Consider the following 85,405-nt stretch of genomic DNA (forward strand, 5'->3'; position numbering starts at 1 on the left):
AGATGCTCGTCATCCTCAACGCCCGCAAACGGGACGCCGAAGTGGCCCTGACAGGCATCTGACAAGACAGTTGCTACGGGGCGCTGGGCAGATTGTTTTTCCCCTCCACGCCTGGCGTGGATCTACGCGGCACGATGGTGATGTGGCCGTTTATCTCCAGCAGCGCCATCGCCACCTCGCTCACGTCCAGGCAGCCCTGCTGGCGCAGTGCCGCGGCGAAGTCGGCCTGGGTGACCAGTTCGCGTTTGAGCACCGAATCGAGCAGCCTGCCGTCGCGGGCGATCAGCACCGGCTCGCCTTCGACCAGGGCTTCGATGCGGCGGCTGCGCGTGGTCAGCCAGCCCACGCCGTAGTTGATGCAGATCAGCGTGGCCGCCAGCAGCAGCCCGCCGCCCAGGGAGGTGTCCTGGCCCAGCAGGGCGTTCTGCACCGCGTTGCCGAGCAGCACGATCAGCAGCACGTCGAATGCGGTGATCTGGCCCAGCGCGCGCTTGCCCGACAGCCGCACCATGCCCAGCACCACCGCATACACCACCACCGCGCGCAGGATGAATTCCCACCACGGCATGGCCAGCGTAAACAGGTCGCTCATCACGTCCTCCCCGGTTCAGCCCACAGCATGCGGGGCGGTGGAGGTGGCGGCAACATCCGGGATGATGCGGACCGAGCTATGGCGGCCTTTGTGGCCGCCCAAATAAAAAGCCCCGCCGACCAGGGGGAGGTCAGCGGGGCCGGGGAACGGGCGCTTGGGGAGGAGCCCCCGTTCCGAGATCTGCTCCAGGGGATGGGAGAGATCCACAACAGGCATTGCGCCTGTCGAGGTCTATAAAAGCACCCCGAACATTGATAGTTCGTGAAGGGGCCCAATTAAGCCTGCCTTACCACGGGAAACATTCATCCAACAGTCAGTTTTTGCGGACAGAGTGAACGAATTCAGCAGTTTCACCGTGATTGACGTCTCAGTGAGCCTCGTCCCAGTTATCGCCGACGCCGGCATCCACCACCAACGGCACACGCATCTGGGCTGAAGACGACATCAGCTCCACCACCTTCAAACGCAAGGTCTCCAGGAACGAACTTTCGGTTTCGAAGACCAGTTCATCGTGTACCTGCATGATCATCCGGGCCTGGCCGTTCTGGCCCTGCAGCCAGTCGTCCACCTTGACCATGGCCCGCTTGATGATGTCCGCCGCGGTGCCCTGCATCGGGGCATTGATCGCGGCGCGCTCGGCACCGGCACGCAGGCCCTGGTTGCGGGCGTTGATGTCGTTCAGGTACAGCCGGCGGCCTTCCAGGGTTTCCACATAGCCGTGGTCGCGGGCCTGCTGGCGCATGCGCTCCATGAAATCGCGCACGCCCGGGTAACGGCTGAAGTACAGCGCCACGTAATCCTGGGCCTGGCCACGGTCGATGCCCAGGTTGCGGGCCAGCCCGAACGCGCTCATGCCGTACATCAGGCCGAAGTTGATCGCCTTGGCCGCGCGGCGCTCGTTGGGGGTGACCTGGTCCAGCGCGCGCCCGAACACCTCGGCGGCGGTGGCGCGGTGCACGTCCACGCCGAGCTCGAAGGCGCGCACCAGGCCCGGGTCTTCGGACAGGTGGGCCATGATCCGCAGTTCGATCTGCGAGTAGTCGCAGGCCAGGATCTTGCAGCCCGGCGGGGCCACGAAGGCGCGGCGGATGCGGCGGCCGTCCTCGGTGCGGATCGGGATGTTCTGCAGGTTGGGGTCCGACGAAGACAGCCGGCCGGTGGCGGCACCGGACTGGTGGTAGCTGGTATGGACCCGGCCGGTGGCCGGGTTGACCATCTCCGGCAGCTTGTCGGTGTAGGTGCTGCGCAGCTTGGCCAGGCCGCGGTATTCCAGGATCACCCGCGGCAGCTCGTGCTGTTCGGCGATCGCCTCCAGCGCCTCTTCATTGGTGCTGGGCTGGCCCTTTGGGGTCTTGATCAGCGCCGGCAGCTTCAGTTCGTCGAACAGCACCGCCTGCAGCTGCTTGGGCGAATCCAGGTTGAAGGTACGCCCGGCCAGTTCGGTGGCCTTCTGCTGGGCAGCCAGCATGCGCACGCCCAGGTCCTGGCTCTGCCGGCGCAGCTCGGTCATGTCGATGTGCACGCCATTGGCCTCGATCCGCGCCAGCACCGGCACCAGCGGCATCTCGATATCGCGGTAGACCCGCTCCAGCGCCGGGATGTCCTGCAGCTGCGGCTGCAGCACGCGGTGCAGGCGCAGGGTGATGTCGGCGTCTTCGGCGGCGTAGCGGCCGGCTTCATCCAGGCCCACCTGCGAGAACGAAATCTGCTTGGCGCCCTTGCCGGCCACATCCTCGAACTTGATCGTGTTGTAGCCCAGGTAGCGCATCGCCAGCGAATCCATGTCGTGGCGGGTGGCGGTGGAATTGAGCACGAAGCTCTCCAGCATGGTGTCGTCGTGGTAGCCCTGCACGTCCACCCCGTGCCGGCGCAGCACGTGCAGGTCGTACTTGCCGTGCTGGCCGAGCTTCTTCTTGGCCGGGTCCTGCAGGATCGGGCGCAGTGCGTCCAGCACCTGCTGCAGCGGCAGCTGCGCCGGCGCGCCGGGATAGTTGTGGCCGACCGGGATATAGGCGGCGCGGCCGGGCTCGACCGCCAGGCTGATGCCGACCAGGTTGGCGCGCATCGCATCGAGCGCGTCGGTCTCGGTATCCAGGGCGATCAGCTCGGCGGCGGCGGCGCGCTGCACCCAGGCATCGAGCTGCTCGGTGGTCAGCACGGTCTCGTACTCACCGGCGGCCGACAGCGCCGCATCGACCGGGGCGGCCGCTTCGTCCGGCGTAGCGCGCGCGTAGCCGGCGGCGGTGCCGCGCAGGCTCACCGGCGCATCGCTGGCGTCGGCCGGCGCAGGCACCGGGCCACCCAGTTCCTTCAGCGCCTGGGTGAAGCCGTAGCGCAGGTACAGCTCGCTCAGGGTGGGCACGTCCGGGTCGCGCAGGCCCAGCGTGCGCGGGCTGGCCTCCAGCGGCACGTCGGTGCGGATGGTGACCAGGTCGCGGTTCAACGGCAGGCGCTCCAGCGCCGCGCGCAGGTTTTCGCCGATCTTGCCCTTCATCGCCGGTGCCGCGGCCATCACCCCATCCAGGCTCTGGTATTCGGCCAGCCACTTGGCCGCCGTCTTGGGGCCGCACTTGTCCACGCCGGGCACGTTGTCCACGGCATCGCCCATCAATGCCAGCAGGTCGACGATCTGGTCGGCGCGTACACCGAACTTGTCCATCACCGCCGCGTCCGAATCCAGGCGGCTGCCGGTCATGGTGTTGACCAGTTCGATGCCCGGCCGGACCAGCTGGGCAAAGTCCTTGTCGCCGGTGGAAATGGTCACCTGCAGGCCGTCGCGCTGGCCCTGCAGGGCCAATGTGCCGATCACATCGTCGGCTTCCACGCCGGGGATGCGCAGGATGGTCAGGCCCAGGGCTTCGACGATGCGGCACATCGGTTCAACCTGCGGGCGCAGGTCGTCGGGCATGGGCGGGCGGTTGGCCTTGTAATCGGCGTACAGGTCGTCGCGGAAGGTCTTGCCGGGCGCGTCGACCACGAACGCGATGAACGCCGGGCGTTCCTTCAGCGTGGCGCGCAGCATGTTGACCACGCCAAACAGCGCGCCGGTGGGCTCGCCCTGGGCATTGGTCAGCGGCGGAAGCGCGTGGAACGCGCGGTACAGGTAACTGGACCCGTCAATCAGGACTAATCGGCTCATGCGACGATTCTACGCGCCCGATGCCGGCCGCCGAAGGCGCGCGGCTCACGGCGGGTGGGGCATAATCGGAACTCCCCCGTCCAAGGACCCTCGGCCCATGAAGACCCTGTTGCTGGTTGGCCTGCTTGCATTGGCCGGTTGCGCCACCACCGGAGGCGCAGGCGCCCCGCCCGTGGACGTCAGCGGTGCCGATGTGGTGCGCAAGACCCTGGGCAATGGCGATACCCTCGAGGAATACCGGGTGGGCGGCCAGCTGCGCATGGTCAAGGTGACCCCGGCGCGCGGCGCGCCGTTCTACATGTACGACCGCAACGGCGATGGCCAGATGGACAACGACAAGGACGGCGTGTCGCCGGTGTACTGGAAGTTGTACAGCTGGTGAGCCCGGCCTGCCCGCCCTGGCGGCGGGCCATCCTGGAATGCCGCTTGCATCGATGCCTGCACTCGACCGTCCGCTTGTTTGCACCGACATGAATACGCCCGAACGCCGCCAGCCCCACGATGACGCCCGCCTGCGCGCCGGTCTCACCGCCGAGCAGCGGCAGGCCCTGGAGACGCTGGAGCATTTCGGCTGGCAACTGCGCTTCGTGCGCCGCCCGCTGTTCCGCGACCCGATACCGGTGCTGTTCGACCGCAGCGGCGAGCGCTACGTGGTGCTGCAGCCCGACGGCAGCCTGGACGAGTCGCAGACGCTGAAACTGCGCGACTGACGCCGAACCCGCAATCCGGTAGTGCCGGCCGCTGGCCGGCTCCTCGCATCACCAATTGCAAGCGGAGCGGCCAACGGCCGGCACCAGCTCGTCAGCGGATGACCAGCACCGGCACCGTGCTGCGCGCCAGGACCTCGGCGGTCTGGCTGCCCAGCAGCACCCGGGTAACCCCGCGACGGCCGTGCGAGGTCATCACGATCAGGTCGCTGCTGCGCTCGGTGGCGGTGTCGATGATGCCGTCGGCGGCATAGCGGTCCAGCACGTGCACGACGTTGGCGCGCAGCCCCTGCGCCTGGGCGACGGCCTGGGCCGGGGCCAGCACCTTCTGCGCGGTTTCTTCGCGGTCGGCCTTGTACTCGGGGCTGTTCATATAGCCCACGCTCCAGCCCATGGCGTCGTACATGCCCACCGCCCACGGCTCGGACACGGTCACGATATCGACCTCGGCGTCCAGGTCCTTGGCCAGTTCCAGGCCTTTGCGCAGGCCCTTCTCGGCCAGTTCCGAACCATCGGTGGCAATCAGGATGCGCTTGTACATGGCGGGCTCCTCAGCGGTGAAGAAGGAAGGGCCACCATTGCACACCCGGCGTGCACGGCGTGCCTTGAGCCAGATCAAACTTCCGGTGGCTGGCGTGCGCGAACCACCCGCGCCGGGTTGCCCACTACCGTGGCCCCGGCCGCAACATCGCCGGTGACCACGCTGCCGGCCCCCACCACGGCGCCGTCGCCGATCTCCACCCCGGGCAGCACGATCGCGCCGCCACCGATCCACACATTGCGTCCGATCCGCACCGGCCGCGCCGATTCCAGCCCGGTCGCCCGCGCCTGCGCATCACGCGGGTGGTCGGCGGCATAGATCTGCACCGCCGGCCCGATCTGGCTGCCCGCGCCAATGCGGACCTCGGCCACGTCGAGGATGACGCAGTTGTAGTTGAGGAACACGCCCTCGCCCAGGTGGATGTGGCTGCCGTAGTCGCAATGGAACGGCGGGCGGATCACCGCGCCTTCGCCCACCGCGCCCAGCCGCTCGCGCAGCAGCGCGTGGCGGACGGTGGGCGACTCGGCCAGGGCGGCGTTGTAGCGCACCATCCAGGCCTTGGCTGCGGCCATCTCGGCCTGCAGCTGCGGGTCGCCCGGCCGGTACGGCTGGCCGGACAGCATCTTTTCCTTTTCGCTCAGCGCCATGCAGGTTCCTCGTTGCGGCCCCCGATGATGCCTTGGCCGCCACCTCCGGCGTAAGCGGTACCCGACCGGACGCTCAGGCCACGCTCACCCGCCGGCGCCGCAGCGGCAGGCGTACCGCCAGGACCACCACCAGCGCGGTGGCGGCCGCGGTCATCCAGAACGGCCAGGCCGCGAGCAGCGCGCACAGGCCGGTGGGCCGGGGCTCGCAGCGCAGGCGCAACAGGTCCAGGCCGCCGCCGGCCTCCAGGCAGGCATAGGCGCGGTGGAACAGGGCCAGCACCGGCGCCATCCAGCCCGCCGACACGGTCAGCGTGGACAGGGCGGCCAGCAGGTACGGAATTCCCTTGTTCATGTATGCGCTCCCAGCAGACAGCGCCAGACTCTGGGCGCCGCGCCGGGGTGCCACAAGCGCCACGCGACGAAGCCGCCGAAATCCGGGATGAGTGCCGGGCCGGTGCGGATGAGTGGGGGGCGTTTGGGCGCCGGGTGGACAGCCAGCGCCGGCACTGCGTGCCAACTGACTGCCTGCAGTCAATGGCCCGGCGCTGGCCGGCCCTGCTGTCAGGCGATGCGCACCACGCGCGCGCCCTGGCACAGCGGATAGGTCGCAACCAGTTCGGCGATGCGTTCGTGCAGGGTGTCGAACGACACACCGTACAGGTACAGCGCGGTTTCGGTCGGCCCCTGCCACCAGCTGCAGATCTCGCCCACGCCTTCGATGCGTTCGACGATCTGCTCGAACACGTAGTTCGAATCGCACTGCTCGTAGACCTCATCGGGCAGGTCTGTACCGTTCAAGTACAGCGCCAGGCCTTCGGTGACACCGAACGGCTGGTCCGGCGCACCTGCACGCTGGATCAGCGAGCCCTTCGGCGCGCCCAGCTGTTCCAGCAGTTCGATCACGCCCGGCAGCGAGGCGGGATCGTTCAGCGCGATCTCGATATCGCCATAGTCCACTTCGCCGCCTTCGGTCAGCGCGGTACCGCCGCCGGTAAGCTGGCCCAGCTCGGCGCTTTCCAACAGCGCCTCGAGCGGATCCTCGAACAACTCATGGCGATGCTCGGGTTGCAGCTTGGCATTCAATTTGACGGTGACGTGCAGCGGGGAATCGGTCATGGAGGTGGCCTGTGCCAACGGGATAGCACCATTGTAGTGCCGGCCGCTGGCCGGCTCCCGATGGCAACCGAGCGAAGAGCCACCGGCCAGTGGCCGGCAGGCCTTCACCGCAGGAACGGCGCAACCTTGCGCTCCAGCAGTTCCACCAGCGCAGGCGCCATGAAATCGTAATCGTCGGGAATATCCAGGCAGACGATGCGCTTGCTGCCCAGCCATGGCCGGAACCGGCTGGACAGGCGACTGCGGTGGGCGCGCTCCATCACGAAGACCAGGTCTGCCCAACGCAGCAGTTCCGGGCTGACCGGCACGTCGGCATCGGGCTTGAGCCCGGCCGAGGCGGTTTCGATGCCGGGCCAGTCGGCGAACACCTGCTCGGCGGTGGGGCTACGCAGGCGGTTCTGGCTGCAGATGAACAGGACGTGGCGCGTCATCCCCGGCGCGCCCGACCTTACAGCACCGTCAGGTTGGCATAGGCCATCACCAGCCACTTGCTGCCGGCTTCGGCAAACTCCACCTGCACGCGCGCATGTGCGCCGCTGCCTTCGTAATCGGTAACCATGCCTTCGCCGAAGCGGGCGTGGCTGACCATGGCGCCCAGCTTCAACGGCGGCGCCTCCAGGGCGGCATGGCCCATCACCCGGTTGGCGCCGAGCGAGGCGGTGCGCGACACCTGCACCTTGGGCCGCACTTCGTTGAGCAGTTCGCGCGGAATCTCGCGCAGGAAGCGCGAGGGCACGTTGTAGTTTTCCTGGCCGTGGATGCGCCGCGATTCGGCGTAGCTCAGCACCAGCTTCTGGCGGGCGCGGGTGATGCCTACGTAGGCCAGGCGGCGCTCTTCCTCCAGCCGGCCGCTTTCTTCCAGCGAGCGCGCGCTCGGGAACAGGCCATCTTCCATGCCGGCCAGGAACACGATCGGGAACTCCAGGCCCTTGGCCGAGTGCAGCGTCATCAGCTGCACGCCTTCCTCGCCGGCCTGGGCCTGGCCTTCGCCGGCCTCCAGCGAGGCGTAGGACAGGAACGCGACCAGTTCGCTCATGGTCTCGCCGGTCTCTTCGATGTCGTCCTCGCGGCGGACGAAGCGCGAGGCTACCGATACCAGTTCGTCCAGGTTGTCCGCGCGCGATTCCGAATCCAGCGCGTTGCGGCTTTCCTTGGACCAGTGCTCGCGCAGGCCCGAGCGCACCAGCACGTGGTCGATGCGTTCGGCCAGGGTCATCTCGCCGGCTTCGGCATGCAACTGGTTGACCAGGACAAGGAACCCGGCCAGCGCATTGCGCGCGCGCGCGGCCAGTTCGTTGCCCTGGGTGGTGAGCATGGTGGCTTCCCACAGCGAGATGGCGTGGCTGCGCGCCAACCGGCGCACTTCGTCCAGGGTGCGGTCGCCGATGCCACGGGTGGGCGTGTTGACCGCGCGCTCGAAGGCGGCGTCGTCGTTACGGTTGGTCATCAGCCGCAGGTAGGCCAGCGCGTCCTTGATTTCGGCGCGCTCGAAGAAGCGCATGCCGCCGTACACGCGGTAGGGCACCTGTTCGGACAGCAGGGCTTCTTCGAACGCACGCGACTGTGCGTTGCTGCGGTAAAGCACCGCGGCATCGCCGTAGCTCCCGCCGTCGCGCACCCACTGGCGGGCCCGTTCGACCACGTAACGGGCCTCGTCCATTTCGTTGTAGGCCGCGTACAGGTCGATAGGCTCGCCATCGCCGCTGTCAGTCCACAGCTCCTTGCCGATCCGGTCCGGGTTGTGCGCGATCACCGCGTTGGCGGCGCCGAGGATGTTGGCGCTGGAGCGGTAGTTCTGCTCCAGTCGCACAGTCTGCGCACCGGGGAAATCCTTGAGGAAGCGCTGCACGTTCTCGACCTTGGCGCCGCGCCAGCCATAGATGGCCTGGTCGTCGTCGCCGACCACGAACACGTGGCCGCTGTCGCCGGCCAGCACGCGCACGAAGGCGTACTGGATGGCGTTGGTGTCCTGGAACTCGTCCACCAGGATCTCGCGGAAACGCGAGCGGTAGTGGGCCAGCAACGCCGGGTTGTCGCGCAGCAGTTCATGCGCGCGCAGCAGCAGCTCGGCGAAATCGACCAGGCCGGCGCGGTCGCAGCGTTCCTGGTAGGCGGCATAAGCCTGGCGCATGGTTTCCAGCCACGCATCGTGCGGCTCGGGCTGGATGTGCTGCGGCCGGCGGCCCTCGTCCTTCTGCTCGTTGATCCACCAGGCGATCTGCTTGGGCGGGTGCTTGCCGTCGTCGATCTCCAGCTGCTGCACCACGCGCTTGACCAGCCGCAGCTGGTCGTCCGAATCGAGCACCTGGAAACTGTCGGGCAGCCTGGCGTCCTGGTAATGCAGGCGCAGCAGGCGGTGGGCCAGCCCATGGAAGGTGCCGATCCACGCGCCGCGGCTGCCCTGCGGCAGCTGCAGGTCGATGCGGTGGCGCATTTCGCCGGCGGCCTTGTTGGTGAAGGTCACCGCGAAAATGCCATGGGTAGGCACGCCGCAGACTTCATTCAGCCAGGCGATGCGGTGGATAAGCACGCGGGTCTTGCCGGAACCGGCACCGGCAAGCACCAGATGGTGGCCGGGCGGGGCGGACACAGCTTCGCGCTGGGCGGGGTTGAGCCCGTCGAGCAAGTGGGAGACATCCATCGGGCTATTTTACGCCCTCCGCGCCTTCCCTGCGTCAGGGCTTACGGCCAGCCGCCTCCTCCTTCAGGCGGGCGTCCAGCTGGGCGCGCCCGTTCTGCGCGTAACGCCGGCAGGCCCCCGCATCGACCAGCGGCGCTGCCCTATCGCCTGCCAGGCGGGCGAACAGATCGCTGCCCAGGGGATGCGGCGTCAGCTGCACATCGCAGGGCAGCGTGGCCAGGGTGTCCAGGCCACGCCGGAAGGCGGCCACCATCTGCGGATGATCCAGGTAGCGGTACTGCGCGTCGGAGATGGCGCTGACGCTGTCGGTGTAGGCGATGTCCAGGCAACGCGTGCCCTCGCAGGAACGCCATGTCCAGCTGGTGCCACCGGGAGTGTGGCCCGGCGTGGCATGCGCGGTCAGCGCCAACGGACCAACACGGACCACCTCGCCGTCGCCGATCACCGCGGCGTCGGCCACCGGCGGGAAGGTCCCACCGGGCTCGAGGTACTGCGGATCGCTGCGGTCGCTCCTGCCGTTGCGCAGCGTGGCCAGCGCAGGCGCGCGCGCCAGCAGCGGGGCGCCGGTGGCCGCCTGCAGGTGGGCCAGGCCGGCGGCATGGTCGGAATGTTCGTGCGAGTTCAACAGGTATTTCACCGCGTGCGGATCCAAGCCCAGCGCACGGATATTGGCCTCGATCAGCGGACCGGCCGCCACGGTGCCGCCGTCGATCAGCACATGGCCCTGGTCGGAGGTGACCAGCACCGCCGACAGCCCGCAGGTGCCCACGTACCACGTGTTGCCGAAGATACGCCGTGGCGGGGCGCGATCGTTCCAGCCCTCCATGACGCCGGCACCCGCCGGGCAGGCCGGAATGTCATCGACTGCGCTGGCCACGGGCGTCGCGGCGCTGGCCGGCGCACCGGGTGCGGGGGCATCGGCCCTGTCCGCCGGCCGACAGGCGGCCAGCAGCATGCCCATACCCAGTACGGCGAACACGCGGCGCATCACGGCCGAGGCAGCGGGGGCGCGCAGGGCGGTCGGGGCGGAGGTGGGCGTCATGCGCATTCCCGGTCTGAAAGACAGCAGCCTAGAGCGGTAGGCGCGCCGTCACCAATGCGAAGATTGAGACAGAGGCATTAGCCCTTTCTATACCTCGCTTCAACCGTACTGCGTGTTGTCGCAGTTGGCCTACCCCCGCAAGGCGTCAGCCCAGCGCGCGCCCTGCGGCCTGTTGCGCCTGCACCCGCAATTCCGGAATGGCCAGGCTTTCCCACAGCGTGCCGATGCGCAGGCTGCCAACCACCTGGATGCCGGGCTGTGGCTGCCCACCCGCATCGAGCAGGTGGCCCTGCTGCACCGACGTATCCAACCCCAGCCCATGCGGGCCCGGGCGCGCATGGCCGTCGGCCAGCAACTGCTGGACCAGCGGATTGCGCATCGCGGTGGCGCGGGTTTCCACCCCGGTGGCATTGATCAGCGCACCCACCTGCAGTGGCGGCAGGCCGCCGTCGGCGCCGTGCGCATGCACCTGCAGAGTGCCATCGAGCACCAGCACGGTATCCAGCCGCGCGCGATGCCGTTGCAATTGGCCGCTGCGCTCCAGCGCGGTGACCTGCGCATGCACCTGCCTGGCGATGCGATGGCGGTGCACGTCCCAGTACCGCACCACGTGGCGCAGGAAACGGCGCTGGTCGGCGGCATCCAGCCCCCACCACAGTGCCTGGCCGAGCGGGCGGATGCGATCCATCACGCTCTGCCACGGCAGGCCCTGCGCGACGGCGTCACGGGCATGCCCGCGCAGCGCGCGCAGCGCCTGCCGCAGTGGCAGGCCCGGCAGCGGTTGCGGATCGAAGCTGGCCGCGCCGCCGTGCGCGTGCGGCAACGGCAGCAGCGCGTGGCGCGACAGTACGTGGATACGGCCGCGATGCCCGGCGTTGGCCAGGGCCACCACGCTGTCGGCCATGCTCAGGCCCGAGCCGATGATGGCCAGGTCGCCGTCGCCGGCCAGCATGCGCACGCCGTCGTAGTCCCAGGCATCGACGACCTTGCCCGGCGGCAGCGCGTCGGCGCCGGCGACCGGCAGCGGACGCATGCTGTTGCCGCAGGCCAGCACCACCTGGCGCGCCTGCCAGCTGTCGCCGCCGGCCAGGGTCAGGCGCTGCGTGGCGGTGCCGGGCTGCAACGCGGTCACCGCGTCATGCACCACGCTGAACTGCGCGGGGCTGCCGGCCTGCGCCTGCTCCAGCCGTGCCTGCAGGTAGGCCGCATAGCAGCGGCGCGGCGCGTACTCGGCGGCCAGCGCGTCGCGCGGCATGCCGGGGAACGCGTCGACCTGCAACAGGTAGTCGAGGAAATCATCGGGGGCATCGGGCAGCCCGCTCATCCTGCCGACCGGCACGTTGAGCAGGTGCTCCGGCCACGGGGTGGCGTAGGCGATGCCCTGGGCCAGCACCGAGGCCGGCTCGAACAAGGCGACATGTAACGCAGTGGTTGCAGTGCGCAGCGCATGCAGCGCCACCAGTACGCCCGCCGCGCCGCCGCCGACAATGGCCAGATCACACTGGCGAAGGGATTGGGTTGCCGTCATGCCCCGATTGTAGGCGATGCACGCGATGGCCCCGTACCGGCCATCGCCGCGGCGCTACATCAGCGCATCGGCCAGCCGCGCGATGCCTTCGCGGCTGCGCCGCCACGCCGCGCGCTGGCGCCAGCTGCGCAGGTCGAGCTGGCGCGATTGGCCCAGGTAGTCGTTTTCGATCTGCAGCAGCTGGGCGACGATGCCGCGGTCGTAGCAGAGCATGCCGATTTCGGCATTGAGCGCGAACGAGCGGATATCCAGGTTGATCGAACCGACCAGGGCGATGTCCTCGTCCACGGTCAGGTGCTTGGCATGCAGGAAACAGGGCTGGTACAGCGCGATGCGCACCCCGCAGCGCAGCAGTTCATCGTAGTAGGCCTCCTGCGCCCACGCGGTGAGCCGCTGGTTGCTGCTGGCCGACAGGATCAGCTGCACCTGCACCCCCGACAGCGCGGCAATGCGCAGTGCGCTGAGGGTGGCCTCGTCGGGCACGAAATACGGGGTGACCAGCACGATGCGGCGGCGCGCCAGGTGGATCAGCGCATTGACCGCATCGCGTGCATTGCTGAACGGGTAGGCCGGGCCACTGGGCAGCAGCTGGGTGGCCACGTCGGCCGAGCACACCGGTACGGCGGTCAGCACGTCCAAGCGCTGGCCGGTTTCCATGTACCAGTCGCTGGCGAACACCGCCTCCAGGTGCGCCACGCCCGGGCCGCGCACGCGCGCGACCAGTTCCTTGTTGGGGAAGCCGGGCACGAACTGCGCCTGCGCCAGGTTCTGCGAGCCGATGTAGCCGACCCGGTTGTCGATCACCGCGATCTTGCGGTGGTTGCGCAGGTCCATGCGCCCGCTGCGCCGCCAGCGCAGGCCGCCGGGCAGCATCGCCCGGACGTCCACGCCGAGCGCCTGCAACCGGCGCCGGTAATGGCGCAGGCCGCGCTTGGCCCCCACCGCATCCAGCAACAGCCGGCAGTGCACGCCGCGCGCGGCGGCGCGCTGCAGGGCCTGCACGATGGCCTCGCCAACCGCATCGTCGAACATCAGGTAGTACAACAGGTGGACGCGCTCGCGGGCCTGGTCGATGTCGGCGACCAGCGCCTGCAGCGAAGCGTCGTAGTCGTTCAGCAGTTCCACCGCGTTGCCGTGGATGGGCATGAAATCGCCCTGGCGCTCGATCAGCGGCACGATCTCGGCGGTGGCGGTATCGGCTACCGGCGTCCAGCGCAGTGGCGGCTGCAGTGCCTGTTCCTCGCGAATCACCTGTGAGGCCTCGGCCTGGCGCTGCACGCGCTGGCGCGACAGCCATGGGTGGCCGAACAGCAGGTACAGCGGCAGGCCCAGCAGCGGCACGAAGCCGACCAGCAGCAGCCAGCTGCGCGCCGCACCCGGGGTGGTGCGGGTGGGAATCCAGAACAGCGCGGCCAGCCGGATCAGCCAGTCCAGCAGCAATAACCAGGAACCCAGCAGCCACTCGAACAGCATCGCATCGCCCGTCGGGGGTGTGCAGGCATTCTGCCATGGGTGGTGTACACGGCCGTGTTGCCGTGGTGGGCCTGGCCGCCAACGGGCGTGGCCACCAAAGGGCGTGACCACCAACGGTGGCCACCTACCGGACGCGGCCAACAAAAAACCCGCCACGAGGGCGGGTTCTTCAGGGGAAGCTCAAGCATCCTTGCGGATTACTTGATCTTGCCTTCCTTGTACAGGACGTGCTTGCGCACGACCGGATCGTACTTCAGGAATTCCATCTTCCCGGGGGTGTTCTTCTTGTTCTTGTCCGTCGTGTAGAAGTGGCCAGTGTTGGCCGTCGAAATCAGACGGATCTTGTCGCGCTTGCCTGCCATGATCGTTTACTCCTCAGACCTTTTCGCCGCGCGCACGCAGCTCAGCCAGAACGGAATCGATGCCGTTCTTGTCGATGGTGCGCAGGGCATGCGCGGAAACACGAAGCTTGACCCAGCGGTTTTCGCTGGCCACCCAGAAGCGGCGCTCGTGCAGGTTGGGCAGGAAACGACGACGGGTCTTGTTGTTGGCGTGCGAGACGTTGTTACCCGTCTGCACTCGCTTGCCGGAAACTTGGCATACGCGGGACATTGCGCACCTCGATGAAAGTAGTTGTCAGCCCATAGCCCGGGCGACGGCGGCCTCGGCGGTTTCCCGCCACACGTCATGAGAATCAAAGGGTTACGCTGTCGAGGGCAGGCCGGATGACGTGTTCCCGGCCACCGATCCGGAACAATCCGGACACAGCGAGCCGCGCATTATGCCGCAGCCGGGGCGGCGCTGCAAGTTGTCCACAGGACGGGGCAGCAGGCCCTCAGCGCAGGTGCGGGATCACCTGGGCCAGCAGGTGGGCATCCTTCAGGGCGCCGTGCAGGCCCCGGCTGTGGACAATGCCCAGCCGCTGCAGCAGGTCGTCGAGCTTGTTGGGCATGCCCGGCCAGCGGCGCCGGGCCAGTTGCAGGCTGCAGGTGACCCGGCAGTGCCGGCCCAGGCCACCGGGGATGCCGGCCAACCGCAGCTCGTTGTCCAGGAAGCCGACATCGAAGCTGGCGTTGTGGGCGACCATCTCGCTGCCGCCGAGGAAGTCCAGCAGTTCGGTGGCCTTGCTGGCGAACAGCGGCTTGCCCACCAGCATGGCATCGCTGATGCCGTGCACGCGCTGCGCGCGCCAGTCCACGCTGCGCTGCGGCTGCAGGTAGGTGTGGAACTGGCGGCCACTGATCCGGCCATCAATCACCTCCACCGCCCCGATTTCGATGACCCGGTCGCCCAGCCGATGCGAGATGCCGGTGGTTTCGGTGTCCAAGCTGATCACGCGTTGCATGCGGTTCCTTGCGCTTGCCTGCGGCCCGGTCTGCCCGGGGCGCCTGTCGACGCATTTTCGCACGCCGCCCCGGCTGGGGCGGCGCGCGCCGTCACATCTCCTTGCGGTGCAACCAGCGGTACAGCACCGGCAGCAGCAGCAAGGTCAGCAGCGTGGACGACACGATCCCGCCGATCACCACGGTGGCCAATGGCCGCTGTACTTCCGAGCCGGCGCCGACGTTGAAGGCCATCGGCACAAAGCCCAGCGAGGCCACCAGCGCGGTCATCAGCACCGGCCGCAGCCGGCCCAGCGCACCTTCGCGCACCGCGTCGGCCAGCGGCAGGCCACCGTCGCGCAGGCTGCGCATGAAGCTGATCATCACCAGGCCATTGAGCACCGCCACGCCGGACAGCGCGATGAACCCCACCCCGGCCGAGATCGACAGCGGAATGCCGCGCGCGGCCAGGGCGAGCACGCCGCCGGTCAACGCCAGCGGCACGCCGCTGAACACGATCGCCGCGTCCTTGACCGAGCCGAAGGCCCAGAACAGCAGCGCGAAGATGATGATCAGGGTAACCGGCACCACCACCGCCAGGCGTTGGCTGGCCGAGATCAGTTGTTCGAAGCTGCCGCCATACTCGATCCAGTAACCGTTGGGCACCTGCACATCGCGGCCGATCGCCTGCTGCAGCGCGGTGACGAAACTGCCCAGGTCGCGGTCGCGCACGTTGGCGGTGACCACGATACGACGCTTGCCATTCTCGCGGTTGATCTGGTTCGGCCCTTCGCTGTTGGCCAGCGTGGCCAGCTCGCGCAACGGCACGGTGCGGGCGCTGCCGCTGGTGCCGCTGCCGGCGCGGCTGGATTCATCGGCGCCGTCGGCCAGTGCGGTCTCCAGCGATACCGGCAGGTCGGCCAGCGCGGCCGGGTCCTGGCGCAGGGCTTCGGGCAGGCGCACCACGATGTCGAAACGGCGGTCGCCCTCGAACAGCTGCCCTGCCACCTGCCCGCCCACCGCCGTGGCCACGGTGGACTGCACCAAGCCGGGGTTGAGCCCGTAGCCGGCCAGCGCGGTGCGGTTGGGGGTGACGGTCAGCAGCGGCAGGCCGCTGGTTTCCTCCACGCGTACGTCGGCCGCACCGGGCACCGTGCCGGCCACCGCGGCGATCCGCTTGCCCACCGACAGCAGCGTGTCCAGGTCATCGCCGAACAGCATCACCGCCACGTCGGCGCGCACCCCGGAAATCAACTCGTTGGTGCGCATCTGGATCGGCTGGGTGAACTCGTAGTTGTTGCCCGGCAGCTGCTCCACCGCCGTTTCCAGCTCGCCCAGCAGCGCGGCGCGCGGTTTGCGCGGGTCCGGCCAGTCCTTGCGCGGTTTCATCATGATGAAGGTGTCGGCCACCGAGGGCGGCATCGGGTCGGAGGCGACCTCGGGCGTGCCGATCTTGGAAAACACCTTGAGCACTTCCGGGAACTGCACCAGCCGGTTCTCGATCTGCACCTGCATCTGGATCGACTGGGTCAGGCTGGTCCCGGGGATGCGCATGGCGTGCATGGCCACATCGCCTTCGTCCAGGTTGGGCACGAACTCGCTGCCCAGCCGCGTGGCCAGCAGCCCACAGCCGACCACCAGCACCAGCGCGCCGGCCACCATCCAGCGCCCGCGCCGCAGGGCCAGCGCCAGCAGCGGTTCGTAGCGCCGGCGTACCCAGGCCATCAACCGGTTTTCCTTCTCCTGCACGCGGCCGCCGAGGAACAGTGCGATCGCCGCCGGGACGAAGGTCAGCGCCAGCACCATCGCCCCGCTCAGGGCCAGTACCACGGTGATCGCCATCGGGTGGAACATTTTTCCTTCCACCCCGGACAGCGCGAAGATCGGCAGGTACACCGCGGTGATGATGCCCAGGCCGAACAGGCTGGGACGGATCACTTCGGCGGTGGCGCTGGCGGTTTCGGCAAAGCGTTCGGCGCCGGTCATGTCGCGGCCCAGCGCGTGCTGGCGCTGGCCGAAACGGCGCAGGCAGTTTTCGATGATGATCACCGCACCGTCGACGATCAGGCCGAAGTCCAGCGCGCCCAGGCTCATCAGGTTGGCCGACACGCCGCCACGGGCCATGCCGGTGAGGGTGAACAGCATCGCCAGCGGAATCACCGCGGCGGTGATCAGCGCCGCGCGGAAATTGCCGAGCAGCGCGAACAACACCACGATCACCAGCAGCGCGCCCTCGACCAGGTTCTTGGCCACGGTGTCGATGGTGCGGTCCACCAGTGCGGTGCGGTCGTAGCTGGCGGTCACGGTGACGCCTTCGGGCAGGCTGGCCTGCGCCTGCCGCAACCGCGCCGCCGCGGCCTGGGCCACGTCGCGGCTGTTGGCCCCGATCAGCATCACTACCGTGCCCATCACCACTTCATGGCCGTTCTGGGTGGCCGCGCCGCTGCGCAGCTCCGGGCCGTCCTTGACCTCGGCCACGTCGTGCACGTGGATCGGCACGCCTTCGCGGCGGGCCAGCACGATGTTGCCGATCTCCTCCAGGTTGGCGACCTGGCCGGGAATGCGCACCAGGAACTGCTGGCCGTTGCGTTCGATATAGCCGGCACCGACGTTCTGGTTGTTGGCTTCCACCGCCTGCGCCACGTCTTCCAGCGTGAAGCCCAGCGCGCGCAGCCGCGCCGGGTCCGGGGTGATGTGCACCTGGCGCTGGAAACCGCCGATGGTGTTGACCTCGGTCACCCCGGGTACGTTGCGCAGCTGCGGACGGATCACCCAGTCCTGCAGGGTGCGCAGGTCGGTGGCGGTGTAGGCACTGCCATCGGGCTTGCGCGCCTTGGGATCGGCGTCGATGGTGTACATGAAGATCTCGCCCAGGCCGGTGGAGATCGGGCCCAGTTGCGGGTCCAGGCCGGCGGGGATCTGCGATTTGACCTGCTGCAGGCGTTCGGCCACCTGCTGGCGGGCGAAGTAGATGTCGGTGCCGTCCTCGAACACCACGGTGACCTGCGACAGGCCGTAGCGCGACAGCGAACGCGCCTGCTCCATGCGCGGCAGGCCGGCCATCACCGTTTCCACCGGGTAGGTGATGCGCTGTTCGGTTTCCAGCGGCGAATAGCCCGGCGCGGCGGTGTTGATCTGCACCTGGACATTGGTGATGTCCGGGGTGGCGTCGATCGGCAGCTTGGTGAAGCTCCAGATGCCCACCGCGACCAACGCCACGGTCAGGGACATCATCAGCCAGCGGTGGGCGACGGAGGCGGCAATGATGCGCTCAAGCATGACCGTGCCCTCCGCGATGCCAGGGCTGCAGCGCGCGCTCAATGTTCATGCGATGCCCCCGCCTTGCCGATGTCGGCCTTGACCACGTAGCTTTGCTCGACCACCACTTCCTCGCCCAGGGCCAGCCCGGACTGCACTTCGACCTTGCCGGCATCGCGCGCACCCAGCGTGACCGGGCGCGCGGTGTAGGTGTCGCCGCGGCGCACGAACACCACGTCCTTGCCGTCCAAGCTCTGCAGCGCGCTCAGCGGTACCACCTGCGCGGCCGGGGTGGAGGCGACCACGATGCGCGCCTTGACCGCCGCGCCCGGCCGCCACAGGCCATCGTCGTTGCGCAACGTGGCCCGCGCCACGGTGCTCTGGCTGGCGGTGGCGGTGCCGGGCAGCACGCGTTCGAGCGTGGTGGCCTGGCTGACCCCATCGGTCATCCGCGACACCGTGACCGGCACGCCGGCGGTGATGTGCTGGGTATCGTTGCCGAAGATATGCAGGTCCACCCACAGCGAAGACAGGTCGCCGATCTCGAACAACGGCGTGCCCTCGCCCGCCACCCCGCCGACCTGGGCCTGGCGCGCCAGCACCACGCCGGAAATCGGCGCACTGACGCTGTAGGTGGTCAGGCTGAGGTTGCTTTCGATGCTGGCCAGTACCTGGCCGGCACGCACCCGGTCGCCGACGTTGGCACGCAGTGAGCGGATCGGCCCGGGGAAGCGCGCCATTACCTGCGCCACGCGGCCATCGACCGGGGTCAGCAGGCCCTGTACATCGTGTTCGTCGGCGATGGTGCCGGCCGCCACGGGAGCCACGCGGATACCGGCCTGTTCGGCCATCGCCGCGGCGATGGTGGTGCTCTGTGGGGCGTCGTGGTCGTCCTGTTCGCCCTCGGCATGCCCGGCCTCAGCGTGGCCGGCATCGGCGGCGGTGTCGGCCGCTGCCACGGCGGGGGTGTCCCTGTTGCAGCCGCCCAGGGCCGACAGGGCAAGCAGCAGGCTGGCGGTGAGCGCCGTGCGGGATGCGGAAGTGGTCATCGGCGGTCCTCCGTGGACACGTGGCTGGGGGTGGGGGTATCGCCGGCGGCGAGCATGCCCTGCCCGGTGAGGCGCTGGATTTCGATCAGGGCGGTCTGCGCGGCGATCGCCGCCTCGCGCTGGCGCTGGCGCGCGTCGATGCGCATCGCCTGCAGCTGCGCCCATTCCATGTAGCTGATCGCACCGGCACGCCAGGCCTTTTCAGCGGCGTTTTCGGCGCGCTTGAGCTGCGGCAGCACATCGCTGGCCATGCGCGCCACTTCCAGCCGCGAGGTCAGGTAGCGGCCATGCGCTTCGGCCAGGGTGGCGTACAGTTGCAGCGCGCGCGCGTCGCGCTCCACGCTGTTGAGCGCCAGTTCGGCTTCGGCGGCGCGGATCTCGGGCGCGGCGCGCGCCACGCTGCCCAGCGGCAGGCTGAATCCGGCAACGAACGCGCTGTCGCGGCTGTCGCGGCTGTTGCGCACCCCCACCTGCCAGTTGAAGTCCGGGCGCGCGGCGGTACGCGCCAGTTGCACCTGCGCCTGGCGGATGCGGCGTTCGCCGGCCAGCACGGCCAGTTCCGGGGTGCGTTGCAGTTCGTCGGCGAGCGCGGCGAAATCCTGCAGTGCCGGCAGCTGCATCGGGTCGCCGGTGACCAGGTCGAAGCCGGGGTCGCGCTGCTTCCACAGCGCCGACAGCGCCATGCGCGCGGACTGGTCCATCTGCCGGGCGCGGTCGCGGTCCAGTTCGGCCTGGGCCAGCATCGCCTGGGCGGTGAACAGTACCGATTCGGGCGAGGCGCCGGCCTGCAGGCGCAGGCGTGCGGCGGCCACGGCGCGGCGGCGCTGTTCGATGTCGGTCTGCGCGATGGACAGTTGCTGGCGCGCATCGGTGACGGCCAGGTAGCGGCGCGCCACTTCGGCCATCAGGTCCAGCCGCGCGGTCTCGCGCTGCGGGGCCAGGCTGTCGATGTTGGCCTGGGCCACGGCACGGCGCGCATCCAGCTTGCCGCCCCGTTCGAGCACGCCGGCCAGGGTGACGGTGAGTTCGGTGGCCTTGAAGCCGCGGTTGCCACCGGTGCCCAGCGCGTTCTCCAGGTCCACGCCCAGGGTCAAGGGCGGGCGCAGCCCGGCTGCGTCGCGGCGTGCTTCCCAGACCGGGCGCTGGGCATCGACCAGGCGCAGCTCGGGGTGGTATTGGGCAACGCGCGCAAGCGCGTCATCAAGGGTGAGGGCAACAGGGGGCGACGTTGCCGCCGGCGCCGTGCCCTGCGCATGGGCGCCGGGCACGAACGCAAAGGCAGCCAAGGCTGCCAGACGCATCCACATGGGAAATCTCCAGATAACGGTTCAGATGGGCAAGCGCGGCACAGGGCCGCGTGGCATCAGGACGCTATCGGGGGGCGCAACACGCTCTCGGGCGGCTGGGTGCGCAGCTGCGTGGTCAACCCTGCCGGCAGGCTGTGCGCCGGCGCGGCCGGCAGCGCCCACGGCAGTGACGCCATCGGCAACACGCCGCCATGGCCGTGGCAATGCCCGCAATGGACCAGGACATGCAGCAGATCGCCATCGTCCTGCTCGGCATCGGTACCGTCCGGCGTGGCTGCATCGGCCGGCGCGGCATCGCTGTGCAGGCTGATGTGGATGTCGGCCAGGGCCGAGGCGGTGGCCGTGCCGAACACGCCCAGGCCCACGGCGACCAGCATCAGCAGGCGCAGCAGCAGGGACGGACGCGGGCGGGCATGGCGGTACATGCCGGCAGGGTAGCGGGCCGCTTGCGCGTTACACAATCGCAGCGGCCCGCATTGGTTCACATTGCCGGGCCGGCCACGCAGGGCCCGGCGGCTTGCCGGTTCAGCCGGCGGCCTTGCGTTCGGCGATATAGGCCTGGATCTGCGACTCCAGCACCGGCAGCGGTACCGAGCCCTGCTTGAGTACCGCGTCGTGGAACCCCTTGATGTCGAAACGCTCGCCCAGTTCCTGCTCGGCCTGCGCGCGCAGGCGCACGATGGCGATTTCGCCCAGCTTGTAACTCAGGGCCTGGCCCGGCCAGGAGATGTAGCGGTCCACTTCGGTGGTCACTTCATGCTCGCTCAGGGCGGTGTGGTCGCGCAGATAGGCGATCGCCTGTTCGCGGGTCCAGCCCTTGTGGTGCACGCCGGTATCGATCACCAGGCGCGCGGCGCGCCACATTTCGTAGGTCAGGCGGCCGAAATCCTCGTACGGGGTTTCGTAGATGCCCATCTCCACGCCGAGCTTCTCGCAGTACAGGCCCCAACCTTCGCCATAGGCGGAGATATAGGCATTGCGGCGGAACTCGGGCAACTGGCCCTGTTCGGCGGCCAGCGCACCCTGCAGTGCATGGCCCGGGTCGGATTCGTGCAGGGTCAGCGCCGGCAGGTTGTACAGCGGGCGCGCCGGCAGGTTGTAGGTATTGAGCCAATAGGTGCCCATGCCACCGCGGCCGGCGGTCCAGAACGGGGCGATGTCCGGCGGCACCGGCACGATGGTGAAGCGCGCGCGCGGCAGGGTCATGTACTTGCCGATCACCCCGTCCACGCGCTTGGAGATCCATGCGGCGCGATGCAGCAGTTCGCCGGGGGTCTTGGCGTAGAACTGCGGGTCGGTGCGCAGGAACGCCAGGAACTGCGCGAAGCTGCCCTTGAACTGTACCTGCTTGATGATGCCGTTCATTTCCTGCTGGATGCGCGCCACTTCCTTCAGGCCGATCTCGTGGATCTGCTGCGGGGTGAGGTCCAGCGTGGTGTATTGGTGGATCTGCTGCTTGTAGTAGGCCTTGCCATCGGGCATGGCTTCAGCGGCCAGGGTGGTACGTGCCTGCGGGACGTACTCCTCGACGAAGAAGGTACGCAGCTTGCCGAAGGCCGGCACCACGCTGCCGCTGATGGCCTGGCGGGCCTGGTCCTGCAGCTGTGCCTGCTCGGCGACCGGGATGCTGGACGGCAGCTTCCTGAAAGGCGCATAGAGCGGGGAGGCGGTCGGATCCTTCAGTTCGGACACGGTGGCGATCGAGACTTCGCGGCCATCGAGCACCGCGCGCGGCACGCTGAAACCGCGCTTGAGCCCGGCGCGCATGTTGTCGGTCTGCTGGTCGAAGTAGCGCGGCACGTCGTTGAGGCGCGCGATGTAGTTGCGGAAGTCCTGCGCGGTCTTCATCTCGCGGCGGGCCATGAACGAGAGGTTGGACCAGAACGAGGAATCGGCGTTGAACGGCATTTCATAGCCGCGCAGGCGCACCTCGGCGGCCAGGTTGAACACCTGGTCGCGGTAGATGGCGTAGTTGATCCGGTTGTCCGGCGACAGAGCCTGGACGTCGACCTTGTCCAGCTGGGCCAGTACCTGGTCCCAGACCTTCAGCCGGCCCTGCTGGGCGGCCGCGCCCACATCGGGCATACGGGTGGCATTGGCCGGGCCGTCGCCATCTTCGCTGGCCTCGCCACCGCCAGCCTGCCGCCATTTCCATTCGGTCTCGTAGATCGCCTTGAACTGCGCATCGGCGGCGCTTTCGGTGGCCAGGCTGGGCGGGGCCGCGGCCAGGGGGGCGGCCGGGGCGGGGGCGGCGCCGGCAGGCAGGGCCAAGGCGAACAGCAACGCAGCAACGAGCGGTGATTTCACGATCAGGGATTCCCGTGGGACGGCAAACCCCGATCATGGCACCAAGCCCGCGCCCGGGCATGGATCAAAGGTCCTGCCGCGCCCCATGACCTTCGGGCGCCATTGTGTGTGAACGCGTCGCCACGCGTGGGAACAGGGCCGCGCGCCCGATCACGCTTTTTGCGGGCAGGACCCGGGACCGGCCGCAGGCCGGGACCGCAGCGCCGAAGGCGTAGGTAAGCACCGACCCGTGGTCGGTGATCCCATCGCGTGCAGGACCCGGGACCAGCCGCAGGCCGAGACCGCAGCGCCAACGGCGCGGGTAGCCACCGACCGTTGGTCGGTGGTCGCGTTGCGCGCAGCCCACATTTCCGAAGCCGGCCACATCCGTGCCGACCAACCGTCGGCACCTACCGATAAGGCATCAATGCGCCGCCTTTTCCCGCCTCCAGCCACGGTGCTGGATATCCAGCTTCAGGCTGTACAGGGCGGTGAACGCCGGGAACAGGTTCTGCAGCACGCCCACCGAATCCTGCTTGGCCGAGAACAGGAAATAGCTCAGCGTCATCAGGCTGCCGACCACGCTCATGTACCAGAACAGGCGCGGGATCACCGGTTTGCCGGCGCGCCGGGAGGCCACGAACTGCACCAGCCAGCGGCCGCCGAACATCAGCGCGCCGGTGTACCCGATCAGCTTCCAGCCGGTCACGTGCAGGCCGGTCCAGTACAGCCAGGTCAGGGGTTGATCGAGCCAGTGCAATTCCATCAGCATTCTTCCACGGCGGTACGCCTGCTGCGCGCGATCAGCCAGGCCACCCCGCGCAGGTCGCGGATGCCGACCAGCGCGCGGCCCAGGTTGTTGTACTTGGATACCCCGGCGGTGCGGTGGCGGTGGTTGACCGGCACGCTGAGCGTGCTCCAGCCGGCGCGCTGCATCAGTGCCGGCAGATAGCGGTGCATGTGGTCGAAGTACGGCAGGTCCAGGAACGCGGCGCGCTCGAACAGCTTGATGCCGCAGCCGGTATCGGGGGTGTCATCGCGCAGCATGCGCGCGCGGATCGCATTGGCCCACTTGCTGGCCCAGCGCTTGCTGCCGCTGTCCTGGCGGTTGACCCGCCAGCCGGCAAACAGCTTGACCTGCGGCGGCGCGGCGGCGCGGGCGGCCAGCAGCCTGGGAATGTCGGCCGGATCGTTCTGGCCGTCGCCGTCGAGGGTGGCGATCCACGGCGCGCGGGCCTGCTTGACCCCGTTGCGCACCGCGGTGCTCTGCCCGCTCTGGCTGGCATGGTGCAGCACCCGCAGTTCCGGGGTGCCGGCCTTGAGCGCCTGCAGTACCGCCAGGGTGTCATCGCGCGAGTGGTCGTCGATGTAGACGATTTCGAAATCGAGCTGGCCACGCAGGGCCGCGGTGATCTCGCCGATCAGGGGGGTGACGTTGTCGCGTTCATTGAAGACCGGGACGACGACCGACAGTTGGGGGTGGCTCATGGTCGGGCTCTGCGAATGGCCAGGAACGAAAGAGCGCGCATTTTCCGCCGCGAAGGTTATCCGAAGATGAATCGGTGCGTGTGTGTCAGGCGTGATCGCCGAAATAATCCCGGCACCAGGCCACCACCGGCGGCAGGCCCTGGGCGATCGGCGTGGCCGGATCAAAGCCGAATGCGTCACGCGCACGGCTGGTATCGGCCATGGTGCGGACCATGTCGCCAGGCTGCATCGGCTTGTAGACCTTGTGCGCCGGCCGACCGGCCGCCGCCTCGATGATGCCGATGAACTGTTCCAGTTCGATCGGGGTGTGGTTGCCCAGGTTGAAGACACGGTGCGGCACGTCCTCGCCGGACGGATGCGCCAGCGCGCCGAGGATACCGGCCACGATGTCGGAGACATGTGTGAAATCGCGCTGCATCTTGCCGTCGTTGAACACCTCGATCGGGCGCCCGGCCAGCACCGCGCGCGAAAACAGCAGCGGCGCCATGTCCGGCCGGCCCCACGGGCCATACACGGTGAAGAAGCGCAGGCCGGTGGCAGGCAGGCCGTACAGCTGGGCGTAGGTGTAGGCCATCAGCTCGTTGGCGGCCTTGGTGGCCGCATACAGCGAGCGCGGCTTGTCGATGCGCTGGTCTTCGGAGAACGGCGGGGTGGCCGAGTCGCCGTACACCGAGCTGCTGGACGCATACACCAGGTGGGCCACGCCGCGGTGGCGGCACAGTTCGAGCATGTTGACGAAGCCGACCAGGTTGCTGTCGACATAGGCGTGCGGGTTTTCCAGCGAATAGCGCACGCCGGCCTGGGCGGCCAGGTGGATCACCCGGGTCGGCCCGACCTGGTCGAACAGCGCGGCCAGGCCGTCGCGGTCGGTCAGGTCCAGCACGCGGATGTCCGCGTCCGGGCACAGCGCCGCGACCCGGTCGCGCTTGATCTGCGGGTCGTAGTAGTCGTTGTAGTTGTCCAGGCCGACCACCGCCTCACCGGCATCGAGCAGGGCACGGACGGTGTTGGCACCGATGAAGCCGGCGGCACCGGTAACGAGGAGGGTCATGGGCGGCGTCCTGGGGATCTCAGGCGCATATTGTGCAACGGGTAGGCCGATCCGGCATGTCCGGCGGTCCATCGCGGGCACCGGCACCGATTCACCACAGGGTGAGCGGGGCGTCCTTGGCCAGGGTGGCCTTGCGTTCCTTGCTGAAGTCCCACCACGGCCGCGGGGCCTCGCCCTGCATGAACCGCACGATCGACAGGAACACGTCGATCACGCAGGGGTCGTGCATCACCCCGGTGCGCAGGCACAGCTGGGCGTACATGTCATAGGCGTCGCGGCCGCGCAGATGGGCGGGCACGCGGATGCCGATCAAACGAAGATCCTTCTCACAGGCCGGCCCGACATTCGGCAGGTCGGTCAGACGCAACAGATGGTTGCGGTCGACCTTGGTGGGGTTCATTGCTGGGGGGGAATCCTCTGGCGCGGGCGGGGACTCAGCCCTTCTGTGCGCGAAGTCGTTCGAGCACGCCGTCCAGCGTGTCCAGGTCGGTGTAATGGATGATCAGCTTGCCCTTGCCGCCACGGCCGTGGTTGATCGCCACGCGCGCGCCCAGCGATTCGGACAGCTCGGTCTCCAGCGAGGCGATGTCGGCCTGCGGGGCGCTGGCGGCCGGCTTCTTGCGCAGCGCGCCGGGCACCTTGCCGGCGGAAAACTGCTGCGCACGGTGTTCCACTTCGCGCACCGACCAGCCCTGATCGGCCGCTTCCTGGGCCAGCTTGCTGGCCAGCTCCGGCGCCAGCGTGAGCAGCGCGCGGGCATGGCCCATTTCCAGCCGGCGGGTTTCCAGCAGCAGGCGGATCGCGATCGGCAACTCGAGCAGGCGCAGCAGGTTGGACACCGCCGCGCGCGAGCGGCCGACGGCCTGCGCGGCCTCGGCGTGGGTCAGCGCGAATTCGCTGATCAAGCGCTGCAGCGCTTCGGCTTCTTCGAGCGGGTTAAGGTCTTCGCGCTGGATGTTCTCGATCAGCGCCATCGCGATGACGGTGCGGTCTTCCAGCTCGCGCACCACCACCGGCACTTCGTCCAGGCCGGCCAGCTGCGAGGCGCGCCAGCGGCGTTCGCCGGCGACGATCTCGAAGCTGTCGGGGCCGAGCTGGCGGACCAGGATCGGCTGGATCACGCCCTGCGCCTTGATCGATTCGGCCAGCTCGGCGAGCTTGGTTTCATCCATGTCGCGGCGCGGCTGGTACCGGCCCGGCTGCAGGTGGCCGACCGGCAGCCTGCGCAGCACTTCACCGGGCAGCGGTTCGACCACGGCGGCGGCCTGCACCTGGGTCACGGCGCCCTTGGGCCCCAGCAGCGCATCGAGGCCGCGGCCGAGGCCGCGTTTCTTGCCGAGGGCGGGCTTGGTGCTCATCAGGCGGTCTCCATGGCCTTGTCGGCCTTGTTGCGTTGTTGGTGGCGGCGGATGATTTCCCCGGCCAGGCCGAGGTAGGCAACGCCACCGCGCGAGGCACGGTCATAGCCGACGATGCTCTGCCCATGGCTGGGCGCTTCGGCCAGGCGCACGTTGCGCGGCACGATGGTGCGGAACACGCGGTCGCCGAAGTGGTCGGTCAGTTCGGCCGACACCGCGTTGGCCAGGTTGTTGCGCACATCGAACATGGTGCGCAGCACGCCCTCGATCTCCAGGGTGGGATTGAGGTTGGCGCGCAGCGCCTCGATGGTTTCCACCAGCGCGCTCAGGCCCTCCAGCGCGTAGTACTCGCACTGCATCGGCACGATCACCGAGTCGGCCGCGGCCAACGCGTTGAGGGTCAGCAGCGACAGCGCCGGCGGGCAATCGATCAGGATGTAGTCGTATTCGTCGCGGATCGGCGCCAGCGCGCGCTTGAGGCGCTGCTCGCGTTCGCCCTGGTCCATCAGCTGGATCTCGGCGGCGGTCAGGTCGATGTTGCCCGGCAGCAGGTCGAAGCCTTCCGGGGTGGTGACCCGGACTTCGGCCGCCGTGGCCTCGCCCAGCAGCAGGTCGCAGGTGGACGCGGCGACCTCACGCTTGTCCACCCCGCTGCCCATGGTGGCATTGCCCTGGGAATCGAGATCGACCAGGAGCACGCGCTTGGGTGCAGCAGCCAGGGAGGCGGCCAGATTGACGGCAGTCGTGGTCTTGCCGACGCCACCTTTCTGGTTGGCGATGGCGATGATGCGGGCCATGCGGGTGAGCCTCATCGGCAGGGAGTGGGACTGGTCATTATGCGTATATGGGGCGTGTCATGCACTGTGAGATGCGCGCCGGCCAACCCCCGCCCGGGCGCCTGCCGGCCAGGAGTGCGCCCGGTGGACACCGCAGCGGCTGCTGCGACAGGCGCTGACGCCGATATCCGGCAGCCCTTCGGCGGTGTCGCCGGCAACCCCACCGGGACGGTCAAGGACCGGCCACCACCACCAGATGGCGTTCGCCGGTCAATCCCGGAACATGCAGCGGCAGCACCTGCTCGACCCGCCAGCCAGCCGGCAGCTGGGCGATTTCCTCATGCGGATGGACGCCCTTCATCGCCAGCAGGCGCCCGCCCGGGCGCAGCAGGTGGCCGCCGACCTGGATGATCCCGGCCAGGGTGTCCATCGCGCGCGCGGTCAGGTGGTCGTAGGCGCCCGGCTCGGCCAGGGCCTCGGCGCGCGACTCGGCCACGCGCGCATTGGCCAGGCCCAGCTGGCGCACGGCCTCGCGCATGAAGCGGGCCTTCTTGCCATTGCTTTCGACCAGGGTCACCTGCAACTGCGGGCGGGCGATCGCCAGCGGGATGCCCGGCAACCCGGGGCCGGTGCCCAGGTCGGCCAGGCTGCCGCTCTCCAGGTAGGGCTGCATCGCCAGCGAGTCGAGCAGGTGGCGGGTGACCATCTCCAGCGGGTCGCGGATCGCGGTGAGGTTGTAGGTGCGGTTCCAGCGGTCGAGCAGGGCCAAGTAGGTCAGCAGCGGCGGCGCCAGCGCGGCGTCCAGGTCCATCGCGGCCAGGCCACGCGCGAGCGCCTCGGCCACGCCGGCCGGAAGTGTGTGTTCGGTCATGGACGCATTATCGCAGGTCGGCTGTCATCCCGGCGTCCGCCCAGCGGCCGTGCGGGACGGCAATCAGAGCGCGTGGAAGGCCAACGCGGCGCGGAAATCGTCGGCCGCCTGCCATTCGTGCAGCTGCCAGCGCGCCGCCGCGCCCAGTTCCGGGTCGCACCAGGCCAGCTGCAGCGCACCGGCCGGGTCCGGGGCCAACCGCAGGCGGTGCAGGCCGAACGAGATGCCCTGCCCCTGCGCCTTGAGGATGGCTTCCTTGGCGCACCAGACCCGGAAGAACCAGGGATTGCGGGCAACCTCGTCCAGGCCCAGCAGCCAGTCCTGCTCGGCCGGGTGGAAGAAGCGTTCGATGATCTCGGCCATGCGCGGCCGCGGCCGCAGCGGCTCCAGGTCCACGCCCAGCCGCACGCCCTCGCCCAGCGCCACCAGCAGCCGGCCATGGCTGTGGCTCCAGCCGGTGCCCAGGTGCGCCAGCGGGCCATGCAGTTCCGGCCGGCCGCGGGCATCGCGCTGCAGCGGCAGGCTGCCCGGCGCGGCGCCAAGCTGTTGCGCCAGCAGTACCCGGGCCTGCGGTTCGCCGCGGGTGCCGTTGACGTGCGGCAGGCACCAGACCGTGACCGGGCCGAACCGCCACGGGCCGCCCAGGATTGCCGGCAGGGTCATGCCCACCCCCGGCGCACGGGACTGCACGGCGACTTCACGGGGGTTGCCGTCAACTGGCGCGGTCGTACACGCAAACCGGGAGTCAAGGCTATGGGCATCATCATCTGGTTGATCGTCGGCGGCATCGTGGGCTGGCTGGCCAGCATCATCATGAAGCGCGACGCGCAGCAAGGCATCATCCTCAACATCGTGGTGGGCATTATCGGTGCACTGCTGGCCGGCTGGCTGTTCGGCGGCGGCATCAACGAAGCGATCACCATTCGTACGTTCCTATTCTCGTTGATCGGCGCGGTGATCCTGCTGGCGATCGTGAACCTGTTTACGCGCAAGAGCGTGCGCTGACCGGATCGCTGTGGATGCGGACACAAGGCCCGGCATTGCCGGGCCTTGTTGTATCGGTCAGCCCAGCTGCACCCATGCCGGCGCATGGTCGCTGGGGCGCTCCCAGGTGCGTGGCTCGCGGTCGATACCCGAGGCAGTCGCGCGCGCCTTGAGCGCGTCGGACACCAGGATCAGGTCGATGCGCAGGCCCAGGTTGCGGCGGAAGCCGGCGGCGCGGTAATCCCACCAGCTGAACACCCCTTCCTCCTCGCTGTGCAGGCGGAACGCATCGTGCAGGCCCAGCTGCAGCAGTTTGTTGAGCGCGCCGCGCTCGGCGGTGGAGGTCAGGATGTGGTTTTCGTTCCACACCAGCGGGTCGTGCACGTCGCGCGCGTCCGGGGCGATGTTGAAATCGCCCATCACCACCAGTTCGGGGTACTGCTGCAGTTCGGCCGCCACCCAGGCCTGCACGGCCTCCAGCCAGCGCAGCTTGTAGGCGTACTTGTCGGTACCGACGTCCTGGCCGTTGACCACGTACAGGTTGATGATGCGTACCCCGCCCACGGTGCCGGCGATCACGCGCTTCTGCTCGTCCTCGAACCCGGGAATGCCGATCTGCACGTCCTGCGCCGGTTCGCGCGACAGCAGCGCGACGCCGTTGTAGGTCTTCTGCCCGGCAAACACGCTGCGGTAGCCCAGCCCGGCCAGCACCGCATCGGGGAACTTGTGGTCCTCCATCTTGGTTTCCTGGATACCGACCACATCCGGCGCGAACGCGGTGAGCCACTGTTCCAGGTGCGGCAGGCGCACGTTGAGCGAATTGACGTTCCAGGAGGCGATTTTCATGGGGATCATTCTACCTGCGGGGCACCGGCGCGGTGGGTACCCCGCGCGCTGCGGCCATGTACCGACCAACGGTCGGTACCTACCCGGCGCGGTAAACCAACGGTCGGTACATGGCCGGTGCGGTAGCCACCGACCGTTGGTCGGTGGGCCGGGATCGGTGGGCCGGGATCACCGCAACAGCACCTTCAACATGCCGGCAATCTTCGAATACGGCGGCTTGAGCAGGTCGCTGGCCGCCCAGCGCGACTGCCACAGCACCGGCAGCCGCTTGCTCAGCCCGTCGAAGCCGGCACGGCCGTGGTAGGCGCCCATGCCGCTGGGGCCGACGCCACCGAACGGCAGGCCGTTGATGGCGAAGTGCAGCAAGGTGTCGTTGACGGTGACGCCGCCGGCCACGATCCGGCCCAGCACGCGCTCGACCACCTCACGCTGCTGGCTGAACACATACAGCGCCAGCGGCCGGTCGCGCGCCTCCACCCCGGCCAGCGCGGCGTCCAGGTCCGGATAGGCGCAGACCGGCAGGATCGGGCCGAAGATCTCTTCCTGCATCAGGTCCAGGTCGGCCGGCGGGTCGAGCACGATGGTCGGCACCATCAGACGTTCGCGCGCGGCCCGTTCCGGATCGACCGTGGCCAGCTCGATCACCGGCACCCCGCGTGCGCGGGCCTGGTCCAGGTAGCCGCGCAGGCGCCGGTACTGGCCCTCGTGGATGATCCGGGTGTAATCGGCGGCATCGCTGAAATCGCCGTAACGCGCGCGTACCTGGGTCTGCAACTGCTGCACCAGTTCGCGCTGGCGGGCGCCGTCGATCAGCACGTAATCCGGCGCGATGCAGGTCTGCCCGGCGTTGAACCATTTGCCGGTGGCCAGGCGCGCTGCCGCCCTGTCCAGCGGATAGTCGCTGCACACGATCGCCGGGGACTTGCCGCCCAGTTCCAGGGTCAGCGGGGTCAGGTGCGCGGCGGCGGCGGCCATGACCTTGCGCCCGACCGCGGTGGAGCCAGTGAATACCAGGTGGTCCAGCGGCGCGCTGGCCAGCGCGCTGGCCAGCGCTGCATCGCCCTGCACCACCGCTACCCGGGCGGGCGGGAACACCTCGGCCAGCAGCGCCTGCAGGAACGCGCTGGTGCGCGGGGTGTGTTCGGAGGGTTTGAGGATGACGTGGTTGCCCGCCGCGATCGCGGTGGCCAGGGGGATCAGCGCCAGGTTGACCGGGTAGTTCCACGGCGCGATCACCCCGACCACGCCCAGCGGTACCGGCCGGAGCTGCGCGCGCGCCGGCCAGAACCGCCAGCCGACGCCAACCCGGCGCGGCCGCGCCCAGCGCCGCAGGTGCGCGCGCAGGTGGTCGATCTCGCCAAGCACGGTCATCCCATCGGCGATCAGGGATTCGCGGGTGGAGCGGTGGCCGAAATCGGCCGCGATCGCCTCGGCCATCTGCGGCAGGCGCGCCTTGAAGGCCATGCGCAGGCGCAGCAGATCATCGTCGCGCTGCGCCAGCGACGGACGGTTGGCCTGCCAGGCGGCACGCAAGGCATGCAGGATCGCGGGAAGCGCGAGGGGATCGGTAGGGGCATCGCTCATGGGCCGACTATAGCGGCAGCACCTGTGATGGCAGGATCGGGGCGCGTCTCCGAAAGTGCATGGGGAGCCGGCCAGCGGCCGGCACTACCCGAAACGCGAAAAGGGCCGCGATTGGCATCGCGGCCCTTTGTTCGTGTGGTGCGAACCAACGTTACAGCGTGATATCCACCCCGCGCGTCTCGCGCAGGAACAACCCGCCGACCACGACCGTCATCAACGCGATGATGATCGGGTACCACAGGCCGTAGTACAGGTTGCCGGTGCCGGCCACCAGCGCGAAGGAAATCGCCGGCAGGAAGCCGCCGAACCAGCCGTTGCCGATGTGGTACGGCAGCGACATCGAGGTGTAGCGGATGCGGGTCGGGAACAGCTCGACCAGGTAGGCGGCGATCGGGCCGTAGACCATGGTCACGTACAGCACCAGCAGCCACAGCATGAAGATGGTGCCGGGGATGTTGATGCGCGCGTTGTCGGCCTTGGCCGGGTAGCCGGCCGCGGTGAGCGCGCCCTTCAGCTCGCCACCGAAGGCATCGGCCTTGGCCTTGAGTTCGTCCTTGGTCAGGCCGGCCGCCTCGAACGAACCGACCTTGCTGCTGCCCACCTGGACCTGGGCCAGCGAACCGGCCGGTGCCGGCTGTACTTCATAGGGCACACCGGCCTTGGTCAGGGCCGCAGTGGCCACGTCGCAGGAGCTGGTGAACTTGCGCATGCCGACCGGATCGAACTGGAACGAGCAGGTGCTCGGGTCGGCCACGACCAGGGCCGGCGAGTTGGTGCGCGCTTCTTCGATGGCCGGGTTGGCGAAGTGGGTCAGGCCCTTGAAGATCGGGATGTAGGTGACGGCGGCCAGCAGGCAGCCGGCCAGGATGATCTTCTTGCGGCCGATACGGTCCGACAGCCAGCCGAAGAAGATGAAGAACGGCACACCCAGCGCCAGCGCGGCGGCGATCAGCAGGTAGGAGGTAGTGGCGTCGACCTTGAGCATGCTGCTCAGGAAGAACAGCGCGTAGAACTGACCGCCGTACCAGACCACCGCCTGGCCGGCGGCAGCACCCAGCAGCACCAGCAGCATCAGCTTGAGGTTGCCGCCCTTGAGGCTGTCACGGAACGGGGTCTTGGAGCCCTTGCCTTCGGCCTTCATCTGCTGGAACAACGGCGATTCGCTCAGCTGCAGGCGGATCCACACCGACACGCCCAGCAGCACGATCGAGACCAGGAACGGAATGCGCCAGCCCCAGGCTTCGAACGCCTCGTTGCCGAGGAAGTAGCGGCAGGCCAGGATGATCAGCAGCGACATGAACAGGCCCAGCGTGGCGGTGCACTGGATGAAGCTGGTGTACAGGCCGCGCTTGTCGGCCGGTGCATGTTCGGCCACGTAGGTGGCCGCGCCACCGTACTCGCCGCCCATCGCCAGGCCCTGGGCCAGGCGCAGGATGATCAGGATCACCGGGGCGGCAAAGCCGATCGAGGCGTAGTTGGGCAGCACGCCGACCAGGAAGGTCGAGATGCCCATGATCAGGATGGTGACCAGGAAGGTGTACTTGCGGCCGATGCGGTCGCCGAGGCTGCCGAAGAAGGCCGCGCCGAACGGGCGCACGAAGAAGCCGGCCGCGAACGCCAGCAGCGCGAAGATCATGCCGGTGGTTTCGTTGACGCCGCTGAAGAACTGCTTGGCGATGATCGCCGCCAGCGAGCCGTACAGGAAGAAGTCGTACCACTCGAAGACGGTGCCCAGGCTGGACGCGAAGATGACCTTCTTGTGTCCCTGGGTAAGTGTTGCGGGTGCAGGTGTTGTTGACATGGGAAGCATCCCCTCGGTAGTGCCGACCGTAGGTCGGCAATCGCAGTGTTGGTCGGGTGGTTTCTAATTCTGTAGGTGCCGACCGTTGGTCGGCACACATTTTCTAGAAGCTGTATTTCGTGGTGAACTGCAGGCGGTTGATGTCGCCCTTGCGTCCATCCTCGATCTCACGCACGCCATACATGTACTCGGCACCGATATCGACCTTGGGCATCGGGGTGTAGAACACGTTGCCGCGGATGCTCTGCACGCTCTTGGTGACCAGCGGGCCCAGGCTGCCGTCGTTGTCGTAGTCGCTGCGCGCATAGATCAGGTTGGTGCGCAGCTTGGGGGTGAAGGCGTGGCGCCAGCCGACGTAGCCGGCCAGTACCCCGGTCGGGTTGAGTTCGTCGCGGGCCACGTCGTAGGCGGTGTCGGCGGTGATACCCAGGCCGACGTAGCGGGCGATGCCTTCGCCGCCGCTGAGCTGGTAATGCAGGGTATCGCTGCCGCCCATCACCCACTTGCCGCCCAGGGTCAGGCCGCCGCCGATCTTGTCGACGTTGACGCCGGTGGTCTGGTTGTCGATCTTCAGCTGCCGCACCACGCCGCCGACGCCGAAGGTGCCCCAGTCGCCCTTCCAGCCATAGCGCAGGGTCAGGTCCGGCAGCGAACCGCGGTCGGAGTTGCTGGACGCATTGGTCCAGGCCCCGGTCACCAGGTTGCGGGCGCCGGTGAGCACGGTGGTCTCCGGGTTTTCCAGGGCCACGCTGAAACCGCCCTGGGTGTAGCGGATCTGTGCCTGGCGCACGAACAGCACGCCGTCGGTGGGGCCGACGAAATCGGCCGCTTCCGGCAGCGAGGCGGCATCCATGAAGTTGGACCAGGTCTGGCCGGCCAGCCAGTTGTTCCAGTACATGTAGGCGTGGCGCAGGGTCACCCCATAGGTGTTGGTGGCGGTCTGGTTGCCCAGCGAGTTGCCGAAGAAGTCCATCTCGAAGAACGCACCGGCCTTGTTGCCGGCATCGCTGACGTTGTCGATGCCCAGGTTGAAGCGCGAGAACTTGGCGTGGGCGTTGTAATCCACGTCCGAGCGCTCGCCGCTGCCGCCGGCGCCGGCCACCGGGGTCTGCCCCGGCAGGTACAGCGCACGGCCGGTAGCATCGTCGGCAAGCTGGCCGTCGCCGGTCTGGGTGGCCATGAAGTCGGCCTTGATGAAGCCGCCGATCTTGACCGTGGTGCCCGGCGCGGCGCCCGGGGTGATGGTGGTGACCTGGATCGGCTGCTTGCCGGCCGGCACCTGCGCGGCCAGCGGCTGCTGGGCCTGCACCGTCTTCACCGCGGTGACGTCGGTCTGCGCCTGGCTGATCTGGGTCTGTTGCTGCTGGCTGGTGGATACCAGCATCTGCACCTGGCGCTCCAGCTCGGCGATGCGTGCTTCCAGCGCCTTCTCTTTGGCGGTGTCGGCCCACGCCACGCCTGGCGCGATCAATGCAACGAACAGGGCGGCCGCCAATGGCCGGCGTGTCGTCTTAAGTAAACGGTGGCTCATGTTGCCCTCTCTCCCGGGTGGCAATGCGAACGCCGCGCTGGGCACGGTCGAGCCGACAGTGCGGCCGATTGACGCATCCCGCTATTGGCCATTGGTCGTACGACCCGGGCGCCGCAGGCAGCTGGGTAGGACCGACCCATGGTCGGGCTGCCCCGGCTCGTGCCCATGGCCCGGATGCCCTGAGTCGCGCCCCATAGGTCGGGATGCCTCGGGGTCGGGATGCCCCGGTCCGTGACCAACCGCCCTCCCGGCTACGACCATGGTCTATGCCCCCAGGCAACGCGAAGGCGGGCGGATGCGGCAAACTGAGGGGGATGGATCGCGGGTTATGCTGCGATCGCACAACCCAAGTCCTAGTGCAAGTGAGGGTGCCATGGCCGATCTTTACCCCGTCAAGGCGGATTTTTCCGCCAGGGCGCGCATTGACAAGAACACCTACGACACGCTCTACCGCGAGTCGGTAGAGAACCCGGATGCATTCTGGGGCAAGGCCGCGCAGCGCCTGCAGTGGTTCAAGCAGCCGACCACGATCAAGAACGTCAGCTACGACCTCGATGACTTCCGGATCAAATGGTTCGAGGACGGCGAGCTCAACGCCAGCGTGAACTGCCTGGACCGCCACCTGCAGCAGCGCGGCGACAAGGTGGCGTTGCTGTTCGAGCCGGACAGCCCGGACGCGCCCTCCAGGGGCGTGACCTACCGTGAGCTGCATGAGCGCGTCTGCCGGCTGGGCAATGCGCTGCGCAACCTCGGCGTGGTCAAGGGCGACCGGGTCACCATCTACCTGCCGATGATCGTCGATGCGGCCGTGGCCATGCTCGCCTGCGCGCGCATCGGGGCAGTGCACTCGGTGGTGTTTGGCGGGTTTGCGCCGAACTCGATCGCCGACCGGGTGATCGACTGCGGCAGCAAGCTGATCATCACCGCCGACGAAGGCCTGCGCGGTGGCAAGAAGATCCCGCTCAAGGCCAACGTCGATGCCGCACTGAAGCTGCCCGGCACCACCACCGTGGAAACGGTGCTGGTGGTGCGCCACACCGGCGGTGCGGTGGACATGCAGGCCCCGCGCGACCGCTGGTTCCACGATGTGGTCGATCCGCAGCCGGCGCAGTGCGAGCCGGAGCGGATGAACGCCGAAGATCCGTTGTTCATCCTCTACACCTCCGGTTCCACCGGCAAGCCCAAGGGCGTGCTGCATACCACCGGCGGTTACCTGCTGTATGCGGCCTACACCCACGAGGCGGTGTTCGACCTGCGCGAAGACGACATCTACTGGTGCACCGCCGACGTCGGCTGGGTCACCGGCCACAGCTACATCGTGTACGGGCCGCTGGCCAACGGCGCCACCTCGCTGATGTTCGAGGGCGTGCCGAACTTCCCCAGCACCTCGCGCTTCTGGGAGGTGATCGACAAGCACCAGGTCAGCATCTTCTACACCGCACCGACGGCGATCCGCGCGTTGATGCGCGAAGGCGATGCGCCGGTCAAGCGCACTTCGCGCGCGTCGCTACGCCTGCTCGGCAGCGTCGGCGAGCCGATCAACCCGGAAGCCTGGCGCTGGTATTACGAGGTCATCGGCGACAGCCGCTGCCCGATCGTGGATACCTGGTGGCAGACCGAAACCGGCGGCATCCTGATCTCGCCACTGCCGGGCGCGGTGGACCTCAAGCCGGGCTCGGCCACCCTGCCGTTCTTCGGCGTGCAGCCGGCGCTGGTCAATGCCGATGGCGAAATCAAGGACGGCGCCACCGAAGGCAACCTGATCATCCGCGATTCGTGGCCGGGCCAGATGCGCAGCGTCTACGGCGACCACCAGCGTTTCATCGACACCTATTTCCGCACCTACCCGGGCAGCTACTTCACCGGCGACGGGTGCCGCCGCGATGACGACGGCTACTACTGGATCACCGGCCGCGTCGACGATGTGATCAATGTCTCCGGCCACCGTATCGGTACCGCCGAGGTGGAAAGCGCGCTGGTTTCGCACCCGAAGGTGGCAGAAGCGGCCGTGGTCGGCTTCCCGCACGACATCAAGGGCCAGGGCATCTATGCCTATGTCACCCTGATCGCGGACGAAACGCCGAGCGAGGAGCTGCACAGGGAACTGGTGGCCTGGGTGCGCAAGGAGATCGGCCCGATCGCCGCACCCGACCACCTGCAATGGGCGCCGGGCCTGCCCAAGACCCGCTCTGGCAAGATCATGCGCCGCATCCTGCGCAAGATCGCCGAGAACGCGCCGGACCAGCTCGGCGACACCTCGACCCTGGCCGACCCGTCGGTAGTGGCCTCGCTGGTGGAAGAACGAAAAGTGAAATAACCCTTCACCGTGGCGGCCCAGGATGGGGCCCGTGGTGATCCGCGTGGAGGGACGCGGGTCACCATTGGAACGCAATCCTGCACACGGTCACGGTGCCTGCCGGCTCCATCTGGTTAGCTATCCCCATGACAACCCTCCTGATTGCCGATGACCACCCGCTGTTCCGCGAAGCCCTTCGCGGCGCGGTGCAACGGGTCATTCCCGGTGTGCAGCTGTATGAAGCCGACAGCGTGGAAGCGCTGTACCAGCTGGCCGACCAGCACACCGACGCCGACCTGGTGCTGATGGACCTCAACATGCCCGGCGCGCAGGGCTTCAACGCACTGGTGCACATGCGTGCGCTGCACCCGCAGCTGCCGGTGGTGGTGGTCTCCGCGCGCGAAGAGCCGACCGTGATGCGTCGCGCGCTGGACCATGGCGCGTTCGGCTTCATCCCCAAATCCGCCGATTCGGACACCATCGGCCATGCGCTGGGCACCATTCTGGATGGCGAGACCTGGGCGCCGCCGGAGGCGCACACCGTGCCGCCGACCGGGCGCGAGGAACGCGAGATCGGCCAGCGCCTGCGCGAACTGACCCCGCAGCAGTTCCGCGTGCTGCAGATGCTCGGCGTCGGCCGCCTCAACAAGCAGATCGCCTACGACCTCAACGTCTCCGAAGCGACCATCAAGGCCCATGTCACCGCGATCCTGCGCAAGCTCGGCGTCACCAACCGTACCCAGGCGGTGCTGATGGCCGGCAAGCTGGCCATCGACGACGAGCAGATCGTGTTGCCGCCCGAAGAGGAGTAGATCCACGCCATGCGTGGATGGCGCGATGCCGGAATGCCGGCGGCATTGTTCAAAGGTCATGCCCTGCCGAACGTTGCGGCGCCATCGGCAGTCGGCTGGGGCGCGACCCTACCGGCACTGCCTTATAGCCAGAGCTATGAATTCCAGAGTTACCTGCGCAATTCGCCGTAGCCGCTGCAATCCGCGCACCCGGTGCTAAGCTTCGCGTCCCCTTGGGGAGTAGCCGGATTCCTGCTGAAGGAATCGCCCGCATCAACATGCTCGGCCAGTGCGCCGTGGTGCGGGCAACCATCTTGGTTGGCGAGACCAGCGGTCCGCGTGCGCAACGACAGGTTGGGCGCGTCCGCGGTCCGTTGCCCGCCATCGCCCGACCTGCCGCGTACCCCGATGTCTCCTGTTTCGATCCTGCTGATCGGCTTTGCCATGTCCACCGATGCCTTCGCCGCGGCGATCGGCAAGGGCGCGGCCATGCGCAAGCCCCGCTTCTCCGATGCGCTGCGCGCCGGCCTTATTTTCGGCGTCATCGAAGGCATCACGCCGGTGATCGGCTGGCTGCTCGGCCGCGCCGCCCTGCAGTACGTGGAGGCCTTCGATCACTGGATCGCCTTCGGCCTGCTCGGTGCGCTGGGCGTGCACATGATCATCAACGGCCTCCGCTCCGAGCACGAAGCCGACGAGGAAGACAGCAGCAGGCACCACGGTTTCTGGCGGCTGGCGGTGACCGGCCTGGCCACCAGCATCGATGCGATGGCGGTGGGTATCGGCCTGGCCTTCCTCGATGTGAACATCGGCGTGGTGGCCCTGGTGATCGGCCTGTGCACGCTGACCATGGTCACCTGCGGGATCATGCTCGGCCGGGTACTGGGCAACATGGCCGGCAGGCGCGCGGAGATCGTCGGCGGCGTGATCCTGATCATCATCGGCGCCACCATCCTGTACGAACACCTCAACGGCGCGATGGGCTGACCGCGCGCCGCCATGCCGGCGCGGCTACATGTCGCCGCGGGTGTCGTGGAAGGCGGCCAGGAACGCACGCAGCGATGCCGGCTTGATCGGCTTGGTCAGCAGCCGGTAGCCGCGCTCGCGCGCCATCCGCTTGAGTTCATCGCGGCCGTCGGCGGTCAGCAGCGCGCCCGGGATGGCGCGCCCGGCCTTGTCGCGCAGGGCCACCAGCGTATCCAGGCCATCCAGGCGGTCGTGCAGGTGGTAATCCACCAGCATCACGTCCGGGCGTTCGTCCACCTTCTGCAATGCCTGGTCCACGGTGCTGGCGGTGATCACCTCGACCTGCCAGCGCCCCAGCAGCGCGCGCATGCCATCGAGGATCTCCTGGTCGTTGTCCACGCACAGCACGCGCATGCCGGCCAGCGAATCGGTGCGCGACACCGGCGGCGGTGTCGGCGGCGAGCTTGCCGGATCGGGCAACAGGGGGGCCTCCACCCGCGGCAGCATGATCGAGAACATGCTGCCGGTACCGACCCGGCTGCGCGCATTGAGCCGGTGGTCGAGCAGGCGCGAGATGCGCTGGCAGATCGACAGGCCCAGGCCCAGGCCCTGCTCGCCCCAGTCGAACGGCTGCTGGTAGCGATGGAACTCATCGAAGATCTGCTGCATGTGGTGCGCGGGAATGCCCGGGCCGGTATCCCACACCTGCAGTTCCACCTGGTCGCCGCGGTGGCGCACCGCCAGCACGATGCGGCCTTGCCGGGTGTAGCGCAGCGCGTTGGCCAGGAAATTCTGCAGTACCCGGCGCAACAGGCGGCGGTCGCTGCGCACCCAGGCCGGGCGCGCCGACAGGTCCATGCGCAGGCCGCGCCCGGCGGCCACGGGCGAATACTGCGCGGCCAGTTCGCGCATCAGCAGGCTTACGTCGAAATCGCCGATCACCGGGTGCAGCCCGCCGGCGTCCAGCCGCGATACGTCCAGCAGGCCGTCCAGCAGTTCTTCGGCGGCACGCAGCGAAGCATCCACGCGTTCGGCCAGGTGCCGCTGTTCTTCGTTGTTGTGGTGGCTGTCGCGCAGCGCCGAGGCGAACAGCCGCGCGGCATTCAGCGGCTGCAGCACGTCATGGCTGATCGCGGCCAGGAACCGCGTCTTGGACTGCTGTGCGGCCTCGGCCGCATGCGAGCGTTCGGCCACGCGCTGTTCCAGGGTTTCATTGGCTTCCAGCAGGGCCTTCTCGGCGTGCTTGTAGTCGGTGATGTCGTTGTAGCTGGTGACATAGCCGCCACCGGGCAGCGCCTGGCCGCGCATCTCGATCACCTTGCCGTCGCTGCGGGTGCGCTCGAAGATATGCGGCGAACCGGCGCGCATATAGCCGATGCGGCGGTTGATCTGCACCTCGATCTCGCCCTCGCCCAGTTCGCCGCGCTCGGCGTTGTAGCGGATCAGGTCGGCCACCGGGCGGCCCACGTAGAGCATGCCATCGGGGTAGCCGAACATCTGCTGGTAGCGGCGGTTCCAGGCGGTCAGGCGCATGTCCGGATCGACCACGCTGACCCCGGCGCTGATGTTCTCCAGCGTGGTGGAGAGGATTTCGCGGTTGAAGCGCAGTTCCTGGCCGGCCTCGTCGAGCACCGCCACCACTTCGCCCAGGTCCATGCCCGAGCCGCGCAGCAGGCTGGTCAGCAGCAACCGCGCCGAGGCCGCGCCGATCGAGGCGGCCAGCAGGCGTTCGGTGAACTGCACCCAGGCGCGGTCGGCCGGGGCCGAGGCCTGCAGCTCGCGCCCCATCGACTGGGCCTGTTCGAGGAACGAACGCCGCGCATGGCGGTCGCCGACCACCCGCGAGGCCAGCGCCAACAGGTCTTCGACATGCACATGGCCGGGCCAGGCACCGACCACCGACGGCCGCTGCGCATACGGGTCCAGGAACGGCGCGGCGCGCAGCCGCTCGTCCACGCCCGGGCGCCAGCGCACCGACACCAGCACCATCGCGGCCACGTTGACCAGCAATGACCAGAACGTACCGTGGGTGAGCGGGTCCCAGCCGCTCATCCCGAACAGGTGCTGCGGCTGCAGCCAGGCGATGCCGAACGGGCCCTGCAGCCATGCCGGGTCCATCCAGCCGGCATGGGTCAGCGCGGGCAACAACAAGGTATAGGCCCAGGTGGCGAAGCCGAGCAGCATGCCGACCTCCACGCCCTTGCGGCTGGCCCCGCGCCAGTACAGGCCGCCGATCAGCCCGGGCGCGAACTGCGCCACCGCGGCGAATGCCATCAACCCGTAGGAAGCCAGCGTGCTGTCGTTGCTGCTGCCGCGGTAGTAGCTGTAGGCCAGCAGCGCCAGCAGCAGGATCGCCGTGCGCCGGATCCACAGCACCCGCGAGGCGACATCGGCCGCTTCCTGGTGGTCGCCGCTGCGGCGCAGCAGCACCGGCATCACCAGGTCGTTGCTGACCATGGTGGCCAGTGCGATGGAGGCCACGATGACCATGCCGGTGGCCGCCGAGAAGCCGCCCACGTAGGCCACCAGCGCCAGGAACTTGCGCCCTTCGGCCAGCGGCAGGGCCAGCACCATGCTGTCGTCGGCGACGCTGCCACCGGTGCCGAACAGGGTCACCCCGGCGGTGGCGATGGGGATCACCATCGCCGAGATGATCACCAGGTAGGCGCCGAACATCCAGCGCGCGCGGCGCACATCGCGTACGTCGCCGCATTCCACCACCGCCACGTGGAACTGGCGCGGCAGGCAGATGATGGCCAGGAAACTGAGCAGCGTCTGCGAGATGAAGCCCACCGGCGGCAACCCGGCAAACAGCGTATGCGCCGATTGCAGCACCCGGTCGGTACGGTCGTTGAGCCACAGGTAGGCGAACAGGCCCAGCGCCACCATCGCGATCAGCTTGATCAGCGACTCCAGCGCGATCGCCAGCATCATGCCGTGGTGGTGTTCGGTGGCATCCACCTGGCGGGTGCCGAACAGCGTGGCGAACAACGCCATCAGCAGCGCCACGTACAACGCCGGGTCGGTGAAGAAACCGGTGGGGCCGACATTGCCGGTCAGCACCTGCAGGCTCATCGCCACCGCTTTGTACTGCAGCGCCAGGTACGGCACGATGCCGATCAGCGCGATCACCGCCACCAGCGCGGCCAACCGGCGCGAGCGGCCGAACCTCGAGGAAATGAAGTCGGCGATGGACACCACGTTCTGGCTGCGTGCGATCAGCGCCAGGCGTTCGATGATGCGCCAGCCGAACAACCACAGCAGCAGCGGGCCCAGGTAGATCGGCAGGTAGCCGATGCCATGCCGTACCGCGGTGCCGACCGCCCCGTAGAAGGTCCACGACGAGCAGTACACCGCCAGGGCCAGGCTGTAGACCACCGGGCGCAGCCAGGGCCGGTCGGGGTACATCGGCCGTCGGTCTCCCCACCATGCCACGCCGAACAACAGCGCGGCATAGGCCACCGATACCAACAGCAGGATCCAGCTGGAGACCACGTGGCGTGTTTCCCTGAAAGCAGCAGGCAGGGTAGGTCACCACCGTTGCCGGTGACAATGGCCGGTGTGGCCGCTGCCGCCTACTCCAGCGCCAGGGCCGGCAAACGGATCTCGACACAGGTGCCGTGGCCGCTGCGACTCTCCACCTGGATCCGGCCACTGGCCGCGGCCACCAGGCTGGCGCTTACCGCCAGGCCCAGGCCGGTGCCCTGCCCGACCGGCTTGGTGGTGAAGAACGGCTCCAGGCAGCGCGCGCGCACTTCCTCGCTCATGCCCTGCCCGGTGTCGCGGGCGCGGATGGCCAGCTCGCCCCCCTCCGCCACCAGCGCCAGTTCCAGGTCGAAACTGCCGCCGTCGGGCATGGCCTGGCTGGCGTTGACGGCCAGGCTGAGCAGGATCAACTCCAGCTGTGCCGGGTCGAAATGGATGCGGCAACGCACCTGGCCGGTATCGACCCGGCACGCGATGCCCAGATCGAACACCTGGCGCAGCATCGGCGCCATCGCCTCGATGGCATCGGCGGCATCCAGCAGTTGCGGCCGGCCGGCCTCCAGCCGGCTGAAATCCAGCAGGCGGCGGCTGACCGCGCTGGCGCGGCGGGCCGCCGAGTCCACTCCCTGCAGCGCTTCGGCCACGGCAGGCAGATCCTGGCTGCGGCGGGCCTTGGCCACATAGCCGTGGATCAGCCCCAGCAGGTGGTTGAAATCGTGCGCGATGCCGCTGGCCAGGCGGCCCACGTTCTCCATCTTCATCGCGTGCACCAACTGGTCGCGCGAACGTTCCTTCTCCTGCATCTCCAGTTGCAGCTGGTCGCGCTTGCGCGCCAGGTCGGCGCCATGCTGCTCGGCCAGCTGCAGGCTTTCACGCAGTGCGGTGACGCTGTGGTGCAGCAGCCAGGCCACCAGCGCGCTGCCGAACACGCACGCACCCAGCTGGACCACCACCTGCGGCACCCGCTCGCTGCGGAACAGGTTGCCGGCCAGGTCGACCCAGGCCCCGGCCACCATCACAGCGCACAGCCACAGCGTTGCCCAACGCAACGGCCGCGCGCCCAGCAGCGCGGCCACCAGCAGGATCGGCACCACCTGCAGCAACTGTTGCCGCACCTGTGCGGCCAGGCCCCAGTAGCCATAGGCCACCGACAGCAGCAGCAACTGCCCGAGCACGAAGGCACCGGCCGCCGCCACGCCCTGGCCCCGCCGCTGCACGACCAGGCAGCCAACGCACAGCAGCAGCTGCAATCCGGCCAGCACCGGCACCATGCTGTCCACGCCCACGCTTGGCCCCTGCAACAGCCAGAAGGCCATCAGTGGATGGAAGCCGGCCAGCAGCAGCCACAGGCCGCACAGCATGGCATCGGTGCGCGCGCCCAGGCCGCGCGGCAGCATGGCCCGATCCGGCAGGGAGACAGCGGGGGTAACGGGTTCAGGCATGCGCGGCCACTCCAGACGGGTCGAATACGTCAAGTTGTGTCGATAACGGCGTTATATTAGCCGTCCACGATCCGGCTGCCGCCGGCTGCAGCGCCACTGCAGCCGCCCTGGGCCAGGCCTGATCGCCGCCAGGACGCCGTTGACCATGCCCAGCTTGCCGCTCGCCCGTCGCAGTCTGTCTGCGCTGCTATGCCTTGCCGCCTGTCTCGCCCTGCCGGCACGGGCGCAACCCGTCGACAATGCGCCGCTGATGGACCAGGTGCAGCAGTGCCACGCACTGTTGACCAGCACGCCGCAGACTTCGCTGCAGATCGCCCGCGCCCTGCTGGCCCGCCCGGCGTTGCCGACGCCGGTGGAGATCGGCGCGACCGGCTGCCTGGGCATCGCGCTGCGCGCGCAGGGCCAGCTGCAACAGACCACCGCCCTGCCGGCACGGCTGCTGGCCGCCGCCGAGCGCGCCGATGCCAGCAGCGAAGACCGGCTGCGGGCCAAATCGATGGCCGCGCACCTGCTGTTGTGGCAGGGAGAACACGCGCGGGCGCTGGCGCTGACCAGCGACGCCCTCGACGAAGCGGTGCGCGCCCGCGATGTGCATGCCCAGATCAGTGCATTGATGCAGATCGCGATGATCCGTGGCGATGCCATGGGCGACGCGCAGGGCGCATTGACCTACCTGCAGAAAGCCGCCGCGCTCAGCCAGCACCTGCGCCGCCCGCCCAACCCGGGCGACCTGCTGATCCACTACAACGTGGGCTACGCGCTGCTGCAGATGCAGCGCCATGAGGAAGCCCTGAGCGCGTTCGCGCGCGCCGAGGCGATCGGTGCGCGGCTCAACGGCCAGGACGTGCTGCTGTACCGGATCGCCAGCCACCGTGCCGAGATCCAGCGCGCGCAGGGCCAGTATGCCGCCGCCGATGCAGGGCTGCGGCGGGCCCTGGCCTGGCAGGAGAAACAGGACCAGCAGGGCCGGATCGTCACCCTGCAGCGGCTGGCCCGGCTGGCATTGGACCGCAACCAGGACATGCAGGCGCTGGCACTGGCCGAACAGGCCCAGGCACTGGCCGAGGCTGGCCGGTTCAGCGATGAGGTCCGCCACGGGCTGGACCTGCTCGGCGATGCGCACACCGTGCTTGGCCACCGCCAACAGGCCCTGCGGGCGGCGCGCCAGGCGCGCGAGATGGACCAGGCGCGCAGCAAGGGCGACACCCTCAACCAGCTGGCCAAACTGCAGGCCACCGCCGAACGCAGCATCGATCCGGCCCAGGTCAACGCCGAGCAGGACCTGGGCCGCGTGCGGGTGCTGCGCAACAGCGCCGTGGTGGCATTGCTGGCGGTGCTGGTGATCGCCACCACGCTGGTGCTGCGGCTGCGCCGCCAGCGCCATGAGCTGTCGGCGCTGAACCGCACCGATGCGCTGACCGGCCTGCCCAACCGCAGCGAGGCCGAGCATCGGCTGGCCGACGCCGCCGAACATGCCGGCCCGAAGCGCAGCGCGCTGGTCCTGCTGGAAATCGATGATTTCAAGGCCTTCAACGAACGCCACGGCCAGGCCGCCGGCGATGGCCTGCTGCGCGCGGTAGCGCGCTGCCTGGTGCAGGCGGTGGACCGCCGCGACCTGGTCGCCCGCTGGGGCGGTGCCAGCTTCCTGGTCGCCCGCCACGACACCACTGCCGCTGCCGCGCAGGCGCTGGCCAATCACCTGCGCATCAGTATTGAGCGGCTGCTGGTGGAAGCCCAGCCCGGCCAGGCCATCACCCTCAGCGCCAGCCTGGGCGTGGCCCCGTTGCCGTTGTTCGCCGGCCGTGCGGCGCAGCTGGACGACAGCCTGCGCGCGGCCGACCGCGCCCTGCAGAGCGCACGCCGCAGCGGCCACAACGCCTGGGCCAGTCTCTGGGGCGAAACCGCCGGCGCCGACGTGGATCTGTACAGCCTGCTGCACGACCCGGAACAGGCGATGGCGCTGGGTTGGGTGACCCTGGCCGGCAGCCGGCCGATGCCCTGGGCACCACCGCGCGCCGAGCCGCAGCGGCAGGCCCCGGCCGGGACGGCGGCCGGCACCGTCAACAAACACCGGTACTAGGCGGCACCGCTCAGCGCGCCACCTCGAAGCGCACTTCCACCCGGCGATTGGGCAACAGGCATTCCAGCAGCGCCGCACGCGGCCGCACGCCGTCGCACTGCTGCACCTGCTGGGTATCGCCACGGTACTCGTAGCGGATCAGTGCCGGGTCGATGCCGCGCCCGACCAGCAGTTCACGCACGGTGCGCGCGCGCCGCTCGGACAATGCCTGGTTGGCATCGAAGCCACGCCCCTGCATGCGGTCGGCATGCCCGACCAGGGCAATGCCCTGCAGCGGCAACGACTCGGCGGCGATGCTGGCCAGCGCGCGGTCGACGCTTTCCAGCGAATAGGTGCGGATGTCGCGGTAGCCGTCGCGGTCGAACTCGAACAGCACGTTGGCCACCAGCGTGGCCGCCGCGACCGGCGCGGCTGCGCCGACATCGCACTGGCGTGCGGCGGCTTCGGCGTCGTTGACCAGCTCTTCGGCGATCTGGATGTAGGGCTTGGAATGCCGCCACTGCTGCTGGTTGAACTCGTTGCCGGCATGCACCAGTTCGACCTCGCCACAGGCCACCTGCTGCTGCGCGCAGCTGAACCCGGGGGCCTGGTGCAGCACGCGCAGGCGCTGCCACAGGTCATCGCGCAGGTACTTGGCGTTGTTCACCAGCGGGGTGTCGGTGGGCAGCGGCTGGACGCCCTGCTCCATGCCCACGATCAGCTTCTCCGATTCGCCCAGTGCCTGCTGCGGGAAGTCGCTGCGGTCGTTGCGGCTGTATTCGTGGAAGGACACATCCAGCCAGCATTGCGCCTTGGCCAAGTGGTAGTCGCGGATCGGGCGGCCGCCATCGTTGAGCGCCTGGATGCGGCCCTGGGTGGCCTCGTAGGCGCCCAGGTCGGCATGGATGGCCTGGTCGCTGATGCGCTGCTGCGGCGGATGCAGCAGGGTCTGCTGGGCCGAGGCGGTGCTGGCGAGCAGCAGCGCGGCGGCCAGCAGCGAGGGAGCGAGGCGGGAGATCGGGTGGAAAGTGGTCATCGGGGCATCCTCAGCGTGCCGGGTCGCGGTAGCGGACGGGGTCCGGCCGGAAAAGGTCTTCGTCGAACTTGAAGCGCAGGCGCAGGAACACGCCCTGCTGGGTGTATTCATAGCCATTGAGGTCGCGGTCGCCGCTGAAGCCGGTCCAGTTGTAGCCGGCCGACAACCACAGGTTCTGGCGCAGCAACCGGCCTACTTCCACGCCCCAGGCGTACTGGTTGGCCTTGGACTGGCCGCGGAAGGTGGAGCCGAGCACGCCGATGTCCCAGTTTTCGGTGATGTCATACACCACCCGGCCGGACAGCAGCACGGCGTGGAAGCGGCTGTTGACCCGCGACCCGTCGCCGTAGGCGAACTGGTCCTGCTGCCACTTGCCGGCGATGCGCCCGGTCAGCCACCACGGCCGCGATGGATGCCAGTCGGCGTGGGTGGACACGATATGCGCACGCGTGCGCACGTCCTGGCTGCTGCCATCCACGGGCCGGCCGTCGGACAGGGTCAGCCCGCTTTCGTCGCGTTCCAGCTTGTACTCATAGCGGGCCAGCGCGTTGACCCGGTTGCGGTCGGTTTCGCGGTAGGCCACGCCCAGCTGGAAGCGGTCCTGCAGCACGTCCCCGCGCGCGTCGTAGCGGGTGCTGAGCAGGTAGTTGCGGGCCAGCAGGGTCCAGTCGCGGCTGAGCTTGCGGGCCAGCATGGCCTGCACCAGGGTGGTGTTGAACGCCTCGTTGCTGTCGGTATCGGGCACGTCGTCCGAGATCCGGTGTTCGACCCGGACCGCGCCGCGCCACAGCGGGTTGGCGCTGTAGTCCAGCGCCAGCGCCAGGCCGGTGCTGTCGCCGGCGCTGCCGTCGATCACCTTGACGTGCTCGGCCGAACTGCCCAGGCGCAGGCCTTCGGCGATGTCCCAGGTATTGCGGATGCCCGAGGCGGCCTGCACGTCGCGGCCGCTGATCGAATCGCGCAGCCGGTACTCGCTGAAGGTCTGGGTATCGCGCAGGTAGGTGCTGTCGACACCGAATACCAGCGCATCGGCTTCGCGGTCGGTGGTGGTGATGCCGTAGGCACTGGTCAGGCCGGTCTGCTTTTCGTAACGCCCATACACCCGGCTGCGCTCGAACACCTGGTAGTCCAGCCCGGCAGCCAGGCGCTTGCGGTCTTCGCCGCTGACGCTGCGCTCCACTTCGGCACCGGCGCTGAGCCGGTCGCTGAGGCGGTAACCCAGGCCGATGCGGGCGCTGTCCGATTCCAGTTCGGTGCCCACCGGCAGGTCGCTGGTGAGCGGGCTGCCACTGCTGCTGCCGTTGATCACCATCAGCCCGGTCAGCGGGTCCAGCGCCTGCTGGCCGTAGCCCAGCGCGCCGCCGCCGCTGCCACTGGCGAAGCCGCCGGTCAGCCCGCCGGCGTTGCCGAACGGTGCGCCCGACGACCACGGCGAGGTTACCCCGATGGTTTCGCGGATGCTGCGCACGCCCAGGTCCACGGTCAACCGCTCGCTGGCGTTGACCCGTACACCGGCGCCGCCGGCATCGCGCTTGCCGCCATCGGGATTGCGGTCTTCGCTGCGCAGGCCTTCGACATACAGCTCCAGGCGCGGGCCAACCCGCCAGCCCAGCCGCGCGTTGTACTCGCCACGGCCGCCATACAGCGGCGCGGCCGGGTTGTTGAAGGCCGGGTCGGTGCGCGCGGCGAACAGGCGCGCGTCGAGCCTGGCGCCGTCGTGGGCGAATTCCAGCCGCCAGGCGTCGCCTTCCACCTCGCCACTGACATCCTTCAGGCCCTGCGAGGTGACCTGGTTGATGGTGTTGGTGTTGACCTCGCTGCGGGTCCGGGCGAACTCGGCCACCAGCAGCGTGTTGTCGCCGAAGCGATAGCTGGCATTGGCGCTGCCCATCTTGAATTCGGCATAGGGGTTGCGGTCTTCGACCGCGGCCGCACCGACTTCAAACCGATCGGTCAGCTTGACCTGCGCATCGGCACCGACCACCCAGAACTTTTCGGTGTCCTGGTCCAGTTCATAGGTGATGCGCAGCGAGACCGTGTTGAGGTCGCTGTCGAAAGCCGGCAGGAACTGGTTGAGCAGGATGCGCCCGGAGAACGGCTCGAAGCTGTAGTCGACCAGCCGCGCCAGTGAGCGCACCGAGACGATCCGGGTCGGCTGGTTGCGGTCGCGCACCACCACCTCGACCCGCTCGCTGCCTTCCAGCACCGCGTTGTTGCGCAGCGCGTACGGGCCGCTGCCCTGGCTGCGGAACTCCTCGATCACCTGGCGCAGCGAATCCTGGATGGCGAACACATTGCTGCGTACCCGCTCGCTCTCGAAATGCCAGCCCAGCCCGGTGGCGGTGCGGTTGTAGCTGCCCAGGCTGCGCTGCGGCAGGGCGCCACTGCCACCGATGCCGGTGGCGGTGGCCAGGCCGTCGCCGGTCTGGAAATCGCCATACAGCAGGTAGCTGCGCTGGTTGTCGATGCGCACGTACAGGCGCTCGGCCGAGCGCGCATCGAAGCCGCGCAGCGACGAATCGCCGTAGACCGGATAGAACTCCTCCGGCTGGATGTCGCGCAGCAGCCGGCCGCGGGTGTCCTTGTCCGAATCGTAGGCAGCGGTCAGCAGGTACTCGCCCTTGATCCGGCCCTTGACGAAGAACGCGGTGCGCGCGGCGGCGTTGGCCTTGCCGCTGTTGAACTGGCGTTCCCAGCGGCGGATGTCGCGGTCGAAGGCGTCGTTGCGTTCCACCGGCGAGATCAGCCCGCCATTGTTACGACGGCCGAAGTTCACTACCCCTTCGATCAGACCGGTGGCCAGCAGTTCGCGCATCTCCGGCAGGAAGGCGATGCTGCCCTGCGCGGTTTCAGCACCGGCGGTGACCCGCAGCAACACGTCCTGCGGGTCGTGCGGGGCGAGCAGGTCGAATTCGGCCACGCCGTCGACCACCTGCAGCTGCACGCCGGGGATGAGCTTGTCGGCATCCAGCGCGCCGGGACCCAGTTCGTCGGTGCGCGAGCCCGGCAGGCGGATGCGCCCGCCGCTGTTCTCGATGGTGACCACGTCGCTGCCGGGCAGCGCACGGCCCTGCCCGTCGAGCAACTGCACGCGCACATGCACCGCGCTCTGGCCATCGGCCGGCACGCCATCGCGGTCCAGTTCGACCACGATCCGGTCCAGCGTGCCCGGCTGCGCGCTGTCCAGCGCGCGTGGCGCCGCCTCGGTACTGGCGGCGCTGCGCGGGTACAGGTTGCTGGCCTGGCCCAGCACCGGGGTGAAGCGACCGGGGCTGCCCACGGTCTGCGCCATCGCCGGCACGGCGGCCAGCGCGCAGGCCAGTAGACTCAGACGGGGCAGGCGGTACAGCGGCAGGGCGCGGCTCATGGCTGGCCCTCGCTGGCAGCGCCTGCAGCAGGCGGGGTGGCTCTGGGTTGCACGATCGGTCTCTGGTTGGCCGAGTCGGTCGCCTGTTGCGGCGCCCGCGCGGGCTTGCTGTCAAAGCGCAGCGGCGCCTGGCCGGCTTCGGTTTCCGGCGCGCGCACCTCGCCCTGGGTGCGGCGGGCCTTGACCTGCTCCAGCACCGGGTTGGCGCAACTGCCTTCGATGAAATCGGCGCGGTGCAGTTCGCCGTTCTTGAGATCCAGCAACAGGCTGTCGGCGTCGCCAAGGTTGCGGTTGCTGCTGGTGGTCAGCCGCGCGCCCAGCGGCAGCGTGCCGGCATCGACCTTCAGCGTGTGGCTCTGCGGCGGCAGGCCGCAGTAGCTGTACTTGCCTTCCGAATCGCTGATCACCCAGGTGCCGTCGGAGAAGTACAGGCGCACCCCGGGGATGCCCAGTTCCTCGCGGTCCTGCAGGTGGTTGTTGTTGCAGTCCACGAACACCTTGCCAAGCACGCAGGCCTGGTCGGTGAACACGCCACCGGTGACCCGCACGCGGTATTCGGCACGGTTGGACGGCAGCGCGCCGGGCAGCGGGGTGAGGCTGGCGGTGCTGATGCAGCCGCCGTCGAAGCCGCAGCCGAAGGCCTGGGCGCGGTTGATGCCATCGCCCTGCTGCGCGCCCACGCCAACCCGCACGCGGTAGGTCAGCACGATCTGGCCGCCGACGCTGATCGGGCCCAGGCTGAAGCCCAGCAGCGGGCCCGGCCTGCCATGCGGGTCGGCCAGCGCGCGGCCGTCGGCGCGGGCGGTGCCGTCGATGTAGGTGAAGCCGCGCGGCAACCGGTCGATCACGTTGAGCGCGCGCAACGCACTGCCGGCGGTCTGGCGCACCGTGATGGTGTACTGCACGGTGTCGCCGATCTCGGCGGTCTGGCGGTCGCCGCTCTTGCTGATCGCCAGCCCCGTCGCCACCGCAGTATCCAGCGGCAGGTGGTTGTGCACGATCGACGCGGTCGCCGAACCGGCGAACAGGCCCAGGTAGTACTGCGTGGCCGGACCGACCGCGCCGGTCGGCGCACGGGTGTTGGGCTGCACCGCATGGTTGGCGCCGCCATTGCCCACCGGCGACAGCGCACCGGTCTGCGGCGGAATCAGGCTGGACACGAACTGGTAGCCGCCCGGCGGGGTCACGCTGAGCTGGAACTCGCAACGCGGCGGCGCGGCAGCGCCGAAGGCGAACTGGTAGAAGCCCTCGCTGCCCACCGTCATCGAGATCGTGTTGCCTTCGATGCGGTAACCGCCGCTGCCGGCGTTGAGCACGGCGGTGCGTGGGTCGTAGCCGGCGCAGACGCCGACCGGTGCCAGGGTCACGATCGACCCGGGCACTGGATCGCGCGAAACCGCGTCATAGACCACCCCGGACGGATCCACCGGCAGGCTCTGCTGCGGCAGATGCTGGCCCGGCTGCAGCACCACTTCCAGCAGGCTGCTGCCGTTGTCGTTGCGCTGGCAGGCACTGCTGCCGGCCCTTGCGATCGCCCCGTCGGCGTCACAGCTGGCCTGGACGCCGGCGATGGTTTCGCGGGTGACCGGGTGCGGCCAGACGATGTTCGAGCGCGGGTCGCGGAAGCGGATGTTCCACTTCACCCCCGGCAGCACGTCGTTGAAACGGTAGCTGCCGTCGGCAGCGGTGGGCATGCTGGCCACGACGTCGCCAGTAGCCGGGTCGACCAGTTCGACGGTCCATGCCGGCAGGCGCTGGTCGCCGCCATCGAGCAGCTGGTCATCGCTGCCCACGTCGTACCACACGGTACCGCCGACCGAGGCGCTGAGCTGCACGCGGTTGGGCACCCGGCACGCGTTCTGGGTGATCGCCGGGTCGCACTCGGGCAGCGTGGTGACATCGCCGTCGAAGGCCGCGCGTTCGGTCGGGCTGGGCGCATGCGGGCCATCTTCGCCGCCGCCTTCGACCAGCACCGCGTTGTGCACGGTGCTGCCATTGGCCGCGCCGGCACCGACCAGCACCTTGACCGTGATCGCGTCGGGCAGGGTCGCACCGGCACCGATCACGGTGCTGGCACGGCAGACGAAGCGGTCTGCACCCACCGCGCCCTGGCACTGCCAGCCGTTGCCGGCCGGGGTGTCCAGCAGGGTCAGGCCGGCCGGCAGGCGATCGTGCACCTCATAGCCGGCCAGGGTCTGGCGCGGGCCGATGTTGCGCACCTGGATCTGGTATTCGGCCGGGTGGTTGACCGTGAATACCACCGTGGTGGCACGCTTGCTGACCACCAGGTCGGGGGTATCGGCCACTTCGCCGAAGTTGTTGTGGATGGACTGCATGCCGGTGCCGAGCACGATCTGGCTGATCGCCGAAGGCACCGTGCTGCGGTCGGTGGCCACGCCCACGGCACTGCCCTGGACGGTGCCCGGGCTGGTGATGCCGTTGGTGGTATAGGCCGGCTGGTCCGGCTCGGTGACCACGTAGCTGCCCGGGCGCAGGTTGGGGAAGCTGTACTGGCCCTGCGCATCGGTGCGGGTGGTGAGGCTGACCGCCTGGCCGGCGTGGTCGGTGCCGGTCAGCACGACCGGCACATCGGCGATACCGGTTTCGTCGGCGTCGATGCTGCCGTTGTCGTTGTTGTCGTAGTAAACCCGGCCGCTGATCGAGGCGATCGGGATTTCGCCGAAGTTGTAGGCGCTGGCCAGTTCGTTGTTGCCCAGCACGATCGCGCTGATCGCCGAGGGCACGGTCTCCACGCCGGTGGCGGTGCCGCCCTTGTCGCCAGGCACGGTGGTGCCGTTGAGGGTATCGGCCGGCTGGGTCGGTTCGGTCACCACATAGGTGCCCGGCAGCAGCCCGACGAAGGCATAGCTGCCATCGGCGGCGGTGGTGGTAGTCAGGCGCACCGGCTGGCCGTTGCGGTCGGTGCCGGTGAGCACGATCTCCACCGCGTCCAGGCCGGTTTCGCTCGGGTCGATCAGGCCGTCGTTGTCCAGGTCCAGCCAGACCCGGCCGGCGATCGAGCTGCCGTTGGGGTTTTCGCCGAAGTTGAAGTCCACCGCATCCAGCCCGGTGCCCAGATCGATCCGCGACAGGCGGTCGGTGCTGGCCGCATCCGGGCCACCCGGTGCCGCCACAGCGGTGCCGGCCACGCAGTCGCCGGCCGCACAGGCGGCGCCACCGATGGTGCCGGCGGTCACCGCGCCGGGGCGGTTGGTATACGGGCCGGTGGGCAGCGGTTCGCGCACGCTGTACAGCACGTGCGGGTCCAGGTCGCTGAAGCGGTACTGGCCGTTGCTGTCGGTGGTGGTGGTGAACAGCACCGCGCCGCTGTTGGCGTCCAGCAGTTCAACCGTGGCGCCGGCGATCGCGCTGTCGGTGCCAATCGTGCGCACGTTGTTGAAGTCCAGGTCCACATACACATGGCCGGACAGGCTGGGGCGGCGCACTTCGGGGAAGTTGTAGCGCAGCGCGACCGCACCTTCGCTGCCGATGGTGCCGCCGGGCACGGCGACGGCCGCGCCGAGCAGGGCCACGTACTGGCTGTCCGGGTTGCCGGCGCGGTAGCTGTCGGGATCGAAGCTGGCTGCGGCACTGCCGCTGGCCGGCGGGTCGAAGCCACCGTTGGCGTAGCCGCTCGGCTGGACTTCCAGCACGGTGTAGCCGCTGGCATCGGACGGGGCCAGGTTGTCGAAGCGGTAGTCGCCGTTGGCATCGGTGGTGACGGTGCGGTTGACCGGCTGGCCATACGCATCGGTACCGCTGAGGCGGATCGACACGCCGGCGATGCCGGCTTCGCCCGGCTGCGGGATGCCGCCATTGCCGGCGCTCTGGTCGCTGTCGACGAAGACCTTGCCCGACAGCGACAGGTTGACCACGTCCAGCGGCACGGTGACGGTGTTGTTGGTGGGCGTCTCGTCGACCTGTTCGGTGGTGACCGCGGCCTGGTTGTTCGAGGTACCGCGCGGTGCGGTGCTGCCGGCCGGCAGCTGCGGCCACATCGCCGGCACCAGGATGCGGACCTGGCCGGGCGTGCCGTTGGCATAGGTGGTATCGCCCACCTCGCAGGTGATCACGCGGTCGAGCACGGCGCAGGTGCCGGTGCCGTCGGGCGTGGCGCCGGCGTAGGCCGGGCCCTGCTTCTGCCAGGTGACCGCGCCGGTGACCTGCACGCCGGCCGGCAGCGTATCGACCACCACGGTGCCGGTGCCACGCGCCTGCGAGGCCGCGCTGCGGTCCTTGGACAGGCTCTGGCCCGGACCATTGTTGATGCCGGTGATGACATACCAGAACGGCTGCTGCACGGTCACGCTGGCCACGCTGGCCGGCAATGCCGCGCTCGGCGCCGACGGCGGCAGCACGCTGACCATGGTCTTGCTCACCGCCACGTCCGAACGCATGAACACGCTGGTGGTTTCGGTGGTGCTGTTGTCGGCGCCGTTGGCATCGCCTGCGGTCAGGTCGCTGCCCTGGCGGGTTTCGGCCGAATGCACCAGCGCGGTATTGCGCAGGGTGTCGCCGCCGCCGCCGGGGGCGGTGTCGTAGCGATAACGCAGGAACAGCTCGCTGTTGGCGCCGGCGGCAACCGTGCCCGGCTCGTCGCTGCCATTGAAACCGGCCCCGGGCATCAGGCAGTTCAGCACCAGCGCGCTGCTGCCATCGCCGGTGAACGGATTGGTGCCGCTGTCCACGCTGCAGCCGGCGCTGCTGAAGGTGCCGGTCGCCGTCGCCGAGACGCCGATGAAGGTCACCGTGCGCCCGGCCGGCGGCACCATGCTGTCGCGGATGCGGGCGTCGCTGGCCAGCGACGGGCCCTGGTTGGTCACCTGCACGCGGTAGGTGAGGTAGTTCCTGCTCGGGTCCTGCGGATCGAAGCCGAGCGGATCCACGCCACCGGCGAAGCCCTGGTCGTTCTTCTGCACCAGCAGGTCGACCCGGCCTTCGCCGAAGGTCAGCCGCGCGCTCTTGGTGTCGTCGGCGGCGGTGGCCACCAGGTTGTAGTTCCAGTCGCCGTCGGCATCGCTGCCGGTGGCGCCAGCGGGGAAGCTGAAAGCGGCGACGTTGTCGAACACGCGCCCGGTGTTGCTGGCATTGACGTTGGGGCGGATGCTCAGGTTGACCGTATTGACCGCACCGTTGGCCAATGCGACTGCCGGGCAGGTCAGGGTCAGGTTGCGCGGGTTGGCTGCATCGGTGTTGCGGTAGGAGATGCCGCCGGCGGTGTTGCTGGCGGTGATGCCCGGATCCATCGCGCTGATCGTGCAGGCCTGGTTGTTGGACGCCAGCCGCGCGCTGACCAGCACAAAGCCGCTGTCGCCGGCCGGCAGGGTGAAGGTATCGGTGAAGACCACCTGCGGGATCGCCGACGGGCCCTGGTTGCGGTACTGGATGCGGTAGTCGGCGACCACGCCGGCACGGCCGCTGTTGTCGCCGCTGGTGATCACCTTCTGCTCGGTCTGCAGATTGGCCACGCGGTCCACGCGCAGCCAGTCGGTGGCGTAGTTGTCCGCCCAGTCGGCCTCACCGACCGAACCATTGATCCGGCCGTCCACGCCGACGCCGGCCTGGTTGCAATGGAAATGCCCGCTGCCCGGCACCGTGCCGTTGGCCGCGCAGGCGCTGTTGGCGGTATTGCCGGCGGTCTTGCCGACGCTGTCGAACAGGAACCCGGGGCTGTTGTCGGCGTTGTGCAGGCGCAGCCGGATCACCGCGCTGGCATTCTGCGCCAGCACCACCGCGCCCGATTCGCAGATCAGGCTGCCGGCATTGATCCGGCACTGGCCGGCCGGCCAGCCGGCCGGTGCGACCACATCGACCTTGGTGCGGTCGTTGTCCAGGTAACCGGGCAGCGGGTCGTTGACCACCACGCCGGCGGTGGCGGCGCCGCTGTTGCGCACGGTCAGCAGGTATTCGGCCCAGGTCTCGGTGACACCGACGACCTTGCCGCCACCGCTCTGGGTACTGGCCAGCTTGGTGATCGACAGGTTGGCCGCATCGTCGGTGGCGCGGATGCCGATGCCGGCGCAGTCGTTGCTGGAAATCTTGTCCAGGTTGATGCCGCTGTCGGTGGTCGGCTCGGCCGACGCCGGGCCGCCGGCCGGGGTCGAGCCCCCGGTGCAGGCGTTGTTGGTCAGCACGCCCGGCGCGCGTGCGCGGGTGGTCATGCTCAGGGTGGCGAACGCATTGGCATCGTTGCTGCCGGCGGCGACCGCTACCGGGTAGGTGCCCACGTAATCGCAGGTCACCACCTGCCGGGTGCCCGGGGTGTAGGCAGCCGGCAGCACCGAACAGCTGAACGGCCCGCTGGCGCCGATGAATTCCTCACCGTCGGCCAGCACGTCCACGATCTGCGCATTGGCGGTGATCCGCGCCGGCCCGTTGTTCCACAGCCGCAGCGTGGAGGTCATGTTGCTGGCGGCGGTGGTGCCGACCGGCACCACCTCGGTGTTGTTGTTGCTGCCGCGCTTGGTCTTGGACAGGCGCAGGTCGGCACCGTCGGCGAGCACGGTCAGCGCGGTGGTGGCGACGTTGTTGTTGGTGCCGTTGCTGGCGTCGTTCGGGTCGGGGGTGGCCGCCGACTGGATCTGCGCGGTGGCCTGGAAGCTGCCCGGGGTGGGCGGCGCGTTGGCCAGGATGCGCAGGATTTCCTTGGCACCGCTGGGCATCGCGCCGCTGCGGGTGCAGGTGAAGGTGGTGGCGCTGGCGTTGTTGCAGGTCCAGCCGTTGGGCAGGCTGGCCGTGCCGGTGAAGCTGAAGCCGGCCGGCAGTACGCCGCTGACGCTGACCCCGCTGGACGGCTCCGGGCCGAGGTTGTCGGCGGTCAGGGTGAAGGTCACCGGGGCGTCGGTGGCCGCCGGTGCCGGCGTGGCGACCATGCTCACGGTGACATCGGCGCCGGTGGTGATCAGCGTATCGGCTGTGTCCACGTCGTTGTCCGGGCGCGGGTCCGGGGTGCCGCCGGCGACCACGCGCGCGGCGTTGGTGACCGAACCGCTGGCCACGTTGGCCTTGGCGCGGAAACTGAAGGTGGCGGTCTGGCCGTTGGTCAGCGCGCCGCTGTGGGTGGCGGTGGTGGTGCCGGCATTGAACGTCCAGCCGCTGCCGCTGAAGCTGCCCGGCACTACGCTGAAGCCGGCCGGCAGGGTGTCGATGACGCGGAAATTGGTCGAGGTGCTCGGCCCCAGGTTGCGCACCGCCAGGGTATAGGTGACTTCGCCGCCGGCGATCACCGTGGCCGGGCTGGCGCTCTTGGTCAGGGCCAGGTCGGCCGCCGCGGTCAGGGTGGTGTTCTGCTCCAGCCGGTTGTTGGACGGGTTGCTGTCGCCGGCGAAGAACGCATCGCTGCTGTCCAGGCTGGTGACCGGGGTGGTGGTGGCCGGCAGCGCGGACTGGATGCCGATCGCCGCCGCTACCTGGGTGGTGCCCGGGGTCACGCCCTGGGTATCGACCATCAGCTTGAAGGTGCGGCTGCCGTTGCCGGGGAAACTGGCATAGCGGCAGACGATGCGGGTGGCGGTCTCGGCGGTACAGTCGCTGGGCAGCTGGTAGCTGCGTGTGCCGGCCGGCAGGTCGAACACCGCCGCGACGCTGCTGGCCGCGCTGCTGTCGCTGTTGGACAGGGTGACGTCGTAGACCACGATCGCACCGACCGGTGCCGGATCGCTGCCGGCGTTGCCCGATGCCGAGCCATCGCCAAGCAACCAGCCGCTGGTGGAATCGGACAGCTGCGACACGCTGAGGTTGGCGGCCAGTGCCGCCGGCGCCAACAGGCAGTTGGCCAGCAACAGCCAGGCGCAGGCGCGCCACGACCGACCCCACGACGATGCGATGCCTGCGACGGCATCCGTCCGAACCTGCTGCTTGTGCACGACTGTTCCCCTGCTGGCGACAAGGCCGGGGCAACGGCCAATGGTCAGGCACGCATTCCCCGGCGTTCTGGCGTCCATCGACGACGGACGCGCGGCCTCGGCCGGATGGCCGGAGGCGGCGGGAATTCTGCGCAGCGGACGACACAAAGGCAGTGCCAGCTGCTCTCGCTGGCTCTCACTTGCTCACGCCAGGCGCCGCCGGCTCAGTCGGCGGTCGTGGCCCACAGGTAGCCGGCACCGCGCAGCGCGCGTACCGGCAAGGTCAGGCCGATGCCACCGCGTACCCGCGCGCGCAGCCGGTGTACCAGCACCTCGAGCCGATGCGGATCGAAGTCCCAGGGCTGGTCGGTGACCGCGGCGATCAGCGCCTCGCGTTCGACCGGGACGCTGGGCGTGGCCAGCAATGCGCGCAGGAAGCCGCGCTCGGCGCTGGTCAGGGCCAGCACCGCGCCATTGGGTGCGCACAGGTTCCAGCCATCGGCCTGCAGTTGCCACTGCGCCGCCACCGGTGCCGGCGCGGCGTGGGCGATCGGCAGCGCCGGCCGCAGCCGCCGGCGCAGACTGGCCAGGGCGGCGGCCAGCAGGTTGCCATCCAGCGGTTTGACCAGGTACACATCGGCCCCCAGCGACAGGCCGTGCGCCATCTCGTGGGTACTGCCGCGGCCGGTGAGCATCACGATGCCGATATCGGCGATCCGGCGCAGGTGCCGGGCCACGCTGTAGCCATCCTCGCCGGGCAGGCCGACGTCGAGCACCACGATGTCGCACTGGCCGACCGCCAGCGCGCGATACAGGGCTTCGGCGCTGTCCAGGCCGAGTACCTCGGCCCCCCGCCAGCGCAGGTCGTCCACCCCCAGTGCAAGCAGCTCCGGGTCGTCTTCCACCACCCAGACCCGTAATCCCTGCAGTTCCCCACCTGCCGCCGCCGGCATTGCGCCGCGGTCGTCGTTCTGTGTTGCCACCACGTCTGTCCCGCTCCCCCAGAGCCAGGGCGCAGTCTAGCCGCAGCCTGCCGGTGGACCAAATGCCGATCCACCGACGCGCTGCCGCGCGCCGGCAGGCCACGGCTAGGGGCCGTGGCCGCGATGGTCATTCAGCCGGAACGCCCATTTCCTGCAGCAGCGCCGGTGCCGGGTAGACCTTGGCCAGCAGCCAGCGCAGGTAGCGCATATCCACGTGCACGGCGCGCTTGTAACGCGGGTCGAACCACCAGCTGGCGCTGACCGACTCCCAGTTGCTGTCGAAGTTCAGCCCGATCAGTTCGCCCTTGGCGTTGAGCACCGGCGAACCGGAATTGCCGCCGGTGGTGTCCAGGTTGGTCAGGAAGTTGACCGTCTGGGTGTTCAGCACCGGGTCGGCGGTGGAACCGAAATCGCCCTTGGCGATCGCCGCCAACAGCGGCTTGGGCGCATCGAACGGGTAGGCATTGGTGTTCTTCCCGACGATCCCGGCCACGGTGGTGACCGGGTCGAAATGCACCGCATCGCGCGGCGACAACGCTTCCACCTTGCCGTAGCTGATGCGCAGGGTGCGGTTGGCATCGGGGTATACCGCGCGGCCCTGTTCGGCGCGCCAGGCGAACAGCGCCTGCATGTAGGCCGGGCGCAGGCGCAGCTGTTCGCCCTCGCGGGTCTTGCGCTCGTCGTCCAGGCGCAGCTGCGCGGCCACCAGCGGGCCGGCCAGATCGACCAGCGGGTCGCGCGCCAGCGCCTTGCCCTGTTTTGCCGCGGCAAAACGCGACAGGCGCTCGGCTTCGTCGCCCAGCCGGGTGCCGGCGTACAGCGTGTCCAGAGTCTTGGCCAGCGCGGCCGGGGTGCGGCCGAAGGCGGCATCGAACTCGGGCACGCGCTGCGCGTCGGGCAGTTGCTGGTAACGGGTCAGCAGGGTGGTCAGCAGGGCTTTTTCCACCGCCGGCGAATAACGGCGCTGGACCTGCTTCAAGGTGCCTTCGATCAAGGCCAGGTCGCGCTGCTGGTAGCCGCTGTCGCGCTCGGCATCGGGCTTGGCCGATTCGATGCGCAGCCGCTCCAGGGTGAGCGCCGAGCGCAGCAGCTGGCTCTGCGCCGACAGCAGGTCCAGCAGCAGGTCGCGCTCGCCCACCGCAGCGCCCTGCGACAGCGAGCCGAACAGGGCCTGGATGTCGCCCTGGTAGCGGCGGTCGGTGGCCTTGAGCATCGCCGCTTCGTCGGCCGCGCGTTGGGCCTTGGCATCGCTGCGCAGCAGGCCTTCGAGCTCGCCGGCGGCGCGCTTGCGGTTGTTCTTCAACGACTGCAGCTGCGCGGCGTAGCGGGTGCGCGCCTGCGCATCGCTGGCGCTGGCCGCCTCGATGGTGTCGATCATCTGCTGGAACACCGCCACCCGGCGCGGCAGCACTGCATCGATCTGGCCGGCGAATTCGGCCGCGGTGCGGTGCCGGTAGGTGATGCCCGGGTAGCCGGCCAGCATCGCGTAGTCGCCGGTCCTGGGCCCGTCGATGGCCATCTTCAGGTGCGCCGGCGGCTGGTAGGGCACGTTATCCGCGCTGTACGGCGCCGGCTTGCCGTCCTTGCCGACGTAGGCGCGCAGCAGGGTGAAGTCGCCGGTATGGCGCGGCCACATGAAATTGTCGATCTCATCGCCGTAGTTGCCGATCGCGCGCGGCGGCGCGTAGACCAGCCGCACATCGCTCAGTTCCAGCTGGCGGATGCGGTAGAAATCGGTGCCGTAATACATGTCGGCCACGCTGCAGCGCACGTTGCCTTCCTTCTCGCAATCGGCCACCAGCTGCTTGCTGGCGCGGTCGACCGCCTCGAAGTAGGCACGGCCGGTCTTGCCGCGCGCGTCGCGCAGCACCTCATCGGTGACCTTGTCGAAACCGGTGGTGACCAGCACGCGGAAATCCGGGTTGGCCGCGCGCTCGTCGCTGCGGCCCTGGGCGATGAAGCCGTTGTCGATCAGGTTGTGCTCGGGCGAACTGTTGTACTGGATCACGCCCATCGCGACATGGTGGTTGGTCAGCAGCAGGCCATCGGCCGACACGAACGAACCGGTGCCGCCACCAGCCCGCACCACCGCACTCAACGGCGGCGCGGTGACGTTGGCCAGGTCGGCCGGGTCGCCCTTGAAGCCGGCGGCCTTGAGCGGCTTGGCCAGTTCCGGCAGCTGGGTCGGCATCCACATGCCTTCATCGGCGTGGGCGCCGGCAGCGAGGGTCAGGCCGAGGGCCAGCGCGGCAGGAAGGGTTTTGCGACACAGCATGAGAACACCCGAAAACGTCGGAACAACCGTGAAAAATAGCTTCCGAGCCTGCGGAGGGCAACCGCCATAGGTCAGGGTCATGAACCCGCTCCTAGAATCGAAGATCCTCTAGAACCGCGCTGAAGCCATGATTGTCGGCATCGACCTAGGCACTACCCATTCGTTGATTGGCGTTCACTCAGCCGAAGGTCCACGGCTTTTCCCCAACCCGCACGGTGACCTGCTCACCCCGTCGGTCGTCAGCCTGGATGGGAAACAGGTCCTGGTCGGGCAACCGGCAAGGGACCGCCTGGTCAGCCATCCCGACCATACCGTTGCCACCTTCAAACGTTGGATGGGCACCGATCGGGAGACCCGGCTGGGCGATGGCCTGTATCGCCCCGAAGAACTGTCGGCATTGGTCCTGCGCTCGTTGCTGGCCGATGCCGAAGCTGCCTTGGGGCAGCCGGTGCGCGAAGCCGTCATCAGTGTTCCGGCCTACTTTTCCGATGCACAGCGAAAGGCCACTCGCACCGCCGGCATGCTGGCCGGCATCCGTGTCGAGCGGCTGATCAACGAGCCCACCGCCGCCGCGCTGGCCTATGGACTGCAACGCCGCGGCGAGGATGGCAAGGTCATGGTGTTGGATCTGGGTGGCGGAACGTTCGATGTATCGCTGCTGGAATTGTTCGAAGGCATCGTGGAGGTTCACGCCAGTGCGGGCGACAATTATCTTGGTGGCGAGGATTTTCTGCAGGTACTCGAGCAAGCATTCCATAGTCATCAGGGCATCGACCGATCTGCTCTACCTGCCCGGGAATTGGCGCAACTGGGCCGCCACCTGGAAGCCATGAAGCGGGAACTGAGCGGCGGCGGGCAAGCCCGCATGCAGATCCAGCTGGATGGCAACGAACATCAATGGGCGATCGACGAGTCTGCGTTCTCCCTGCTTTGCGAGCCCCTGTTGCAGCGAATGCGCGCACCGGTTGAGCGGGCCATGCGCGATGCGAAGCTCAAGCCGGACGATCTTGACGAAATCATTCTGGTGGGCGGCGCTGTACGCATGCCGATGATCAGCCGCATGGTTACACGCATGTTTGGCCGCCTGCCGCTGCGGCACGTACACCCCGACCACGCGATCGCGCTGGGTACCGCCATCGCGGGGGGGCTCAAGGCACGCGACGAGAGCCTGGAAGAGGTCGTCATGACCGATGTCTGCCCCTACACCCTCGGCACCCAGGTGGCACGGGCGAATGCGGAGGGCGAGCATGTTGCTGGTTTTTTCCATCCGATCATCCCGCGCAACAGCGTGGTGCCGGTCAGCCGTGAAGACCATTTCTACGCGGCGTCGGAGACGCAGGATGCGGTGTGCATCGATGTGTTCCAGGGTGAGAGCCCCATGGTGGCCAACAACATCAAGCTGGGTGAGGTTCGCGTGCCGCTGAGCCCGCGCAAGAGCGGTGATGCTGCCTGCGTCAAGGTGCGTTTCACCTATGACGTGGATGGACTGTTGCACGTCGAGGCCATCGAGCAATCATCTGGAAAGCGCCACGAGTTGGTGCTGCAGCAGGGCCAGATGCAGATGGATGACGCGCGGATCGCCGAAAGGATCGCCGCGCTCGCCAGCCTGAAGATTCACCCCCGCGAGGAACAGCAGAACCTTGCCCTGGTGGCGCGGATGGAGCGACTTTACGAGGAGCGGCTTGATCTTCGATCCCGCCTGCAGGATTGCCTTGCTGGGTTCCGCGATAGCATTGACAGCCAGGATCGGCAACGGGTCGACGCGCATCGGTCACGCCTGAGCCTCACCCTCGATGAGTTGGAATCGCAGAGGTGAGCTGGGCGCTGGAATGGCTGGAACTGCCTGCCGATGCCGATGAACGGGCGATCAAACGCGCCTACGCGGCACGGCTCCGGGCAACGCGACCTGACACCGATCCGGAAGGATTCCAGCACCTGCACGAGGCCTACCGGGCTGCGCTTGACGGCCGGCGGGACGCGCAGCGGGACGATGCGGATGACGCCGACGATGCTCCTGCGTGGGCAGTGATGGCCGCACTGGAAGAGCATGCAACGTGGTCCGCCGAAGATATGGAGCCTTGGCAGGGTGCGCACGCTGCGGTCGAATCAGAATGGCGTGACACCCTCGATCCGACACGGTCGGTGGGTGTCCTGCATGCAACGCACGACATCGCCCTCCCCGATCAACCCCAAACGCTTGCGCCGGAGCCACCTTCGCAGCCGTCATCGTGCGCGACCGATGTCGCGCCTCAGCAACCACCGCCGCTGCCGGAGCTTGCACGCGGCGCGACGGCTGATGATGACGTGTGCTCACTCGAGCAGATTGTGGATCAGGCCCGAAGGCTGCCACCCGGAAATCTCGCAGATTGGCTCAATGCCGCGCAGATGCTCTGGTCGCTGACATCAAAGGCTGCGCTGTCAAATCAGCTGCATGCGCGCCTGATGGAACAGGATGAGCCCATCCGCAGCGAAAACACCCAGGTACTGATCGACTTCTTCCAGTGGGACGACATCAACGCGCCGATCGATCCCGAATGTCTGCTACGTAGACAGCGCCGGATGCAGGTCATGTGGGCATTGCAGGCAGACCGTCCTCAGCAACTGCGTGCGCATCTGGCGAGTTGCGACATTGACGATGCCGAACTGGCGCTGCTAAGGATCGCGCGACTGCGTCAGGGTATGTCGCCCGGGCGGCGGCTGTTGGCTGGTGTACGGCCGTTGGCGGCACGGCGGATGCGCGGGCTCCTCGATGCCTTCGACTTCAGCCCCGCCTGCCCCGCCCTCCCCCAGCTCGATCAACAAACGGCCGCGTTCTGGCACCACGCCGGCGATCACCGACGTATCTCCCTGGCCTGGCTACAGATCAGCGCGTTGCGTTGGGGCCTGGCCTGGCTGGTGTCGTTCGCGTGCATGCTGCTGGTCTCCACCAGCCCTGGCCGGATCGGCCGTTTCAGCGTGGGCCTGCTGCTCGCCTGGTTGGCGTGGGTCACGCTGGTCGCATTGTCACGCTGGTTGAACGCAATGAGCTTTCAATACCCTTGGCGGCTGTGCATCCCGCCGGCATTGGCCCTCATCTCGGTGTTGGTCATTCATCTCGGCGATGCACGCATTGCTGGTACCGTCATCGCAGGGCTGACCCTGTTGCTGACAGCAAGATGTCTATGGTTGCTCGTCAATGAGCGCCGCCGGCTCAGTCGCTGGCGATTGTTGATACTGGTGCCAGGCGTCAAAGGACTTGCGCTGATCATGATCATTGGCGAGCTGGCTGCCGTGATGACGATTGTGCTGTGGCTCACCGTGGTTGCGATGGTGCATAAAACGCTGGAATCGATCAAAACCGGGTAGTGCCGGCGGCTGGCCGGCAACCGCATGCAACGTATGTCGAGCATGGTTCGGCTCTACCCCGCCACCTGCGCTATTTCTCCCGGCGCCAGTTGATCGAACCGCGGTTTTCCACCGTGCTCGATTCCACTTCCACGTCGAAGCCGCGGCTCAGCAGGTACTTCAGGGTCAGCACCGAACCGCTGCCGACCAGCGACACGCCATAGCCGACATACAGCTTGGGCGAGATGTACTTGCCCACGCCGATCACCGAACCGCCCAGCGCGCGCGACTGGCTCACCCCGGCGTCGTCCAGGCCGAGCTTGGCGCCCAGCTGCGCGGCCAGCAGGCCGCTGCCGGCCGACAACGCCGCCGAGGCCGCGTTGACCTGCTGGGCCTGGTCGCTGCTGGCGCCGGTCAGGCTGCGCCCCAGCACCAGGTAGGCCAGGGCTTCGGACTGCGACATCGCCGGGTTGGACCACACATCCACGCGCGGCGACTGCGCACGGCCGGTGACGTCGATGCCGGCGGTGACATCGCCGACCCTGCGTTCGGCGCGGATGTTGATGCGCGGGTCGGAAACCGCGTTGTAGTTCCAGCTGAGGTTGCCGCGGGTGATGGTCAGGTCCTGGCCGTAGGCCTTGTAACGGCCGCTGACTTCCAGCCCGCCGTTGGCGGTCATCTCGCGCCCCGGCCGCGACCACACCTGCATCTTGCCGCCCAGCGCGCCCTTCAGGCCGAACCCGCTCATCTTGACCTTGTCGCCCAGGCTGACGGTCAGGTCCATGTCCAGCGGCGAGGTCGGGGTTTCTTCGGGGTCGACCGGATCGAGCACCACCACGTCTTCGGACACCGAGGTGCCACGGTCCAGTCGTTCCAGGTCCAGGTCGGCCTCGGGCACATGCACGCTGCCGCGCAGCTGCATGGTCTTGCCGGCCAGGCTGAAGTCCAGGTTGGGATTGGCGATCACGCGCAGTTCGCTGGTATTGGCCAGCAGCACGTTTTCGCCATGGATGTGCAGCTGCAGCGGCTGCGCGTCGCCGAACCACGACAGCCCGCCGTCGACATACAGCGTGCCCTTGCCGGAATTGGCCTGCGCGGTGATCTTGGCCGAGCCGTCCGGCTGCGCGGTGAAGCTGCCCTTGCCTTCATCGAAACTCAGGCCCAGGGCCGGGAACTCGCCCTTGAACCGGCTCAAGGTGGCCTCGCCGCCCAGCGACGGCGTGCCGCGGGTACCGCGCAGGCTGACGTGGCCCTCGATCAGGCCGGTCGGGCGCACGATGTCCGGCGAGAACAGCTCCAGCCAGTACAACCGCGCGATGTTCATGTACAGCTCGCCGGTGAGCGGCGCACCGGCATCCCAGCCTGTCTGCACCTTGGCGTCGACGAAGCCGTCGCCCTGGAAGCCGACGCCGAGCTTGCCGTTGATCTGCGACTGGGTCATCTGCACGTCCACCGAGAACTGGTCGTAACGCACCAGTTCGCCGCGGGCGTTGTCGCCCAGGCGGATACCGCCTTCCAGCGAGGCGATCTTGACGCTGCCTTCCCAGGCGTTGCCGCGCGGGCGGATGCGGCCATCCAGGGTCAGCTCGCCGCGCAGGTACATGCGCCGGCCCGACTGCGGCGGCAGCCAGGGCTGCACCAGGGCCAGCGGCAGCGCATCGCCCCGCACCAGCAGGCCCTCGCGCGGCCAGTTCGCGCTGGCGCACAATTCGCCGCCGGTGGCCGCGCCCAGGCAGGCATCGCCGAGGGTGAAACTGCTGCCCTGCACGCTGAAGGCGGCCGGTGCGCGCAGGCTCCAGGCATCGCCCTTGACCGGTGCGATCCGCAGCGCGCCCAGCTCGCCGCGCCAGGCCTGGCCCTGCTGGCGCACCGCGCCGCTGAGCGCGACCGCGCCCAGTTCGTTCCTGGTCTGCGCATCCAGGCGCAGGTTGGAGACGCTGCCGCGCGCATCCACGTTGAGCGTATCCAGCAGCATGCCCACCTGCACCTTGCTGCCCTGCACCGCCAGCGCGCCGCTGTCGCCCTGCCACGGCAGGCGGCCCTTGATGCTGATCGCCTCGGCGCTCCAGTCGTTCCAGCGCAGGCCGCTGCCGGCCAGGTCGGCGCTGATGTCCGGTGCGTTGCGCGGGCCCTTGATCTGCACCTGGCCGCGCAGGCTGCCAGTGCTGCCGGGCAGCAGGTCGTCCAGCTGCACCGGTTCGAGCTGGGCCTCGATATCGAGCCGGTCGCCGACCGAACCCTTGGCGGTCAGGCGGCTGTTGCCCACCGCCAGCTTCACGTTGCCCTCGCCCTGTTGGCCGCGCAGCGCGAACCGGCCCTGCGCGTCCACCGCGCGCTTGCGCAGCGTGCCCTTGATGCCGGGCACGTCGACGGTGGCCTCATAGCTGCCGGCGGTACCGGCCGGGCTGCCCGCCGCTGGCGGCAACTGGCGGCCCTTGGAGGCCAGCGCACCGGACAGCTTGCCATCCCAGCCCGGGGCGAAATAGCCCGGATCGAAACCGGCCAGCTTGGCCGCCACGTCCCAGTCCAGCTGCGGTGCCCAGGCCACCTGGCCGGTGACATCCAGCGCGCCGCCCGGCGTGCTGGCCTGCAGCTGCCGGATCTGTGCGCTCTGGTCGTTGCCGCGCACATCGAACTTCAGGTCGGCGGTCTGCTTTTCGCGCTCCACCGCGGCCTCGCCCACCGCCGCCCACGCCTTCAGCGTGCCGGCCAGGCCCAGGCGGGCTTCCTTCAGGGTCACCGGCACCGGCGCGGCGGCGCCGGGCGTGGTGGTATCGGCCGCCGGCACGAAGGTCAGGTCATTGGCGATGATGGAAAAACGCAGGCTGGCGTTCTCCCTGTCGGTGAAATCGGCCTTGCCCTGCAACCGCGCCTGGCCACCGAAGGCCTTGACCTGCAGCGGCGCCACGGTCAGCACCTGGTCGGCCAGGCCAAGCTTGGACGGGGCCAGTTCCACCGCGATGTCGCCCTGTTTGAAGCGGCCCTGCAGGTTGGCCTGGCCACCCTTGCCATCGGCCTGGAACGCCAGCGCCATCGGCGTGCCGGCACTGGCCTCCATGCCCGGCACCAGCAGCGCCAGGTCAAGTTCCCTGGTGCGTGCGCTGGCCTTCCACACCGGATCGGTGCGTCCATCGAACACCAGGCTGGCCTGCAGCGGCGCCGGCGCATTGCCGGCCACCGCCACTTCCATATGGCCCAGGTCGCCACGCGCCACCAGCCCCAGCCGCGCCGGGGTGCGCCCGCGCGGGGCCGGCATCAGCGCGCCGACGGTGATGTCGGTGTCGTAGTCGCTGCGCGGCAGGTAGCGGCCATCCACGCGGAAGTCGCCGTAGCTGCTGTCCACCCTGAGCTGGCTTGCGCGGAACTCGCCATTGGCGATTTCCACCCCGCCACGCACCTTGGCGATGTCGATCAGCGGCTGGCCGGCCTGGGTGATGTTGAAGCCGTCGATGGTGATGGTGTCGACCTGGATCGCCAGCGGCATTTCGATCTGCGGCAGCGACTCCGGCCAGGACGGCAGCTCGAACGGTTCATCGCTCTTGGCCAGGTTCAGCGAGGCGTTCTTGAGCTGCAGCGCATCCAGGCGCAGCTTGCGGCCCAGCAGCGGACGGATGTCCGGGTCCAGGTAGGCGCGCTCGGCGGTGAAATGGATATCGTCGTAACGGAAGTCCAGGTCGTGCAGCAGCAGCGGCCCGGCCACCGGGCCATCGACCCTGCTCCAGGTCAGCGTGGCGCCGGCCGGCAGCCGCGCCACCACCTGGGCCAGCAGCACATCGCGCCCGGCCACGGTCTGCAGCAGCCAGTACAGCAGCAGCAGCGCCAGCAGCACCATGCCCAGCACGGTGAACCCCGACCACGCCCAGAAGCGGCGCTTGCGGTAGAAGCGCACGCGCGGCGGTGGCGGCGGGGCGGCAGGCGCAGGCGTGCTCACAGGTCCGCTCCGATGTTCAGGTACAGCTGGAACTGCGAATCGGGGTTGTTCAGGCCATGGGCGATATCCACCCGCACCGGCCCTACCGGCGATTTCCAGCGCACGCCGAAGCCCACGCCGGTATGCAGGTCGATGGTGTTGTCGAAGGCGCTGCCGGTGTCCACGAACACCGCCGCGCCCCACGGGCCGCCCTTGAAGTAATGCTCGTATTCGGCCGAACCGATCACCAGGTTCTTGGCGCCCAGCGCGTATTTGTCCGGCTCGGGCGTGCGCGGGCCGACCTCACGGTAGGCGTAGCCACGGATGCTGCGGTCGCCACCGGCGAAGAAGCGCAGGCTGGGCGGCATCGCCACCAGGTCGCTGGTCCAGGTGGTGCCGCCTTCGCCGCGCAGGATCAGGCGGTCGGTAGCGCCGATCGGGATGTACCAGCGCAGCACCATGTTGGCCTGCACGAAGCTGGTGTCCGAGCCGGCCCCTTCCACCCCGCCGCGCACGGTGGCGCTGCCACTGATGCCACGACGCGGGAACAGTTCGTCGTCGACGTTGACGTAGTCGGCCACCAGCTGCGGGTAGACCAGGGTGGAGGTGGTGTACACCGGGTCGGTGAACTCGGTGCCCGAGGCATAGCGCCAGCGTTCGCGCAACGCGTTGATCGAGGCGATCGCGGTCCAGTATTCGTTGATTTCGCCGCTGCGGCTGGCCGAGAGCTTGAAGTTGCGCAGGTCGATGTAGTCGGTCTGCTCGTCGTAGGCGCTGGCGGTGAACGCATACCAGCCGTCCAGCCAGTTGAATGCCGGGATGCGGTAGCTGGTGACCAGGCTCTTGCGCTTCTGCGCATAGTCCAGCTGGGTGTTCATCTTGTGGCCGCGGCTGTTGAGGAACCGCCGCTCCAGCCCGCCGCGCACACCGGCGCCGCTTTCGCTGCCATAGCTCAGGCCGGCGGTGTAGATGGTGCGCTTGGCGCGGGTCAGGTTGACGTCCACCGGCACATTGCCGTCGGCGTCGGCCTGGTCCGGGCGTGGCTGGATGTCGATCACGCTGAAGTAGTCCAGCTTGGTCAACGACTCGCGCAGCCGGTCCAGCTTGCCTTCGTGGAAGTAGCTGCCCTTGTCCCAGTACACCAGCGGGTCGAACAGCGTGTCGACGAAGTAATCCTCGTGGAAACGGATGTCGCCCATGTTGTAGCGGCGGCCGCTGTCCCAGGTCAGGTCGATGTCGGCGGCGTTTTCGGCGCGGGTGATCTGCACCTGGCGCTGGGTGTAGTCGGCATCGAAGTAGCCGCGTTCGGCCAGGCGCCGGGTCACGGTGATCTTGCTGGCCTCGTACTGGGTATGCTCGAAACGCTGGCCCTTGCGCGGCTTGAACCTCTCCAGGTCTTCCTGCAGGTACTGGTCCAGCTGGGCCGGGCCGGTGATGTCGATATGCTCGCGGCGCACCACGGTGGCCGGGCCCTTGTCGACCTGGATCACCACCTGCAGGTTCTCGCCCTGGCGCGGGCTGTCGACCTTGATCACCGGGTTGTAATAGCCGAACGGTTCCAGTGCCTGGCGGGTCTGGCGTTCGGCCTGGGACAACAGGTACTCCAGCCGCGACTCGCCCTGGGGCTTGCCGATGGTGTCGTAGAGCGACAGCGAGACCTCGATGTTCTCGATCATCTCGGCGTCGTCGCCCTTGTCCAGTCCTTTGATTTCCACCTTGTCGATGGTTCCGCGGGCGTGCGCCACCGAGACGGTGGCCAGCGACAGGAACATCAGGGGAAGGGCGTAATTCTTTGGCTGCATGGCCACAGCATAACGGGCCGCCGTGACCATGCGAAATCGGCGGGGCTGTTTCAGAACGCCGGTTAAGTCACTGTAAAAATCCGCTACCGCGGCGGTATCGACGTTTTCGGCCATCGGGGTTCATCCCCGCGGCCGGCGGCGCGCGCGCCGCGGGGCCCGGCGACACGCCCGGTGGAAGCACGCCCGGTGGCAGCCGGTCACGGCCGCCACCGGGCCCAGGTCAGCTGGACAGGTGCTCGATCGCCGCCACGCTGCCCAGGCGCTCGCCCAGGCGCTTGAGCAAGGCCAGGCGGTTGGCCCGCAGCGCCGGGTCCTCGGCATTGACCATCACCGCATCGAAGAACGCATCCACCTGCGGGCGCAGCCGGGCCAGCCGGTTCAGCACGCTGACGTAGTCCTTCTGGTGCAGACTGGCATTGCTGTCGTCGATGGCCGCTTCCACCGCCTCGGCCAGCGCACTCTCGGCCGGTTCGGCCAGCAGCGCCGGATCGACCTCGCCGGGAATGTCGCCCTCGGCCTTGCGCAGGATGTTGCGGATGCGCTTGTTGGCCGCAGCCAGCGCTTCGGCTTCGGGCAACGCGGCGAAGATGCCGATCGCATCGATGCGGCGGTCGAAGTCATACAGCGAAGCCGGCTTCAGTTCGGCCACCGCGTTGAAATGCGTGGCCGGCACGCCCTTGTCGGCGTAGTAGCCGCGCAGGCGGTCGATCACGAAGTCGTACAGCTCCTGCGGCAGCGCCTCGCTCTTGCGCTCGGCACTGGGCTGCACGCCTGCCGGCAGACCGGCCAAGGCGGTGGTGAGCAGCGCGCGCAGGTCAAGATCGAAACCGGACTCGATCACCGTCCGCGCCAACCCCAGCGCATTGCGGCGCAGCGCGAACGGGTCCTTGTTGCCGGTCGGCTTCAGGCCCGCGGCGAAACCGCCGGCCAGCGTGTCCAGGCGCTCGGCGATCGCCAGCACCTTGCCCAGCGGCGACAAGGCGATGTCATCGCCGGCGAAGCGCGGCTGGTAGGCCTCGTCGATGGCCAGCGCCACCTCCGGCGATTCGCCGCCGGTCAGCGCGTAATGGCGGCCGGCGATGCCCTGCAGCTCCGGGAACTCGTTGACCATGCGCGACTGCAGATCGTTCTTGGCCAGCAGCGCGGCACGCCTGGCCAGCACCGGATCGGCACCCACCTGCGGCGCGATCGCCTCGGCCAGCGCCACCACGCGCGCCACCTTGTCGGCCACGCTGCCCAGCTTGGCCTGGTAGGTCACCGTCTTCAGGCCGTCGCCCATCGCCTCCAGGCCCTGCTTGAGGTCCTCGTCGAAGAAGAACTTGGCATCGGAGAAGCGCGGGCGGATTACCCGCTCGTAGCCCTTGGCCACTTCGGCCACGTCCCTGGACTCGATGTTGGCGATGCCGATGAACTTCTCGGTCAGCTTGCCGCCGGCATCGAGCACCGGGAAGAACTTCTGGTTGACTTCCATGGTCTCGATCAACGCTTCCTGCGGCACCGCCAGGAATTCGCGTTCGAAACTGCACAGCACCGGTGCCGGCCATTCCACCAGGTTGACCACCTGTTCCAGGTTGTCCTCGGTGATCCGCGCCTGGCCGCCGGCCCTGGCCGCTTCGGCATTGACCTGCTCGACTATGCGCGCACGGCGCGCGTCGGCGTCGACCAGCACGAACGCGGCCTGCAGCGAACTGACATAGTCGTCCGGGGACGACAGCCACACGGTCTTGTCGTGCATGAAGCGATGGCCGCGGCTCATGCGGTCGGCCTTCAGGCCCAGCAGCTCGGCCTCGATGATGTCCTGGCCGTGCAGCAGCACCAGCCAGTGCACCGGGCGGGCGAAGCCGTAGGCATGGTTGCCCCAGCGCATCGGCTTGGGGATCGGCATGGCCGCGATCGCCTCGCGCAGGATCTCCGGCAGCAGGCTGGCGGTACGCGCGCCCGGGGTGGTGGAACGGTGTACGAAGCGCTCGCCCTTGGCATCGCTGGTGCGTTCCAGCGCGGTCCAGTCGATTCCGGCCTTGGCCGCAAAACCCTGCAGCGCCTTGGTCGGCTGGCCGTCGGCATCCAGCGCGATGTTCAGGTACGGGCCCAGCACTTCGCTGTGCTGTTCGGGCTGCTCCACCGCCACGCCGGGCAGCAGCACCGCCAGGCGGCGCGGGGTCGACAGCGGCTTGGCAGCGCCACGCTCGATGGCCACACCACGCTTGGCCAGGCCATCCACCACGCCATCGAAGAAGGCCTGGGCCAGGCCCGGCAGCGCCTTCACCGGCAGTTCTTCGGTACCCAGTTCAATCAGCAGCGGCCGCATCGTGCTCATGCCTGCACCTCCCTGGCGGCGATCGCTTCGATGCGCTTGGCCTCGTACAGCTTTGCCACCGCCTGGGCCAGCGCGCGCACGCGCAGGATGTAGCGCTGGCGCTCGGTCACGCTGATCGCGCGGCGCGCATCGAGCAGGTTGAAGGCATGGCTGGCCTTGCACACCTGCTCGTAGGCCGGCAGCGGCAGGTCGACGTCGACCAGCTTCTGCGCTTCCTTCTCGCAGGCGTCGAAGCGGTGGAACATTTCCTCCACGTCGGCGTACTCGAAGTTGTAGGTGCTCTGCTCGATCTCGTTCTGCAGGTACACATCGCCGTAGGTGACCGGCGTGCCGTCCGGCCCGTAGGTCCAGACCAGGTCGTAGACGTTGTCGCAGTTCTGCAGGTACATGCACAGGCGCTCCAGCCCGTAGGTGATCTCGCCCAGCACCGGCTTGCACTCCAGGCCGCCGGCCTGCTGGAAATAGGTGAACTGGGTGACTTCCATCCCGTTCAACCACACTTCCCAGCCCAGCCCCCAGGCGCCCAGGGTCGGCGATTCCCAGTTGTCCTCGACAAAGCGCAGGTCGTGCACCAGCGGGTCGATGCCCAGCGCCTTGAGTGAATCCAGGTACAGCTGCTGGATGTTGTCCGGGCTGGGCTTCATCGCCACCTGGTACTGGTAGTACCGCTGCAGGCGGTTGGGGTTCTCGCCGTAGCGGCCGTCGGTGGGACGGCGCGAGGGCTGCACGTACGCGGCATTCCAGCTTTCCGGGCCGATCGAGCGCAGGAACGTGGCCGGGTGGAAGGTACCTGCGCCCACCTCCAGGTCCAGCGGCTGGATCAGCACGCAGCCCTGCTGCGCCCAATACTGGTTGAGGGTCTGGATCAGGCCCTGGAAAGTGATCGGAACGTTCTTCGTGACGGACATGCGGCGGATTCTTGCCTGCAGAAGGGGTGCGCTAGTATAGCCAGCGACTGCGTTGCCGCCTTCCGGCCCCCGCCGGGCGCGGCCAACATGGCGCGATCACCTCGTCCGGTCACCGCCGCAGCACGCCTTGACGTGCCGGGCAGGCCCGGCCCCGGGTATCCCGGCCACCACCCCATTACTGCGTGCCCGGCACGCCCCAAGGACTTGGCCGATGGATCAGCGACCGCCGGTTTCAATCGCGACAGCCCCCGGCCCGGGCACCGGCGACCCGCTGCGCCCGGGCCGGCTCGGCTTCGAGCAGGTGGTGGCGGCCTTGATCGCCGACGGCCTGGTCGCCGAGGCCGACCTGGAGCGCATCCGCTTCTCCGCCCAGGGCGCGCGCAACGCCAGCGAAGTGCACCCGCTGGTACTGCTGGCCAACCTCAAGCTGGCCGCCACCGGCGGTGGCGAGCTGGGCCTGGAGCGGCTGACCGAATGGCTGGCCGCCCGCACCGGCACCCGCTACCTGCGGGTCGATCCGACCCGGGTCGATGTGGCTTCGGTGACCTCGCTGGTTTCCCACGCCTATGCCCGCCGCCACCGCTTCCTGCCGCTGGCGGTGGATACCGAGCGCGTGCTGGTGGCCACCAGCGAGCCGCTGGCCCAGGAATGGCTGCGCGACCTGCAGCACCTGACCCGGCGCCGGATCGAACTGGCCATGGTCAACCCGCTGGACCTGCACCGCTACACCATGGAGTTCTACGGGGTCACCCGCTCCGTGCGCGGCGCGCGCGGCGACGTGCGCGGCGAAGCCAACGCCACTTTGCCCAGCTTCGAGCAGCTGGTCGAACTGGGCCGTGCCGGCGATGTCAACGCCGATGACCAGCACATCGTGCACATCGTGGACTGGCTGCTGCAGTACGCCTACGAACAGCGCGCTTCGGACATCCACCTGGAGCCGCGCCGCGACATGGGGCGCATGCGCTTCCGCATCGACGGGGTGCTGCACAAGGTGTTCGAAGTGCCGCCGGCGGTGATGACCGCGGTGGTCAGCCGGATCAAGGTGCTGGGCCGCATGGACCTGGGCGAACGCCGGCGCCCGCAGGACGGCCGCATCAAGACCCGTTCGCCGGGCGGGCGCGAGGTGGAAATGCGCGTGTCGACCATGCCCACCGCGTTCGGCGAGAAGTGCGTGATGCGCATCTTCGACCCCGATGCGGCGTTCAAGAGCATCGACCAGCTCGGCTTCAGCCCGCAGGAAGCGGCCGGCTGGAGCGCCCTGGTCGAGCGTCCGCACGGCATCGTGCTGGTCACCGGGCCCACCGGCTCGGGCAAGACCACCACCCTGTATTCCACCCTCAAGCGGCTGGCCACGCCGGAAGTGAACGTGTGCACGGTGGAAGACCCGATCGAAATGATCGCGCCGGAATTCAACCAGATGCAGGTGCAGACCAACATCGACCTGGACTTCGCCAGCGGCGTGCGCACCCTGCTGCGGCAGGATCCGGACATCATCATGATCGGCGAAATCCGCGACCTGGAAACCGCGCAGATGGCGGTACAGGCCTCGCTGACCGGGCACCTGGTGCTGTCCACCCTGCACACCAACGACGCGCCCTCGGCGATCACCCGCCTGCTCGACCTGGGCGTGCCGCACTACCTGCTGGCCTCCACCCTCAACGGCATCCTGGCCCAGCGCCTGGTGCGCACCCTGTGCCCGAACTGCAAGGTGCCGCGCCCGCTCAGCGCGCTCCAATGGGCGGCACTGGCTGATGCCGATGAAGCATTACCTGAGTCACCCACGCCATATGCACCGGCCGGCTGCATCGATTGCCGGCGCACCGGTTACCTCGGCCGGGTAGGCCTGTATGAGCTGCTGCCATTGGGCTCGCGCCTGCGCGGGCTGATCCGCGCGGACATGGATCTGGCCGCTTTCAACCGCGCCGCACGTGCCGAAGGGGTACGTACCCTGCGCCGCGCGGGACTTGAAAAAGTGGCCGCAGGGCTGACTACAATCGAGGAAGTCCTTTCAGTGCTGCCGCCCCCGGATGAATTCCGCCCCGTTCCTGATTCTTGAAACCGGCCAGCCGGTCGCCTCGCTGCGCCGCTACGGGCGGTTCCCGCATTGGATCCGGGTCGCCGCCGGGCTGGATGCCGACGAAACGGTGGTGGTCGATGTCGAACATGGCGGCGCGCTGCCCGACCACCGCCGGTTCGCCGGGGTGATCGTCACCGGTTCGGCCGCCCTCGTCACCGACCACGCCGACTGGAGCGAGCGCAGTGCCCGCTGGCTGCACGACGCCGCCCACGCCGGCCGGCCGGTGTTCGGCATCTGCTACGGGCACCAGCTGCTGGCGCATGCGCTGGGCGGCGAGGTGGCCTACAACCCGGCCGGGCGCGAGTCGGGCACCATCGAGCTGGCGCTGGACCCCTCGGCCAGTACCGATCCGCTGTTCGCCGGCCTGCCCACGCGGTTCCCGGCCCACGCCACCCACCTGCAGACGGTGGTGCGCGCACCGGACGGGGCGGCCATCCTGGCGCGCTCGGCGCAGGACAACTGCCACGCCTTCCGCTGGGGCCGGCAGGCCTGGGGGGTGCAGTTCCATCCGGAGTTCGCCACCCACCACATGCGCGGCTACGTGCGCGCCCGCGCCGAGTGCATCGGCCGCCACGGCGGCTGCGCGCGCAGCGTGGCGCGCGCGGTCAGTGCGGCCCCGCTGGCACGCCAGCTGCTGCGCCGCTTCGTGCGCCAGGCCCGCGACGCCTGAGCCGGCCGCCACGACACAGCGTCCCGGCCGCGCGTGCCGGGCTTCAGGTGGCGCGCAGGGAAAACAGGGATAATCGATCGCATTCGGGGCGCCTGCGCCCCTCCCCTGTTTCGGAATGGTATGAGCGAGATTCGCAAGCTGCCGGCCTCTGCTGGCGCCCAATGGCTGCTGGACGCGTTTTCCCTGTATGCCCGTGCGCCGATGCAGTTGGCGGTACTGGGCGTGATCGGCATGCTGGCCAGCTCGCTGATCCTGGTACTGGCCCAGCTGCTGCCGGGCTGGCTGGGGCTGCTGGTGCAGCTGCTGTCGCTGGCGGTGGGCCCGCTGATCTTCGGCGGCATGCTGTGGGCGGTGAGCGAGATCGACCAGGGCCGCCGGGCGTTGCCCACCCACCTGCTGCAGCCGATCCGCGACCGCCGCGTCAGCCACCTGCTGGTGCCGCTGGCGATCCAGCTGATCGCGGTGATCGCGCTGGGCACCCTGCTGTTCACCCTGATCGGCAGCCAGGGCTTCAGCGCCTTCACCGACCTGATCCACAAGGTGCAGGCCCTGCAGCAGTCCGGCCGGCAGCTCAGCCAGGACGAAACCCTGGCGCTGATGGCCAACGTGCCGGTCAAGCGCATCATGCTGTGGCTGCTGATCGTGTTTGCCACGTTCGTGGCATTGAGCATGGCCATGTTCGCGCAGCCGGCGCTGGTGGTGTTCGACCGCCAGAGCGGCATGCATGCGCTGCGCATGAGCCTGCAGGGCTGCATCGAGAACTTCGGCGCAATGGCGGTGTTCATGCTGCTGGGCCTGATCGCCGCGGTCTGCCTGTACGTGCTGATGCTGATCCTGATGCAGGTGGCAATGCTGGTCGGCGGCATGGGCGCGGCGGCGTTCGTGATGCAGCTGGCGGTCACCACGGTGATCATGCCGTTGTATGTCGGCGCGGTATACGCGGCGTGGAAGCAGATGTTCGCCCACCGCGGCCGCACCCCACCGCCGACCGCCCCCAGTCCGGACAACGTGTTCGCGGCCTGACCGAAAAGCAGAAAACCCCGGCGAGAGCCGGGGTTTTAGTTTCGCGGCGCTGTGGTTCGTAGCGCCGGGCTCTGCCCGGCTGCTCCTGCATGATGGAAGGCAACGGCAGCCGGGCAGAGCCCGGCGCTACGGCCAGGTATCGTTGTTTCAAGCGGTGTTACGGGCGTCGGTGAACAACGGGCGCGTGGCGACGCGTTCGTCAATGCGGCTGCTCTTTGCCACCATGGCGCGGCGTCGCGTTGGTCACTGCGGCTGTTCTTTCCCGCCGGGGCGCGGAACCAGCCACCTTGCCGCGTGGATCCCCAGCTCGTAGAGCAGGCACATCGGGATGGCCAGCAGCAACTGCGACACCACGTCCGGCGGGGTCAGCACCGCGGCCACGATGAAAATGCCTACCACCGCATAACCACGGCTTTCTTTGAACTGCTGCGGCGTCACCCAGCCCATCAGCACCAGGATCACCATCGCCACCGGCAACTCGAAACTGGTGCCGAACGCGAAGAAGATCGCCAGCACGAAATCCAGGTACGCATTCGCATCCGGCGTGATCGCAATCACCTCCGGGCGGAACGTGGTCAGGAAATGGAAGACCGCCGGCAGCACCAGGAAGTAGGCGAACGCACAGCCCAGGTAGAACAGCAGCACCGAGGAGGCCAGCAGCGGCACCGCCAGGCGCTTCTCGCGTGCATACAGCCCCGGCGCCACGAACGCCCACAGCTGGTACAGCAGCCACGGCACCGCCACGAACAGCGCCACGAAGAAGGTCAGCTTCAACGGCGCAAAGAACGCCCCGGCCGGATTGGTCGCAATCATGGTCTGCCCGTTGGGCAGCTGCGAGATCAGCGGCTCGGCCAGCCAGGTATAGATTTTCCGCGAGAACGGCAGCAGCCCCAGCAGCACCACTAGCAGGCCGACGATGGCGCGCACCAGGCGCGCGCGCAGTTCGATCAGGTGCTCTACCAGCGAGCTTTCCGGGGTGTCGTGTTCGCTCATCGCGGTGCTTCCCCGCCGGGCGGCGGGGCCAGCCGGGCAGGGTCCGGCGCTGTCGGCGGGTGCGCGTCCTCCGCGGCCGCGCGCGGCGCGGCGCCGTCGATGCCCGGCGGGGCCATCGCGTCGCGCGGCTCGGCCTGCTCGGCCAGTACATGCTGGGCCACGCTGGCCGGCGAACCGGGGGCCGGACCGGTCATCACCGGCGCATCGGCATCGGCGTCGACGGCGGCCGCATCTGCATCGCGCACCACGCCTTGGCGCAGCTGCTCGGCCTCGCGGCGCATCGCTTCACCGCTGGCACGCAGCTGCGCTTCGGTGTCCTGCACCGAAGCCTGCACATCGCGGAACTGGCGCTTGATCTCGTCGGCGTGCAGCTCGCGTTCCAGCTCCTGCTTCACCGAATCCCACTGGCTGCGCGCACGGCGTACCCACAACCCGGCAAACCGCGCCGCCTTGGGCAGGCGTTCGGGGCCGAGCACCACCAGCGCCACCACCGCGATCAGCAGCAGCTCACTGAAGCCGATATCGAACACGCCACGCGCTCCAGATCAGCGCGGGTCGCGGTCGTGCTCGGTCTGCGACGTGGTCGTCGAGTCCTGCGGGCGCGAGCTGTCGCCGAGCTGCGCGTTCGGCTTGTCCTCGTCGTGCATGCCCTTCTTGAATTCCTTGACGGCGCTGCCAAGGTCCTTGGCGCCGCTGGTCAACTTCTTGGTGCCGAACACCAGCAGAACGATGACCAGCACGACCAACCAATGCCAGATGCTGAAACTGCCCATGAGCTGCTCGCGTTGCGTAGTGATCAGACAGTTGAGCATAGCGCACCGGCCACAGGTCGGCGCGCGTGACGAAAGTCAGTTGCCGTCCAGCGATTCAGTCCGGACCTCACCTTCGCCAACCGGCTGGAAGCCCTGCTGCTGCGCCGGCGCCTGGGCGGCCGGCACGGCCTGCAGCGGCGCGGTGGTCGCGCCGGTCCCCGCTGCCTGTTCAGCTACTTCCGGGGCAGCGGCCGGGGCGGCCGAACGCGCGGCCGGCGGCGGCGCGTTGCCGGCGGTGCCGCGCTTCTCGCGGGCGCTGTAGGTGGCTTCTTCCAGGCGGTCGCGGAAGGCGACCACGTCGATCGACGGCGGTTCGCCGACTCGCCCCTCGAACACCATCCGCGGCGTGGTATTGCTGCCGTAGGCGTCCAGATTGGCGGCATCGTCGATCTGCAGCACCGCGCCGTCCAGCGCGACACCGGCAAACAGCCCGCGCGCGCGCGACCACGACCAGATTTCGGCCTTCAGCTGGCCATCGGTGGCGGCAGCGGCATTGCGCCCGACCGGACCGGCGGCCACCCCGGCATCGGCGCCCAGGGTGAACTTGCCGTTGACCAGGTTGTCCAGGCTGCGGTCGTTGCGGAACACCAGCACCACGTCGGAGGACTGCACACCGGCCTGGAAGCCGATGCTGCCCCCGGTGAGCTTGACGAACACCGGGTTGGACCAGCTGCCGTCGGGGTTCTTGACCGACATCAGGCCATGGCCACGGCGCCCGCCAATCACCAGGCCCGCCTTGATCGTGTCGGGAATGACAACGATTGCGCGGCCTTCATCCAGCAACTTGTCCGGAATGCCCTGTTCAGGCATATCCTGGATTTCATTCAGCACGCGCACCGCATTGCGGGCGCGCTGGTCTTCCTGTGGCCCGGCGATCGCCTGGGTCGACAGCAACAGGCTGGCGGAGATCAGCAGTACTAGGCTCAGGCGGCGCATGGTGGCTCCAGAAGTCGAGGCAGACAAAGATAATGCAGGAAAGCAGCCGCACCGCTCCCTTGGGGAACGATGCACTGGTTCGAAATTAGAAGGCTTGGGATGAATCGGCAATGAGTGATGCCGTCTATTGATACATCGAATAGATGACTACCACCAACTCATTCCATCCCACCAATCGCGCAGACCTGCGAGAATGGCCCATGCTCGACGCACCCGACACCGCCGTGCTGGCGGTCAATCTAGGCACGCCCGAGACGCCAACCGCTCCGGCGGTGCGTCGCTACCTGGCCGAATTCCTCACCGACCCGCGCGTGGTCGCCATTCCGCCGCTGCTGTGGAAACCGCTGCTGTACGGGCTGATCCTGCCGCTGCGCAGCAGCCGTTCGGCGGCCAAGTACGCCCAGGTCTGGCTGCCCGACGGCTCGCCGCTGATGGTGTATACCCGCCGCCTGGCGCAGGCCATGCAGGCGCTGATGCCGAACCTGCAGGTGCGCCATGCGATGCGTTACGGCGCCCCGGCGCTGACCGCCGAACTGGACCGGCTGGCCGCCGAAGGCATGCGCCGGATCGTGGTGCTGCCGCTGTACCCGCAGTATTCGACCACCACCACCGCCTCGATCGAGGACCAGGTCCGCGATTGGCAGCCCCGGCATCCGGCGGTCACCGTCACCCTGGTGCGCGACTACGCGGTCGACCCGGACTGGGTGGCGGCGGTGGCCGCCAGCATCGGCCAGTGGTGGCAGCAGCACGGCCGCGGCGAAAAGCTGGTGTTCTCCTTCCACGGCATCCCGCAGCGCCTGGCCGACGCCGGCGACCCGTACCCGCAACGCTGCGAGGCCAGCGCCCGGGCGATCGCACAGGCGCTGGAACTGGCCGACGATGCCTGGCAGCTGACCTACCAGTCGCGTTTCGGCCGCGAAAAATGGCTGCAGCCCTATGCCGAACCGACCCTGTGGGCCTTGGCCGAAAGCGGCGTGCGGAAGATCGACGTGGTCTGCCCGGGTTTTGCCACCGACTGCCTGGAAACCCTGGAGGAAGTGGCGCTGGGCTTCACCGAAACGGTCGCCCAGCGTGGCGCGCAGATGCGCTACATCCCCTGCCTCAACGATGCCCCCGAACACGCGCTGGCGCTGTCGCGGCTGAGCATCGCGGCACTGGCATGACCCTGCAGCCATTCGAGCTGACCGTGGCCGGCAGCACCGTCGCCGGCCTGCGCGCGGCACACCCCGGCGGCCTGCGCGTGCTGGCCCTGCACGGCTGGCTCGACAACGCGGCCAGCTTCGTGCCGCTGGCCGCGCAGCTGCCGGCGCTGGACCTGGTGGCGATCGACCTGCCCGGCCATGGCCACAGCGCGCACCTGCCGCCGGGCGCGCAATACAACACCCCCGGCGCCCTCTGCCACGTGCTGGACGTGGCCGATGCGCTGGGCTGGGACCGCTTCTGCCTGCTCGGCCACTCGATGGGCGCCGGCATCGCCAGCCTGGTCGCCGCCGCGGCACCGGAGCGGATCGAACGGCTGGTGGCGATCGAGGCCCTCGGCGGCCTGCGCGGGCCCGAGAACGAAACCGCGCAACGCCTGCGCGAACACGTGCGCGCCGCGCGGGCGCTGCCCGGCCGCAACCTGCGCGTGTTCCCCGACCTGGTCGCGCCGATCCGGGCACGGATGATGGCCAACCAGCTCAGCGAGCCCTGCGCACGCCTGCTGGTCGAACGCGGGGTCAAGCCGGTCGCCGGCGGCTACAGCTGGTGCAGCGATCCGCGGCTGATGCTGCCCACCGCCATGCGCCTGAGCGAGGCGCAGATCGACGACCTGCTGGCGGCGATCGAATGCCCCACCCAGGTGATCTACGCCACGCCGGCGCAGTCGTACTATCCCGAGCCGCTGCGCAGCCAGCGCATCGGGTTGCTGCGCGACGGCCGGTTGGCGGTATTCCCCGGCACCCACCACCTGCACATGGAACATCCGCAGCAGGGTGCCACGGTGATCAGCGGCTTCCTCGCCGGATAGCCGCGCAGCGCGTTCCCAAGGTAGCGCTGCGACATCGTGTCGCACTCCATTTCCGCAGGTTTGTACCGATACCGTTGATGCAGGCTGGTGGACCCGGCCTGTGTCGTCGCTTGCTCCGCCGTTGCGAAGCCGCGCATCACCCCAGGCTTCCAGGAACGTCGTTGCAATGCCGTATTGGCCGTGCCATCGCCCACAGGACCGGGCCATGCCGGCGGTGATCGCCACCGCCGACGCGGCACTGCGGCGTGTGTTCACCCCACGCCGCCTGGAATGTCTTCCCTTTCCGCTGCAACGCCCACCGCATCGACGGTGTCCGGCGCGGCACCGGCCTGTCCGCCTGCGCGGCCGGCCCCGCTGTTTCCTGCTGATCCTGGAGTCGTCATGTCTGCCATCCCCAACGCCCCGTCCCGTCCGCCCGATCGCGTCGACGTCGCCCCGCCGGCCACGTCAGCCAACCGCATCGATACGCTGTACCTGGTCCTGGCCGCCGCGCTGTTGAGCATCTGCGGGATCGCCGCGCTGTGGCAGCGGCAGGCCTGGCCGCTGCTCGCCGTTGCCGTGACCAGCGCCCTGCTGTGTGCGCTCGCGCGCCGCCAGCGCCGCCATGTGCTGGCCCTGCAGCGGCAGTTGCAACAGGCTGCCGCCAGTGCCGCGGCCCACGCGCAGCTGCATGTGCAGGCCGATGCCGGGCACCGCGAAGACGCCCAGGTCCGGCTGGCGCTGGATGTCTCGCGCACCGCGATGATGATCGCCGACAACGAGCATGTGATCCGCTACGTGAACCAGTCGGTGGTCGCGCTGCTGCGCAACCAGCAGGACAACCTGCGCCAGGCGTTCCCCGACTTCGATGCCGAACGCCTGGTCGGCAGCAGCATCCATCGCTTCCACGTCAGCCCCGAGCGCATCCGCGGCATCCTCAACACCTTGACCCGGACCCATCACGGTCGGGTGCGGATCGGCCCGGTGCATTTCGCCCAGGTGGTCACCCCGGTTTTCGACGCGCACGGGCAGCGCCTGGGCTTTGCGGTGGAATGGCACGACCGCACCCAGGAGCTGCAGCTGGAAACCGCGGTGGCCGGGATTGTCGCCGCCGCCGCCAAGGGCGACCTGGACCGCCGCCTGCCGCCGGGCAATGACGGCGCCAGCTTCCTGGACGGTCTCACCGGCGGCATCAACCAACTGCTGGACAGCGTCGGTGGCACCATCGACGAGGTGCGCCGGGTCCTCTCGGCACTGGCCGATGGCGACCTGGGCCAGCGCATGCAGGGCGATTTCGCCGGTTCGTTCGCGGCCATGCAGCGCGACGCCAACGCCACCGCCGAGCAGCTGACCGCCATGGTCGAGCGCATCCGCCAATGCACCGGGTCGATCTCACTGGCCGCCAGCGAGATCGCCAGTGGCAACAGTGATCTGTCCGAACGCACCGAACGCCAGGCCGTGCACCTGGAGGAGACCGCCGCCTCGATGGAAGAACTGACCTCCACCGTGCGCCAGAACGCCGAACATGCGCGCCAGGCCAGCGGTCTGGCGCTGGGTGCGCAGCAGGTGGCCAGCCGCGGCAGCCTGGTGGTCGGCCAGGTGGTGACCACCATGGAAGCGATCCAGAACGCCTCGCGGCGGATCGGCGACATCACCGGAGTGATCGACGGCATCGCCTTCCAGACCAATATCCTCGCCCTCAATGCGGCGGTGGAGGCCGCGCGTGCCGGCGAACAGGGCCGTGGGTTTGCCGTGGTGGCCAGTGAAGTACGCAGCCTGGCGCAGCGTTCGGCCGATGCCGCCAGGGAGATCAAGCAGCTGGTCGACGCGTCGGTGACCCAGGTGGCCGAAGGCGCGCGCCTGGTGCAGGATGCCGGGCAGACCATGCAGGAGATCGTCAGCAGCGTTGCCGGCGTCAGCGGCATCATGGCCGAGATCTCCTCAGCCTCGCAGGAACAGGCCGCCGGCATCGACCAGGTCAACCAGACCGTCGCCCAGATGGACGACGCCACCCAGCAGAACGCGGCGCTGGTCGAGGAAGCCAGTGCAGCGGCCCGCCTGCTCGAAGGCCAGGCCGAAGCGCTGACCGCCGCGGTAGCGGTATTCCGCCATCATGGGCAACCGGTGTGAGGTCTGCCGTAGTGCGGCCTGCAGGCCGGAGGCAAGGAACGGGCGGCTGAGCGGCCTGCCGCACCAAAGCGAAAAGCGGCCGATTGAAATGCCGCCGCGCCGGCACCCCGCGCTGGTAGGGTCGCATCCCGATCGATTGCCGTTGCACGGCCCGCGCCCGTTGATGGCAGTGCAATCATCGGGGAAGGCTCTATGTGGCTGGGCACCATTTCGGCCTGGGCCACTGCGTCAATGCACCCACCGCCGTTATCGGCAGTCGTTTGGGAACCGACCCTACCGGGGGCCATGCGCGACCCGGATGCCGCCGCGGCGGCACCCGCGCTGGTAGGGTCGCATCCCGATCGACTGCCATTGCACGGCCCGCGTTCGGTGATGGCATTGCAATCACCGGAGAGGGCTCTGTGCAGCTGGGGCATCGCTTCGATAGGGGCCCCGGCGTCAAAGCACCCATCGCCGTTATCGACAGTCGTTTGGGAACCGACCCTACCGGGGGCCATGCACGACCCGGATGCCGCCGCGCCGGCACCCGCGCTGGTAGGGTCGCATCCCGATCGACTGCCGTTGCACGGCCCGCGCCCGTTGATGGCATTGCAATCAACGGGGAGGGCTGTGCGTGGTTGGCACACCGCTTCGATACGGGTCCCGGCGTCAATGCACCCACCACCGTTATCGGCAGTCGTTTGGGAACCGACCCTACCAAGGGCCAAGCGCACCCGAATGCCACAGCGCCGGTAGGGTCGCATCCCGATCGACTGCCATGGCACGGCCCGCGCCCGTTGATGGCATTGCAATCAACGGGGGAGGGCTCTGCACGGCAGAAGCACCGCTTCGGTATGGGCCCCGGCGTCAATGCACCCATCGCCGTTATCGGCAGTCGTTTGGGAACCGACCCTACCGGCGTGATGGCGTGTGGACGCACAAAGAAAAAACCCCGCTGCGTGAGCAGCGGGGTTTTTGGGTATAAACCCTGGCGATGACCTACTCTCGCATGGCTTAGGCCACACTACCATCGGCGCAGCTGCGTTTCACTTCC

61 protein-coding genes are annotated in these 85,405 nt (G+C 68.6%); 15 read left to right on the forward strand and 46 right to left on the reverse strand.

Annotated features, from left to right (window positions below; all coding sequences use genetic code 11):
- Window positions 1-73 precede the first annotated feature (73 nt).
- The gene (locus IC535_RS13975; protein ID WP_228887053.1) at window positions 74-592 is read right to left on the reverse strand and encodes a DUF421 domain-containing protein; all 519 of its coding nucleotides are present in this window, start codon (window positions 590-592) and stop codon (window positions 74-76) included.
- A gap of 367 nt (window positions 593-959) precedes the next feature.
- Window positions 960-3,731 carry a DNA polymerase I gene (polA, locus tag IC535_RS13980; protein WP_228887054.1) on the reverse strand — a complete coding sequence of 924 codons (2,772 nt, stop codon included), beginning with the start codon at window positions 3,729-3,731 and terminating at the stop codon, window positions 960-962.
- A gap of 97 nt (window positions 3,732-3,828) precedes the next feature.
- On the opposite strand from polA, the gene IC535_RS13985 reads away from it, so the two are divergent.
- The gene (locus tag IC535_RS13985; protein ID WP_228887055.1) at window positions 3,829-4,113 is read left to right on the forward strand and encodes a DUF2782 domain-containing protein; all 285 of its coding nucleotides are present in this window, start codon (window positions 3,829-3,831) and stop codon (window positions 4,111-4,113) included.
- A gap of 88 nt (window positions 4,114-4,201) precedes the next feature.
- Window positions 4,202-4,441, forward strand: coding sequence for a hypothetical protein (locus tag IC535_RS13990; protein WP_228887056.1), 240 nt, complete (start codon window positions 4,202-4,204; stop codon window positions 4,439-4,441).
- A gap of 91 nt (window positions 4,442-4,532) precedes the next feature.
- Here IC535_RS13990 and IC535_RS13995 read toward each other — a convergent pair whose 3' ends face one another.
- From IC535_RS13995 to IC535_RS14115, 25 genes are all read right to left on the reverse strand, one after another.
- On the reverse strand, window positions 4,533-4,979 hold the full coding sequence (locus tag IC535_RS13995; protein WP_228887057.1) for a universal stress protein: 447 nt from the start codon (window positions 4,977-4,979) through the stop codon (window positions 4,533-4,535).
- Between the two features lie 74 nt (window positions 4,980-5,053).
- On the reverse strand, window positions 5,054-5,626 hold the full coding sequence (locus IC535_RS14000) for a sugar O-acetyltransferase (RefSeq protein WP_228887058.1): 573 nt from the start codon (window positions 5,624-5,626) through the stop codon (window positions 5,054-5,056).
- Window positions 5,627-5,699: 73 nt separating this feature from the next.
- The gene (locus IC535_RS14005; protein ID WP_228887059.1) at window positions 5,700-5,978 is read right to left on the reverse strand and encodes a hypothetical protein; all 279 of its coding nucleotides are present in this window, start codon (window positions 5,976-5,978) and stop codon (window positions 5,700-5,702) included.
- A gap of 209 nt (window positions 5,979-6,187) precedes the next feature.
- Complete coding sequence (locus IC535_RS14010; protein ID WP_228887060.1) at window positions 6,188-6,742, reverse strand: hypothetical protein; 555 nt, start codon at window positions 6,740-6,742, stop codon at window positions 6,188-6,190.
- 104 nt (window positions 6,743-6,846) lie between these two features.
- On the reverse strand, window positions 6,847-7,173 hold the full coding sequence (locus IC535_RS14015; protein ID WP_228887061.1) for a low molecular weight protein tyrosine phosphatase family protein: 327 nt from the start codon (window positions 7,171-7,173) through the stop codon (window positions 6,847-6,849).
- A gap of 17 nt (window positions 7,174-7,190) precedes the next feature.
- Window positions 7,191-9,383, reverse strand: a complete 2,193-nt coding sequence (gene uvrD / locus IC535_RS14020; protein ID WP_228887062.1) for a DNA helicase II — start codon at window positions 9,381-9,383, stop codon at window positions 7,191-7,193.
- A gap of 34 nt (window positions 9,384-9,417) precedes the next feature.
- A complete protein-coding gene (gene bla / locus IC535_RS14025; RefSeq protein WP_267473046.1) occupies window positions 9,418-10,425 on the reverse strand; it encodes a subclass B3 metallo-beta-lactamase in 1,008 nt (335 codons plus the stop codon).
- Between the two features lie 145 nt (window positions 10,426-10,570).
- The gene (locus IC535_RS14030; protein ID WP_228887107.1) at window positions 10,571-11,971 is read right to left on the reverse strand and encodes an FAD/NAD(P)-binding protein; all 1,401 of its coding nucleotides are present in this window, start codon (window positions 11,969-11,971) and stop codon (window positions 10,571-10,573) included.
- A 36-nt stretch (window positions 11,972-12,007) separates the two neighbouring features.
- Window positions 12,008-13,426 (reverse strand): cardiolipin synthase, encoded by a 1,419-nt coding sequence (gene cls, locus IC535_RS14035; protein ID WP_228887063.1) that lies wholly within the window; start codon window positions 13,424-13,426, stop codon window positions 12,008-12,010.
- 197 nt (window positions 13,427-13,623) lie between these two features.
- Window positions 13,624-13,791, reverse strand: coding sequence for a 50S ribosomal protein L33 (gene rpmG, locus IC535_RS14040; protein WP_172407465.1), 168 nt, complete (start codon window positions 13,789-13,791; stop codon window positions 13,624-13,626).
- A 10-nt stretch (window positions 13,792-13,801) separates the two neighbouring features.
- A complete protein-coding gene (rpmB, locus tag IC535_RS14045; RefSeq protein ID WP_005411638.1) occupies window positions 13,802-14,038 on the reverse strand; it encodes a 50S ribosomal protein L28 in 237 nt (78 codons plus the stop codon).
- Between the two features lie 223 nt (window positions 14,039-14,261).
- Window positions 14,262-14,771 (reverse strand): DNA polymerase III subunit epsilon, encoded by a 510-nt coding sequence (locus tag IC535_RS14050; protein WP_228887064.1) that lies wholly within the window; start codon window positions 14,769-14,771, stop codon window positions 14,262-14,264.
- Between the two features lie 91 nt (window positions 14,772-14,862).
- The gene (locus tag IC535_RS14055) at window positions 14,863-18,027 is read right to left on the reverse strand and encodes an efflux RND transporter permease subunit (RefSeq protein ID WP_228887065.1); all 3,165 of its coding nucleotides are present in this window, start codon (window positions 18,025-18,027) and stop codon (window positions 14,863-14,865) included.
- Window positions 18,028-18,065: 38 nt separating this feature from the next.
- Window positions 18,066-19,055: an efflux RND transporter periplasmic adaptor subunit gene (locus IC535_RS14060; protein WP_228887066.1), complete on the reverse strand. Its 990-nt coding sequence runs from the start codon at window positions 19,053-19,055 to the stop codon at window positions 18,066-18,068.
- On the reverse strand, window positions 19,052-20,362 hold the full coding sequence (locus tag IC535_RS14065) for a TolC family protein (protein ID WP_228887067.1): 1,311 nt from the start codon (window positions 20,360-20,362) through the stop codon (window positions 19,052-19,054). Before IC535_RS14065 ends, IC535_RS14060 begins: the two co-directional genes overlap by 4 nt.
- A 56-nt stretch (window positions 20,363-20,418) precedes the next feature.
- Window positions 20,419-20,787 (reverse strand): DUF2946 family protein, encoded by a 369-nt coding sequence (locus tag IC535_RS14070; protein ID WP_228887068.1) that lies wholly within the window; start codon window positions 20,785-20,787, stop codon window positions 20,419-20,421.
- A gap of 100 nt (window positions 20,788-20,887) precedes the next feature.
- Window positions 20,888-22,669: a DUF885 domain-containing protein gene (locus IC535_RS14075; RefSeq protein ID WP_429000402.1), complete on the reverse strand. Its 1,782-nt coding sequence runs from the start codon at window positions 22,667-22,669 to the stop codon at window positions 20,888-20,890.
- Window positions 22,670-23,072: 403 nt separating this feature from the next.
- Window positions 23,073-23,420 (reverse strand): lipid-A-disaccharide synthase N-terminal domain-containing protein, encoded by a 348-nt coding sequence (locus IC535_RS14080; RefSeq protein WP_228887069.1) that lies wholly within the window; start codon window positions 23,418-23,420, stop codon window positions 23,073-23,075.
- On the reverse strand, window positions 23,414-24,136 hold the full coding sequence (locus IC535_RS14085) for a glycosyltransferase (protein ID WP_228887070.1): 723 nt from the start codon (window positions 24,134-24,136) through the stop codon (window positions 23,414-23,416). Before IC535_RS14085 ends, IC535_RS14080 begins: the two co-directional genes overlap by 7 nt.
- Before the next feature lie 85 nt (window positions 24,137-24,221).
- The gene (locus IC535_RS14090; protein WP_228887071.1) at window positions 24,222-25,187 is read right to left on the reverse strand and encodes an NAD-dependent epimerase/dehydratase family protein; all 966 of its coding nucleotides are present in this window, start codon (window positions 25,185-25,187) and stop codon (window positions 24,222-24,224) included.
- 91 nt (window positions 25,188-25,278) lie between these two features.
- Window positions 25,279-25,587, reverse strand: a complete 309-nt coding sequence (locus tag IC535_RS14095) for a helix-hairpin-helix domain-containing protein (RefSeq protein WP_228887072.1) — start codon at window positions 25,585-25,587, stop codon at window positions 25,279-25,281.
- Window positions 25,588-25,621: 34 nt separating this feature from the next.
- Window positions 25,622-26,545 (reverse strand): ParB/RepB/Spo0J family partition protein, encoded by a 924-nt coding sequence (locus tag IC535_RS14100; protein WP_228887073.1) that lies wholly within the window; start codon window positions 26,543-26,545, stop codon window positions 25,622-25,624.
- The gene (locus tag IC535_RS14105) at window positions 26,545-27,342 is read right to left on the reverse strand and encodes a ParA family protein (RefSeq protein ID WP_228887074.1); all 798 of its coding nucleotides are present in this window, start codon (window positions 27,340-27,342) and stop codon (window positions 26,545-26,547) included. The genes IC535_RS14100 and IC535_RS14105 overlap by 1 nt, the downstream gene beginning before the upstream one ends.
- Window positions 27,343-27,553: 211 nt before the next feature.
- Window positions 27,554-28,192, reverse strand: a complete 639-nt coding sequence (rsmG, locus tag IC535_RS14110; RefSeq protein ID WP_228887075.1) for a 16S rRNA (guanine(527)-N(7))-methyltransferase RsmG — start codon at window positions 28,190-28,192, stop codon at window positions 27,554-27,556.
- Window positions 28,193-28,255: 63 nt separating this feature from the next.
- Window positions 28,256-28,855: a 4'-phosphopantetheinyl transferase family protein gene (locus tag IC535_RS14115; protein WP_228887109.1), complete on the reverse strand. Its 600-nt coding sequence runs from the start codon at window positions 28,853-28,855 to the stop codon at window positions 28,256-28,258.
- A gap of 90 nt (window positions 28,856-28,945) precedes the next feature.
- On the opposite strand from IC535_RS14115, the gene IC535_RS14120 reads away from it, so the two are divergent.
- The gene (locus tag IC535_RS14120) at window positions 28,946-29,197 is read left to right on the forward strand and encodes a GlsB/YeaQ/YmgE family stress response membrane protein (RefSeq protein WP_228887076.1); all 252 of its coding nucleotides are present in this window, start codon (window positions 28,946-28,948) and stop codon (window positions 29,195-29,197) included.
- A 57-nt stretch (window positions 29,198-29,254) separates the two neighbouring features.
- On the opposite strand, the gene xth is transcribed toward IC535_RS14120, so the two are convergent.
- The 4 genes from xth to IC535_RS14140 all read right to left on the reverse strand — a co-directional run bounded on the left by xth (window position 29,255) and on the right by IC535_RS14140 (window position 34,938).
- Window positions 29,255-30,022: an exodeoxyribonuclease III gene (gene xth / locus IC535_RS14125; RefSeq protein ID WP_228887077.1), complete on the reverse strand. Its 768-nt coding sequence runs from the start codon at window positions 30,020-30,022 to the stop codon at window positions 29,255-29,257.
- Between the two features lie 168 nt (window positions 30,023-30,190).
- Entirely contained in the window at window positions 30,191-31,606 is a 1,416-nt protein-coding gene (locus IC535_RS14130) for a coniferyl aldehyde dehydrogenase (RefSeq protein ID WP_228887078.1), read from the reverse strand.
- 151 nt (window positions 31,607-31,757) lie between these two features.
- Window positions 31,758-33,407, reverse strand: a complete 1,650-nt coding sequence (locus IC535_RS14135; protein WP_228887079.1) for an MFS transporter — start codon at window positions 33,405-33,407, stop codon at window positions 31,758-31,760.
- A 103-nt stretch (window positions 33,408-33,510) separates the two neighbouring features.
- Window positions 33,511-34,938, reverse strand: a complete 1,428-nt coding sequence (locus IC535_RS14140) for a DcaP family trimeric outer membrane transporter (protein WP_228887080.1) — start codon at window positions 34,936-34,938, stop codon at window positions 33,511-33,513.
- A 373-nt stretch (window positions 34,939-35,311) separates the two neighbouring features.
- On the opposite strand from IC535_RS14140, the gene acs reads away from it, so the two are divergent.
- From acs to mntP, 3 genes are all read left to right on the forward strand, one after another.
- Window positions 35,312-37,255, forward strand: a complete 1,944-nt coding sequence (acs, locus tag IC535_RS14145) for an acetate--CoA ligase (RefSeq protein WP_228887081.1) — start codon at window positions 35,312-35,314, stop codon at window positions 37,253-37,255.
- Window positions 37,256-37,380: 125 nt separating this feature from the next.
- The gene (locus tag IC535_RS14150; protein ID WP_228887082.1) at window positions 37,381-38,046 is read left to right on the forward strand and encodes a response regulator transcription factor; all 666 of its coding nucleotides are present in this window, start codon (window positions 37,381-37,383) and stop codon (window positions 38,044-38,046) included.
- A gap of 387 nt (window positions 38,047-38,433) precedes the next feature.
- Window positions 38,434-39,012, forward strand: a complete 579-nt coding sequence (gene mntP, locus IC535_RS14155; protein WP_228887083.1) for a manganese efflux pump MntP — start codon at window positions 38,434-38,436, stop codon at window positions 39,010-39,012.
- 24 nt (window positions 39,013-39,036) lie between these two features.
- On the opposite strand, the gene IC535_RS14160 is transcribed toward mntP, so the two are convergent.
- Both IC535_RS14160 and IC535_RS14165 read right to left on the reverse strand, forming a co-directional pair.
- A complete protein-coding gene (locus IC535_RS14160) occupies window positions 39,037-42,486 on the reverse strand; it encodes a hybrid sensor histidine kinase/response regulator (protein WP_228887084.1) in 3,450 nt (1,149 codons plus the stop codon).
- Between the two features lie 80 nt (window positions 42,487-42,566).
- Entirely contained in the window at window positions 42,567-43,919 is a 1,353-nt protein-coding gene (locus IC535_RS14165; protein WP_228887085.1) for a sensor histidine kinase, read from the reverse strand.
- Window positions 43,920-44,169: 250 nt separating this feature from the next.
- On the opposite strand from IC535_RS14165, the gene IC535_RS14170 reads away from it, so the two are divergent.
- Window positions 44,170-45,999: a tetratricopeptide repeat-containing diguanylate cyclase gene (locus IC535_RS14170; protein ID WP_228887086.1), complete on the forward strand. Its 1,830-nt coding sequence runs from the start codon at window positions 44,170-44,172 to the stop codon at window positions 45,997-45,999.
- 10 nt (window positions 46,000-46,009) lie between these two features.
- On the opposite strand, the gene IC535_RS14175 is transcribed toward IC535_RS14170, so the two are convergent.
- The 5 genes from IC535_RS14175 to IC535_RS14195 all read right to left on the reverse strand — a co-directional run bounded on the left by IC535_RS14175 (window position 46,010) and on the right by IC535_RS14195 (window position 61,483).
- The gene (locus IC535_RS14175; protein WP_228887087.1) at window positions 46,010-47,014 is read right to left on the reverse strand and encodes an OmpA family protein; all 1,005 of its coding nucleotides are present in this window, start codon (window positions 47,012-47,014) and stop codon (window positions 46,010-46,012) included.
- Window positions 47,015-47,024: 10 nt separating this feature from the next.
- On the reverse strand, window positions 47,025-50,381 hold the full coding sequence (locus IC535_RS14180) for a hypothetical protein (protein WP_228887088.1): 3,357 nt from the start codon (window positions 50,379-50,381) through the stop codon (window positions 47,025-47,027).
- Complete coding sequence (locus IC535_RS14185) at window positions 50,378-58,162, reverse strand: SdrD B-like domain-containing protein (protein ID WP_228887089.1); 7,785 nt, start codon at window positions 58,160-58,162, stop codon at window positions 50,378-50,380. The genes IC535_RS14180 and IC535_RS14185 overlap by 4 nt, the downstream gene beginning before the upstream one ends.
- Window positions 58,163-58,449: 287 nt before the next feature.
- Window positions 58,450-59,208 (reverse strand): response regulator transcription factor, encoded by a 759-nt coding sequence (locus IC535_RS14190; RefSeq protein ID WP_228887090.1) that lies wholly within the window; start codon window positions 59,206-59,208, stop codon window positions 58,450-58,452.
- A gap of 127 nt (window positions 59,209-59,335) precedes the next feature.
- A complete protein-coding gene (locus IC535_RS14195; RefSeq protein ID WP_228887091.1) occupies window positions 59,336-61,483 on the reverse strand; it encodes a S46 family peptidase in 2,148 nt (715 codons plus the stop codon).
- A 127-nt stretch (window positions 61,484-61,610) separates the two neighbouring features.
- Between IC535_RS14195 and IC535_RS14200 the strand changes: the two genes are divergently transcribed.
- Both IC535_RS14200 and IC535_RS14205 read left to right on the forward strand, forming a co-directional pair.
- On the forward strand, window positions 61,611-63,299 hold the full coding sequence (locus IC535_RS14200; protein WP_228887092.1) for a molecular chaperone HscC: 1,689 nt from the start codon (window positions 61,611-61,613) through the stop codon (window positions 63,297-63,299).
- Entirely contained in the window at window positions 63,296-64,828 is a 1,533-nt protein-coding gene (locus tag IC535_RS14205) for a hypothetical protein (RefSeq protein WP_228887093.1), read from the forward strand. Before IC535_RS14200 ends, IC535_RS14205 begins: the two co-directional genes overlap by 4 nt.
- Before the next feature lie 70 nt (window positions 64,829-64,898).
- Here IC535_RS14205 and IC535_RS14210 read toward each other — a convergent pair whose 3' ends face one another.
- The 4 genes from IC535_RS14210 to glyQ form a co-directional block, all read right to left on the reverse strand.
- Window positions 64,899-68,738, reverse strand: a complete 3,840-nt coding sequence (locus IC535_RS14210) for a translocation/assembly module TamB domain-containing protein (protein WP_228887094.1) — start codon at window positions 68,736-68,738, stop codon at window positions 64,899-64,901.
- Complete coding sequence (locus IC535_RS14215; RefSeq protein ID WP_228887095.1) at window positions 68,735-70,519, reverse strand: autotransporter assembly complex protein TamA; 1,785 nt, start codon at window positions 70,517-70,519, stop codon at window positions 68,735-68,737. The genes IC535_RS14210 and IC535_RS14215 overlap by 4 nt, the downstream gene beginning before the upstream one ends.
- A gap of 220 nt (window positions 70,520-70,739) precedes the next feature.
- A complete protein-coding gene (glyS, locus tag IC535_RS14220; RefSeq protein WP_228887096.1) occupies window positions 70,740-72,836 on the reverse strand; it encodes a glycine--tRNA ligase subunit beta in 2,097 nt (698 codons plus the stop codon).
- Complete coding sequence (gene glyQ, locus IC535_RS14225) at window positions 72,833-73,744, reverse strand: glycine--tRNA ligase subunit alpha (RefSeq protein WP_228887097.1); 912 nt, start codon at window positions 73,742-73,744, stop codon at window positions 72,833-72,835. Before glyQ ends, glyS begins: the two co-directional genes overlap by 4 nt.
- Before the next feature lie 211 nt (window positions 73,745-73,955).
- On the opposite strand from glyQ, the gene IC535_RS14230 reads away from it, so the two are divergent.
- The 3 genes from IC535_RS14230 to IC535_RS14240 all read left to right on the forward strand — a co-directional run bounded on the left by IC535_RS14230 (window position 73,956) and on the right by IC535_RS14240 (window position 77,514).
- Window positions 73,956-75,800, forward strand: a complete 1,845-nt coding sequence (locus tag IC535_RS14230; protein WP_228887098.1) for a GspE/PulE family protein — start codon at window positions 73,956-73,958, stop codon at window positions 75,798-75,800.
- Entirely contained in the window at window positions 75,772-76,491 is a 720-nt protein-coding gene (locus IC535_RS14235; RefSeq protein ID WP_228887099.1) for a glutamine amidotransferase, read from the forward strand. Before IC535_RS14230 ends, IC535_RS14235 begins: the two co-directional genes overlap by 29 nt.
- A 120-nt stretch (window positions 76,492-76,611) precedes the next feature.
- Window positions 76,612-77,514 carry a BPSS1780 family membrane protein gene (locus IC535_RS14240; protein ID WP_228887100.1) on the forward strand — a complete coding sequence of 301 codons (903 nt, stop codon included), beginning with the start codon at window positions 76,612-76,614 and terminating at the stop codon, window positions 77,512-77,514.
- Window positions 77,515-77,757: 243 nt separating this feature from the next.
- On the opposite strand, the gene tatC is transcribed toward IC535_RS14240, so the two are convergent.
- The 4 genes from tatC to IC535_RS14260 all read right to left on the reverse strand — a co-directional run bounded on the left by tatC (window position 77,758) and on the right by IC535_RS14260 (window position 80,255).
- Window positions 77,758-78,507, reverse strand: a complete 750-nt coding sequence (gene tatC / locus IC535_RS14245) for a twin-arginine translocase subunit TatC (RefSeq protein WP_228887101.1) — start codon at window positions 78,505-78,507, stop codon at window positions 77,758-77,760.
- Window positions 78,504-79,037, reverse strand: coding sequence for a Sec-independent protein translocase protein TatB (tatB, locus tag IC535_RS14250; RefSeq protein WP_228887102.1), 534 nt, complete (start codon window positions 79,035-79,037; stop codon window positions 78,504-78,506). The genes tatC and tatB overlap by 4 nt, the downstream gene beginning before the upstream one ends.
- Window positions 79,038-79,052: 15 nt before the next feature.
- Window positions 79,053-79,280 (reverse strand): Sec-independent protein translocase subunit TatA, encoded by a 228-nt coding sequence (gene tatA, locus IC535_RS14255; RefSeq protein WP_228887110.1) that lies wholly within the window; start codon window positions 79,278-79,280, stop codon window positions 79,053-79,055.
- A gap of 75 nt (window positions 79,281-79,355) precedes the next feature.
- On the reverse strand, window positions 79,356-80,255 hold the full coding sequence (locus tag IC535_RS14260) for a lipid-binding SYLF domain-containing protein (RefSeq protein WP_228887103.1): 900 nt from the start codon (window positions 80,253-80,255) through the stop codon (window positions 79,356-79,358).
- Window positions 80,256-80,455: 200 nt separating this feature from the next.
- Between IC535_RS14260 and hemH the strand changes: the two genes are divergently transcribed.
- The 3 genes from hemH to IC535_RS14275 all read left to right on the forward strand — a co-directional run bounded on the left by hemH (window position 80,456) and on the right by IC535_RS14275 (window position 84,372).
- The gene (hemH, locus tag IC535_RS14265) at window positions 80,456-81,418 is read left to right on the forward strand and encodes a ferrochelatase (protein ID WP_228887104.1); all 963 of its coding nucleotides are present in this window, start codon (window positions 80,456-80,458) and stop codon (window positions 81,416-81,418) included.
- Window positions 81,415-82,263: an alpha/beta fold hydrolase gene (locus IC535_RS14270; protein WP_228887105.1), complete on the forward strand. Its 849-nt coding sequence runs from the start codon at window positions 81,415-81,417 to the stop codon at window positions 82,261-82,263. The genes hemH and IC535_RS14270 overlap by 4 nt, the downstream gene beginning before the upstream one ends.
- Window positions 82,264-82,644: 381 nt before the next feature.
- Window positions 82,645-84,372, forward strand: a complete 1,728-nt coding sequence (locus IC535_RS14275) for a methyl-accepting chemotaxis protein (protein ID WP_306433105.1) — start codon at window positions 82,645-82,647, stop codon at window positions 84,370-84,372.
- Window positions 84,373-85,405 lie beyond the last annotated feature (1,033 nt).

Source organism: Stenotrophomonas rhizophila (genome assembly GCF_020857975.1).
GTDB lineage: Bacteria > Pseudomonadota > Gammaproteobacteria > Xanthomonadales > Xanthomonadaceae > Stenotrophomonas > Stenotrophomonas rhizophila_C.

What these genes read in the sequence shown, in the direction of transcription:
- IC535_RS13975 (WP_228887053.1), bottom strand. Translation starts at nt 592, where the DNA reads ATGAGCGACCTGTTTACGCTGGCCATGCCGTGGTGGGAATTCATCCTG.
- polA (WP_228887054.1), bottom strand. Translation starts at nt 3,731, where the DNA reads ATGAGCCGATTAGTCCTGATTGACGGGTCCAGTTACCTGTACCGCGCG.
- IC535_RS13985 (WP_228887055.1), top strand. Translation starts at nt 3,829, where the DNA reads ATGAAGACCCTGTTGCTGGTTGGCCTGCTTGCATTGGCCGGTTGCGCC.
- IC535_RS13990 (WP_228887056.1), top strand. Translation starts at nt 4,202, where the DNA reads ATGAATACGCCCGAACGCCGCCAGCCCCACGATGACGCCCGCCTGCGC.
- IC535_RS13995 (WP_228887057.1), bottom strand. Translation starts at nt 4,979, where the DNA reads ATGTACAAGCGCATCCTGATTGCCACCGATGGTTCGGAACTGGCCGAG.
- IC535_RS14000 (WP_228887058.1), bottom strand. Translation starts at nt 5,626, where the DNA reads ATGGCGCTGAGCGAAAAGGAAAAGATGCTGTCCGGCCAGCCGTACCGG.
- IC535_RS14005 (WP_228887059.1), bottom strand. Translation starts at nt 5,978, where the DNA reads ATGAACAAGGGAATTCCGTACCTGCTGGCCGCCCTGTCCACGCTGACC.
- IC535_RS14010 (WP_228887060.1), bottom strand. Translation starts at nt 6,742, where the DNA reads ATGACCGATTCCCCGCTGCACGTCACCGTCAAATTGAATGCCAAGCTG.
- IC535_RS14015 (WP_228887061.1), bottom strand. Translation starts at nt 7,173, where the DNA reads ATGACGCGCCACGTCCTGTTCATCTGCAGCCAGAACCGCCTGCGTAGC.
- uvrD (WP_228887062.1), bottom strand. Translation starts at nt 9,383, where the DNA reads ATGGATGTCTCCCACTTGCTCGACGGGCTCAACCCCGCCCAGCGCGAA.
- bla (WP_267473046.1), bottom strand. Translation starts at nt 10,425, where the DNA reads ATGACGCCCACCTCCGCCCCGACCGCCCTGCGCGCCCCCGCTGCCTCG.
- cls (WP_228887063.1), bottom strand. Translation starts at nt 13,426, where the DNA reads ATGCTGTTCGAGTGGCTGCTGGGTTCCTGGTTATTGCTGCTGGACTGG.
- rpmB (WP_005411638.1), bottom strand. Translation starts at nt 14,038, where the DNA reads ATGTCCCGCGTATGCCAAGTTTCCGGCAAGCGAGTGCAGACGGGTAAC.
- IC535_RS14050 (WP_228887064.1), bottom strand. Translation starts at nt 14,771, where the DNA reads ATGCAACGCGTGATCAGCTTGGACACCGAAACCACCGGCATCTCGCAT.
- IC535_RS14055 (WP_228887065.1), bottom strand. Translation starts at nt 18,027, where the DNA reads ATGCTTGAGCGCATCATTGCCGCCTCCGTCGCCCACCGCTGGCTGATG.
- IC535_RS14060 (WP_228887066.1), bottom strand. Translation starts at nt 19,055, where the DNA reads ATGACCACTTCCGCATCCCGCACGGCGCTCACCGCCAGCCTGCTGCTT.
- IC535_RS14065 (WP_228887067.1), bottom strand. Translation starts at nt 20,362, where the DNA reads ATGTGGATGCGTCTGGCAGCCTTGGCTGCCTTTGCGTTCGTGCCCGGC.
- IC535_RS14070 (WP_228887068.1), bottom strand. Translation starts at nt 20,787, where the DNA reads ATGTACCGCCATGCCCGCCCGCGTCCGTCCCTGCTGCTGCGCCTGCTG.
- IC535_RS14080 (WP_228887069.1), bottom strand. Translation starts at nt 23,420, where the DNA reads ATGCTGATGGAATTGCACTGGCTCGATCAACCCCTGACCTGGCTGTAC.
- IC535_RS14085 (WP_228887070.1), bottom strand. Translation starts at nt 24,136, where the DNA reads ATGAGCCACCCCCAACTGTCGGTCGTCGTCCCGGTCTTCAATGAACGC.
- IC535_RS14090 (WP_228887071.1), bottom strand. Translation starts at nt 25,187, where the DNA reads ATGACCCTCCTCGTTACCGGTGCCGCCGGCTTCATCGGTGCCAACACC.
- IC535_RS14095 (WP_228887072.1), bottom strand. Translation starts at nt 25,587, where the DNA reads ATGAACCCCACCAAGGTCGACCGCAACCATCTGTTGCGTCTGACCGAC.
- IC535_RS14100 (WP_228887073.1), bottom strand. Translation starts at nt 26,545, where the DNA reads ATGAGCACCAAGCCCGCCCTCGGCAAGAAACGCGGCCTCGGCCGCGGC.
- IC535_RS14105 (WP_228887074.1), bottom strand. Translation starts at nt 27,342, where the DNA reads ATGGCCCGCATCATCGCCATCGCCAACCAGAAAGGTGGCGTCGGCAAG.
- rsmG (WP_228887075.1), bottom strand. Translation starts at nt 28,192, where the DNA reads ATGACCGAACACACACTTCCGGCCGGCGTGGCCGAGGCGCTCGCGCGT.
- IC535_RS14115 (WP_228887109.1), bottom strand. Translation starts at nt 28,855, where the DNA reads ATGACCCTGCCGGCAATCCTGGGCGGCCCGTGGCGGTTCGGCCCGGTC.
- IC535_RS14120 (WP_228887076.1), top strand. Translation starts at nt 28,946, where the DNA reads ATGGGCATCATCATCTGGTTGATCGTCGGCGGCATCGTGGGCTGGCTG.
- xth (WP_228887077.1), bottom strand. Translation starts at nt 30,022, where the DNA reads ATGAAAATCGCCTCCTGGAACGTCAATTCGCTCAACGTGCGCCTGCCG.
- IC535_RS14130 (WP_228887078.1), bottom strand. Translation starts at nt 31,606, where the DNA reads ATGAGCGATGCCCCTACCGATCCCCTCGCGCTTCCCGCGATCCTGCAT.
- IC535_RS14135 (WP_228887079.1), bottom strand. Translation starts at nt 33,407, where the DNA reads ATGTCAACAACACCTGCACCCGCAACACTTACCCAGGGACACAAGAAG.
- IC535_RS14140 (WP_228887080.1), bottom strand. Translation starts at nt 34,938, where the DNA reads ATGAGCCACCGTTTACTTAAGACGACACGCCGGCCATTGGCGGCCGCC.
- acs (WP_228887081.1), top strand. Translation starts at nt 35,312, where the DNA reads ATGGCCGATCTTTACCCCGTCAAGGCGGATTTTTCCGCCAGGGCGCGC.
- IC535_RS14150 (WP_228887082.1), top strand. Translation starts at nt 37,381, where the DNA reads ATGACAACCCTCCTGATTGCCGATGACCACCCGCTGTTCCGCGAAGCC.
- mntP (WP_228887083.1), top strand. Translation starts at nt 38,434, where the DNA reads ATGTCTCCTGTTTCGATCCTGCTGATCGGCTTTGCCATGTCCACCGAT.
- IC535_RS14165 (WP_228887085.1), bottom strand. Translation starts at nt 43,919, where the DNA reads ATGCCTGAACCCGTTACCCCCGCTGTCTCCCTGCCGGATCGGGCCATG.
- IC535_RS14170 (WP_228887086.1), top strand. Translation starts at nt 44,170, where the DNA reads ATGGACCAGGTGCAGCAGTGCCACGCACTGTTGACCAGCACGCCGCAG.
- IC535_RS14175 (WP_228887087.1), bottom strand. Translation starts at nt 47,014, where the DNA reads ATGACCACTTTCCACCCGATCTCCCGCCTCGCTCCCTCGCTGCTGGCC.
- IC535_RS14180 (WP_228887088.1), bottom strand. Translation starts at nt 50,381, where the DNA reads ATGAGCCGCGCCCTGCCGCTGTACCGCCTGCCCCGTCTGAGTCTACTG.
- IC535_RS14195 (WP_228887091.1), bottom strand. Translation starts at nt 61,483, where the DNA reads ATGCTGTGTCGCAAAACCCTTCCTGCCGCGCTGGCCCTCGGCCTGACC.
- IC535_RS14200 (WP_228887092.1), top strand. Translation starts at nt 61,611, where the DNA reads ATGATTGTCGGCATCGACCTAGGCACTACCCATTCGTTGATTGGCGTT.
- IC535_RS14215 (WP_228887095.1), bottom strand. Translation starts at nt 70,519, where the DNA reads ATGCAGCCAAAGAATTACGCCCTTCCCCTGATGTTCCTGTCGCTGGCC.
- glyS (WP_228887096.1), bottom strand. Translation starts at nt 72,836, where the DNA reads ATGAGCACGATGCGGCCGCTGCTGATTGAACTGGGTACCGAAGAACTG.
- glyQ (WP_228887097.1), bottom strand. Translation starts at nt 73,744, where the DNA reads ATGTCCGTCACGAAGAACGTTCCGATCACTTTCCAGGGCCTGATCCAG.
- IC535_RS14230 (WP_228887098.1), top strand. Translation starts at nt 73,956, where the DNA reads ATGGATCAGCGACCGCCGGTTTCAATCGCGACAGCCCCCGGCCCGGGC.
- IC535_RS14235 (WP_228887099.1), top strand. Translation starts at nt 75,772, where the DNA reads ATGAATTCCGCCCCGTTCCTGATTCTTGAAACCGGCCAGCCGGTCGCC.
- IC535_RS14240 (WP_228887100.1), top strand. Translation starts at nt 76,612, where the DNA reads ATGAGCGAGATTCGCAAGCTGCCGGCCTCTGCTGGCGCCCAATGGCTG.
- tatC (WP_228887101.1), bottom strand. Translation starts at nt 78,507, where the DNA reads ATGAGCGAACACGACACCCCGGAAAGCTCGCTGGTAGAGCACCTGATC.
- tatA (WP_228887110.1), bottom strand. Translation starts at nt 79,280, where the DNA reads ATGGGCAGTTTCAGCATCTGGCATTGGTTGGTCGTGCTGGTCATCGTT.
- IC535_RS14260 (WP_228887103.1), bottom strand. Translation starts at nt 80,255, where the DNA reads ATGCGCCGCCTGAGCCTAGTACTGCTGATCTCCGCCAGCCTGTTGCTG.
- hemH (WP_228887104.1), top strand. Translation starts at nt 80,456, where the DNA reads ATGCTCGACGCACCCGACACCGCCGTGCTGGCGGTCAATCTAGGCACG.
- IC535_RS14270 (WP_228887105.1), top strand. Translation starts at nt 81,415, where the DNA reads ATGACCCTGCAGCCATTCGAGCTGACCGTGGCCGGCAGCACCGTCGCC.
- IC535_RS14275 (WP_306433105.1), top strand. Translation starts at nt 82,645, where the DNA reads ATGTCTGCCATCCCCAACGCCCCGTCCCGTCCGCCCGATCGCGTCGAC.